This window comes from Actinoplanes sp. GCM10030250 (assembly GCF_042666575.1).
In the GTDB taxonomy this organism is placed as follows: Bacteria; Actinomycetota; Actinomycetes; order Mycobacteriales; family Micromonosporaceae; genus Actinoplanes.
Window position 1 is genome coordinate 213,504 of the sequence record NZ_JBHTDO010000003.1, and the last position, 114,574, is coordinate 328,077.

General features: G+C 70.4%; 102 protein-coding genes, 6 tRNA genes and 1 pseudogene (1 of these 109 running past the window's edge). 49 read left to right on the plus strand and 60 right to left on the minus strand.

Annotation, left to right across the window (positions count from 1 at the left end):
* Window positions 1-1,156: acyl-CoA dehydrogenase family protein (locus tag ACFQV6_RS06630; protein ID WP_378026442.1), on the minus strand; the 1,156-nt coding region annotated here is incomplete at its 3' end.
* A 170-nt stretch (window positions 1,157-1,326) separates the two neighbouring features.
* Between ACFQV6_RS06630 and ACFQV6_RS06635 the strand changes: the two genes are divergently transcribed.
* A complete protein-coding gene (locus ACFQV6_RS06635; protein ID WP_378026443.1) occupies window positions 1,327-1,689 on the plus strand; it encodes a DUF2203 domain-containing protein in 363 nt (120 codons plus the stop codon).
* A gap of 52 nt (window positions 1,690-1,741) precedes the next feature.
* On the plus strand, window positions 1,742-3,031 hold the full coding sequence (locus ACFQV6_RS06640; RefSeq protein WP_378026444.1) for an MFS transporter: 1,290 nt from the start codon (window positions 1,742-1,744) through the stop codon (window positions 3,029-3,031).
* Here the strand turns inward: ACFQV6_RS06640 and ACFQV6_RS06645 are convergent.
* A complete protein-coding gene (locus ACFQV6_RS06645) occupies window positions 3,019-3,306 on the minus strand; it encodes a hypothetical protein (RefSeq protein WP_378026445.1) in 288 nt (95 codons plus the stop codon). The genes ACFQV6_RS06640 and ACFQV6_RS06645 overlap by 13 nt on opposite strands.
* Before the next feature lie 346 nt (window positions 3,307-3,652).
* Here ACFQV6_RS06645 and ACFQV6_RS06650 point away from each other — a divergent pair, with 346 nt between their 5' ends.
* Both ACFQV6_RS06650 and ACFQV6_RS06655 read left to right on the plus strand, forming a co-directional pair.
* A complete protein-coding gene (locus ACFQV6_RS06650) occupies window positions 3,653-5,365 on the plus strand; it encodes a glycosyltransferase family 2 protein (protein WP_378026446.1) in 1,713 nt (570 codons plus the stop codon).
* 35 nt (window positions 5,366-5,400) lie between these two features.
* Entirely contained in the window at window positions 5,401-7,350 is a 1,950-nt protein-coding gene (locus tag ACFQV6_RS06655; RefSeq protein ID WP_378026447.1) for a galactose oxidase-like domain-containing protein, read from the plus strand.
* Window positions 7,351-7,399: 49 nt separating this feature from the next.
* Here the strand turns inward: ACFQV6_RS06655 and ACFQV6_RS06660 are convergent, their stop codons facing one another.
* The 3 genes from ACFQV6_RS06660 to ACFQV6_RS06670 form a co-directional block, all read right to left on the minus strand.
* Entirely contained in the window at window positions 7,400-8,338 is a 939-nt protein-coding gene (locus ACFQV6_RS06660; protein WP_378026448.1) for a glycoside hydrolase family 6 protein, read from the minus strand.
* 146 nt (window positions 8,339-8,484) lie between these two features.
* Window positions 8,485-9,114: a hypothetical protein gene (locus ACFQV6_RS06665; RefSeq protein ID WP_378026449.1), complete on the minus strand. Its 630-nt coding sequence runs from the start codon at window positions 9,112-9,114 to the stop codon at window positions 8,485-8,487.
* A 151-nt stretch (window positions 9,115-9,265) separates the two neighbouring features.
* A complete protein-coding gene (locus ACFQV6_RS06670) occupies window positions 9,266-9,823 on the minus strand; it encodes an RNA polymerase sigma factor (RefSeq protein WP_378026687.1) in 558 nt (185 codons plus the stop codon).
* 103 nt (window positions 9,824-9,926) lie between these two features.
* Here ACFQV6_RS06670 and ACFQV6_RS06675 point away from each other — a divergent pair, with 103 nt between their 5' ends.
* A complete protein-coding gene (locus ACFQV6_RS06675; RefSeq protein ID WP_378026450.1) occupies window positions 9,927-11,204 on the plus strand; it encodes a YncE family protein in 1,278 nt (425 codons plus the stop codon).
* Here ACFQV6_RS06675 and ACFQV6_RS06680 read toward each other — a convergent pair.
* A complete protein-coding gene (locus tag ACFQV6_RS06680; protein ID WP_378026451.1) occupies window positions 11,201-11,806 on the minus strand; it encodes an SAM-dependent methyltransferase in 606 nt (201 codons plus the stop codon). The genes ACFQV6_RS06675 and ACFQV6_RS06680 overlap by 4 nt on opposite strands.
* 87 nt (window positions 11,807-11,893) lie before the next feature.
* Window positions 11,894-13,042 (minus strand): hypothetical protein, encoded by a 1,149-nt coding sequence (locus ACFQV6_RS06685; RefSeq protein ID WP_378026452.1) that lies wholly within the window; start codon window positions 13,040-13,042, stop codon window positions 11,894-11,896.
* Between the two features lie 296 nt (window positions 13,043-13,338).
* On the opposite strand from ACFQV6_RS06685, the gene ACFQV6_RS06690 reads away from it, so the two are divergent.
* Window positions 13,339-14,256: an AbfB domain-containing protein gene (locus ACFQV6_RS06690; protein WP_378026453.1), complete on the plus strand. Its 918-nt coding sequence runs from the start codon at window positions 13,339-13,341 to the stop codon at window positions 14,254-14,256.
* 46 nt (window positions 14,257-14,302) lie between these two features.
* Here the strand turns inward: ACFQV6_RS06690 and ACFQV6_RS06695 are convergent, their stop codons facing one another.
* Genes ACFQV6_RS06695 through ACFQV6_RS06710 form a run of 4 tightly spaced genes read right to left on the minus strand, consistent with a single transcriptional unit; the run spans window position 14,303 to window position 19,515 of the window.
* Window positions 14,303-16,300, minus strand: a complete 1,998-nt coding sequence (locus ACFQV6_RS06695; RefSeq protein WP_378026454.1) for a beta-galactosidase — start codon at window positions 16,298-16,300, stop codon at window positions 14,303-14,305.
* Window positions 16,301-16,344: 44 nt separating this feature from the next.
* A complete protein-coding gene (locus tag ACFQV6_RS06700) occupies window positions 16,345-17,688 on the minus strand; it encodes an extracellular solute-binding protein (protein ID WP_378026455.1) in 1,344 nt (447 codons plus the stop codon).
* Window positions 17,689-17,734: 46 nt separating this feature from the next.
* Entirely contained in the window at window positions 17,735-18,649 is a 915-nt protein-coding gene (locus tag ACFQV6_RS06705; RefSeq protein WP_378026456.1) for a carbohydrate ABC transporter permease, read from the minus strand.
* The gene (locus ACFQV6_RS06710) at window positions 18,646-19,515 is read right to left on the minus strand and encodes a carbohydrate ABC transporter permease (RefSeq protein WP_378026457.1); all 870 of its coding nucleotides are present in this window, start codon (window positions 19,513-19,515) and stop codon (window positions 18,646-18,648) included. Before ACFQV6_RS06710 ends, ACFQV6_RS06705 begins: the two co-directional genes overlap by 4 nt.
* 192 nt (window positions 19,516-19,707) lie before the next feature.
* On the opposite strand from ACFQV6_RS06710, the gene ACFQV6_RS06715 reads away from it, so the two are divergent.
* From ACFQV6_RS06715 to ACFQV6_RS06735, 5 genes are all read left to right on the plus strand, one after another.
* A complete protein-coding gene (locus ACFQV6_RS06715) occupies window positions 19,708-20,694 on the plus strand; it encodes a LacI family DNA-binding transcriptional regulator (protein ID WP_378026458.1) in 987 nt (328 codons plus the stop codon).
* A 78-nt stretch (window positions 20,695-20,772) separates the two neighbouring features.
* Complete coding sequence (locus tag ACFQV6_RS06720; RefSeq protein ID WP_378026459.1) at window positions 20,773-21,255, plus strand: sporulation protein; 483 nt, start codon at window positions 20,773-20,775, stop codon at window positions 21,253-21,255.
* Window positions 21,256-21,535: 280 nt separating this feature from the next.
* Window positions 21,536-22,054, plus strand: coding sequence for a SigE family RNA polymerase sigma factor (locus ACFQV6_RS06725; RefSeq protein WP_378026460.1), 519 nt, complete (start codon window positions 21,536-21,538; stop codon window positions 22,052-22,054).
* Complete coding sequence (locus tag ACFQV6_RS06730; protein WP_378026461.1) at window positions 22,051-22,881, plus strand: hypothetical protein; 831 nt, start codon at window positions 22,051-22,053, stop codon at window positions 22,879-22,881. Before ACFQV6_RS06725 ends, ACFQV6_RS06730 begins: the two co-directional genes overlap by 4 nt.
* Window positions 22,878-23,942: an amidoligase family protein gene (locus ACFQV6_RS06735; RefSeq protein WP_378026462.1), complete on the plus strand. Its 1,065-nt coding sequence runs from the start codon at window positions 22,878-22,880 to the stop codon at window positions 23,940-23,942. The genes ACFQV6_RS06730 and ACFQV6_RS06735 overlap by 4 nt, the downstream gene beginning before the upstream one ends.
* A 166-nt stretch (window positions 23,943-24,108) precedes the next feature.
* On the opposite strand, the gene ACFQV6_RS06740 is transcribed toward ACFQV6_RS06735, so the two are convergent.
* Window positions 24,109-24,879, minus strand: coding sequence for an alpha/beta fold hydrolase (locus ACFQV6_RS06740; RefSeq protein WP_378026463.1), 771 nt, complete (start codon window positions 24,877-24,879; stop codon window positions 24,109-24,111).
* A 248-nt stretch (window positions 24,880-25,127) separates the two neighbouring features.
* Here ACFQV6_RS06740 and ACFQV6_RS06745 point away from each other — a divergent pair, with 248 nt between their 5' ends.
* Window positions 25,128-26,084 carry a LysR family transcriptional regulator gene (locus ACFQV6_RS06745; protein WP_378026464.1) on the plus strand — a complete coding sequence of 319 codons (957 nt, stop codon included), beginning with the start codon at window positions 25,128-25,130 and terminating at the stop codon, window positions 26,082-26,084.
* Here ACFQV6_RS06745 and ACFQV6_RS06750 read toward each other — a convergent pair.
* From ACFQV6_RS06750 to ACFQV6_RS06785, 8 genes are read right to left on the minus strand one after another with little or no spacing between them, the layout of a single operon-like run.
* A complete protein-coding gene (locus tag ACFQV6_RS06750; RefSeq protein WP_378026465.1) occupies window positions 26,050-27,324 on the minus strand; it encodes a VWA domain-containing protein in 1,275 nt (424 codons plus the stop codon). The two genes, ACFQV6_RS06745 and ACFQV6_RS06750, sit on opposite strands and share 35 nt — an antisense overlap.
* Before the next feature lie 49 nt (window positions 27,325-27,373).
* A complete protein-coding gene (locus ACFQV6_RS06755) occupies window positions 27,374-28,330 on the minus strand; it encodes an SRPBCC family protein (protein ID WP_378026466.1) in 957 nt (318 codons plus the stop codon).
* Window positions 28,327-29,244, minus strand: coding sequence for an AAA family ATPase (locus ACFQV6_RS06760; RefSeq protein WP_378026467.1), 918 nt, complete (start codon window positions 29,242-29,244; stop codon window positions 28,327-28,329). The genes ACFQV6_RS06755 and ACFQV6_RS06760 overlap by 4 nt, the downstream gene beginning before the upstream one ends.
* Window positions 29,241-29,447 (minus strand): hypothetical protein, encoded by a 207-nt coding sequence (locus ACFQV6_RS06765; RefSeq protein ID WP_378026468.1) that lies wholly within the window; start codon window positions 29,445-29,447, stop codon window positions 29,241-29,243. The genes ACFQV6_RS06760 and ACFQV6_RS06765 overlap by 4 nt, the downstream gene beginning before the upstream one ends.
* Window positions 29,448-29,451: 4 nt before the next feature.
* A complete protein-coding gene (locus ACFQV6_RS06770) occupies window positions 29,452-30,516 on the minus strand; it encodes an XdhC family protein (RefSeq protein WP_378026469.1) in 1,065 nt (354 codons plus the stop codon).
* Between the two features lie 54 nt (window positions 30,517-30,570).
* Window positions 30,571-32,973, minus strand: coding sequence for an aerobic carbon-monoxide dehydrogenase large subunit (locus ACFQV6_RS06775; protein ID WP_378026470.1), 2,403 nt, complete (start codon window positions 32,971-32,973; stop codon window positions 30,571-30,573).
* Window positions 32,970-33,494, minus strand: a complete 525-nt coding sequence (locus tag ACFQV6_RS06780) for a (2Fe-2S)-binding protein (RefSeq protein ID WP_378026471.1) — start codon at window positions 33,492-33,494, stop codon at window positions 32,970-32,972. The genes ACFQV6_RS06775 and ACFQV6_RS06780 overlap by 4 nt, the downstream gene beginning before the upstream one ends.
* A 3-nt stretch (window positions 33,495-33,497) precedes the next feature.
* Window positions 33,498-34,364: an FAD binding domain-containing protein gene (locus ACFQV6_RS06785; protein ID WP_378026472.1), complete on the minus strand. Its 867-nt coding sequence runs from the start codon at window positions 34,362-34,364 to the stop codon at window positions 33,498-33,500.
* Window positions 34,365-34,489: 125 nt separating this feature from the next.
* Here ACFQV6_RS06785 and ACFQV6_RS06790 point away from each other — a divergent pair, with 125 nt between their 5' ends.
* Window positions 34,490-35,539 (plus strand): XdhC family protein, encoded by a 1,050-nt coding sequence (locus tag ACFQV6_RS06790; RefSeq protein ID WP_378026473.1) that lies wholly within the window; start codon window positions 34,490-34,492, stop codon window positions 35,537-35,539.
* 123 nt (window positions 35,540-35,662) lie between these two features.
* Here ACFQV6_RS06790 and ACFQV6_RS06795 read toward each other — a convergent pair whose 3' ends face one another.
* On the minus strand, window positions 35,663-35,959 hold the full coding sequence (locus ACFQV6_RS06795) for a metal-sensitive transcriptional regulator (protein WP_378026474.1): 297 nt from the start codon (window positions 35,957-35,959) through the stop codon (window positions 35,663-35,665).
* Between the two features lie 89 nt (window positions 35,960-36,048).
* Between ACFQV6_RS06795 and ACFQV6_RS06800 the strand changes: the two genes are divergently transcribed.
* The gene (locus ACFQV6_RS06800) at window positions 36,049-36,993 is read left to right on the plus strand and encodes a hypothetical protein (RefSeq protein ID WP_378026475.1); all 945 of its coding nucleotides are present in this window, start codon (window positions 36,049-36,051) and stop codon (window positions 36,991-36,993) included.
* A gap of 10 nt (window positions 36,994-37,003) precedes the next feature.
* Entirely contained in the window at window positions 37,004-39,229 is a 2,226-nt protein-coding gene (locus tag ACFQV6_RS06805; protein ID WP_378026476.1) for a heavy metal translocating P-type ATPase, read from the plus strand.
* 77 nt (window positions 39,230-39,306) lie between these two features.
* On the opposite strand, the gene tuf is transcribed toward ACFQV6_RS06805, so the two are convergent.
* Both tuf and ACFQV6_RS06815 read right to left on the minus strand, forming a co-directional pair.
* Window positions 39,307-40,497, minus strand: coding sequence for an elongation factor Tu (gene tuf / locus ACFQV6_RS06810; RefSeq protein WP_378026477.1), 1,191 nt, complete (start codon window positions 40,495-40,497; stop codon window positions 39,307-39,309).
* 540 nt (window positions 40,498-41,037) lie between these two features.
* A complete protein-coding gene (locus ACFQV6_RS06815) occupies window positions 41,038-41,973 on the minus strand; it encodes a DUF2382 domain-containing protein (RefSeq protein WP_378026478.1) in 936 nt (311 codons plus the stop codon).
* Window positions 41,974-42,419: 446 nt separating this feature from the next.
* Here ACFQV6_RS06815 and ACFQV6_RS06820 point away from each other — a divergent pair.
* Window positions 42,420-42,494: pseudogene (locus ACFQV6_RS06820) on the plus strand (hypothetical protein); the annotation flags it as partial.
* A gap of 84 nt (window positions 42,495-42,578) precedes the next feature.
* On the opposite strand, the gene ACFQV6_RS06825 reads toward ACFQV6_RS06820, so the two are convergent.
* Window positions 42,579-42,929: a nuclear transport factor 2 family protein gene (locus tag ACFQV6_RS06825; protein ID WP_378026688.1), complete on the minus strand. Its 351-nt coding sequence runs from the start codon at window positions 42,927-42,929 to the stop codon at window positions 42,579-42,581.
* 284 nt (window positions 42,930-43,213) lie between these two features.
* Between ACFQV6_RS06825 and ACFQV6_RS06830 the strand changes: the two genes are divergently transcribed.
* Entirely contained in the window at window positions 43,214-43,843 is a 630-nt protein-coding gene (locus ACFQV6_RS06830; protein ID WP_378026479.1) for a DUF4360 domain-containing protein, read from the plus strand.
* Window positions 43,844-44,003: 160 nt separating this feature from the next.
* Here ACFQV6_RS06830 and ACFQV6_RS06835 read toward each other — a convergent pair whose 3' ends face one another.
* Together ACFQV6_RS06835 and ACFQV6_RS06840 are read right to left on the minus strand one after the other, a co-directional pair.
* Complete coding sequence (locus tag ACFQV6_RS06835; protein ID WP_378026480.1) at window positions 44,004-44,681, minus strand: response regulator; 678 nt, start codon at window positions 44,679-44,681, stop codon at window positions 44,004-44,006.
* 43 nt (window positions 44,682-44,724) lie between these two features.
* On the minus strand, window positions 44,725-45,576 hold the full coding sequence (locus ACFQV6_RS06840; RefSeq protein ID WP_378026481.1) for a sensor histidine kinase: 852 nt from the start codon (window positions 45,574-45,576) through the stop codon (window positions 44,725-44,727).
* A gap of 131 nt (window positions 45,577-45,707) precedes the next feature.
* On the opposite strand from ACFQV6_RS06840, the gene ACFQV6_RS06845 reads away from it, so the two are divergent.
* The 4 genes from ACFQV6_RS06845 to ACFQV6_RS06860 all read left to right on the plus strand — a co-directional run bounded on the left by ACFQV6_RS06845 (window position 45,708) and on the right by ACFQV6_RS06860 (window position 48,926).
* Window positions 45,708-46,415, plus strand: a complete 708-nt coding sequence (locus tag ACFQV6_RS06845; RefSeq protein ID WP_378026482.1) for an ABC transporter ATP-binding protein — start codon at window positions 45,708-45,710, stop codon at window positions 46,413-46,415.
* Entirely contained in the window at window positions 46,412-47,161 is a 750-nt protein-coding gene (locus tag ACFQV6_RS06850; RefSeq protein WP_378026483.1) for an ABC transporter permease, read from the plus strand. Before ACFQV6_RS06845 ends, ACFQV6_RS06850 begins: the two co-directional genes overlap by 4 nt.
* 25 nt (window positions 47,162-47,186) lie before the next feature.
* Complete coding sequence (locus tag ACFQV6_RS06855) at window positions 47,187-47,762, plus strand: hypothetical protein (RefSeq protein ID WP_378026484.1); 576 nt, start codon at window positions 47,187-47,189, stop codon at window positions 47,760-47,762.
* A gap of 255 nt (window positions 47,763-48,017) precedes the next feature.
* On the plus strand, window positions 48,018-48,926 hold the full coding sequence (locus ACFQV6_RS06860; protein WP_378026485.1) for a CDP-alcohol phosphatidyltransferase family protein: 909 nt from the start codon (window positions 48,018-48,020) through the stop codon (window positions 48,924-48,926).
* Window positions 48,927-48,981: 55 nt separating this feature from the next.
* Here the strand turns inward: ACFQV6_RS06860 and ACFQV6_RS06865 are convergent, their stop codons facing one another.
* From ACFQV6_RS06865 to ACFQV6_RS06875, 3 genes are read right to left on the minus strand one after another with little or no spacing between them, the layout of a single operon-like run.
* Window positions 48,982-50,688 carry a glycerol-3-phosphate dehydrogenase/oxidase gene (locus tag ACFQV6_RS06865; RefSeq protein WP_378026486.1) on the minus strand — a complete coding sequence of 569 codons (1,707 nt, stop codon included), beginning with the start codon at window positions 50,686-50,688 and terminating at the stop codon, window positions 48,982-48,984.
* 2 nt (window positions 50,689-50,690) lie between these two features.
* On the minus strand, window positions 50,691-52,208 hold the full coding sequence (gene glpK, locus ACFQV6_RS06870; RefSeq protein ID WP_378026487.1) for a glycerol kinase GlpK: 1,518 nt from the start codon (window positions 52,206-52,208) through the stop codon (window positions 50,691-50,693).
* On the minus strand, window positions 52,201-53,043 hold the full coding sequence (locus tag ACFQV6_RS06875; RefSeq protein WP_378026488.1) for an MIP/aquaporin family protein: 843 nt from the start codon (window positions 53,041-53,043) through the stop codon (window positions 52,201-52,203). Before ACFQV6_RS06875 ends, glpK (ACFQV6_RS06870) begins: the two co-directional genes overlap by 8 nt.
* Before the next feature lie 126 nt (window positions 53,044-53,169).
* On the opposite strand from ACFQV6_RS06875, the gene ACFQV6_RS06880 reads away from it, so the two are divergent.
* Together ACFQV6_RS06880 and glpK (ACFQV6_RS06885) are read left to right on the plus strand one after the other, a co-directional pair.
* Window positions 53,170-53,919: an IclR family transcriptional regulator gene (locus ACFQV6_RS06880; RefSeq protein WP_378026489.1), complete on the plus strand. Its 750-nt coding sequence runs from the start codon at window positions 53,170-53,172 to the stop codon at window positions 53,917-53,919.
* Window positions 53,916-55,409, plus strand: a complete 1,494-nt coding sequence (gene glpK / locus ACFQV6_RS06885; protein WP_378026490.1) for a glycerol kinase GlpK — start codon at window positions 53,916-53,918, stop codon at window positions 55,407-55,409. The genes ACFQV6_RS06880 and glpK (ACFQV6_RS06885) overlap by 4 nt, the downstream gene beginning before the upstream one ends.
* A gap of 14 nt (window positions 55,410-55,423) precedes the next feature.
* Here the strand turns inward: glpK (ACFQV6_RS06885) and ACFQV6_RS06890 are convergent, their stop codons facing one another.
* Both ACFQV6_RS06890 and ACFQV6_RS06895 read right to left on the minus strand, forming a co-directional pair.
* Window positions 55,424-55,990 (minus strand): hemerythrin domain-containing protein, encoded by a 567-nt coding sequence (locus ACFQV6_RS06890; protein ID WP_378026491.1) that lies wholly within the window; start codon window positions 55,988-55,990, stop codon window positions 55,424-55,426.
* A gap of 65 nt (window positions 55,991-56,055) precedes the next feature.
* Window positions 56,056-56,289: a zinc-ribbon domain-containing protein gene (locus ACFQV6_RS06895; RefSeq protein WP_378026492.1), complete on the minus strand. Its 234-nt coding sequence runs from the start codon at window positions 56,287-56,289 to the stop codon at window positions 56,056-56,058.
* 84 nt (window positions 56,290-56,373) lie between these two features.
* Between ACFQV6_RS06895 and ACFQV6_RS06900 the strand changes: the two genes are divergently transcribed.
* The 4 genes from ACFQV6_RS06900 to ACFQV6_RS06915 all read left to right on the plus strand — a co-directional run bounded on the left by ACFQV6_RS06900 (window position 56,374) and on the right by ACFQV6_RS06915 (window position 60,569).
* Complete coding sequence (locus ACFQV6_RS06900) at window positions 56,374-57,594, plus strand: MFS transporter (protein ID WP_378026493.1); 1,221 nt, start codon at window positions 56,374-56,376, stop codon at window positions 57,592-57,594.
* Window positions 57,595-57,659: 65 nt separating this feature from the next.
* Entirely contained in the window at window positions 57,660-58,169 is a 510-nt protein-coding gene (locus ACFQV6_RS06905) for a pyruvoyl-dependent arginine decarboxylase (RefSeq protein WP_378026494.1), read from the plus strand.
* Window positions 58,170-58,267: 98 nt separating this feature from the next.
* Window positions 58,268-59,335 carry a hypothetical protein gene (locus ACFQV6_RS06910; protein ID WP_378026495.1) on the plus strand — a complete coding sequence of 356 codons (1,068 nt, stop codon included), beginning with the start codon at window positions 58,268-58,270 and terminating at the stop codon, window positions 59,333-59,335.
* Between the two features lie 556 nt (window positions 59,336-59,891).
* Window positions 59,892-60,569 (plus strand): NADPH-dependent F420 reductase, encoded by a 678-nt coding sequence (locus ACFQV6_RS06915; protein WP_378026496.1) that lies wholly within the window; start codon window positions 59,892-59,894, stop codon window positions 60,567-60,569.
* Window positions 60,570-60,690: 121 nt separating this feature from the next.
* Here ACFQV6_RS06915 and ACFQV6_RS06920 read toward each other — a convergent pair whose 3' ends face one another.
* Entirely contained in the window at window positions 60,691-61,713 is a 1,023-nt protein-coding gene (locus ACFQV6_RS06920) for a lipid II:glycine glycyltransferase FemX (RefSeq protein ID WP_378026497.1), read from the minus strand.
* A 171-nt stretch (window positions 61,714-61,884) separates the two neighbouring features.
* Between ACFQV6_RS06920 and ACFQV6_RS06925 the strand changes: the two genes are divergently transcribed.
* The 10 genes from ACFQV6_RS06925 to ACFQV6_RS06970 are packed head-to-tail and all read left to right on the plus strand — an operon-like array spanning window position 61,885 to window position 73,581.
* Window positions 61,885-62,700, plus strand: coding sequence for a polysaccharide deacetylase family protein (locus tag ACFQV6_RS06925; RefSeq protein WP_378026498.1), 816 nt, complete (start codon window positions 61,885-61,887; stop codon window positions 62,698-62,700).
* Window positions 62,693-63,808: an aminotransferase class I/II-fold pyridoxal phosphate-dependent enzyme gene (locus ACFQV6_RS06930; RefSeq protein WP_378026499.1), complete on the plus strand. Its 1,116-nt coding sequence runs from the start codon at window positions 62,693-62,695 to the stop codon at window positions 63,806-63,808. The genes ACFQV6_RS06925 and ACFQV6_RS06930 overlap by 8 nt, the downstream gene beginning before the upstream one ends.
* 8 nt (window positions 63,809-63,816) lie before the next feature.
* Window positions 63,817-65,043, plus strand: coding sequence for a glycosyltransferase family 4 protein (locus ACFQV6_RS06935; RefSeq protein WP_378026500.1), 1,227 nt, complete (start codon window positions 63,817-63,819; stop codon window positions 65,041-65,043).
* A gap of 5 nt (window positions 65,044-65,048) precedes the next feature.
* Window positions 65,049-66,686, plus strand: a complete 1,638-nt coding sequence (locus ACFQV6_RS06940; RefSeq protein WP_378026501.1) for a polysaccharide biosynthesis tyrosine autokinase — start codon at window positions 65,049-65,051, stop codon at window positions 66,684-66,686.
* Window positions 66,679-67,938 (plus strand): lipopolysaccharide biosynthesis protein, encoded by a 1,260-nt coding sequence (locus tag ACFQV6_RS06945; RefSeq protein ID WP_378026502.1) that lies wholly within the window; start codon window positions 66,679-66,681, stop codon window positions 67,936-67,938. The genes ACFQV6_RS06940 and ACFQV6_RS06945 overlap by 8 nt, the downstream gene beginning before the upstream one ends.
* A complete protein-coding gene (locus tag ACFQV6_RS06950; RefSeq protein WP_378026503.1) occupies window positions 67,935-69,143 on the plus strand; it encodes an O-antigen ligase family protein in 1,209 nt (402 codons plus the stop codon). Before ACFQV6_RS06945 ends, ACFQV6_RS06950 begins: the two co-directional genes overlap by 4 nt.
* Window positions 69,140-70,279, plus strand: a complete 1,140-nt coding sequence (locus ACFQV6_RS06955; protein ID WP_378026504.1) for a hypothetical protein — start codon at window positions 69,140-69,142, stop codon at window positions 70,277-70,279. The genes ACFQV6_RS06950 and ACFQV6_RS06955 overlap by 4 nt, the downstream gene beginning before the upstream one ends.
* A gap of 18 nt (window positions 70,280-70,297) precedes the next feature.
* On the plus strand, window positions 70,298-71,320 hold the full coding sequence (locus ACFQV6_RS06960; protein WP_378026505.1) for a GNAT family N-acetyltransferase: 1,023 nt from the start codon (window positions 70,298-70,300) through the stop codon (window positions 71,318-71,320).
* Between the two features lie 9 nt (window positions 71,321-71,329).
* The gene (locus ACFQV6_RS06965) at window positions 71,330-72,544 is read left to right on the plus strand and encodes an FAD-dependent monooxygenase (RefSeq protein WP_378026506.1); all 1,215 of its coding nucleotides are present in this window, start codon (window positions 71,330-71,332) and stop codon (window positions 72,542-72,544) included.
* A gap of 11 nt (window positions 72,545-72,555) precedes the next feature.
* Window positions 72,556-73,581: a GNAT family N-acetyltransferase gene (locus ACFQV6_RS06970; protein WP_378026507.1), complete on the plus strand. Its 1,026-nt coding sequence runs from the start codon at window positions 72,556-72,558 to the stop codon at window positions 73,579-73,581.
* Window positions 73,582-73,651: 70 nt separating this feature from the next.
* Here ACFQV6_RS06970 and ACFQV6_RS06975 read toward each other — a convergent pair whose 3' ends face one another.
* Window positions 73,652-74,008, minus strand: a complete 357-nt coding sequence (locus ACFQV6_RS06975) for a MerR family transcriptional regulator (RefSeq protein WP_378026508.1) — start codon at window positions 74,006-74,008, stop codon at window positions 73,652-73,654.
* 62 nt (window positions 74,009-74,070) lie between these two features.
* Between ACFQV6_RS06975 and ACFQV6_RS06980 the strand changes: the two genes are divergently transcribed.
* Both ACFQV6_RS06980 and ACFQV6_RS06985 read left to right on the plus strand, forming a co-directional pair.
* Window positions 74,071-75,096 carry a 12-oxophytodienoate reductase gene (locus tag ACFQV6_RS06980; protein WP_378026509.1) on the plus strand — a complete coding sequence of 342 codons (1,026 nt, stop codon included), beginning with the start codon at window positions 74,071-74,073 and terminating at the stop codon, window positions 75,094-75,096.
* 99 nt (window positions 75,097-75,195) lie between these two features.
* The gene (locus ACFQV6_RS06985; RefSeq protein ID WP_378026510.1) at window positions 75,196-75,987 is read left to right on the plus strand and encodes an intradiol ring-cleavage dioxygenase; all 792 of its coding nucleotides are present in this window, start codon (window positions 75,196-75,198) and stop codon (window positions 75,985-75,987) included.
* Window positions 75,988-76,044: 57 nt separating this feature from the next.
* On the opposite strand, the gene fdhA is transcribed toward ACFQV6_RS06985, so the two are convergent.
* Window positions 76,045-77,283, minus strand: coding sequence for a formaldehyde dehydrogenase, glutathione-independent (gene fdhA / locus ACFQV6_RS06990; protein ID WP_378026511.1), 1,239 nt, complete (start codon window positions 77,281-77,283; stop codon window positions 76,045-76,047).
* Window positions 77,284-77,427: 144 nt separating this feature from the next.
* Between fdhA and ACFQV6_RS06995 the strand changes: the two genes are divergently transcribed.
* On the plus strand, window positions 77,428-78,561 hold the full coding sequence (locus tag ACFQV6_RS06995; protein ID WP_378026512.1) for a sensor histidine kinase: 1,134 nt from the start codon (window positions 77,428-77,430) through the stop codon (window positions 78,559-78,561).
* On the plus strand, window positions 78,558-79,211 hold the full coding sequence (locus ACFQV6_RS07000; RefSeq protein WP_378026513.1) for a response regulator: 654 nt from the start codon (window positions 78,558-78,560) through the stop codon (window positions 79,209-79,211). The genes ACFQV6_RS06995 and ACFQV6_RS07000 overlap by 4 nt, the downstream gene beginning before the upstream one ends.
* 957 nt (window positions 79,212-80,168) lie before the next feature.
* On the opposite strand, the gene ACFQV6_RS07005 is transcribed toward ACFQV6_RS07000, so the two are convergent.
* The 5 genes from ACFQV6_RS07005 to ACFQV6_RS07025 form a co-directional block, all read right to left on the minus strand.
* Complete coding sequence (locus ACFQV6_RS07005; protein WP_378026514.1) at window positions 80,169-81,467, minus strand: hypothetical protein; 1,299 nt, start codon at window positions 81,465-81,467, stop codon at window positions 80,169-80,171.
* A 79-nt stretch (window positions 81,468-81,546) separates the two neighbouring features.
* Window positions 81,547-82,599 (minus strand): hypothetical protein, encoded by a 1,053-nt coding sequence (locus ACFQV6_RS07010; protein ID WP_378026515.1) that lies wholly within the window; start codon window positions 82,597-82,599, stop codon window positions 81,547-81,549.
* Window positions 82,589-83,260 (minus strand): sugar transferase, encoded by a 672-nt coding sequence (locus tag ACFQV6_RS07015; RefSeq protein WP_378026516.1) that lies wholly within the window; start codon window positions 83,258-83,260, stop codon window positions 82,589-82,591. Before ACFQV6_RS07015 ends, ACFQV6_RS07010 begins: the two co-directional genes overlap by 11 nt.
* A gap of 57 nt (window positions 83,261-83,317) precedes the next feature.
* Window positions 83,318-84,574, minus strand: coding sequence for a nucleotide sugar dehydrogenase (locus tag ACFQV6_RS07020; RefSeq protein WP_378026517.1), 1,257 nt, complete (start codon window positions 84,572-84,574; stop codon window positions 83,318-83,320).
* A 65-nt stretch (window positions 84,575-84,639) separates the two neighbouring features.
* Window positions 84,640-86,604 (minus strand): polysaccharide biosynthesis protein, encoded by a 1,965-nt coding sequence (locus ACFQV6_RS07025; RefSeq protein WP_378026518.1) that lies wholly within the window; start codon window positions 86,602-86,604, stop codon window positions 84,640-84,642.
* A gap of 385 nt (window positions 86,605-86,989) precedes the next feature.
* Between ACFQV6_RS07025 and ACFQV6_RS07030 the strand changes: the two genes are divergently transcribed.
* Window positions 86,990-88,189 (plus strand): glycosyltransferase, encoded by a 1,200-nt coding sequence (locus tag ACFQV6_RS07030; protein ID WP_378026519.1) that lies wholly within the window; start codon window positions 86,990-86,992, stop codon window positions 88,187-88,189.
* Here the strand turns inward: ACFQV6_RS07030 and ACFQV6_RS07035 are convergent.
* The 3 genes from ACFQV6_RS07035 to ACFQV6_RS07045 form a co-directional block, all read right to left on the minus strand.
* Window positions 88,104-88,685, minus strand: a complete 582-nt coding sequence (locus ACFQV6_RS07035) for a VanZ family protein (protein ID WP_378026520.1) — start codon at window positions 88,683-88,685, stop codon at window positions 88,104-88,106. The genes ACFQV6_RS07030 and ACFQV6_RS07035 overlap by 86 nt on opposite strands.
* Window positions 88,686-88,729: 44 nt before the next feature.
* The gene (locus tag ACFQV6_RS07040; RefSeq protein ID WP_378026521.1) at window positions 88,730-89,335 is read right to left on the minus strand and encodes a response regulator transcription factor; all 606 of its coding nucleotides are present in this window, start codon (window positions 89,333-89,335) and stop codon (window positions 88,730-88,732) included.
* 564 nt (window positions 89,336-89,899) lie between these two features.
* Window positions 89,900-91,978 (minus strand): M14 family zinc carboxypeptidase, encoded by a 2,079-nt coding sequence (locus ACFQV6_RS07045; RefSeq protein ID WP_378026522.1) that lies wholly within the window; start codon window positions 91,976-91,978, stop codon window positions 89,900-89,902.
* A 161-nt stretch (window positions 91,979-92,139) separates the two neighbouring features.
* Between ACFQV6_RS07045 and ACFQV6_RS07050 the strand changes: the two genes are divergently transcribed.
* The 3 genes from ACFQV6_RS07050 (at window position 92,140) to ACFQV6_RS07060 (ending at window position 96,124) form a co-directional block, all read left to right on the plus strand.
* Window positions 92,140-93,570 (plus strand): hypothetical protein, encoded by a 1,431-nt coding sequence (locus ACFQV6_RS07050; RefSeq protein ID WP_378026523.1) that lies wholly within the window; start codon window positions 92,140-92,142, stop codon window positions 93,568-93,570.
* Window positions 93,571-93,722: 152 nt separating this feature from the next.
* Window positions 93,723-94,919, plus strand: coding sequence for an AAA family ATPase (locus ACFQV6_RS07055; protein WP_378026524.1), 1,197 nt, complete (start codon window positions 93,723-93,725; stop codon window positions 94,917-94,919).
* Window positions 94,916-96,124 (plus strand): VWA-like domain-containing protein, encoded by a 1,209-nt coding sequence (locus ACFQV6_RS07060; protein ID WP_378026525.1) that lies wholly within the window; start codon window positions 94,916-94,918, stop codon window positions 96,122-96,124. The genes ACFQV6_RS07055 and ACFQV6_RS07060 overlap by 4 nt, the downstream gene beginning before the upstream one ends.
* 167 nt (window positions 96,125-96,291) lie before the next feature.
* On the opposite strand, the gene ACFQV6_RS07065 is transcribed toward ACFQV6_RS07060, so the two are convergent.
* Together ACFQV6_RS07065 and ACFQV6_RS07070 are read right to left on the minus strand one after the other, a co-directional pair.
* Window positions 96,292-97,866, minus strand: coding sequence for a DHA2 family efflux MFS transporter permease subunit (locus tag ACFQV6_RS07065; protein WP_378026526.1), 1,575 nt, complete (start codon window positions 97,864-97,866; stop codon window positions 96,292-96,294).
* A gap of 216 nt (window positions 97,867-98,082) precedes the next feature.
* A complete protein-coding gene (locus ACFQV6_RS07070) occupies window positions 98,083-98,700 on the minus strand; it encodes a CPBP family intramembrane glutamic endopeptidase (protein ID WP_378026527.1) in 618 nt (205 codons plus the stop codon).
* A gap of 261 nt (window positions 98,701-98,961) precedes the next feature.
* On the opposite strand from ACFQV6_RS07070, the gene ACFQV6_RS07075 reads away from it, so the two are divergent.
* Window positions 98,962-100,821: an elongation factor G gene (locus ACFQV6_RS07075; RefSeq protein ID WP_378026528.1), complete on the plus strand. Its 1,860-nt coding sequence runs from the start codon at window positions 98,962-98,964 to the stop codon at window positions 100,819-100,821.
* Between the two features lie 38 nt (window positions 100,822-100,859).
* Here the strand turns inward: ACFQV6_RS07075 and ACFQV6_RS07080 are convergent, their stop codons facing one another.
* The 13 genes from ACFQV6_RS07080 to ACFQV6_RS07140 all read right to left on the minus strand — a co-directional run bounded on the left by ACFQV6_RS07080 (window position 100,860) and on the right by ACFQV6_RS07140 (window position 107,359).
* Window positions 100,860-102,416 (minus strand): nucleotidyl transferase AbiEii/AbiGii toxin family protein, encoded by a 1,557-nt coding sequence (locus tag ACFQV6_RS07080; protein ID WP_378026529.1) that lies wholly within the window; start codon window positions 102,414-102,416, stop codon window positions 100,860-100,862.
* Between the two features lie 5 nt (window positions 102,417-102,421).
* Window positions 102,422-103,174, minus strand: a complete 753-nt coding sequence (locus tag ACFQV6_RS07085) for a class I SAM-dependent methyltransferase (protein WP_378026530.1) — start codon at window positions 103,172-103,174, stop codon at window positions 102,422-102,424.
* Between the two features lie 150 nt (window positions 103,175-103,324).
* A complete protein-coding gene (locus tag ACFQV6_RS07090) occupies window positions 103,325-103,912 on the minus strand; it encodes a dihydrofolate reductase family protein (protein ID WP_378026531.1) in 588 nt (195 codons plus the stop codon).
* A gap of 150 nt (window positions 103,913-104,062) precedes the next feature.
* Window positions 104,063-104,135: transfer RNA gene (locus ACFQV6_RS07095), tRNA-Lys, on the minus strand.
* Between the two features lies 1 nt (window position 104,136).
* Window positions 104,137-104,213: transfer RNA gene (locus ACFQV6_RS07100), tRNA-Met, on the minus strand.
* 6 nt (window positions 104,214-104,219) lie between these two features.
* A tRNA-Ser gene (locus tag ACFQV6_RS07105) sits at window positions 104,220-104,310 on the minus strand.
* 8 nt (window positions 104,311-104,318) lie between these two features.
* Window positions 104,319-104,483 carry a hypothetical protein gene (locus tag ACFQV6_RS07110; RefSeq protein ID WP_378026532.1) on the minus strand — a complete coding sequence of 55 codons (165 nt, stop codon included), beginning with the start codon at window positions 104,481-104,483 and terminating at the stop codon, window positions 104,319-104,321.
* A 268-nt stretch (window positions 104,484-104,751) separates the two neighbouring features.
* Window positions 104,752-104,824, minus strand: a tRNA-Ala gene (locus ACFQV6_RS07115).
* Window positions 104,825-104,837: 13 nt separating this feature from the next.
* Window positions 104,838-104,911 (minus strand) — tRNA-Leu (locus ACFQV6_RS07120).
* A gap of 10 nt (window positions 104,912-104,921) precedes the next feature.
* Window positions 104,922-104,994 (minus strand) — tRNA-Arg (locus ACFQV6_RS07125).
* Between the two features lie 664 nt (window positions 104,995-105,658).
* Entirely contained in the window at window positions 105,659-106,360 is a 702-nt protein-coding gene (locus tag ACFQV6_RS07130) for an SDR family NAD(P)-dependent oxidoreductase (RefSeq protein ID WP_378026533.1), read from the minus strand.
* Window positions 106,361-106,376: 16 nt separating this feature from the next.
* Window positions 106,377-106,661 (minus strand): VOC family protein, encoded by a 285-nt coding sequence (locus ACFQV6_RS07135; RefSeq protein ID WP_378026534.1) that lies wholly within the window; start codon window positions 106,659-106,661, stop codon window positions 106,377-106,379.
* Between the two features lie 89 nt (window positions 106,662-106,750).
* The gene (locus ACFQV6_RS07140; RefSeq protein ID WP_378026535.1) at window positions 106,751-107,359 is read right to left on the minus strand and encodes a TetR/AcrR family transcriptional regulator; all 609 of its coding nucleotides are present in this window, start codon (window positions 107,357-107,359) and stop codon (window positions 106,751-106,753) included.
* Between the two features lie 44 nt (window positions 107,360-107,403).
* Here ACFQV6_RS07140 and ACFQV6_RS07145 point away from each other — a divergent pair, with 44 nt between their 5' ends.
* Window positions 107,404-108,198: a class I SAM-dependent methyltransferase gene (locus ACFQV6_RS07145; protein WP_378026536.1), complete on the plus strand. Its 795-nt coding sequence runs from the start codon at window positions 107,404-107,406 to the stop codon at window positions 108,196-108,198.
* On the opposite strand, the gene ACFQV6_RS07150 is transcribed toward ACFQV6_RS07145, so the two are convergent.
* From ACFQV6_RS07150 to ACFQV6_RS07160, 3 genes are read right to left on the minus strand one after another with little or no spacing between them, the layout of a single operon-like run.
* A complete protein-coding gene (locus ACFQV6_RS07150) occupies window positions 108,191-109,543 on the minus strand; it encodes a glucose-6-phosphate dehydrogenase (RefSeq protein ID WP_378026537.1) in 1,353 nt (450 codons plus the stop codon). The genes ACFQV6_RS07145 and ACFQV6_RS07150 overlap by 8 nt on opposite strands.
* On the minus strand, window positions 109,540-110,253 hold the full coding sequence (locus ACFQV6_RS07155) for a response regulator (protein ID WP_378026538.1): 714 nt from the start codon (window positions 110,251-110,253) through the stop codon (window positions 109,540-109,542). The genes ACFQV6_RS07150 and ACFQV6_RS07155 overlap by 4 nt, the downstream gene beginning before the upstream one ends.
* Window positions 110,250-111,812, minus strand: a complete 1,563-nt coding sequence (locus ACFQV6_RS07160; protein ID WP_378026539.1) for an ATP-binding protein — start codon at window positions 111,810-111,812, stop codon at window positions 110,250-110,252. Before ACFQV6_RS07160 ends, ACFQV6_RS07155 begins: the two co-directional genes overlap by 4 nt.
* Window positions 111,813-111,881: 69 nt before the next feature.
* Between ACFQV6_RS07160 and ACFQV6_RS07165 the strand changes: the two genes are divergently transcribed.
* Together ACFQV6_RS07165 and ACFQV6_RS07170 are read left to right on the plus strand one after the other, a co-directional pair.
* Window positions 111,882-113,366, plus strand: coding sequence for a cation:dicarboxylate symporter family transporter (locus tag ACFQV6_RS07165; protein WP_378026540.1), 1,485 nt, complete (start codon window positions 111,882-111,884; stop codon window positions 113,364-113,366).
* A 145-nt stretch (window positions 113,367-113,511) separates the two neighbouring features.
* Window positions 113,512-114,574 carry the 5' portion of a hypothetical protein gene (locus ACFQV6_RS07170; RefSeq protein WP_378026541.1) on the plus strand. It continues 311 nt past the right edge of the window, so 1,063 of the gene's 1,374 nt are visible here — the first part of the coding sequence; the start codon lies at window positions 113,512-113,514; its stop codon lies off the right edge, out of view.

A 114,574-nucleotide genomic window follows, 5' to 3' on the forward strand; every position in this document is an offset into this window, starting at 1 on the left:
CAGTGCCGGCCTGAACAGTGCCGGCCTGAACAGTGCCGGCCTGAACAGTGCCGGCCTGAACAGTGCCGGCCTGAACAGTGCCGGCCTGAACAGAACCGGCCTGCACGTCGGCCAGGGTCGCGACCAGCTCCTCCTGCGCGAAGGCGTACGCGTAGGTCGTCGCCAGCGCCGGCAGCAGTTTGCGCTGGTGGGCGAGGTAGTCGTTGAGCACGACCTCCCGCTCGGCGCCGGGGCTGGTGAACTGGCGGCGCGTGTCGCCGTAGCGGACGGCGATGGTCAGGGCGCTGCGGGTCGCCGCGGAGGCCGCCCCGCCGACGGTGACCCGGCCGCGGACCAGGGTGCCGAGCATGGTGAAGAAGCGGCGAGTGTCGTTCTCGATCGGGCTGGAGTAGGCGCCGTCCGGCGCCACCTGGCCGTACCGGTCGAGCAGCATCTCGCGGGGAACCGTCACGTGGTCGAAGGAGATCCGTCCGTTGTCGACACCGAGCAGGCCGGCCTTCGCACCGGCGTCACCGAGGGTCACGCCGGGCATCGGATCGCCGTTCTCGTCGCGGATCGGAACGAGCCAGGCGTGCACCCCGTAACCGCGCCCGCCGGTGATGAGCTGAGCGAACACGACCGCCATCCGGCCATCCTTCGCCGCGTTGCCGATGTAGTCCTTGCGGGCCGCCTGATGCGGCGTGTGCAGGTCGAACGTCTGCGCCTCCGGGTCGTAGACGCAGGTCGTCCGCAGCTGCTGCACGTCCGAGCCGTGACCGGTCTCGGTCATCGCGAAGCAGCCCATCAGGTCGGCCGAGATGATGTCGCGAAGGTAGGCGTCGTGGTGCTTCTCCGTACCGAGGGCGACCACCGCACCGCCGAACAGGCCCCACTGCACGCCGGCCTTCACCATCAGCGACAGGTCCACCTGCGCCAGCATCTCGGCGGCCACCGTGGAGCCGCCCGGGTCGCCGGAGCCGCCGTACTCGGCCGGGAAGGCCGACGCGACCCCGACGTCGGTGGGTAGCGCCCGGATCAGCCTGCTGATCCGGTCCCGCGCCTCGGGCCCGCTCTCGCCGGGCACGGTCACGAACTCCGAGCCCAGCCCGTCGCGCACCGCCTGGCGGATGTGCGCCCACCGACCGTCGAGAACCTGCTGGATCTGCTGGCTGATCATGCCCCAATATTACCCGCCAGTAACCTGAGCCGAACTCGCCTGTGCGAATGTCACATCCCGGTGATTGCCAACAAGCGAGAGCGATCCGCGCCACTACACCGTCCTCGAGACCCTCCTCGCGGCCCCGGTGAGTGGCGCGCACCGCGGGCCGAGCTGACAGACTGATCGTCATGGGGTTGTTCACGGTGCCCGAGGCACGGGCCGAGCTGGCCCGGCTGCTACCGATCCTCGACGAGATCGTCACCGTCCGGGCCGACATGGTCGAGGTGTCCGCCGCGCTCGTCCCCGGCGGTACGCCGACCGACCTGGGCGGGCTGCCGGAGCGCAAGGCCGCCGAGGCGCGGCTCAACGAGTTGATGACCGAGGTGCAGGAGACCGGAGCCGAGCTCAAGGGCGTCGCGCCGCTGCTCGTCGACTTCCCCGCCGAGCTGGACGGTGTGCCGGTGCTGCTCTGCTGGCTGGAGGGCGACACCGAGCTGATCTGGTACCACCGCGCCGACCTGGGCTTCGCCGGCCGCCGCCGACTCCCTTGAGAGGGCCGATCCCCTGAGATGACTGATCCTCTGAGATGACTGATCCTCTGAAATGACTGCCGCCGCGGGAGGCCTGACGCTGCGCCAGCTCGGGCCGGGTGTCTATCTGCCGTCGGCGGTGTACTCGACCGGCTTCGGCGCCGTGATACCGGTGATCGTGCCCTCCGCGACCGGGCTGGGTGCCTCGCTGGCCACGGCGGCGGTGGTGGCCGGGATGATCGGGATCGGGCAGATCGCCGGGTCCCTGCCGGCCGGCGTGCTGATCTCCCGGATCGGGGAGCGGCGGACCATGCTGGCGGCGACCGGGCTCGCCGTACCCATGCTGGCGGCCTGTCTCCTGGCTCGCACCGTGGTGCAGCTCGGTGCGGCCGTGATGCTGCTCGGGATCGCCGGAGCCGCGTGGGGTGTGGCGCGGCACGCGTACCTGACCGAGGCGGTTCGCCCGGATCTGCGCGCCCGCGCCATGTCGACGCTCGGCGGGGTGGGCCGGATCGGCACGTTCGCCGGCCCGTTCCTCGGTGCGGGTGCCATGCACTTCGCCGGCCTGCCGGGCGCCTACCTGGTAGCGATCGCCGGGGTCGGAGCAGGCGCCGCGCTGCTTACCTTCCTGCCGCCGATGCCGCACGACACGGCGGGGCGCGAGAGGGCAGGGCACGACACGACGGAGCGCGAGAGTTCAGGGCACAGGGCAGGGCACGACACGGCGGGACACAGCAGGGCAGGGCACGTAACCAGCTCGCAGCCGCGGCTGTGGTCGGTGATCCGCGACAACGCCCGCACGCTGCGCACTCTCGGCATCGGGATCCTGCTGGTCGGCGCGTTGCGGGCCTCCCGGCAGACGATCCTGCCACTGTGGGGTACGGCTCTCGGGCTGGAGCCGGCGACCATCGGCCTGATCTACGGGCTGTCCGGCGCCGTGGACATGCTGCTCTTCTATCCGGCCGGCCGCCTGATGGACCGCCACGGCCGGCGGTCGGCAGCGGTGCCCGCGATGACCCTGCTCGGCGTCGCGCACGCCCTGCTCCCGCTGGTCAGCGGTGCGACCGGGCTGACCGTCGTCGCGATGCTGATGGGCCTCGGCAACGGTCTCAGCGCCGGCCTGGTGCTGACCATCGGCGCCGACGTCTCCCCCGCCACGGGCCGGGCCCAGTTTCTCGGCGCCTGGCGGCTCTGCGCCGACGTGGGCAACGGTGGCGGACCTCTGCTGATCGGCGCCGTGACAGCCGCCGCCACACTGAGCGCCGCGGCCCTCACCGTCGCCGGCGCCGGCCTGCTCGCCGCAGCACTGCTCTACCGCTGGGTGACGCCACAAAGCACCGACCCAGGGATTCAGTCCTCGTAGCCCGGCACCACGAGCGGATGCCGCTCCTCGTCGCGGGCCGCGATCCCGGCCATCGACCGCAGATACTGACGACGGGTGATCTCGCCGTCCATCAGTTGTACGCAGAGCACACCCTCGAGGCTCTCCGGACCGAAGATCGCCTCAGGGACGTTCAGCGACTCGGCTTCGGCCCGCGCGTCCGCCCGCACCCCGCGTACCGCGAGCACGCAGGCGGCAGCCAGGACCAGGATGAGCAGGGACAGGATCAGCATCGCCACCGCCTTGTCGGTCTCCACGGGGCTCAGTGCCCCGCTTACCTGAACAACGGATCACAGCGCGTATCAGTTCGACGCTCTGCGTCACTGTCCGCTACGAAAATGGCCGCGCCGCCACGCCCCCCTGTGTGGCACCGGTCACAGATGCATGAACCTCGATGGCAGGCCCGAGCATCCCGAGGTCAGACACGATCGGGTGCGAGGTATGTCCTTAGTTTACCTAATTTGGATATTGTTCCACTGTGACCGGTAAACATGCTAAATACCCTCCGCCGCATTTGGTGCGTTATTCCCGAGGCATCTGAACTTGGAGAGCCACGCCTTTTGAAGCAACGCACTTTGAAAGCATCGCGATGCAGGGAGCCCGATGACAAGCCAGCACCTCGTGGAGCCCGCCGGACCGGCCGCGAGATACGACTACCAGGGCTTCAGCCTCCTGGCCGGGGAACCCGAGCCCGTACCGCAGGACGACACCTACCGGGTGCAGCTCAAACCCCTGTCCCGCCGCCGGCCGGTGCGAACCCTGCTGATCGCCGCGTTCGCGTTCTGCTTCGAGGCGACGTTCTTCGGCTGGCTTGTCGCCTCGGTCGCCCTGCCGGACCGCCGGATCAACACCTGGCTCTTCGGGACCACCGTTTTCATGATCGCCGCGACCGCCCTGATCGAACTGTTCCGCCTGGTCAACGTCGTGACGCTGTGCCTCGCCACGCTGCGGGCCCGTGATCCGGTGCCGGTGCCGCCGCAGCCGGGCCTGCGGGTCGCCTTCCTGACCACGATCGTCCCCGGCAAGGAGCCGATCGAGATGGTCGAGCGCACCCTGGAGGCCGCCTGCCGGATCCGCCACCCCGGCCTCTACGACGTCTGGCTGCTCGACGAGGGCGACGACCCCGAGGTGAAGCGGATGTGCGCCCGGGTCGGCGTGCACCACTTCAGCCGTAAGGGTGTCATCGACTGGAACACCCCGGCCGGCGCCTTCAAGGCGAAGACCAAGCACGGCAACTACAACTCGTGGGTGGACCGGCACGGCGACACCTACGACGCGTTCGTCTCGGTCGACCCGGATCACGTCCCGCTGCCGAACTTCTGCGAGCGCCTGCTCGGCTACTTCCGCGACCCGGACGTGGCGTTCGTCATCGGGCCGCAGATCTACGGCAACTACGACAACGTGATCACCCGCTGGGCCGAGTCGCAGCAGTACCTGTTCCACTCGCTGCTCCAGCGGGCCGGCAACAAGCTGGGCATCCCGATGCTGGTCGGCACCAACAACGCGGTACGCATCGCCGCCCTCAAGGAGATCGGCGGGCTCCAGGACTCGATCACCGAGGACATGGCGACGAGCCTGAAGCTGCACGCCACCCGCAACCCGGTGACCGGCGAGCGGTGGCGCTCCGTCTACACCCCGGACGTGCTGGCGGTCGGTGAGGGCCCGTCGTCGTGGACCGACTACTTCAGCCAGCAGCATCGCTGGTCACGGGGCACCGACGAGGTCTGCGTCGCCGGTTTCGCCCGGATGGCCGGGCGGCTCGGCATCCGGCGGGCGCTGCACTACGCGCTGCTGATGGCGTACTACCCGCTGACCGCGGTCGCCTGGCTGCTCGGCGCGGCGACGGCGGCCTGCCACATCGTGCTCGGCGTCCAGGGCGTACAGGTGCCGCAGGAGGTGTGGCTGATGCTCTATGTGGACGCCGCGCTCTTCCAGGTCGGGCTCTACGTCTGGAACCGGCGGCACAACGTGTCCCCGCACGAGGAGGCCGGCTCCTCCGGGCTCGTCGGCATGCTGCTCTCCACGCTCTGCGCGCCGATCTACGTCACGTCGTTCCTGCAGGCGGTGCTGCGGCGCCGGGCCGGTTTCGTGGTGACCCCGAAGGGCGACTCGGCCAGTCCGGACCGGTTGCTCACCTTTCGTACCCATCTGCGCTGGGCCGGCTTCTTCGCCGCGCTGCTGCTGATCGCCACGGTGACCGGGCACGCGCACGGCTTCATGTGGCTCTGGCCCACGCTGAATCTGGGGCTCTGCCTGACCCCACCGGCCATCTGGGCGGCGCAGGCCGCCGCCCGGCGAGAAAAGCATCTGAACTGAACCGAACTGAACCGAACTGAACCGGAGAGCCGCGCATGACCCCCCGATCCCGACCCACCACCGCGCGGAGGCTGCTCAGCCTTCTCGCCCTGATACCGACCCTGGCCACCCTGGCCGTGGTCAACCGCCCGATCGTGGTCTTCGCCCAGGAGCGTTACCACCACTTCAGCATCAACCGGCAGTCCTACAAGGAGCAGTACGGCCACTGGTCGACGCTGCCCGTCCCGGCCGGCTTCCGGGTGAACGCGATCCACGCCGCGCTGCTGCGCACCGGCAAGGTGCTGATCGTCGCGGGCTCCGGCAACAACCGCGAGAGCTTCGAGGCGGGCACCTTCCGGACCGTCCTCTGGGACCCCGCCACCGACAGGTTCTCGCAGGTGCCGACGCCGACCGACCTGTTCTGCGCCGGGCACACGTTCCTGCCCAGCGGCCGGCTGCTGGTGGCCGGCGGCACCAAGTCGTACGAGGTGCTCGAGGCGAACATCAAGAACGCCGCCGGGGTAATGAAGATCAAGAACGAGTCACCGGACTTCGGGCCGCGCCGGTTCACGAAGGGCACCCGGTTCCGCTCGGAGGCCGGGCGGGTCTATCAGAGCCGGGCCGACGTGACGGTGCCCGCCGCCACGAAGATGTGGCACGGCACGCACACCATGGTGCACGCCGGCGAGGCGGAGGTCTGGGTCGACGCCGTGCAGGCGGGCGACGGCCCGACCGTCACCAAGCCCGCCCAGTACTCGATCGAGGGCCTGACCGGCGCCGACACCCGCAACCTCTACGGGATCGCCGAGAAGATCACGAGAGAGAAGCAGGAGTACGGCGGAGACAAGACGTCGTACGAGTTCGACCCCGTCACCGAGCAGTACGTGCGGACCGGCGACCTGGTGAAGCACCGCTGGTACCCGACGCTGGCGCCGCTGCCCAACGGTGACGTGCTGGCCGTCTCCGGGCTCGACGAGTTCGGCCGGATGCTGCCCGGCATCAACGAGCGCTACCAGGTCACCAAGCGCCGCTGGGTGCCGGCGCCCGGTTTGCGCCGGGTCTTCCCCACCTATCCGGCGCTCTTCCTCGCCAAGGACGAGCGGCTGTTCTTCTCCGGCTCGAACGCCGGGTACGGCTCGGACACCGAGGGCCGTACGCCCGGGCTGTGGGACATGCGCACGAACCGGTTCCAGCCGGTGCCCGGCCTGCTCGACCCGAAGATGACCGAGACCAGCGCGTCGGTGCTGCTGCCACCGGCACAGGACCAGAAGGTGATGATCCTCGGCGGCGGGGCGGTCGGCGACTCACCGAACTCCACCGCGCGCACCTCGATCGTGGACCTCGACGAGCCGCGCCCGGCCTGGACCCGGGGGCCGGACCTGCCGCATCCGACGCGGTACCTGAGCACCGTCGTGCTGCCCGACGACACCGTCTTCACCAGCGGCGGCAGTTCCGGCTATCGCGGCGGGCCGTACCGGGGGAAGACTCGCAGTGATCTTCTCACCGCGCAGATCTACCACCCGGACGAGCAGGAGTTCCGCACCGCCGCGGCACCGACGGTGGGCCGCAACTACCACTCCGAGGCGCTGCTGCTGCCGGACGGGCGGGTGGTGACGATGGGCAGCGACCCGATCTACGACCGCTCCGGGCGCAACCCTGGCACCTTCGAGCAGCGGGTGGAGATCTACAGCCCGCCGTACCTGTTCCGCGGCGACCGCCCGGGGATCGTCAACGGGTTCACCTCGCTCCAGCGGGGTGGCCGGGCGCCGTTCGCGACCCGCGACGCCGGCCGGATCCGGTCGGCCCGGCTGGTCCGGCCCAGCGCGGTCACCCACGGCACCGACGTGGATCAGCGGTCGGTGGCGCTGGGTGTGCAGCGGATCCCCGGCGGGGTGAGCGTGTCCGTCCCGAGGGAACGCGGTGTGGTGCCACCGGGCTGGTACATGCTGTTCCTGATCGACGGCGGCGGCGTGCCCTCACCGGCGCACTGGGTGAAGGTCTACTGACTGGGCTTTATTGGCTGGGCTTTATTGATTGGGCTTTATTGATTGGGCTTTATTGATTCGGCGCGCTGGTAGCGAGTCCGAGGGCGTATTCCGGCCACCACTGGCCGGCCGGCGGGGCACCGGCCCCGCACGCGCCGTCGGACTCGCCCGGCCGTTTCACCCACAGGTACGCGTCGACGAGCGGATGACCGGTCTCGGTCGTCGGCGCCGGGCCGAGCGCCCGCCCGGACGGATTGCACCAGTGCCCCTCGGCGTCTCGGGCGTCCACCTCGGCCGGCCCGTTGCCGTTGCGGCTGGTGTCGACGACGAAGTGCGCTCCGCCGAGCCGCCGGGAGATCTGCTCGCCGTACGAGATGTTCGCCTCGACGGTCTCGAAGTTGGCCACGTTGAGGCTGAAACCGTCGGCGCGCTCCACCCCGGCACGGCGCAGCGACGAGGCGACCCGGTCGACGTCCTTCACCCAGCCCGGGTTGCCGCCGTCCAGGTAGACGCGGATCCCCGGCTCCTGCTTGAGCGCCCGGATCGCCCCGTCGAGCAGCGCGAACCGCTCCTCGGCGACCGCACCGCTCACGCAACCCTGCAGCACGTGGGTGACCGCGTCCGGTTCCAGCACGACGACCGCGGGCGTGCCGCGGATCGCACCCGCCAGCCCGGCGATCCAGGCTCGGTACGCCTCCCCGTCCGCCGCTCCCCCACCGGAGTGCCCGCCGCAGTCCCGCTGCGGCACGTGGTACGCCACCAGCACCGGGGTGCGCCCGGCCCCGGCCGCCGCGGTGACCAGCGCGTGAGCCCGCTCGGCGTAACCCGGCGCCCCGTCGGCGAACCACACCGCGGTCGGCGCCTGAGCGATCCGCCGCAGGGCCGCGGCGTCGGCGGCCCGCCCCGCCGCCTCCCACTGCGCGACCTGCGCGACAGCCGGCGCGTCGGGCTCGACATAGAACGGGCCGGCGCCGGCAGGCACATAGGGATCAGGGACAGAGGACGGCACGGATGGGGACGGCACGGATGGGGACGGCACGGCTGTGGCCTCCGGCTCCGGTTCAGCGGAGCAGCCGCCGAGGGCAACAACCGCCGCAACGAGCACAGCGCTGCCGCAGAGAGCAGGACGTTTAATCATCCGGACAAACTGTACTTTCAGCGCACCGAGCGGGCCACCTCCGTCGCCTCTTCGAGTGTCGCGATTCCCTCCAACCGGTAGGTGACCGAGTCCGCCGACGCCCAGATCAGCGTCGGCCCGGCCAGGCGCGCGGTCTCGGTGCGCGTCACACCGTCGCGCCCGACATAGGTCACCGGATGCGGACCGGGCAGCCAGACGGCACCGCTCCACACACCACTACCGGGATCAGCACCACTTCCCAGCTCAACCCACGCGGCATTCGGCGCGGTCTTGAAGAACGCCGGCTCGAGCGAACCGTCGAACTGCTCGAACCGCCCGGTCCCGCCACGGAAGATCATGGTCACCACACGCGGCGCCCCGCTCTGATCCGGATCGGACAGCTGCACCTCCTCCGGCTCACCGAGCGACTCCGGCATCCGCACCGGGAAAGCCGCGCGCCGATCGGCCTCGGCGAGCGCGACGGACCGCGACGACGGCAGCGGGCTCGGGCTGGGCGGCAGTGGATCAGCACTGTGCTCACGCCGTACCTCAACACCCGCCACACGCAGAAGGCCACCGATCACCTCGCCCACCGCGGCCCGAGCCGGCGCGATCAGCGTGACCGACGCGATCAGCGCCGCCACCGCGGCGGCCAGGAGGAGACGCACGCGAGGCCGTCGCCGCGCAGGCCGGGCGAGGCGCGCACGCACCGCGTCTCTTTGATCAGAAGCCGGGGGTACGCACAGAGCGCGCCCGAGGTCCCGAAGGTCCCTCGCCAGATCATCATTTTCGGACAGCTGATTCTCCGGCGCATCCTTTTCAAGCACGGCGCACCTCCCCCACCGGCAAGCGGTTCCTGAGTTTGGTCAGCGCCCGCGCGGTCCGTGACTTCACCGTCCCCTTCGCCACACCGAGCGTCACCGCGGTCTCCGCCTCCGACAGATCGAGCAGATAGCGGCAGACCAGGACCTCCCGGTCACGAGCATCCAGCGCCCGCAGTTGCTCGACCAGGAACCGGCGCCGCTCGGTCGCCTCCGCCGTGTCAGCCGGATCGGGCTCCAGCGGCAGCGGGTCCTCACGCACCGCCGCCCGCATCAGCAGCCCGGTCCGGCGGGTACGCGACCTGATCAGGTTGCGCGTCTCGTTCGCCACGATCGCCAGCAGCCACGCCTTGAACCCGGAGTCGCCCCGGTACCGCCCCAGCCCGCGGTACGCCTTCACGAACGCCTCCTGCACCACGTCGTCGGCGTCGGCACCCGCGCCGAGCAGCACCGCGGCCCGGTGCGCGGGCGCCGTGAAGCGCACGACCAGGTCCTCGTACGCGTCCAGGTCGCCACCGCGGGCCCTCGCGACCGCGGTCGCCTCATCGGTCTCGATCGCTGTCCCCCTTCAGCACACCCCTCATGACACACCCTCATGCCGCACCCTTGATGACACCGCGGGATGGGAACCGGTTCCCGCCGGGTGGTGTCACCAGAGCATGACGACCCGGCGCACCTTCCTCCTCCTAGCGGGATCCGGCCTCGCCGCGACAGCCTCCGGTTGCCGCGAACCCGCCGATCCGACTGCCGCCGCGCCACCCTCTGCCGCGCCACCCTCTGCCGCGACCTCGCCCTCCGCCGACCCGCCCGACGTGCTGATCGCCGAGACCGAGCGTGGCCTGGTCCGGCTCGCACCCACCGGCGAGCAGGCACTCGGCCCGGCGGCGGCGGCCTTCGACGGTGCGCACCTCTACACCGCCGGCGCCGGTGACCTGGTGCAGATCGACCCGGCCACCGGGGCGGCCGTCCGGAAGACCACGGTCGGGGGCGGATGGCTGCCCCGGGCGATCTCCACCGACGGCCGGGCGTGCGCACTGGGCCGAACGCCGGCCACCGTACAGCCGGCGGCGCGCGCCCGGTCCACCCTCCTGATCGCCGGACCGGCCGGCAACCGCGAGTACGACCTGCCCGGCGTCGTCGAACCGGACGCCTTCACCTCGGACGGCCAGGGCCTGTTCGTCCTGGAGTGGTTCCCCGCCGCCGCGCCCGACCGCTACCGGGTCCGCAAGCTGGACCTCGGCAGCAGCCGCCTCGACCCGCTCTTCACCCGCAACAAGACCCCGGTCCCGGCGGGCGCCGAGGAGGAGATGCGCGGCGAGGGCCGGCAGGCGGTCCTCTCCGCCGACGGTCAGATGCTATTCACCCTCTACACCCACCAGCCCGGCCACGCGCACACCCGGGACCTGGTCTCCGGCCGCCCCGGCAACGCGCACGCCTTCGTGCACGTCCTGCACCTCACCGAGGGCTGGGCCTACTGCCTGGACCTGCCGCACCCGTTCGGCGAGGGGAAGGCCGCGTCCTGCGCGCTCGCCGCGAACGCGAGGCACCTCGCGGTGGTCGATCTCTCCGCGGGCAAGATGGCGTACGCCAGTCCGAGCGCTCTGACCATCGAGCGTGTGGTGGACGTGCCGCCCGCCGCGGACGGGATCGCCGCCCTGGTGCTGACGCCGGACGGCAGGACTCTGGTCGGCAGCGGCGACCTGGTAACCGTTCTGGACACCAGCGCAGTGGACACCGGCGCAGTGGACACCAGCACGGACGCGCAGGCGGCCCGGTGGAGCGTTCCCGGACCGATCCGGGGTATGGGCCTGAGCCGTGACGGCAAGCGGCTTTACGCCGGTGGTGAAGGCCGAGTGACGTGGCTCGACGCCGCCGCCGGCACTCAGCTCGGTCACGTGGCGGTGCCCGGACTCACCGCGCTGCGGCACGTGCCCTAGGCGACCCGCCGCAGAACGTCGAGGAGGAACCACTCGTCCTCGTGCCGGACGACGCGTTCCAGGCCGGCGTGTGCGGCCAGGATCTCGTGCACGTTGTGGCCGTCGTAGTTGCCGCCGTTCTCCCGGTCCCGGAAGTGCAGCGACACCAGGTCACCGCCCGGTTCGAGCCGCTCCACCAGCCCGTCCAGCAGGGCCGCCAGGTCGGCGGCGGAGAGGTAGTAGAGCAGGTCACCGATGACGACCAGGTCGAACGTGGCGTCCGGCAGGTCGGCCGGGACCATGCCCCGCTCGACTGTCACGTTCGGCAGGTCCGCGGTGTTCTCCCGGGCCTGCTGGACGGCCTCCTCGACGCTGTCGACGGCGAGGATCGCGTCGCAGCGGGGCGCCAGCATCCGGGTGAACAGGCCGATCGAGGCGCCCGGCTCGTAACAGCTGCGGTAGTGCTCGCGGGGCAGGCTGGCCAGGGTGACCGCGTACTTGCGCTGGTTGTGCCACTTGGTCGCGACGTCCCAGGGGTCGTCCTTCGCCAGGTAGAGCCCGGTGAAGTAGTCCAGGGAGACCGTGGTCTCCGGCGCTGCGGCGTCGCCCTCTGCTCGTGTCACGCCGGAATTGTGCCGAACGCGGAAGCGGCGCCGCCAGCCGGGTGGCCCGATACTCAGCCCTTTTGACCGCTCAGCCCTTTGGACCGCTCAGCGCTTTGACACGGTCAGGGTTCCGATGCCGGCCTCCGCGTTGAGTTCGATGCCGCCGGGGCCGGATCCGCTGGTCAGCTCGCTCTCCCGGCGTACGCCCCGATTGCGGTCGTCGTAGAGGGTGACGGTGCCGGCGCCCCGCTCGAACGACGCGCGCACCGGGACCCGCTCCTGCGTGGTGATGCGCCAGTTCTTGACGCCACCGGACATCAGGATCGGAATCGCGTCGTCCTGGCGGGGCAGCGCGAGGGTCAGCCGGTTGGTGCCGCCGAGCAGGTCGATCCGGCTGACGCTGCCGCGGGACAGGTCGAGGGTCGCGGTACGGAAGCCGCCGCGCATGCGTACCGCCCAGTCGACGTCCTCGCTGAGCACGACGTCGACACGGGCCGAGCCCTTCGTGCCGTCCGGGACGATCAGGACGCGCAGGGTGCCCTCGGCCACCTCGGCCCGCGGTGTCACGCCGCTGCCCTCGGGAGTGGTGACCCGGAACCAGCCGTCGCTGACCGCACCGATCGTCACGTTGACCTCGGTACTGCCGTCGGCGAGCTCGAACGTGGCAGCGCCCGGCACGGATGGAGGCGGCGCGCTGGTGGCCGGCGGCGAGGTGTTGATGGAGACCGGCGGGTTCGCCGGGTTCGCCGGGAGCGCCCCGGACGGCTCCGGCGACGCGACCCGGTCGGCGAAGGTGGGCTGCGGTGGCGGGTTCACCCCGGGTTTGACGATCACCCAGGCCGCGGCGCCGGCGACGCCCAGCAGGGCGGCCGTCATCGCGGCGGACTTCCAGCGCGGCCGGCGGGGCCGGACGCCGGCCGGGATCTCGACGGTCAGCCGGTTGGTGCCGGCACCCGCGTCCCCGGCACCCGCATCGCGGGCGCCTGCGGGTGGTTCGCCTGTCGTGGTCTGCCAGGCGGGGCCGGTCCTGGTGGCGTCGACACCCGGCAGCTCGTAGTGGTCGGCCTGAGGCCCGAGGCGCTGGGGCAGGTCGGGCCAGTAGTCGGCGATGTTCGGCAGCGGCGGAACGCCGGGCGCCGCCTCGGCGGGTGCGCTCGGCTCAACTACGGCATCCGCACTAGTTGGATCGGCGGCAGTTGGATCGGCGGCAGTTGGGGCGTCGGTCTGGGCATCGGCAGCTGCAGGACTGTCCACGGCGCGCTCTCCTCGTCGCGACCACCGCCACCGGAGGCAAGGGCGAGTGGTTCCGACACCAGATACGGACCAGGCGTCCGATCGGTTCGACTGGGATCGCTCCCAGATCAAGAGCTTCCGCGTACCCCCTTGCCCTTTGCCACTGATACCGGTAGATCATTATCGGAACATTAAGTGCAATGCACCAAGCGGCGATACACCAAGCGGCGATACACCAAGCAGCGATACACCGAGCAGCAGTGCATCAGGGGCAATACACCAAGTGGCAATGCGCCGCATCTGCAGAGAGCGATTACATGCCGGAAGACGAAACCCAGGACAGACTCCGCGTCGGTGGCTGGGTTCCGCCGTATTCACGAGACGGTTCCGGCTACGGACCACCACTGCGACCCGGTTCCCGGCCCGCCCTTCCGCGTGGTGTCCAGCGCCGTGCGCTCGGGCCAGGCCCCGGGACGTCGTCATCACTGCGCCCCCGGCTGGTGCTGGCGGCCGCACTGGCGCTGGCCTGCGCCACCACCGCGGTCGTCGCCGGGATCGTCAACGGCAACCAGGAGCCCGCACCGGTCGCCGCGCAGACCGAGGAATACCCCCGGCCCGGCGAGCCTTTCGAACCGCTTCGACCGACCGGGACGATCTCCCTGCTGCCACCGCCGAGTGCCACCACCACCTCGGCGTACACCCTGCCCACGTCCCGTGCCGCCGCCACCGTGCCACCCACTCACACGCGGTGGCCGTCCAAGGCGACGCCGGCGCCGGGCCGGACGGCGAGGCCCGCACCACCGGCCCTGGTCACTGGCGCCACGGTCGGGCTGGAGTCGGCCGACCGGCCCGGCAACCGGGTCCGGCACCGCGACTTCCGCGGCCGGCTCGACCCGGTCGGCGCCGGCAGCAGCGACCTGGACCGGGCCGACGCGCGGTTCACCGTCCGGCGTGGACGGGCGAATGCGAACTGCTTCTCACTCGAATCAGTAAACTTTCCCGGATATTATCTTCGCCACCGGAACTTCGAAATCCGGCTGGATCGTTCCGACCGCACAGAATTGTTCGATCAGGACGCCACCTTTTGTACGGTGACGATTCGCCAGGGCGCCGCACTAGCGTTGCGGTCCCTCAATTATCCGGTGCGCTATGTGGTGGCCGACCGCACCCGTCTCGTCCTGCGCGAGACCACGGCTGAAGGGGCAACCGCGCTCCTGCCGCGATCGCCCCTGTGACGTGGTGCCCGGCCGGGGCCCCTCCGGCCGGGCACCACCCCTGCTTTCAGACCCGGTGCAGCACGATCACTGCCCGCGGCTCCAGAACGTCCGGCGCGCCGGGCAGGCCGGCGAGGTCGACCCGGGAGTCGGTCCGGTTGATCAAGAACCAGTGGTCACCACGGATCGCCAGCTCCACCTGTCCCCGCAGTCCGGGCGGCAGCTCGCTGACCACCCCGGACGGCCCGAGCAGAGCGGGAAGCAGCTCGGTGAGGCCGTCCGGGCCGAGGCGGGTCGAGACGTACGACGCCGAGCCCTCCCCCACCGGACGCCGGGTGATCGCCGCCCGGTCCGCCTGCTCACCGGTCTTGTACCGCGCGACAACCTCCACCTCGCCGGCGGTCACGTCGATCCGGTCGGTCCAGAGCGTGCCGGTGGTGCCGTTGTCGAGCTCGACGCTCTCGGCGTCCAGCAGCGGCGCGAACTCCTCGATCCGGATGCCGAGCAGGTCCCGCAGCGCACCCGGGTACCCGCCGAGCCACACGTGGTCGTTCTCGTCCACGATCCCGGAGAAGTACGTGGTGATCAGGTGCCCGCCACCCGCCACGAAGGCGCGCAGCCGCTCCGCCAGCGCGGCGGGCACGACGTGCAGGATCGGCGCGATCAGCACACGATGACGCTCCAGCGGTCCGCCGGTCGGCACCACGTCGGCGCGTACGCCGTTGTTGAGCAGAGCGGTGTACCAGTCCAGCGCCTCCCGGTGGTACCGCAGCCGGTCGGTGGGGTGCGAGTCGTGCTCGGACACCCACCAGGACTCCCAGTCGAAGACGATGCCCACCTCGGCCGGGCGGCGCTCGGCACCGGCGACCGGGGCGAGGTCACGCAGCCGCTGCCCCAGGCCGGCGACCGCCCGGAAGAGCGCGCTGTCCGTACCCGAGTGCGGCAGCATCGCCGAGTGGTACTTCTCGGCGCCCGCCCGGGACTGCCGCCACTGGAAGAAACAGACCGCGTCGGCACCGTGCGCCACGTGGGTCAGCGAGTCCCGGGCCAGCTCACCGGGCTTCTTCGCCAGGTTGATCGGCTGCCAGTTGACCGCGCTCGTCGAGTGCTCCATCAGGAACCACGGCCGGCCGCCGGCGAGGTTGCCGGTCAGGTTGGCCGCGAAGGAGAGCTCGTCACGGGCCTGCGGGCCGGGGATCACGTAGTGGTCGTTGGAGACGAAGTCGACCTCGGCCGCCCAGTCGGCGTAGTTCATCGGGTTCATGCCGCCCATCACCATGAAGTTGGTGGTGACCGGCACGTCCGGGGTCAGCTCGCGCAGCACGGCCCGCTCGGCGCGCAGGTGCTCCTTGAGCGCGTCGGAGGAGAACCGCTTGAAGTCGAGCTGCTGGGTGGGGTTCGGGTGCGAGGCGGCGAGCCGCGGCGGCAGGATCTCGGACCAGTCGTCGTAGCGCTGCGACCAGAACGCGGTGCCCCAGGCGTCGTTGAGCGCCCCGATGGTGCCGTACCGCGCGCGCAGCCACTCCCGGAACGCGGCCGCGGCGTCGTCGGAGAAGTCGTAGACGTTGTGGCAGCCCAGCTCATTGTTGACGTGCCAGGCGACCAGGGCCGGGTGCCCGGCGTACCGGGTGGCGAGCGCGCGGACCAGGGCCAGGGCGTGCTCGCGGAAGACCGGTGAGGTGGGACGCCAGTGCTGCCGGGCGCCCGGCCACACCGTGGCGCCCTCGCGGTTCACCGGCAGGATCTCCGGGTGCTTCGTGGTCAGCCACGGCGGCGGTGACGCGGTCGCCGTCGCGAGGTCGACCGAGATGCCGCCGGCGTGCAGCAGGTCCATCACCTCGTCCAGCCACGCGAAGTCGTACTCACCGTCGCGGGGCTGGAGCCGGGCCCAGGAGAAGATGGCCAGGGAGACTATCGTGACGCCGGCTTCGCGCATGGCGCGTACGTCATCGTCCCAGACCTCGCGGGGCCACTGGTCGGGGTTGTAGTCGGCGCCGAACTCCAGACGCGCCGCCCCGGGCCGGCGAAGCCAGCTCCGGGGCGTCTGCTCGTTACTCAGTGTCATATACCGCTCACTGTCGTTGAACACTCACTGTCTTTGACGCTGTGTTACTTGACCGTGAAGCCCTGTTCCTGGCCGTACTTGACCGACGCCTCCTGCCACGCCTTCAGCCCGTCCTGAAGGGTTCCCTGCCCGGTGTACGCCTTACCCACGGTGTCGCCGTAGATGCTGTTGGCGTAGACCTGGAAGGGGAGGTACGACCAGCCGGTAACGACCTGCCCGGCGGACGCGGCGAGAACCTCGTTGACCTTCTGACCGCCGAAGTACGGGAACTCCTTGCCGACGAACTCCGGCGAGCCGAGCTCCTTGGTGGTGGCCGGGAAGGCACCGTTCGCCGACCGGGACGCCGCTCCCTCGTCGACGGTCGCGTACTTCATGAAGGCGTACGCGAGGGTCTTGTTCGCGGCCTTCTCCGGGATGGCGATCGAACTGCCACCGTTCTCGGAGGTGGCCTTGCCGCCGGACTCCCACTGCGGCATCGGGGCGACCCGCCACTTGCCGTTGCCCGCCTTCACACCGGACTCCAGGTTCGCCGGCATCCAGGCGCCGATCACCAGGGAGGCGATGGTGCCGTCGGCGAGGCCCTGGTACCAGCCGTCGCTCCAGCCCGCCACCGGGCTGAGCAGCTTCTTGTCGACCAGCGGCTGCCAGAGGGAGGTCCACTTCTGGGTGCCCGGGTCGGCGAAGTTCACGCCGACGTTGGTGCCGTCCACCGTGTAGGGCTTGCCGCCCGCCTGCCAGATCATGCTGGTGGTGAAGCCGGCGTCACCGCTGTCGCTGGTGATGTACGCCTTCGGGTCGGCGGCGTGCAGCTTCTCCGCCGCCGCCGCGTACTCCTCCCAGGTGGCCGGTACGCCCAGCTTGTGCTTGTCGAAGACCTCTTTGTTGTAGAACAGCGCCATCGGCCCGGAGTCCATCGGCAGGCCGTAGACCGCCTGGCCACCGTGCACCGCGTTCCAGGTGCCCGGGGTGAACGTGCCGTCCAGCGACGCCGCCCCGTAGGTGTTCAGGTCGATCACCGACTTGGCGAGAGAGAACTGCGGCAGCGCGAAGTACTCGATCTGCGCCACGTCCGGCACACCGGTCCCGGCCGCGATCGCGTTCTGCAGCGCGGTGTACGCGTCGTTGCCGCTGCCGGAGTTGACCAGCTCGACCTTGACCTTGGGGTACTTGGTCTGGAAGTCCTTGACGACCTTCGTGAGGGTCGGTTCCCAGGCCCAGACCTTGATGTTGCCGCCGGCCTCGAGGGCGGCGGCGACATCCGCCTCGGAGACCGTGGTGGCGGCAGCGGTGCCGCCGTCGTCGGCGTCGTCGGAGCCGCCGCATCCGGCAGCCAGCAGGGTTATGGAGAGAGCGGCGCCCAAGAGCGCGCGCCGTCGATTGATCAACATGGCGCTTCCCTTCTTCGGGAGGGGGACTTCGGGAGGGAGAGGGGTGTCACTGCTTGACGCTTCCGGCCGCCAGACCCGACTGCCAGAAGCGCTGGAGCGCGAGGAACGCCGCGATGAGCGGCACGATGGTGAGCAGGGATCCGGTGATCACCAGGTTGTAGATGACGTCGCCGCCGACGGTGGTCGCCTGCTCGCTCCACGCGTACAGGCCGAGCGTGAGCGGGAACAGGTCGGGATCCTTCAGCATGATCAGCGGGAGGAAGAAGTTGTTCCAGGTCACCACGGTGTTGAACAGCAGCACGGTGACGAAGCCGGGTGCCAGCAGCGGCATGGCCAGCGAGAAGAAGATCCGGAACTCGCCGGCGCCGTCCACCCGGGCCGACTCCAGGATCTCGTCCGGCACCGCGTCGGTGGCGTACGTCCACATCAGGAAGAGGCCGAACGGGCACACCAGGGCGGGGATGAGGACCGCCCAGACGGTGTCGGTGAGGCCCATCCTGGCGAACATCAGGAACGTCGGCACGGCCAGCGCGGTGGGCGGCACCGCGACCCCGCCGAGAACGATGGCGAAGACCGCGCGGCGGCCCCGGAAGTTGAACTTCGACAGCCCGTACCCGGCCAGCGCGTTCAGCAGGGTCGCGCCACCGGCGCCGACCACCACGTAGAGCAGCGTGTTGAGCAGCCAGCGGCCGAAGATGCCGTCCTGGTAGGCGAAGGTGTCGGCGATGTTGCGGAACAGCGCGAAGTCGCCGGAGAACCAGAGCCCGAAGGAGCCGAACAGCCCCTCCTGCGTCTTCGTCGAGCTGATCAGCAGCCAGACCAGCGGGAGCAGGCTGTAGAACACGGCCAGGCCGGTGATCAGGGTCAGCAGGACGCTGCGCTTGCGCGCCGGGCGGCTCTTCGCGCCTTCGGCCCCGTGCGCACTGCGTGCAGCGGGGCGGATGGTCGGTGCGGCGGTCATTGGCCGGCTCCGCGGATGCCGCGCCGCAGGAAGCCGTACGCGATGAGCATGGTCACCACGCCCATCACCAGAGCGATGGTCGCCGAGTAGTTGACCTGCTGGCCGGCGAAGGAGAGCTGGTAGGCGTACACGTTGGGGGTGAAGTAGGTGGTGATCGAGTTCGGCGCCACGGTGTCCAGGATCTGCGGCTCGTTGAAGAGCTGGAAGCTGCCGATGATCGAGAAGATGGTGGCGACGACGAGCGGGCCGCGCAGGGCCGGCAGCTTGATCGCCCGGATGATCCGGAACTGGCCGGCGCCGTCGATGGCGGCCGCCTCGTAGAGCGCGGTGTCGACCACCCGCAGCCCGGAATACAGAATGATCATGTTGTACCCGACGAATTCCCAGGTCACGATGTTGCCGATGGCGGTGAGGATGAGGTCGGGCGAGAGCGGGTCCGGGATCGCCCAGCCGAGGGACTCGTTGAGGTTGCCGACCAGGCCGATCCGGGAGCCGTACATGAAGCCCCACATCAGCGTGGCGACGACGGCGGGCACCGCGTACGGCAGGAAGACCGAGATCCGGAAGAACGCCGCGCCGTAGAGGCGCCCACTGTCGATCGCCAGGGCGATCAGCAGGGCCAGGAAGAGCATGATCGGGACCTGTACGAGGAGGAAGACCCCGACTCTGGTCAGCGCTTCCCAGAACTGCGGGTCACCGAGCGCCTTGGTGTAGTTGTCGAGCCCGACGAACGTGGTGCCGCCGACGAGCTGGGTGCGGAAGACGCTCAGGTATGCCGAGTAGCCGATCGGCGCCAGGAACACCAGGGCGAAGATCGCCAGGAACGGGCCGGTGAACTGCCAGCCGATCCAGGAACGCCGGGTCAAAGCGCGCCCCCTCCCGATGGATGTTTACGTTAACAATTTCGGACACGTGACGAGATGTTTACGTAAACGTGTGTGCCGTATAGTGGCACGGGTCACCAGGGCGGTCAAGGTTCGCAGGAGTCCACCATCGATACCCAGCGGCTCCGCGCCGGTTCCGACGTCCCCGGCGGGCGGCGAAAGCAGCGCGTCTCCATGGCTGACGTCGCCAAACTGGCGGGCGTCTCGTCACAGACCGTCTCCCGCGTGGCCAACGGCCAGCCCGGCGTGGTCGAGGCCACGCGCGAGCAGGTCCTCGCCGCGATGCGCGAGCTCGGATACCGTCCGAACAGCGCCGCCCGCTCCCTGCGGTACGGGCGCTTCAACACCATCGGCGTGATCCTTTTCGGTCTCTCCTCGACCGGCAACAGCCGCACCGTGGAGGCCATCGCCACCCACGCCGCCGCCGAGGGCTACGCGATAACCCTCATCCCGGTCGGCATGCCCACCCAGGACAACGTGCTCGGCGCGTTCACCAGGATGGGCGAGCTCGCCGTCGACGGCGTCATCGTGATCATCGAGGTGCACCTGCTCGACGCGACAGCGGTGGCCCTGCCACCCGGCGTGCACGCCGTGGTCGTCGACTCCGACGCCGGCGATCGCTACCCGGTCGTCGACACCGACCAGGCCGACGGCGCCCGGCAGGCCGTCCGGCACCTGCTCGGCCTCGGCCACCGCACCGTGTGGCACCTGGCCGGCCCCGCCGAATCCTTCTCCGCCGAACGCCGCGCCGGAGCCTGGCGCGCCGTCCTGGAGGAGGCCGGCCGCCCGATCCCCCCGGTCGAACGCGGCGACTGGTCCGCGGACTCCGGCTACCGCGCCGGCCTCCGGCTGGCCGCCCTCCCCGAGTGCACAGCGATCTTCGCCGCCAACGATCAGATGGCCCTCGGCGTCCTGCGCGCCCTCCACGAGCGCGGCCGCCGCGTACCGGACGAGGTCAGCGTGGTCGGCTTCGACGACATAGCCGACGCCTCGTCCTATCTGCCCCCGCTCACCACGGTGCACCAGGATTTCGCCGAGGTCGGGCGGCGCTGCGTCCGCTCCCTGCTGGACCAGATCCACGACGGTCCCGCCGACCCCGGCACCGACCTGGTCGCCACCACGCTGGTCGTCCGCGGCAGCACGGCGCCCGCCCCCGCCTGACCAACCCGGCCTCGATCGACCCGGCTTGACCGGCGGGTGGATTCTGGGAGGGATAACCGCGACACGGAGGGCGAGCTCATGACCAGCAAGATCTCCAGCAGCGACATCCTCGAAAAGGCCCGCGCGGGCGCCGACAACGCCACGGCAGCCAAGGTCTTCGGCGAACCGGTGGAGCGAGACGGCGTCATAGTCATCCCGGTGGCCATGGTGAGCGGCGGCGGCGGAGGCGGTTCAGGCAGCGGCAGCGGTCCGGCCGGCAAGAAGTCCGCCCGCCGCGGCTCTTCCGCTGACAGCTCCGCCACTGACAGCTCCGCCACTGACGGCTCTTCCGCTGGCGGCTCTTCTAGTGACGGCTCGGGCAGCGAGCCGGAAGGTGAGGGCTCCGGCGGCGGGTTCGGCTTCTCCGCGCGCCCCGCCGGTGTCTACGTCCTCAAGAACGGCAAAGTGACCTGGCAGCCCGCGGTAGACGTCAACCGCATCATCCTAGGTGCCCAGTTTGTCCTGATCACCGCCCTCCTGGTGGCCCGCTCGGTGCTCCGCAACCGCCGGCAGCACCAATAGGCGCGCACGTTGGGGTTGGGTGCGCGTCTACCCACGTCATAGGCGTTGTCCGCGCGCACGCAACCCCAGCGTGTGCAGCTACCCACGCGGAACTCGGCGGAACCCGGCGCTACCGGCGGGCGAAGCATCAACATCGCGGCTCGGCGGGCGATGAGATGAGCAGCGCGGCAGCGGCAGCGGCAGCGGCAGCGGCAGCGGCAGCGGCAGCGGCAGCGGCAGCGGCAGAAAATAAATCGGAGATCGAGTGCACATCTGGGGGGTGGGCCGCATCGAAGTGGGTGTGACCTTCGAGCAATTCGCGGTGGCCCGCCTTCCTAGTCTCCTGCGGTACGCGGTCGTCCTCACCGGCGACCGGGAACTCGCGCAGGACGTCGTTCAGGAGGTGCTGGCCCGGGCCCAGGTCAAATGGCGCCGGATCAGCGACGCCGACTCACCAGAGGCTTACGTGCGCAGGATGGTGCTCAACGAGTATCTGTCCTGGCGGCGAAGTTGGGCGGCGCGCCATGTGCACTCCGCCGGTGAGCGGCTCGTGGAGATCGACGACGCCCGTGGCGGGGTCCGTGACCACGCCGACGGTGTGGTCGAGGCCGATGCGCTGTGGAACCGCCTGGCCCTGCTCGGCCGCAAGCAACGCGCCGTCCTGGTGCTGCGCTACTACGAGCAACTCGAGGACGACGCGATCGCCGACCTGCTCAACTGCAGTCCGGCGACAGTGCGCAGCCACGCATCGAGGGCACTGAAGACACTCCGGCTCAATTCCGAGCGGGAGCTGAAAGAATATGCCGAGGAGAGGCTGTGACCGAGCACCACGGAGACCGGCTGCGCGAAGCCTTCGAGTCCCACGAGAACATGGCACCGGATCCGGCACTGGTCTACGCCCGGATCGAGGAGATCGCCCGTAAGCAGAAGTGGCGCCGCCGGGGCGTCCAGGCCGCCGGTGGGGTGGCCCTGAGCGCCGGCCTCATCGCCGGTGTGACGAACCTTCCGGCGCTGCTGCCGTCCGGGCCGGCCGTCACCGTGCCCGTCGCGGTGCTCCCGGCCGCCGCCGCACCGTCGGCGGCCCCGCCGACCAAGGCGGAGCTGGAGGAGCGCTGGGCGGCCTACTTCGGCGCCGGCTACAACTACACCAGTGCCGTCGAGCTGGCGAAACTCTGGCAGATGGATGCGGACCAGATCGGTCTGGTGAAGGCCGAGGGCGGCCGGCGCCTGCTGGCCGGGGAGACCCTGCCGATCCAGCCGCTCCCCGAGGCCGAGGTCACCGACCCGACCGAGTCGCCGGAGGACAAGGAGAAGACCAAGCAGTTCGACGCCTTCTTCTACGCCGGTTACGGCTGGGACGACGCCGAGAAGCTGGCGAAGCTCTGGAAGGTCGACGACCCGTCGGACGCCAAGTGGATGGCCGGCAAGAAGATCCTCGCCGGCGAAGAGCTGCCGATCAAGCCGGACCCGAAGGCGGTCAAGGAGGCCAAGCGCGCTCAGCAGGCGTCGGCCTTCTGGGAGGCCGGGTACGACAGCGAGGACGCCGCGAAGCTGGCGAAGCTCTGGAAGCTCGACGACACGTTCGACGCGAAGGTCCTCGCCGGTAAGAAGCTGCTCGCCGGCGAAGAACTCCCGATCAAGCCGTGACCGCCCGCTTGCGCCGGCGCATCGGCTTCGAGATCGAGCTGATGGCGCCTCCGGGCGTCAACCGGCGCACGCTGGCGTTCGACCTGGCCGGGCGGTGTGGGGGCACCGTCCGGCCGGTCTGGCATCACGACAGCGAACCGTCCCTGGTTCCGGGCCTGGGACGGTTCCTTCACCTGACTCAAGCCTTTGAGGTACGCCGTCCCGACGGCGCTCTTCTCTGCACCCTCGCCGACGACGTCACGCTGCTCGCCGGCCTCGACACGGCGGCGCCCGCGGTGCCCGGCTGGTTCCGGATCCTCACCGACGACCGGCGGCTGCTCGCGCTCCTGGCGGCGCAGTGCGACCCGGGCGGCAGTCTCGCGGCCGCCCTGAACCCGGCGGCCGAGTTGTGGGGCACCACGGCGCAGCGGCACGGTCTGATCCACCGGCTGGACGCACCGGGCGGCGCGACGATCGCCCTGGCGTCGCCGCTGACCGGTGAGCGCGAACGGCCCTGTGAAGTGATCACCCCGCCGCTGGCGAACGACCACCACAAGGCCCTCGCCGAGCTGCTCGAGCCGGCCCGCGAGCTGGGCTTCACGGTGCCGGAAGAGGCCGCGGTGCACCTGCACGTGGACGGCGGCCCGTTCCGCCGTCCGGAGGCGCTGGCGAACCTGGTGCGGCTCTTCGCCTACTGGCGCGAGCCGCTGCGGGCGATGCTGGCCACGAACCCCGCGTGCCGCCGCCTGGCGCCGCTACCCGCGCCGCTCGTCGCGGCGGTGTCCGGCACTCCGAACACCCAGGAGTTGCGGCAGGCTGCCAAGGATGGTGAGTTGACAAAGTTCTTCGACGTCAACCTCACCCAGGTGCTGACCGACAACCCGCCGCTCCGGGACACCGTCGAGATCCGGATCCTCCCCGGCGGTATCGACGCCGGCGAGATCGTCGACCGGGCCGCGCTCGTCGAGCTGCTGCTGGAACGCTGCCTCGACCCGGAGCCGATCCCCTTCGCTCCCGCCGAGCCGGCCGACGCCGCCGGCGCCCTCATGGAACTGGCCGCGGAGGCCCTCGCACAGCGTTGAGAGAACCAGCGTTGAGAGAACCAAGCGTTGAGAGAACCAAGCGTTGACAGAACCCTGAAGCTGGGCCTGTCCTTCCGATTCCGCTCCCCCGGCGGTCGGCAGGACAGGCCCTACTCGTGCGGGACGAACTGAACTCCGCCGACGCGTGGACAGCGGACCGCGCTGGCTACTCGGGGGCGTTGAGGAAGGTGAGTAGTTCGGTGGTGAAGGCGGGTACCCGTACGGCGCCCAGGTGATCACCGTCGATCACGGACAGCCGTGCACCGGGAATGGCCTTGGCCAGGATCTCGGGGCGCGCCGCGAGGACGTCGTCGCGCCCGGCCAGGACCAGCGCCGGTGCCGTGATCGCGTCGAGGGGGATCGGCTCGGCGTGCATCCGGGCGGCCTGGGCGGCGAGGGCGGCCCGGTCACCGCCGACCGCGTCGATGAACGCGCGGAAGCCCGCCGCGGCCGGGTTCGTGATCGTCGCCGGGTCGTCGGCGTGCAGCGCCTCCCGTAGCGGCTCGGCACCGATCACCCGGGTGTCGACGCCGCCCAGCTCGACCACGGCGGCACCGATGCCACCGACGGCCAGCCGGCGGACCCGGCTCTCCCTGGTCGCGGTGATCAGCGCGACGATCCCGCCCATCGAATATCCGACCAGGTCGACGGCGGGCATCCCGAGCAGGTCGATCAGGGTGACGACGTCCTCGGACATCCGCGCCTCGCCGTAGAAGGCGGGGTCGTGCGGCTTGCCGGACTGCCCGTGGCCCCGGGCGTCGATGGTGGCCACCCGCCGGCCGGAGTCTCGCAGCGCGTCGACCACCCCTGGCAGAACCCAGTTGGTGATGCCGTTCGCGATGAAACCGTGGTGCAGCAGGACCAGCGGCAGATCGGGGTCACCGTCCCAGCTCTGGTAGTGGATCTCGACACCATCGGTGGCCCGGAACGTCGGCATGGATAGGTACCCCTCGATCTCGTCACTCGTGATCCGTGCGGGCGAGCGTAGCCCGGCGGCCCGGCCTGCGGATCGGTGAGATCGCCGGTGTCCCCAACGGGCCGGCGATCACGATAGATTGCGAGTGAGCTTCCCATTACTGAACTTTTTTCAACTCGGCACCGGACCGTCTCACCGGCGCCGGGCGGTCCCGGTGACACAGCGGTGGCGGCCACGTTGAAAGGGTTCACCCATCGGATGGACTGGCTGTGACCCCCACTCAGTTACGTGCCTACTCCGCTGTCGTACGGCTGGGTTCGGTCAAGCAGGCCGCAGCTCAGCTCGAAGTGTCCGAGTCGGCGGTCTCGCTGCACATCGGACAGCTGCGCAAAGAGCTGGGTGACCAGCTGTTCTCGCGTACGGCGGGCGGGCTCGCCTTCACCCCGGGTGGTCTCCGGCTGGCCAGCAGGGCGACGGAGCTCCTCGGCCTGCAGGACATCACGGTTCTCGAGGTGAGCGCGGCCGGGCAGGGCCGCCGGCTGCTGCGGGTCGGCGCGTCCAGCCTGTTCGCCGAGCACGCCGCCCCCGGGCTGATCGAGTTGTTCGCCAGCCGGGCCGCCGACCTCGATCTGGAGCTCAGCGTCCGCAACCCGAGCTCCTTCGTGGAGTCGCTGCTGGAGCGCTCCATCGACATCGCGATCGGCCCCCCACCGGCGGCACCGGACCCAGCCGTGTCCTTCCGGCCCGTCATGTACTACCGGATCGTCACCGTGGCCTCCCCCGACCATCCGCTCGCCGGAACCCAGCCCACGCCCCGCCAGCTGCGGGAACAGACCTGGCTGCTGGGCCCGTCCGCGGTCGCGGGCAGCGGTGCGATCCGGACACTGGTGCGCCGGCTGGGCGTACCCGATGATCGTCAGCAGATTTTTCAGAGCCATGCGGCAGCCCTGGAGGAGGCGAAACGGGGCCGGGGTGTGGCGGCGGCGCTGTCCTTCACCGTGGCGCCGGAGGTGCGTAAGGGTCATCTTGTGCAGTTCTGCGGCCCGCACGCGGGCATCGAGGACGTCTGGCACTCGATCACCCTCGCCGAGCCGGGCACGCCGTCAGCCGCTGGTGAGCTGGCCCGTTTCGCGTCCACACCGCGCGCGATCCAGGCGATGATGCGCGGCACCGGCGTCGCCGTCGCCCGCTTCAAGCCCTCCGTGCACGTGACCCTCTGGAGCTGAACCGGCCACCCGGCGTTGATCGTCCTCCGGAGCTGAACTCCAGCAGATCCCCGGCGACCCTGCCGAGATCACCGAAGGTCGCGGCGGGCAGCAGCCGATCGCAGAAGGGCAGGGCGGCGGCCATCGCCGCCACGCGCGGGGTGAAGCCAGGGGTGCCGGCGCGGGGATTCAACCAGATGATCCGGTACGCACGACGCCGCAACCTGGCCATCACAGCCGCCATCAGCTCCGGTGGGTCGCTGTCCCAGCCGTCCGAGGCGACGATGACGATGCCACCGCGGACCGCGTTGCCGTGATGCGACTCCAGAAGTGCGCCGAGGTTCGAGGCGATCCGGGTTCCGCCGTACCGGTCGGACACCGCGGCGCTCGCCTGCTCGATCGCCTCCCGCGCGGAGGTGCGCCGTAGCGCCGGGGTGAGCCGGGTCAGCGTCGTCGCGAAAGCGAACACCTCAGCGTCCGCCACCACCGTGAACGCCCGCATGAGCTGGAGGTACGCCGCCGCCTGCGCCCGCATCGACTCGCTCACGTCGCAGAGCAGGACAACCCGCCGGGGCCGGGGCTGCGGTCGTTCCCGGACCACGGTGACCACCTCCCACCCGGTACGCCGCGCCCGCGCGATGGTCGGCCGCAACGCGACCCGCCGCCCGGTCGGATCAGCGGCGTGCCGGCGACCGCGCCGCTGCGGCCAGCGGGTGAGAACGGCGCGCAGCGCATCACCGAGTGCCCGCGTCTGTGCCGCGTCGAGCTCCTCGAAGGGCCGATCGGCGAGGGCGGCGAGCGCGCTGGGCCGCAGTTCGGGCAGGCGGAGTTCGGACTCCTCACCGGACTCGTCAGCGCTCACGGCCGGCGGCAGCATCGCCCACGGCAGCCCTCCCCCGGCTGCGGCAGGCTCGTCCGCACCACCCGGTACCGCGACGTGGACACCGTCGTCACGCCTGCTCACCGGACCGGAGGCGCGGTTCAGCGGCAGCGGGGCGGCATCGTCGAAGATCGCGGCGAAGACCCTGTCGAACGCGGCGAGGTCGGCCCGCCTGCGCACCAGCACGACCCGCGCCGTCCAGTAGAGCGTGCTCCGCGACGTGGGCGGGCACACCTGCAGGGCCCGGGCCAGATCGTCGGTCTCGGTGATGCCGGCCGGCACCCCGGCACGCCGCAACCGGGCCACGAACGCGACAGCGAACGCGGCCCGATCGATGCCCCGCAGCAGCACCGGCGTGCTGTCGGCGGTGGATGACGGCACGGCCGGATCGGGGCTGGGTGACGGGGCGGCTGACAACGGTACGGTCGGGTCAGGGCCGGGTGACGGCCCAGATGACGACGGCAGCCACCGCCGCGGCGCCGACGACAACCGGGATCACGCGCTTGTAGACGGAGCTGCCGGCGATGCCGAGCAGGTCGAGGGCTTCGGGCTCCGCGCTGTCGATCGTGCGGGAGGGCGTCGAGGCGGTCCTGGCTTCGACTGCGGCCGGGGTCGCGGCGGCCTTGGTCAGATCGGCGCCGGGGACGTTGAGCGGGGCGATCGGCTCGGGTGTGCCCTCGGCCGTTTCGAGGCGACCGGCAGCCGGTTCGACGACTCCCGCGGACGGGTCCGGGACGACCGGCGGGGCAGCGGAGGTGTCGACGTCCGGTACGCCGGGGGCGACCGCGCCCAGCGCCACGCCGGAGTCGGGCGCGGTGGCGACGGCTGCCGCGGAGACGCCCGACGGCTCGCTGACGACAGCGGCCGGCGTCACGGCGGCAGGTGCGGAGGCGGCAGGTGCGGAGGCGGCAGGTGCGGAGGCGGCAGGTGCGGGAGATTTGTCCGCTGCCAGCATGGTCTCCAGGTTGGTGACGAACTGGGCGAGCAGCTTCCCCGACACCTCCTTGATCATGCCGCTGCCGAACTGCGCCAGCTTCCCGCTGATCTTGAGGTCGGTGTCCACGCTGACCTTGGTGCTGTCGTCGCCGGCGGGCGACAGTACCGCTGTCACCACCGCGGACGCGTTCCCCGCTGACCGGGCGTCGCGGCCCTTGGCGTCGATGACCGCGCGGTAGGCGGAGTCGTCCTTCTCGGTGAACTGGGCGGTACCCGTGAAATCGGAGATCACCGGGCCGACCTTGACCTTCACCTTGCCCTTGTAGACCTCGCCCTCCACCCCGGTGAGCTGGGCCCCGGGCATACACGGGGCGATGCCCTCAAGATCGGTCAGCACCTGCCAGGCCCGCTCGATCGGGGTGTGCACGGTGAACTCGTTGGTGATCTTCATGGGCGGCTCTCCTGAGAAACGGGCTCGGCTGCGGGAACAGGCGCGGCTGCGGGAACAGGCTCGGCTGCGGGAACGGCGTCGGCGACGAGGACCAGGTCGTCGGGGGTCTTGGCGATGGTTCCGATGGTGCGCAGTACGTCGGCGCCGGTCAGCTCGCTGACACCGAGGGCGGCGAGGGCGGACACCCAGTCGATGGTCTCGGCGAGTCCGGGCACCTTGTCCAGGTCGAGGCCGCGCACCCGGCCGATGAACTCGGTGGCGTCGCGGATCAGCGGTGCCGTGGCGGCCGGTACCGAGCGACGGACGATCTCGGCGGCGCGGGCCGGGGCGGGGAACTCGATCCAGTGGTAGAGGCAGCGGCGGCGCAGCGCGTCGTGCAGGTCGCGGCTGCGGTTGGAGGTGAGTACCACTACCGGCGGGCGGGTGGCGGCGAAGGTGCCGAGTTCGGGGACGGTGACGGCGGCCTCGCCGAGGAACTCGAAGAGCAGCGCCTCGAACTCGTCGTCGGCCCGGTCGATCTCGTCGATGAGCAGCACCGGCGGGGTGGGGCCGGCGTGGCGTACGGCCCGCAGGATCGGCCGCTCCTGGAGGAACTCGGTGGTGAACAGGTCCGCGTCGTCGACCGAGGTCCCGCGGGCCTCGGCCAGCCGGATGTGCAGGAGCTGGCGCTGGTAGTTCCACTCGTAGAGTGCCTCGCCGGCGGTCAGCCCCTCGTAGCACTGGAGCCGGATGAACGGGGTGTCGAGCGCCTGAGCGAGGGCCTTGGCCGCGGCGGTCTTGCCGACTCCGGGCTCGCCCTCGAGTAGCAGCGGCTTGCCGAGCCGCAGGGCCAGGAAGATCGCCATGGCGAGGCCGTCGTCGACCAGGTAGTCGACGGCGTCGAGCCGCTCGGCGACAGATTCCGGAGTGTTCACTGTCCCCCATCCGAGCCGGCGAGCAGCCGTTCGTAGTCGTCGCGGGTGTCGACGTCGATCGGCACCGTGCCGTCGGCCGCTACTTCGGTCACCGGGTGGCGGCCGGAGTGCAGCAGCTTCCACACCGCCTTGTCGGCGGGGTGGACGCCGGGCTGGTCGCCGAGGAGCAGGACGAGCCGGTCCGACTCCGGGGGGACACCCATGGCGCTAGGCCGCCGTGAACTTCTTCAGGCAGCCGGGGCAGCAGAACCAGTAGTCCTGGCCGTCCACCACGCCGTGCGGTGTGTCCGGCCCGATCACCACGGTCATCCCGCAGACCGGGTCGATCGCGGTGCGCGGCAAAACGGCGGAGACGGGTGAGGGCGCGGCGGGCGCCTCCGGATCGGGGAACGGGGCCGGCCCGACGGGCAGTGTCGGGCCGGCCACGAACTCCGGTCCGGCCTGGGCGAACGCCGCGGCCTCACCGTGCATGGCGGCCTTGTGCGGTGCGGACTGACGGGGAATGTCCTGGTGCGGGGCCGCGCGCAGGGGGGTCGTCTCAAGCGGGGGCTCGGCGGATCCGGCGGCGAGGCCGCCGACCCGGATCTCCCGGATTATCTCGGCCAGGATCGCGAGGGCGATCTCCTTGGGGGTACGGGCGCCGATGTCGATTCCCGCGTGCGAGTGGATCCTCCCGCGCTCCTCCTCGGTCAGCTCCATCCCGTCGAGCACGACGGCGGACCGCCGGTGGCTGGCGACGAGCGCGATCAGGCCGACGCCCGCGTCCAGGGCGGCCCGGATGGCCAGTTCCTCGTCGCGGCCCAGCCCGGCGACGACGGCCGCGACGGCGCCCTCGCAGCGCCCGGCGGGGGCGAGGTCGAAGTCGAGAAACTCCGCCAGCTCGGCCACGGCGGCGCCGATCGGGGTGTGACCGGTCACCGCGAGCAGCGGTTTCGGCAGTACCGGGCGCAGGAAGATCTCGATGGCTCCTCCGGAGTGGCAGGGGTTGACGACAACGAGCGCACCCGGGGTCTCCGGGAACTCGGCGGAGTCCTCGGGCAGCACCCGCAGCAGGATCGTGTTGCCGTCCCGCAGCGTGTCCAGGGCCGCGGCCCGCACCGACGTCTCCGCGCAGACCCCGCCGACGAAGCCCTCGATGGACCCGTCCGGCAGGATCACCGCGTCGTCGCCGGCCCGGGCGGAGGTGGGTTCCTGCGCCCGGACCACGGTGGCGTGCACGAACGGCCGGCGCGCGTCGGTCAGCTCACGCGCCCGCTCGGTGATGCTCGTCATCCCCACTCCTCAAGCCTGTACGGAAAGCCTGTACGGAAAGCCTGTACGGGCTCCCTAGATCGGCGGGGTTGCCTGGCCGCGCATCGCGTCCCAGACCCGGGACGGGGTGAGCGGCATGTCGGCGTGGCGGACACCGAACGGCTTGAGCGCGTCGACGACGGCGTTGACGATCGCCGGAGGCGAGCCCACGGTGGCCGACTCCCCCACACCCTTCGCGCCGATCGGGTGGTGCGGTGATGGGGTGACCGTGAAGCCGGTCTCCCAGTCGGGCACCTCCAGGGCGGTCGGGATCAGGTAGTCCATCAGCGAGGCGCCGAGGCAGTTGCCGTCCTCGTCGAAGGCGATCATCTCCATCAGGGCCATGCCGACGCCGTCGGTGAGCCCGCCGTGCACCTGCCCCTCGATGATCATCGGGTTGATCCGGGTGCCGCAGTCGTCGACGGCGATGAAGCGGCGGACCTTCACCTCGGCGGTGCCCGGGTCGATGTCGACAACGCAGATGTACGCCCCGTGCGGGTAGGTCAGGTTCGACGGGTTGTAGCAGATCTGCGCCTCGAGCCCGCCCTCCACACCGTCCGGCAGGTCACCGGCGCCGTGCGCCCGGAAGGCGATGTCCTGGATGGTGACCGACTTGTCCGGGTCGCCCTTCACCTGGAAGACGCCCTTCACCCAGTCCAGGTCGGCCACCGACACCTCGAGCATCGCCGAGGCGATCAGCTGCGCCTTGTCGCGGACCTTGCGGGCCACCAGGGCGGCCGCCGCACCGGAGACCGGCGTGGACCGGCTGCCGTAGGTGCCCAGCCCGAACGGGGTGTTGTCGGTGTCGCCGTGCACCACGTCGATGTCGGCCGGCGGGATGCCCAGTTCCTCGGCGATGATCTGGGCGAACGTGGTCTCGTGCCCCTGGCCCTGCGTCTTCACCGAGAGCCGGACGACGGCCTTGCCGGTCGGGTGCACCCGCAGCTCGCAGCCGTCGGCCATGCCGAGGCCTAGGATGTCCATGTTCTTGCGGGGGCCGGCACCGACCGCCTCGGTGAAGAACGCGATGCCGATGCCCATCAGCTCGCCCCTGGCCCGCTTGAGCGCCTGCTCCTTGCGCAGCTCCTCGTAGCCGGCCATCTCCATCGCGAGGCGCATGGTCGGCTCGTAGTCGCCGGAGTCGTACACCCAGCCGGTCTTGGTGGTGTAGGGGAACTGGTCGGGCTGGATGAAGTTCTTCAGGCGCAGCTCGGCCGGGTCCATCTCGAGCTCGTGGGCGAGAACGTCGACGATCCGCTCGACCAGGTAGACGGCCTCGGTGATGCGGAACGAGCAGGCGTACGCGACACCGCCCGGTGCCTTGTTCGTGTAGACCGCTGTCATCTTGCAGTGCGCGGCCTTGAGGTCGTAGCTGCCGGTGAAGACGCCGAAGAAGCCGGCCGGGTACTTCACCGGTGCCGCCGTGCCGTTGAACGCGCCGTGGTCGGCCAGCACGTTCGTACGGATGGCCAGGATCTTGCCCTCGGCCGTCGCCGCGATCTCCGCCCGCATGATGTAGTCCCGGGCGAAACCGGTGCTGATCAGGTTCTCCGAGCGGTCCTCCATCCACTTCACCGGCTTGCCGGTGACGATGGAGCCGACGATCGAGTGCACGTAACCCGGATAGATCGGCACCTTGTTGCCGAAGCCGCCGCCGATGTCCGGCGCGATCACCTGGATCTTGTGCTCCGGAATGCCGGCGACGATCGCGTAGAGGGTGCGGTGCGCGTGCGGCGCCTGGGTGGTCGACCAGAGCCGCAGCTTGCCCTCGACCGGGTCGAAGTCGGCGACCGAACCGCACGTCTCCATCGGCGCGGGGTGCACCCGCGGGTAGACGATGTCCTCCTTGACGATCACGTCGGCGGAGGCGAAGACCCGGTCGGTCTCCTCGGCGTCACCGGTCTCCCAGTCGAAGACGTGGTTGTTCGCCTTGCCCTCGAGGTCGTCGCGGATGATCGGCGCGTCCGGCTCGAGGGACTTGCGGACGTCGATCACCGGGTCGAGCACGTCGTACTCGACGTCGATCAGCTCGAGGGCGTCACGCGCCTGGTAGCGGTCCTCGGCGACGACGAACGCCACCTCCTGGCCCTGGAAGCGCACCTTGTCGGTGGCGAGCACGGCCTGCACGTCGTTGGAGAGCGTCGGCATCCAGGCCAGGCCGAGCCCCTTGAGGGTCTCGCCGGTGACGACGGCCTTGACACCCGGCGAGGCCTCGGCGGCGCTGGTGTCGATGCTGACGATCCTGGCGTGGGCGAACGGCGATCGCAGGATCGCCAGGTGCAGCATGCCGGGCAGCTGCACGTCGTCGACGAACCGGCCGCGGCCGCGCAGCAGCCGGGCGTCCTCCTTGCGCAGCATCCGGCCGAAACCGACCGGCTTCTGGTCGTTGTCCTCGAACTCGGTGAGCTTGACCTGCGATGGTTCCTGCGTCGTGGTCACTGGGCCGCCACCTCTTCCTTGGCCGCCGCCTCTTCCTTGGACGCAGCCTCTTCGTTGGACGCAGCCTCGTGGACAGCCGCCCAGCGGACCGAGCGGATGATCGACGAGTAACCCGTGCAGCGGCAGATCTGGCCGGAGATGGCCTCGCGGATCTCGCCCTCGGTCGGGTCCGGGTTCTTGTCGAGCAGCGCCCGGCAGGTCATCAGCATGCCCGGCGTGCAGAAACCGCACTGCAGGCCGTGGCACTGCCGGAAGCCCTCCTGGATCGGGTCCAGCTCGGCGCCGTTGGCCAGGCCCTCGACCGTACGGACCTGGTGGCCACCGGCCATCGCCGCCAGCACGGTGCACGACTTGACCGGCTCGTTGTCCAGCCAGACCACGCAGGTGCCGCAGTTGCTGGTGTCGCACCCCCAGTGGGTGCCGGTGAGGCCGAGCACGTCGCGCAGGAAGTGCACGAGCAGCAGCCGGCCCTCGATCTCCTTGGTGTACTCGACACCGTTGACGGTGATGGTGACCTGCATCTGCTAGCTCCTCGCCCGTTCCACAGCCTTACGGAGGGTGCGCCGGGTCAGCTCGTCGGCCAGGTGGCGCTTGTAGTCGGCGCTGCCCCGGGTGTCGGTGGCCGGGTCGCAGCTGCGGGCCGCGATCGCGCCGGCCAGCTCGTACAGGCTGTCGCCGGGAACGTTGCCGCGCAGGGCGGCGGAGATCTCCGGGATGCCGGTGGTGTTGGGGCCGACCGCGGCCAGGCCCACCCGGGCGTCGACGATCCGGCCGCCGTCGAGCCACACCGCGGCACCGGCGGAGACCACGGCCCAGTCGCCGGCGCGGCGTTCGACCTTCGCGTACGCGCTCGCCCCGCCCGGTCTTACCGGAATGCGGATCTCGGTGAGGATCTCGTTGTCCGCGACTGCCGTCTCGTACGGCCCGACGTGGAACTCCTCCATCGAGACGACCCGCTCGGCGCCGCCCGGGCCCCGGATGACGCAGCTGGCGTCGAGGGTCGTGCAGACGGCGGAAAGGTCCTCGGACGGGTCCGCCTGGCACAGCGAGCCGCCGAGCGTGCCCCGGTTGCGCACGATCGGGTCGGCGATCACCCGCTCCGCGTCCCGGAAGATCGGGAACACGGCGGCCAGCTCGTCGGACTCCAGCAGCTCACGGTGCCGCGTCATGGCCCCGATCCGCACCTCGTCGCCGCCGAGACGGATGTAGCCGAGCTCGCCGTGAAGATCGTTGATGTCGATGAGATATTCGAAATTGGCCAGCCGGAGCTTCATCATCGGGAGCAGGCTGTGACCGCCCGCCACCAGCCGGGCTGAGCTGCCCAGCCGCTCCAGCAGTCCAATCGCCTGGTCCACGCTCGTGGCGCGCTCGTACTCGAACGGAGCCGGCACCTGCACCCTGCACCTCCAGAATTCGCCGCCGACACTCGCGCGCCCGGTGTCCAATGTCAACAGCGACCTAAGCGTTCTCTTAAGTCGTCGTTGACGGGCCCGCGAAGATCACGGAGGGTGCGGGAATGCGCGACATCGTTGACGGCCTGCTGGCCTGGCGCACCGCGGGGATCCCGTTCGCGGTGGCGACCGTGGTGAGCACCTGGCGGTCGGCGCCCCGGCAGCCGGGAGCGGCGATGGCGGTCAACGCGCACGGTGAGGTGCTGGGCAGTGTCTCCGGTGGTTGCGTCGAGGGTGCCGTCTACGCCGCTGCGACCGAGGTGATCGAGACCGGAAAGGCGCAGAAGCAGACGTACGGCGTGAGCGACGGCGATGCTTTCGAAGTGGGTCTGACCTGCGGCGGGACGATCGAAGTCATGATCCAGCCGGATTCCGCGCTGACCGGCCTGGACTCCGTTCTGTCGGCGCTGGGAGAGGGGCGGCCGGTCGCCGCGGTGAGCGTCCCCGGCGCACAGATGGTCGTCTGGCCGGAGCGGACCGAAGGCACTCTCGGGGACGCCGAGTTGGATCGTAGTGCCGGGCAGCAGGCGGCCGGGATGCTCGCGCACGGGCGCAGTGGGGCCGTGACGGCGTGCGAGCGGGAGGTGTTCGTCCAGTCCTGGGCGGCGCCGGCCCGCATGATCGTGTTCGGGGCCATCGACTTCGCCTCGGCGGTGGCGCGGATCGGCAAGTTCCTCGGCTATCGGGTGACCGTCTGCGACGCCCGGGGCGTGTTCGCCACGCCCGCCCGGTTCCCCGACGTGGACGAGATCGTGGTGGAGTGGCCGCACCGCTACCTGGAGGGCACCGAGGTCGACGAGCGCACCGTGCTGTGCGTGCTCACCCACGACCCGAAGTTCGACGTCCCGCTGCTCGAGGTCGCCCTCCATACCCCCGCCCGGTACATCGGCGCCATGGGCAGCCGCCGCACCTGCGAGGACCGGCTCCGGCGCCTGCGCGAGTCGGGGGTGCCGGAGGAGGCGCTGTCCCGGTTGCGCGCCCCGATCGGGCTGGACCTGGGCGCCCGGACCCCGGAGGAGACAGCAGTCGCCATCGCCGCCGAGATCGTCGCCCTGTCGTGGGGCGGCTCGGGGGCCCCACTGACCGATCTGACCGCCCCGATCCACGGGTCGTGAGCGCGCGGGCAGCTCATTGGCCGGGCGGCGGGGTTTGGCCGGGACGGATCGCCTGGCCGGTCCACTCGTAGTTCGGGGACTTTGCGTGTCTCGTACAAAATACGGTTTTTTGGTCTATTGAAGTTATCCGCGTTTCATCAGGCGTCCTACGGCTGCCATTAGTTCGGAGGCCATTTCGTCGGCGCGGCCTTCTTGGGCGCCCTCGTGCATGCAGTGGCGGGCGTGGCCGTCGAGGAGGCCGAGGGCGACTTTGTCGAGGGCGGCCTGGATCGCGGAGATCTGGGTGAGGATGTCGATGCAGTAGCGATCCTCATCGACCATCCGGTCGATGCCGCGGACCTGGCCCTCGATCCGGCGCAGCCGCGACTGCAGGTTGTCCTTGGTGGCGGTGTAGCCGCGGGTCGGAGCAGGGTTGGTCATGCTCGCCATGATACAACCCCCCGGGGGTATAGCGCGCGTCACAGGCCGAATCGAGTGGTACCCCTGGGGGGTATGTGTATGGTGGGGGCATGAGAACTCCCGTGAAGCTGACCGCCTACGCCCTCGGCCTGGTGCTGGTGTTCGGCGCCGCGGCCGGGGCGGGGCGCGTGCTCGGACCCGACAACGAACCGGCACCGCCGCCCGCACACACCGATGCCCACTCCGATGCCCAGTCCGATGGCCACACCGATGGCCACGCTGGGGAGACGGCGCCGGCGGCGGGCCACCTCCCGGGCGGGCTGCAGGTCACCCAGGACGGCTACCGGCTGACTCCCGTCACCACCCGCCTCAGCACCGGCGCCGCGCAGCCGTTCCAGTTCCGGGTGATCGGGCCGGACGGCAAACCGGTCATCGCCTACACGCCCAACCACGAGAAGGACCTGCACCTGATCGTGGTCCGCCGTGACCTCTCCGGTTTCCAGCACGTGCACCCCACACTCGGCGCCGACGGCACCTGGAGCATCCCGCTCGCTGTGGACGACCCCGGGCAGTACCGGGTGTTCGCCGACTTCCAGCCGACCGGCCACGATCCGCTCACGCTCGGTGTCGACGTACCGGCTGCCGGCGACTATCAGCCGCTGCCGCTCCCGGCGCCGGCGATCGTCGCGGAGGCGGGCGACTACCTCGTCACGATCGGCGGTGACCTGGCCGCGGGCACGTCCTCGCAGCTGACGTTCACGGTGGCCAAGGACGGGCAGACGGTCACCGACCTCGAGCCGTACCTGGGAGCCTTCGGGCACCTGGTCGCGCTGCGTGACGGCGACCTGGCCTATCTCCACGTGCATCCGATCGACGCGAAGAGCCTGGCTTTCGCGGCCGAGGTTCCGTCGTCCGGGGTCTACCGTCTCTACCTGGATTTCAAGCACGACGGGAAGGTGCACACCGCCGAGTTCACCGTCGCCACGCTGGGCGTCGAAGCGCCGAAGCCCACCGAGCAGCCGGGGCACGACGCCGACGGCCACACCCACAACTGAGGAACCTCCGATGACCTTGCAGATCGCACCTCAGCGGATCGAACTGGCAATCGGCGGCATGACCTGCGCCTCGTGCGCGTCCCGGATCGAGAAGAAGCTCAACCGGATGGACGGCGTGACCGCCACCGTCAACTACGCCACCGAGAAGGCCACTGCCGTCGTCGACGGCGATGTCACCGCGGCCGACCTGATCGCCACGGTGGAGAAGACCGGTTACACGGCCGTTCTGCCCACCGTCGACGAGCCCGAGCCGGCGAAATGGGACCCGCTGCGGACCCGGCTCTGGGTGTCGGTCGCGCTGAGTGTGCCGGTCATCGTGCTGGCCATGGTCCCGGCGTGGCAGTTCACCTACTGGCAGTGGCTGTCGCTGACGCTGGCGGCGCCGGTCGTCGTCTACGGCGGGTGGCCGTTCCACCGGGCCGCCGCCGTCAACCTGCGGCACGGCGCGGCCACCATGGACACGCTTATCTCGATCGGCACGCTCGCCGCTTTCGGCTGGTCGCTGTGGGCGCTGTTCCTCGGTACCGCCGGGGAGCCGGGCATGACACACCCGTTCCGCATCGCGATCGAGCGCAGCGACGGTGCCGGCAACATCTATCTGGAGGCGGCTGCCGGGGTCACCACGTTCCTGCTGGCCGGGCGCTATTTCGAGAGCCGGTCCAAGCGGCGGGCGGGTGCGGCGCTGAAGGCCCTGCTCGAACTCGGCGCCAAGGACGTGGCGGTCCTGCGTGACAGCGCCGGGTCCGGGGCCGAAGCCGAGGTGCGGATTCCTATCGGTCAGCTTGCCGTGGGTGACCGGTTCGTGGTCCGGCCCGGCGAGAAGGTCGCCACCGACGGGGTTGTCGAGGACGGCTCCTCGGCGGTGGACCGCAGCATGATCACCGGCGAGAGCGTGCCTGTCGAAATCGGTCCGGGTGATCAGGTGGCCGGTGCGACGGTGAACGCCGGAGGACGGCTGGTCGTGCGGGCCACCCGGGTCGGCGCCGACACCCAGCTGGCGCAGATGGCCCGGCTCGTTGAGCAGGCGCAGGCCGGCAAGGCGGACGTGCAGCGGCTCGCCGATCGGATCTCCGGGGTCTTCGTACCGATCGTCATCGGTCTCGCGATGGCCACGCTCGGCTGGTGGTTCGGCACCGGGGGCGGCTGGACCGCCGCGTTCACCGCCGCCATCGCCGTGCTGATCATCGCGTGCCCGTGTGCGCTCGGCCTGGCCACGCCCACCGCGCTGCTGGTCGGAACCGGTCGCGGCGCTCAGCTCGGCATCCTGATCAAGGGCCCCGAGGTGCTCGAGTCGACCCGGCGCGTGGACACGGTCGTGCTGGACAAGACGGGCACGGTCACCACCGGCACGATGACGCTCGCCGGCGTCGTTCCCGCGCCCGGACAGGACCGGGACGAGCTGGTCCGCCTCGCCGCGGCCGCCGAGACCGGTTCTGAACACCCGATCGCCAGGGCGATCGCCGCCGAGCTGAGCGAGCCGGTCACGGTGAGTGATTTCACCAGCTTCGAGGGCTTGGGGGTACGGGCTACGCACGGCGACCGTACCGTCCTCGTCGGCCGGATGGCTCTGCTCCGTCGCGAGGGCTACGAGGTTCCGGCCTTCATCGAGGAGGCCGTGACGGCCGAGGAGGAAGCCGGGCGCACCGCGATCGTGGCCGGCTGGGACGGCGCCGCCCGTGGTGTCCTGTCGGTCGCCGACGCGATCAAGCCGACGAGTGCGGCGGCGGTCGCCGGGCTGCGCCGCCTCGGACTGCACCCGGTGCTGCTGACCGGCGACAACGAGACGGTGGCCCGGGCGGTGGCCGCCGAGGCGGGCATCGGTGAGGTGATCGCCGGGGTGCTGCCGGCTGACAAGGTGGACGTCGTGAAGCGGCTCCAGGCCTCCGGCAAGGTGGTCGCGATGGTGGGTGACGGGGTGAACGACGCGGCGGCGCTCGCTCAGGCTGATCTGGGATTGGCCATGGGCACGGGTACTGACGTGGCGATCGAGGCGTCCGATCTGACGCTGGTTCGCGGTGATCTGACGGCGGCGGTGGACGCCATCCGTCTCTCCCGGCGCACGCTGGGCATCATCAAGGGGAACCTGTTCTGGGCGTTCGCGTACAACGTGGCCGCGCTGCCGCTCGCCGCCGCCGGCCTGCTCAACCCGATGATCGCCGGCGCCGCGATGGCCTTCAGCTCCGTCTTCGTCGTCGCCAACAGCCTCCGCCTGCGCCGCTTCCACCCGGTTACCTGAGGCCCCAGCGATCTTGGACATCTGAGCCGGTCATGGGCGGCTCAGATGTCCAAGATCTATAGCGTGCGGTCGAGGGGTCAGTCGAGGACGGCCGTTACCGTGCCTGCCGCGACGGTGCGGTTGCCCTCGCGGACGGCGAAGCCGAGGCCCGCCTCCAGGGCGATCTCCTTGCCCAGCGTCACGGTCACCTCCTCACACGTGTCGCCGGGCATGACCAGGTCACGGTCACCAAGGTCCATCCCGCCGGACACGTCGGTGGTGTGGAAGTAGAACTGCGGCCGGTAGTCCGCGGCGAACGGCGTGTGCCGGCCGCCTTCCTCCTTCGTCAACGCGTACATCCGGGCCTGGAAGACCCGGTGCGGCCGCACGCTGCCGGGCGCGGCAACCACCTGGCCGCGCTGCACCTGCTCGCGCTTGATGCCGCGCAGCAGGACAGCGGCGTTGTCGCCGGCCTGCGCCGACTCCAGCACCTTGCCGAACATCTCCAGGCCGGTGGCGACGCTGGCGACGGTCGGGCCGAGGCCCACCACCTCCACCGGCTCGCCGGCGCGCAGCTCGCCGCGCTCCACCTTGCCGGTGACCACGGTGCCGCGGCCGCTGATCGACAGCACGTTCTCGATCGGCATCAGGAACGGCTCACCGAGCTCGCGGGGTGGCACCGGCACGTACTCGTCGACCGCGTCGAGCAGGTCCACGATCGAGCCCACCCAGTGCGGGTCACCCTCGAGGGCCTTGAGCGCGCTGACGCGCACCACCGGGACGTCGTCGCCGGGGAAACCGTACGCGCTGAGCAGCTCACGAACCTCCAGCTCGACCAGGTCGAGCAGCTCCGGGTCGTCCACCGCGTCGCTCTTGTTGAGGGCGACCACCAGGTACGGCACACCGACCCGCTGGGCGAGCAGCACGTGCTCACGGGTCTGCGGCATCGAACCGTCCTGCGCCGAGACGACCAGGATCGCACCGTCGACCTGCGCCGCCCCCGTGATCATGTTCTTCACGTAGTCGGCGTGACCGGGCATGTCGACGTGGGCGTAGTGGCGGTTCGGCGTCTCGTACTCGACGTGGGCGATGGTGATCGTGATCCCGCGCGCGGCCTCCTCCGGGGCCTTGTCGATCCCCTCGAACGCGACGTACCGGTTGGAGGCCGGGTCGCGGTCGGCGAGAACCTTGGTGATCGCGGCGGTCAGGGTCGTCTTGCCGTGGTCGACGTGACCCATCGTGCCGATGTTGACGTGCGGCTTGCTGCGGACGAACTGGCTCTTGGCCATCGTTGATCAATCCTCACTGGATGCGAGGCACAGGGGTGTCGCACGTCCCGATGCCATCCGGGGCGTGCCAGAACCGCGCACGGAGCAGCCACCCTTCCCCTGGGTTCTGCTGCTGGTGGGGAAGGGTCAGAGTCGCGTATCGACGCCGGTGCGGGTGGGTCCCGAGGCGGCCACGGATCCTGAAGCGGCCACGGATCCCGAGGCGGCCACGGATCCCGAGGCGGCCACGGATCCCGAGGCGGCCACGGATCCCGAGGCGGCCACGGATCCCGAGGCGGCCAGGGTGGAGGTGGGCCGCGAAGTGATCTCGGTGGGGAGAAGCGCGCACGCGGGAGCGGCCCCGAAGGGCTGCTGCAGACCGGGCGCGGTGAACATGCGGCAAGAGTAGCGACGGCCGTGATCGACCGCCAATGATTTCCACTCGCGCGCTCTGCACGCTTTCTGTGGCGCGCGAGCCTCTGAGGCACGCGCGTTCTCACGGACAACGAGGGCACAGCATGCGACCCCGCCCTGGCATCGGGCGGGGTCGCACGTGACGGGTCAGTCGACGGTTCGGCGGCCGCGGCCGTCGTTGGGGAGGTCGGCCTCGATGTGCTCCTTGCGCACCTCGCCGCCGACGGTCTGCTGGTCGGTGACGGTTTCCTTGCCGAGGCGTACGCGCTCGACCGGAACCGCCTCGGTCTCGACCACGGGCCGCTCGGCGTGCAGCGTGACCTCGTGCTCGCTCTCGGAGATGGCCGGGCCGGAGAAGGCCGCGTCCCGGTTGACGTCGGTGATCGGCTCTCGTTCGAGGCGGACCTCTTCGCGCTGGACCGGTACCTCGACCTGCTCGGTTTCGGTGGTCACGTACTTGCGGAGCCGGGCCCGGCCGGCTTCCTCGCGCTCGGTGCCGACGGTGAGCCGCTCCTCGGAACGCGTCATCGCGTCGTTGCCGGCCCGCACGCCGGTCGAGGAGGTGCCGGTCGTCGACGTGTCTGTGTGCCGGCCCTCGGTCCTGCTGCGGCCGGTCTTGTTGTAGCTGGAGTCGGTGTAATCGGTGTCGTTGTAGCTCGACTCGCTGTAGCTCGACTCGTTGTAGCCCGACTCGCCGGAGCCGGAGCCGGAGTCGCGGTAGCCGCTGCCGGCGGAGGAACCGGCCTGGTAAGCGCGGTAGCTCTCGTTCCAGTCGATGCCGTAGTGCTCGTAGAGGCGATCCACCTCGCCCCGGGTCAGCGGCTCGTCGTGGGAGGCGTCGACGTTCGGCGCGTCCTTGACGGTCGCCTTGTCGAAGGGAACGACCAGCCGATCGCCCTGGACGTCGGCGTCCTGCAGCGGTACGAGCGACTCGTGCAGGCCGAAGAGTCCGGTCTGGACGCTTGCCCAGGATGGCTGCCCGACGGCGTCGCTCCACACGGCACCGACTTTGCCGATCTTGTCGCCGTCACGGTCGTACACCTCACGGCCGTAAAGGGTGTTGACCTGCTCCTGCGTCACCACGGGGGGCTCCTTTCGTTCGGTTGACCCCTCGGTACCCGCCGCCTCGCCGCCCATGCGAAACGAAATTCGCCATTTCGAGACACACGATTCGTGTTTGACACCGATTCCGCGGAAATACGCGCGCGGCCACTAATTGATCGCACGGCATTGATGATCTGCCTGCCGGGATGGGACCGGATCGCCACGACTGCCACCACGAGGGGTGACAGTCGAGCGCCCGGTGAGGAGCGCCCGGTGAGGAGCGCCCGGTGAGGAGCGCCCGGTGAGGAGCGCCCGGTGAGGAGCGCCCGGTCTCGAGCGGCGCAGCCGGGCCGCTGATGTTGAGGGCTTTCCCACCTCGGGGACGTGTTTCCCGGCCACGAACGGGTGGCGGCAAGGGGTGACTTCAGAGCGGGTGGTGGTTGGTCGGGCAGCTGGCCCGGGATCTGGGGCTTCTGGTCGACGAGATGCCGGCGGCCGGTAGCTCCGCCGCCGCCCGGCTGCGGCGCGAGATGCTCGGCGGCAAGGGCGCGAACCAGGCGGTGGCGCTGGCGCAGCTGGGTGCCGCGCCGGTGCTGGTGGCGGTCTGCGGCGATGACGCGGACCGTGGCGCGCTGCTCCGGTGCTCAGCTCAGGGGGCGGCTGACGTCCCAGTGCTCGACGATGAGGAAGTCCTCGAAGCGCCAGATGTCCACCACCGCCTCGCCGGGACCGCCCTCGGCCGGGGTCAGGTGGTAGTGGGCGACCACGAACTCCGGGTCGGCGATCACGTGCTGCAACTCGAGGGTGCTCGTCGCGATCGGTGAGCTCTTGATGTATTCGATCCAGGCGTCCCGGCCGGACGGGGCGCCGGGGCCGTGCGTCACGAAATCCTCTCGGATGATCTCGTAGAGCACGTCGGCGTCGCCTTGCGCGAACCGGCCGAAAGCATCCAGGAACCGCCTCTTGTTCTCCGCCGCGACATCGATGTCAGTCATGTCCCCACGGTCGCACCAGCACGGCCGGATGTCGATCGCCGATCGGACATAGCAACGACGAGCGCGTTTGTCCGGCGTTTCCGCGATGTCTGCCCGGATGTCCGGCCGGGGTGCGCCCGGACGGTCAATAAACCGCCTGCGCCACACACCGGCAGGCGTTTCCATCACGCTATTACCTGCGCCGCACAACTGGCTGAAAGTACGTTTCTCAGCGGCGCCAGGTTCGCATCCGCGGCCATTCGTGAGGCGCATTCCCAAGCCGTTTCCGTATCGTGGAGGAATTCATGCTGAACGCGATCACCGCTGGAGTCATGCTCGTCTCGTCGCTGAGCGCTCCGGCCACGGGCCTGCAGCTCACGCCGCCACCACCCGAAGACATGATCATCAAGGTGGTCACCGCCAACGGCAGCGGCTGCCCGAAAGGGACAGCCGAGGTGACGGTCTCCCCGGACAACAAGGCGTTCACCGTCGCATACAGCCAGTTCGTCGCCCAGGTCGGGCCGGAGGCCAAACCGACCGACTTCCGCAAGAACTGTCAGCTTGCCCTGGACGTGCACGTCCCGGAGGGATTCACGTACGCGATCGCCGGCGCCGACTACCGCGGATACGCCGGTCTCGAAGAGGGCGCGACCGGTTCCGAGACGGCGAGCTACTACTTCCAGGGCCAGCGGGGCACCACCCGGGTCCGGCACGACTTCCAGGGTTACATGGCGGAGAACTGGCAGCGCAGCGACGCGGTCGAGCTCACGTCGACGTCGTTCCTGCCGTGCGGCGAGAAGCGGCATCTCAACGTGAACACCGAACTGCGGGTCAACGCCGGCACCGCGAAGAGCGCCACCACCAACTTCCTGACGATGGACTCCTCCGACGGCAACCTCGAGACCGTCTACCACCTCTCCTGGATGGAGTGCTGATCCATCCCGCTGCCCGGCCGGCGCTCAGGCACGTCATGCGGCCCTGATCATGTGCCCCAGCGTCCGGCCGGGCAAGATCAGCCCTCGCGCACGCGCCGGGTCACGCCCGGGGCCAGGGAGTCCGGCGAGGCGTGACCGACGGGATCAGCTAGGCCGCGGATCAGCGGGCGGTGGGATCAGCGGGGCGGACGAGGCCGGCGTTGAAGGCGGCGATGACCAGCTGGGCGCGGTCGCGGGCGGCGAGCTTGGCCAGCAGGTGGGTGATGTGCGTCTTCACCGTCTTGATCGAGATGACGAGGGCCGCGGCGATCTCGTCGTTGGAGAGACCGTTTCCAATCAGCGCCAGGACCTCCACCTCGCGGGGGGTGAGTCCGCGTGGCGGTGCGGCGGGACGCTCCCGGCGGGGCTCGGCGACGTAGTGGGCGACCAGCCGGGTCAGGATGGACGGGGCGAAGAGGGACTCGCCGCGGTGGGTACGGCGTACCGCGTCGAGCAGCTCCTCCGGGCGGGCGTCCTTGAGCAGGAACCCGGAGGCGCCGGCGTGCAGGGCGGCGTAGACGTATTCGTCGAGCTCGAACATGCTCAGCACGAGCACCCGGGCGCCGGACAGCACGGGGTCGGCGCAGATCCGGCGGGTCGCCTCCAGGCCGTCGAGTCCGGGCATGCGTACGTCCATCAGGATCACGTCGGGCCTGGTCGCGCGGGCCCGCACCACGGCGTCCGCACCGTCACCGGCCTGTCCCACCACGGTCAGGTCCGGCTCGTTCTCGATGATCATGGCAAGGCTCTGCCGGAGCAGCGGCTGATCATCCACCAGCAGAACCCGCACGCCGGTCACGGGCAGCCCTCGCCGGGCATGCGAGCGGCAGGAGGGGCGCCGGTCACGAGCCGGCCTCGTCCGGGATGCGGGCGGTCAGCCGGAAGCCGCCGTCCACCCGCTCGGCGGAGAGGGTGCCGCCGAGGCTGCCGATCCGTTCGCGCAGGCCGGCGAGACCGTGCCCCGCGCCCGGCACCGCCCGCCAGCCGCTTCCTCCAGGGCCCCGGTCGGCGACGCTGACGATCACGAAACTTCCGTCGCGGTGCACGCGCACGGTCACGTCGCACGGACCGGCGTGACGGGCCGCGTTGCTGAGGCCCTCACGTACCGTTCGGCACACCGCGACCTGCACACCGAGCGTGACCTCACCGAGCGGCTCGGCGTCGAGGCTCGGCCGCAGACCGGCGGTCCCGGCGGCCCGGACGATCTCCGGCAGGGCGTCCAGGTTCTCCAGCGGGGTACGCGGACCCGCCGCCCCCGGCTCCCGCAGCACCGTGAGCATCCGGCGCAGCTCCGAGGTGGCATGGCGACTCGCCTCCTCGATGTCGGCGAGTGCCGCACCCACCTCAGGCGGTTTCGGCAGGTGCCGGGTGCTCGCCGCCCGTACGGTGATCAGCCCCAGCCCGTGCGACACCAGGTCGTGCAGATCCCGGGCGATCCGCAGGCGCTCCGCCAGGATCGCCTCGGTGGCCGCCCACTCGGTGAGCCTGCGCTCGTAGTCCGCGCGGTCCGCCCGCCACCGCCGCACCGCCCAGTAGACCGCCGTCGCCGCACCGCCCGCGATCAGCGCCGGGAGCAGCTTGGCCATCGGCCCGGAGACACCGACCGTGCACATCGCCAGCAGCAGCACGATCGCAACGACGCCGATCACCGGGATCGCGCGGTTGCGCCAGGCCGGGCGCGGATGAGCCAACACCCGCCCGACTGTAGACGTCAGACCAGGGTCCTAGACGGGCCGAATGCCGCGAGGACCAGGGTCGGAGACCGTCCGGAAAGCTGCGAACCTGGTCCGATGTGCCCCGCACCGCACACCGGTTGACTGGCGCAATGATCACGATTGACCGAGTGTGCAAGAGCCGGGGCCGCACCCGGATCCTGCACGACATCAGCTTCGAGGCCCACCCCGGAAGGGTGACCGGCTTCCTCGGCCCCAACGGCGCCGGCAAGACGTCGACGCTGCGCATCCTGCTCGGGCTGGACCGGCCGCAGAGTGGATCCGCGCTTGTCGACGGGCGGCCGTACGCGGCCTGGGACCGCCCCCTGACCACCGTCGGCGCCCTGCTCGACGGCAGCGGCGCGCACCGGGCCAGGTCCGCCCGCGCCCACCTGAAGTGGGTGGCCACCAGCAACGGCATTCCGCGTTCCCGCGTCGGCGAGGTGCTCGACATCGTCGGCCTGGCCGGTGACGCGGGCAAGCGCGCCGGCCGCTACTCGCTGGGCATGAGCCGCCGGCTCGGCCTGGCCGCGGCGCTGCTCGGCGATCCGCGCGTGCTGATCCTGGACGAGCCGGTCAACGGCCTCGACCCGGCCGGAATCCGCTGGATGCGCACGTTCCTGCGGGACAGCGCCGACGAGGGCCGCACCGTGCTGCTCTCCAGCCACCTGATGGGCGAGCTGGCCGAGATCGCCGACGACCTGGTGATCATCGACCACGGCCGGGTGGTGGCCCGCGGCACCCTCACCGAGATCACCGGCACGCACCCGACGCTGGAGGACGCCTTCCTGGCCCTCACCGCCGCGGGGCAGCCGTGGTGAACCTGATCCGCGCCGAACTCCGCAAACTCCTCGGCCTGCCGACCGCCTGGGTGGGCCTGGTGGCCGGGCTGGTGGCCGCGCCCGCGCTGGTGCTGATCAACGCGCCCGCGACCAATCGCGCGCTCGCCGACGGCGCCTACGGCGATCCGTCCGACATGGGTTTTCAGAACCTCGGCATCGGCCTGCTCGGCGCGATGATCCTCGGCGTGGTCGCGGTGAGCAGCGAGTACACCAGCACCGGCGACGACGCACCCCGGGCCCGCCAGCTCACCGCGACGCTCACGGCGGTGCCGCGGCGCACGCGCCTGCTGGCCGCCAAGGCGGCGGCGCTCAGCCTGGTGGTCACGGTCCAGGGCACGCTGACGGCCGTCGCGACGCTTGCGCTCACCGACATGCTTCACGGTACGGTCGTCCCGGCACCCGAACCCCACCGTGTGGTCGCGGCCGTCCTCTACTGGCTGTTGATCGGCCTTCTCGCGTACGCGATAACGCTGATCGCCCGCAACGGCATCATCACGCTGACCGTGCTCATCGTGAACAGCTCCGTCGTGTCGGTCTCCTACCTGCTCACCAAGGTGACACCCGCGGCCGCCTATCTCCCGGACATCGTCGGCGCCCACATGTTCCTGCGCGGCATCGACACCCCCGTCGAGATCCCCCCACTCACCGCCGGACTCGTGATGACCGCCTGGGTGGCCGCCTTCCTGGCCCTCGCCACCTACCTCTTCAACCGGCGCGACGCATGAACGCCGCCGAGCCGAGGTGGGACGCGTGAACGCCGTCCGGGCGGAGCTGCTCAAGATGGTCACGTTGCCGTCGCTCTGGATCACCGCGTCGCTGACCTGGGCGGTGACGCTGCTGCTGCGGGCGGTCGGCGCACCCGGTCCGGTTCCGGCGTACACCGCACCCGGCCTGCTGGTGTTCGGGGTGCTCGCGGCGGCGCACGAGTATCAGGGCGGCGGCCAGATCCGGACCACCCTGCTCGCGATGCCCCGCCGGACGCCCCTGGCAGCCGCCAAGGTGACAGGCCTGATCATCGTCGCGCTCCCGGTCTGCGCCGTGGTGGCGCTGATCGGGGGCGAGGCCCGCTCGGTACTGCCGCTGACCCTGTCCACGCTCGTGGCAGCCGGTGCGGGCGGTGCGCTCCGGAACCCTGTCGCCGGGGTGGGGACCGTACTCACCGCGTACGTGATCGTTGGCCCTGTCCTTCGAGCCCGCTTCCCCGCGAGCGCGCCCTGGCTCCCCGACACCGCCCTGTTCGAGCCCGGCCACGCCCTGTCCGCCGCCCTGCTCTGGGCCGCCGCCACCCTCCTCCTCTCCTCCCTCCTCCTCCACCGTGACCCCTGACGGCCTCTCCCCACGATCTTGGACATCTGAGCCGGTCCTGGCCGGTCCAGATGTCCAAGATCGACGGGACCCACCGCACGGCCCGGGAAGCGTCCTAGGAACCCATCCCAGAACCTCCTGGCGAATGGCTATGGACCGTTGCGGGGGTTTCCTAGATTATTGCGCGCAGCGCTTGCGGCCATGACATGTACATGCATCGTTCAAGTCCGCGACGCCGCTTGCTCACATCCCTTGGCAGCCGGTGGAGATACAGCGATGACGGAACGAGCGACGCTTGCGGAGATCCGCGAGCGCACATACAAGCGGCGCGATGCGTGGTGGACGGTCTGGCTGGTCGATCCGCTCGCGGCGCGGCTGGTCTGGCTGGTGGCGCCGTGGCGCTGGGTCACGCCGAACAGGCTGACCCTCGGTGCGTTCCTGGTCGGCCTCGGTTCGGCCGCCGCCTTCTGGCAGGGCGGGTACGGGTGGCTGCTGACCGGCGCGCTGCTGTTCCATCTGAGCTTCGTGCTGGACTGCATGGACGGCAAGATCGCCCGGCTGAACGGGACCGGTTCGATCTTCGGCACGTGGCTGGACTACGTCTTCGACAGGTTGCGGGTGGTGACGTGCGCGTTCGGCCTGTTCGGCGGGCAGTACGTGCGCACGGGCGAAACCGTCTACCTGTGGCTGGCGGCGGCCGTGATCTTCCTGGACATGTTCCGCTACCTGAACGCGCTCCAGATGCAGAAGGTCAAGCTGGGCATGAAGGAGCGGCTGCTCGCGGCCTCCGACGCGGCGGGACGGCCCCGGCCGCAGTTCGTGGAGGAGGGTGACGAGGACGCCGTCGCCACGGCCGCGGAGAAGGCACGCGAGGCGGCGCGTGAGACGGTCGACGTGCACGGCGACTTCCGTACGCGATTCGGCCTCTTCGTCAGCGTCCGCGACTTCCTGCTGCGCCAGCGGATCCGGGCGCACGTGTTCAGCGGCATCGAGTTCATGATGTTCGTGTTCATCGTCGGGCCGGTGATCAGCCAGATCGTGGTGACCACGGTGATCTCCGGTGTGCTGCTGGGCGGGTTCGAGGCCCTGCTGGTCTACAAGCTGTGGACCACGACGAAGACCTTCGGCAAGCGGATCGCCAAGCTCCAGAAGGCGGCGGCCCAGGCACAGCCCGCCATGGTGTGAGCGCGCCGCGGCCGGCCCGCCGTGGATGGGGGCCGGCCGCAACGCACCGGGTGACTCAGGACAACCGCACCGGCACCACCTCCGGCGCTCCCAGCCGGGTGGCGTCCGCCGTCTCGTCGTCCTGCTGCTCCTGGGAGGCGCGCTCGGCCGCCACCCGCAGGCGGTAGTTCTCCACCTCACGCTCGCGCTGCTCGGCGGTCCAGCCCAGGACCCGGCCCATCAGCTCGGCCACGTCCGGCGCCGCCACGACGCCGCGGTCGAAGGTCTCGATCGAGATCCGGGTACGCCGGGTCAGCACGTCCACCAGGTGCCGGGCGCCCTCGGCGGCGGCCGCGTAGACGAACTCGGCCCGCAGGTAGTCGTCGGCGCCCTCCATCGGCCGGCCCAGATCCGGGTCCTCGCGGATCAGGTCGAGCAGCTCACCGGTGAGCGAGCCGTACCGGCCGAGCAGGTGCTCGACCCGTGCCACGTGCAGCCCCGACTCCGCGGCGAGCAGCGCCCGCCGGTTCCACAGCGCCGGATAGCCCTCCGCGCCGACGAGCGGCACCCGGTCCGTGACGCAGCGCGGCACCGACCGGCCCAGGCTGTGCACGCACGCGTCGACAGCGTCGCGGGCCATCACCCGGTACGTCGTGTACTTGCCGCCGGCGACCACGACCAGCCCCGGAACCGGGCTGCCCACCATGTGCTCGCGGGACAGCTTCGAGGTGGACTCCGACTCGCCGGAGAGCAGCGGGCGCAACCCGGCGTAGACGCCCTGCACGTCGGCCCGTTCCAGCGGCCGGGACAGGACCTTGTTCACCTCGGTCAGCAGGTAGTCGATGTCCTTGCTGGACGCCGCGGGGTGCGCCTTGTCCAGCGACCAGTCCGTGTCGGTGGTGCCGACGATCCAGTGCCGGCCCCACGGGATCACGAACAGCACGCTCGTCGTGGTCCGCAGGATCAGGCCGGTCGAGGACTGGATCCGGTCCCGGGGCACCACCAGGTGGATGCCCTTCGAGGCGCGGACGTGGAACTGGCCCCGCTCCCCGATCAGCGACTGGGTCTCGTCGGTCCACACCCCACTGGCGTTGATCACCTGCTGGGCGCGGATCTCGAAGGTCCGGTCGTGTTCGAGGTCGTGCACCCGTACCCCGGTGACCCGCTCACCCTCGCGGAGGAAGCCGATCACCTCGGTGCGCGAGACGACGTGGGCTCCGTACGCGGCGGCCGTCCGGGCCAGGAACATGGTGTGCCGGGCGTCGTCGAGCTGCGCGTCGTAGTACTGCAGCGCACCGACCAGCGAGTCACTGCGCAGCGCGGGGCAGGCGCGCAGGGCACCACGCCGGGTCAGGTGCCGGTGGTGCGGCACCCCGGAACCCGCGCCGGACATGGCCATCGTGTCGTAGAGGGTGACGCCGGCTCCCGCGTACAGGCGTTCCCAGCCGCGGTGCTTGAGCGGGTAGAGGAAGCGGACCGGGCGGGCCAGGTGCGGTGCGAGGCGCTGGAGGATCAGGCCGCGTTCCCGCAGCGCCTCGCGTACCAGCCCGAAGTCCAGCATCTCCAGGTAGCGCAGCCCGCCGTGGATCAGCTTGCTGGACCGGCTGGACGTGCCGGAGGCGAAGTCGCGCGCCTCGACGAGGCCCACGGTCAGTCCCCGTGTGACCGCGTCGAGCGCGCAACCCGCACCCACCACTCCCCCACCGATCACCAGCACGTCGACCTCGGCCCCGGCGAGGGAGCTCAGGGCGGCGTCCCGGTAGGACGGAGACAGAGCAGTCATGATCAGTCCACATCCACCCAGTCGAGGGTCCGCTGCACCGCCTTCTTCCACTTGCCGAAGCCCTCGTCACGCTGTTCCGCGGACCAGTCCGGCTGCCAGCGCTGCGACTCGTTCCAGTTGTCGCGGAGCTCGTCGGTCGACTTCCAGAAACCAACAGCAAGACCTGCGGCGTACGCGGCACCCAGCGCTGTCGTCTCGGCCACCACCGGACGGCTGACCGGGACACCGAGCACGTCCGCCTGGATCTGCATGCACAGGTTGTTGACGGTGATCCCGCCGTCGACCTTGAGCACGTCCAGCGTCACACCGGAGTCCTGCGCCATCGCCTCGACCACGTCGCGGGTCTGGTAGCAGATCGACTCCAGGGTGGCGCGGGCGATGTGCGCGCCGGTGTTGAACCGGGACAGCCCGACGATCGCGCCGCGCGCGTCCGAGCGCCAGTAGGGTGCGAACAGGCCGGAGAACGCCGGCACGAAGAACACCCCGCCGTTGTCCGGCACCGACGCGGCGAGCGACTCGCTCTCGGCCGCGCTGTTGATGATGTGCAGCTGGTCGCGCAGCCATTGGACGGCCGAGCCGGTCACCGCGATGGAGCCCTCGAGAGCGTAGACCGGGGCGGCGTCGCCGAACTTGTAGCAGACGGTGGTGAGCAGCCCGTTCTCCGACCGGACCAGGTTCGTTCCGGTGTTGAGGAGCATGAAATTGCCCGTACCGTAGGTGTTCTTGGCCTCGCCCGGCGCGAAACACACCTGGCCGACCGTCGCGGCCTGCTGGTCGCCGAGATCGCCGGTGAGCGGGACGTCACCACCCAGCGGGCCCGGCACGTGGGCCCTGCCGTAGGTGTTCGGATCCGACGACGGCCGGATCTCCGGCAGCATCTGCCGGGGGATGTCGAAGAACGAGAGCAGCTCGTCGTCCCAGTCGAGGGTCTCGAGGTTCATCAGCATGGTGCGGCTGGCGTTGGTGACGTCGGTGAGGTGGTTGCCGCCGTCGACGCCGCCGGTGATGTTCCAGATCAGCCAGCTGTCGGTGTTGCCGAAGATCGCGTCGCCGCGCTCGGCCGCCTCGCGGACACCGTCGACGTTCTCCAGAATCCATTGGATCTTGCCGCCGGAGAAGTAGGTGGCCGGCGGCAGGCCGGCCTTGCGGCGGATGATGTCACCGCGCCCGTCCCGGTCGAGGGCGGAGGCGATTCTGTCGGTACGGGTGTCCTGCCACACGATCGCGTTGTAGTACGGCCGTCCGGTGCGCCGGTCCCACACCACAGTGGTCTCGCGCTGGTTCGTGATGCCCACCGCGGCCAGATCGCTCGCCCCGAGGTTCGATTTCTGCATGGCGGTACGCACGACGGCGACCGTCCGCTCCCAGATCTCGATCGGGTTGTGCTCGACCCAGCCGGCCTGCGGCAGGATCTGCTCGTGCTCGAGCTGGTGGCGGCCCACCTCGTTACCGCCATGGTCGAAGATCATGAACCTGGTGCTGGTGGTTCCCTGATCCACTGCGCCGACGAAGTCAGCCACGGTTGGCCTCCACGTTCTCTTCTGCTCGCGGGGTCGGCACCCGACCCGGTTCCGGGGGCTCGTCGATCGGCAGGAACCGACCGACCAGTTGCTGGTAGAGCCCGGCGCCGAGAATGCCACCGATGATCGGCGCGACGATCGGGATCCAGAAGTAGAGATACCCGGTCTGGTCGCGGAACGCGCCCCCGTAGCCCGTCAGGAAGCTGGCGAGTCGCGGGCCGAAGTCACGGGCCGGGTTGATCGCGTACCCGGCGTTGGTGCCCCACGCCATGCCGATCGCCACCACGATCAGGCCGATGACGAACGGCGCCAGGTTCGCCGCGGGCGGTGTGTTCGCCACGTCGGTCAGCGCGAGGATCAGGAACAGCAGGATCGCGGTGCCGATGATCTGGTCGCGGAACGCGCCCCACTCGCCGACCGGCAGCACGCCGTTGCCGGGCAGGGTGGAGAACACGCCCTGCGTCTTGATCGTCAGGCCGGGGTCCGCGGCGTGCAGCACCTCGGTGTAGTTCCAGCGCACCAGCAGCGCGGCGACGAACGCGCCGAGGAACTGGGCCAGTGAGTAGGGCAGTACCTTGCGCCACGAGAAGCCCTTGAAAACGGCGAGCGCGATGGTGACCGCCGGATTGAGATGGGCGCCGCTCACGCGGGCGGCGACATAGACGCCGAGTGTCACGCCGAGGCCCCAGGCCCAGGCGATGCTGTCGTGATCCCCGATGCCGGCCGCGGCGACCTGTGCCACCACTCCCACGCCGAACAGAATGAGAATCATCGTGCCGGCGAACTCAGCAACGAGTTCCCCGACCAGTCCGGGTGTTCTGGGTCGTGTAGCCATGCTCCCTCCCCCTGATCCGTTGCCTCGGACGCTAGGGAGGGGCCCGAAGTGGGGCAATGAACAGCGGTCGGCATTGTCGAACATCAATTACGGCGGGTCGTCACGCGGTGGCATAGAGTCCGAAACATGCCCGGAACGGTGCAGTCGATCGAGCGAGCGGCCGCGATCCTGCGGATCCTCGCCGGTGGGCCGGGCCGCCTGGGGCTGAGCGAGATCGCCCGCGCGCTGGACCTGGCCAAGGGCACCACCCACGGCATCCTGCGAACCCTGCAGATGGTCGGTTTCGTCGAGCAGGACCGGGTCTCCGGGCACTACCAGCTCGGCGGCGCCCTGCTGCACCTGGGCACCAGCTATCTCGACATCAACGAACTGCGATCCCGGTCGATCAACTGGGCCGATCCGCTGGCCGCCCGCAGCGGGGAGGCCGTGCGCATCGGTACGGTCCTCGAGGGCCGGGTCCTGGTGATACACCACGTCTTCCGCCCCGACGACACGTTCCAGACCCTCGACGTCGGTACGCTGCTGCCCCTGCACGCCACGGCGCTGGGCAAGGTGCTGCTGGCGTACCGGCCGTTCTCGGTGGGTGAGCTGGAGGCGTACACCCGCCTCACCGTCGTCGAACCGCGCGCCCTCGCCACCGCCCTGGAGCACGTGCGCGAGGTCGGCTGGGCCGCGGAGATCGAGGAGTTCCTGCTCGGCCAGGCGGCCATCGCCGCGCCGATCCGCGCCTACGGCGGCCTGGTCGTCGGCGCGATCGGCATCTCCGGACCGGTCGAGCGGCTCTGCGACAGCCGTTACCGGCCCCGCCCGAACCTCGTCACCTCCGTCCGCGACGCCGCTCGCGCCGTCTCGCGGGACCTGGGAGCAGCCCGATGACCGAGCGATACGTGGTCGCGATCGACCAGGGCACGACGTCCACCCGCTGCATCGTCTTCGACCGGCGCGGGCAGCTGGTGTCGCTCGCCCAGCAGGAACACAAACAACACTTCCCCAGGCCCGGGTGGGTCGAGCACGACGCCGCGGAGATCTGGCGCAACGTGGAGAAGCTCGCGCCGCGGGCGCTACGGATGGCCGGGATCTCACTCGAGCAGGTGGCCGCGCTGGGCATCGCGAACCAGCGGGAGACCACCGTCGTCTGGGATCGCAGCACCGGTACGCCTATCGGGCGCGCGATCATCTGGCAGGACACCCGTACCGACGCGCTGGTCCACGAACTGGCCGCCCGCCCGGACGCCAAGGAGGTCGAGGAACGCTCCGGCCTGCCGCTGGCCACCTACTTCTCCGGGCCGCGCCTGCGGTGGACCCTGGACCACACGCCCGGCCTGCGGGAACGGGCCGAACGCGGCGAGGTGCTCTGCGGAACCATGGAGACCTGGCTGATCTGGAACCTGACCGGCGGCCTGCACGTCACCGACGTGACGAACGCGAGCCGCACGATGCTGCTCGACGTCCACGCGCTGGACTGGTCGCCGAAATCCCTCGCGTTCTTCGGCATACCCCGGGCCATGCTGCCCGAGGTGCGGTCGTCGATCGGTGTCTTCGGCACGGCGACCGCGGCCTTCCCCGGCGTGCGGATCGGTGCGGCGCTCGGCGACCAGCAGGCGGCCCTGTTCGGGCAGACCTGTTTCACACCGGGCGAGGCGAAGTGCACGTACGGGACCGGCAGCTTCCTGCTGCTCAACACCGGCACCGAACCGGTACGGCCGGAACACGGGCTGCTCAGCACGGTGGCGTACCAGATCGCCGGCGAACCGGCCACGTACGCCCTCGAAGGCTCCATCGCGATCACCGGCTCGCTGGTGCAATGGTTCCGCGACCAGCTCGGGCTGATCTCCAGCGCGCCGGAGATCGAGACGCTCGCGCGCACCGTCGTGGACAACGGCGGCTGCTACATCGTCCCGGCCTTCTCCGGGCTCTACGCACCGTACTGGCGCAGTGAGGCGCGCGGCGTGATCGTGGGCCTGACGTCGTACATCACCAAGGGTCACCTGGCCCGGGCGGTGCTCGAGGCGACCGCGTGGCAGACGCGCGAGGTGGTCGACGCGATGAACGCGAACTCCGGGCTGACCCTGAGCACGCTCAAGGTCGACGGCGGGATGACCGCGGACAACCTGCTGATGCAGATGATCGCCGATGTGCTGGACGTGCCGCTGGTGCGGCCGCTCGCGGTGGAGACGGTGTCGCTGGGTGCGGCGTACGCGGCCGGGCTCGCGGTCGGTTACTGGCCGGATCTGGACGGGCTGCGCAGCAACTGGCACATCGCCGGGCAGTGGATGCCCGCCATGGACCCGGTGGTGCGCTCCACCGAGTTCGCCAACTGGCGGCGTGCGGTGGAGCGCACCTTCGACTGGATCCAGCCCACCTAGGCTCCGCGCCGGCCCTATTTTGTGGCGCGGCCGGTCAGCTTGTCGCGGAGCCGGTCCACCAGGCCGACGCCCGGGCCGACCAGCTTGTGGAAGAGCTCGGCGTTCGGTGCGGCCGGGTGCGGGCGGGTCGGTGCCAGCTTCTTGGCCGTCTCGACCTTGCCGGCCAGCTCCACCAGCTCCTCGTGGGGCACCACCCGCCGCAGCTCGGGGAACTGCTCGGACTCCTCGTCCTGCACGTGGTCGGCGAGCACGGTCTCCAGGGCGCGCAGCGCCTCGTCGAACTCGGGCGTCGACACGTCCAGGTCCTCGAGCCGCTTCATCGTCTGCTCGAGTTCCTTGTGCTCCTCGACGTCGTGCTCCACGGCCTTGTCGCCGCCGTCCAGGTACTTGCGCATGACCGGGTAGACGTACATCTCCTCGGCCACCGCGTGCCGCACCAGCTCGCTGATGGCGGTGTCGGTCAGGTCCCGGCGGATCATCGGATCCGCCACCGACCAGATGTTGCCGATCAGTGCGGTGACGTCACGGTGGTCGCTGACGAGGACGTCGATCACGTCCCCGCCGTTCTGGGGGCTCGTCACGGTTCCTCCTACAGGCATGGGCATGTGTACGACGTCCGCCTACCCGCGATCGGCCCGATCATGCCTCAGTAGGCGGCCGCACCCAGCTGGCGTGAGTCCGCCTCGCGGAAGCCTCGGCAGTGGCCGCAGACCAGGTAGGTGCGGCTCGGCTTGACCGGGAACAGCGGGATGAAGAACAGGGTGAACTTCGTGGAGCGCCGCAGCACCGACTGGGGCGCCTGGAAGCCGCAGATCTCGCAGGTCATGGTGCGGGTGGCGACCATGTGGTCCTTGGTCCGAAGACCGAACAGCAGGAACAACGGGTTCTCCCTCGACTCGGCGCGTCTCAATCATGGTGTTACCCATCCGCAAACTCCTCACCCGTCCCGGTAGGGTCCGGGCGCATGGTGAGAGGGTTCGGCGGGCTCTGGGCGGCGTACGCGATCAGCACGCTCGGCACCTGGCTCGCCTTCGACGCGTTCCCGCTGATCGCCATCCTGGCCCTGGACGCCGGCCCCGTACAGGTGTCGCTGCTGGCCGCGGCGGGTCTCGCGGTCGGTGCCGTGGTGGCGGTGCCGCTCGGTCCGTGGGTCGAGTTCCGCCGCAAGCGCCCGGTGATGATCGCGATGGACGTGATCCGGTTCACCGTGCTGCTCACCGTCCCGGTCGCGTACGCCCTCGGCCTGCTCACCCTCGCCCAGCTGATCGTGGTCTCGGTGGTGACCGCGGCGGCCGACATCACGTTCACCGCGGCGGCCGGCGCCTTCCTGAAGTGGCTGGTGCCACGTGATCAGCTGCTGACCGCCAACGCCCGGTTCGAGTCGACCATGTGGGTCGCGACCGTCGTCGGGCCACCGGCGGGCGGGGCTGCGGTCGGGTTGTTCGGGCCGGTGCTCACCGTCACCGCCAACGCGGTCAGTTTCCTGCTCTCCGCGGTCGCCCTGCGCGGCATCGGACGCGGCGAGCCGGTACCCGCTCCACCGGCACCGGCGACCGGGAAGATCCGTGAAGGGTGGCGTTTCCTGCTCACCCATCCGCGGCTGCGCCCGCTCTTCCTGAACACCATCCTGGTGAACGCCCTGATCATGGCACCCGCACCGCTGGTGGCCGTGCTGATGCTCAAGACCCTCGCATTTCCGCCCTGGCAATACGGGCTCGCGTTCGCCGTACCGTGCCTGGGTGGTCTTCTCGGGTCACGCCTGGCCCGGCGCCTGGTCGCCCGGCACGGCCACCACCGGGTCCTGGTCGTCGCCGGGACCCTGCGCGCGTGCTGGGGCATCGGCCTGGCGTTCCTGGTGCCCGGCCCGGCCGGGCTGGCTCTCGTGATGGTGATCGAATTCGGTCTGATCACCTCCGCGGGTGTCTACAACCCGGTGCTCGCCACCGAGCGCCTGACGCTGACCCCGCCGGACCGGGTGGCGCGGGTACTCACCGCCTGGTCGGTGACGAGCAAGGCCACGACCGCCGCCTGCACCGCCCTGTGGGGGCTGGTCGCCGCGGTCGCCGGCGTCCGGGGCGCGATCGCGATCGCCGGTGTGCTCCTGCTCGCGACCCCGCTGCTGCTGCCCCGCCGCCGCCCCCGCGATCCGGCAGCCGAGGTGTACCGGGCCGAAATCCTTCAGTAGGTGGCGCGCCGACCGACTTTGCCTGGTCGACGGTAGAAGCTCGAGAGGCAAAGGCAGGCTTGGCTGTGCAGAGTTCCGCGGTTTACGACCAGATCCCCGTTGTGCGTGCGACCGGCCGGGGCACCACCACCCTCTCCGCGTTCCACGACGCGCTGGTGGCCGCCGACATCGCCGTCTACAACCTGGTCCGGCTGTCGAGCGTGATCCCGCCCGGCACCAGCGTCGACCCCAGCGGCAAGGCACCGGTGCCGCAGGGCGCGTGGGGCGACAAGCTGTACTGTGTCTACGCCGAGCAGTACGCCACCGACCCCGGCGAGCAGGCGTGGGCCGGCATCGGCTGGGTCCAGCGCCTCGACGGCAAGGGCGGCCTGTTCGTCGAGCACGAGGGCACCAGCGAGGGCTACGTGACGAACGCGATCAAGAACAGCCTGCGTGACCTGGTCCGCGGCCACGAGGAGGGCTTCACCGACCCCGACTTCGTGGTGCACGGCGTGGTCTGCGAGAGCGACCCGGTCTGCGCGCTCGTCGTCGCCCCGTACGAGACCGCCACCTGGGCCGGCGCCGCCCGCCCGTGACCCGGCTGAACACGGCGCTGGCCGGCCGACAGGTCCGGCCCGCTCCGCCGGCAAAACGCCGTACAGTGATTTGACGCTCACCGTGTGAAACTCGAACGGTGTCCACACTCGGCAAACGCTGGCGGATCATCCTCACGGTCGGCGGCGCTCTGATCGCCGCCATCCTGGGCGCGGCGGCTCAGGAGGTTCTCGATACCAACATGCGCATGGCCGCGGCCGCCGTCGTTCTCGTCGGCCTGACGGCCATCGCCTCGTTCGCCGCCCTCGTGGCGCTCGTCGAGTCGAGGAAGAACGCCGATGTTGACCTCCTCGCGACGCTGCGGGGCGTGGCGGTTGTCCAGGAACGGTCCATGCAGCGCCTGGCCGGCGAGGTTGCAACACTGTCGAGGCACATCGGGCTGCGCGTCGACACGATGATGCTGTCCGAGCTGAACACCGGCAAGTCCCTCGACCACGACCGGACCGTCCAGTTGATGCTCACCGCCACCCGGGAACTGAAAATCCTGGATATCCTCATGGAGGACGGGCGGTGGCCGGACGAGGTCATGGACCGGGCGTACCAGGACAACGCGTTCGATGCGTTCTTCGCCGTGTTGCGCCGGCCCGGTGGCGTGTCGTACAAGCGGATCATCCAGGTGGCCGACCCGGCGCAGTCGCTGTGCCACGCCCAAACCCCGAACCTGATTCGGCACTGCCACACCATCCTGGAACTGCAGTCCCGGCAGGGCGCCAAGGCTTCGCTGCGAGTCACCCGGCAGCGGTTCCCGTTCAAATTCATCCTCATCGACGACAGCGCCGTGGTGCTGCAGTTGCAGGAGTACGGCGACAGCTCCGCGGATCTCCGGATCTGGGGCGAGGTCCTGATCACCGACCCGGGCAACCAGCTGATCGAGGTGTTCCGCAACATCTGGGACGAGATCATGGACGACCCCTCGACCAGGACGGTCAAGGTCGGGGACCTACCACCGAAACATCTTGTCGCCGAGGAACCGTCAGGCAGCCTTAACGGAAGCCGTCCGCCGGCGCCCGGCCACGATCACGATCGTCATGCTCGTGCCGAGAACGGCGAGGTACGCCACGAACGCCACGTGAGCGAACGACCAGACAGGGAACGTGGCCAGGGTGATCAGGGCACTGACCGTGAGGCACCCGTACGTCAGCCATGACTCGCTCCGCGGATGCCGCGCGGCCTTGCGGTAGGTCGGGATCGACGCCAGAGCATCGGCCAGGACGGCGAAACCGATCGCGAACTCACCCCGCCGGAGGAGGATCCAGAGCACGAGACCCGCGATCGACAGGACGCCGCAGGCCAGGTCTAGCCGGGTGACGGTCCATCGCGCCGACCGGCGAACCAGCAGGACGACGACGACCGCGGCCGGACCCAGACCGGTGAAAAGGGTGACCAGAGCTGGAAGCCCGGCGCCGTCGTGCACCTGCGCCGCGAACGCCACGGCCGGAGCTAGAGCCCAAATCGTCCACGTGACGGCATGGGGCTGAATTTGACCCTTGATCTGGCGGTACAGGTATGACGCCGCACCGGCTGAGTTGCAGAGCAGCGCGAGGAACACGAAGTTGGCGTTGATCAACAGTGGCTCCCGGCCTCTTTCCCGGCGAGCGTAGCGTCCGGCGCCGTCCCGATCCCCCGATATTCCGGCGTGGCGCGTGCTCTCCGTCACGGTCGAGGTGCGGAATCGTGTGCGGGGCGGGGAGGTTCGCGCTGACATGACGACAATCGGACTCATCGGCAGCGGCAACATCGGAAGCGCCGTGGCGCACCTCGCGGTGGCGGCCGGTCATGACGTGGTGCTGAGCAACTCCCGCGGACCCGAGACCCTCCAGGAACTGGTCTCCGAACTGGGACCCAGGGCCCGGGCGGCGACACCCGCCGAGGCGGCCTCGGGTGCGGACTTCGTGGTGGTGACCGTGCCGCTGAAGGCGTACCGGGAGGTTCCGGCGGACGCGCTGGCCGGCAAGATCGTCATCGACACGAACAACTACTACCCCGAGCGGGACGGTGTGTTCCCGGAGCTGGAGGACGGCTCCAGCACCACCGGTGAGCTGCTGCAGGGGCACCTTCCCCAGTCGCAGGTGGTGAAGGGCTTCAACAACATCTGGTACGGGCACCTGCGCTCGCTGGCCCGGCCGTCGGGTGCGGCGGACCGGTCGGCGCTGCCGATCGCCGGTGATGACGAGGGTGCCAAGAAGGTGGTCACCGAGTTCCTCGACAGCATCGGGTACGACAGCGTCGACGTGGGGCCGCTCGCGGAGAACTGGCGTACTCAGCGGGACACGCCGGTCTATGTCGGCACGTACGGGGAATACGGAGTACTGCCGGGTACTCCGGCGGGTGCGGATGTCGTACGCGAGAGGGTGTCCGCGGCGAAGCCCACCGCGGCCTGAACCTTCCTCCAGGTGAGGCCCGCCGCCAACGGGGCGTCGGCGGCGGGCCTCGCCGCCCTGAGAACCGCGAGGCGCGGGCCTCGCCGCCCCGGGACGGCGAGATGCCGGCCGGCCCGCTCGATCAGCCAGCGCGGGTGAGACGGGCGGCGGCCCGCTGCTTGAGAGCGAAGCCCTGCCGGGCTGCCTCGCGCAGTCTGGCCACCAGCGGTGAGCGTGAGCGCCGCACCCACGGGACCGCGACCTCGGTGGTCCCGTACTTCGACTTGTAGGAGTTGCCGCCGACGAAGTCGAACTCGGTGACGCCGCGGGCGCGGGCCCACCGCAGCGCGTGCCAGATCAGGGTCTCGTTCGGGCGCAGGTGCTGGTGTTCGCGGTAGCTCGCGCCGCCCCAGAAGTACATCGTGGTGTGGTGCCAGGGCAGGACCGCGGTGGCGATGGAGCGGCCCTCGGGGTCGCGGGCGCGCAGGAGCAGGATCCGGCCGGCGGGTGACAGGTGACGGATCAACGACCGAACTCTTTCCACCGAATAGGTGGGTACCAGATTCTGCTTGGCGAAAACGTCGCGTAATTGATCGTAGAATTCGTCGGCGAATGCGGGATCGCCGGTCACCTCTTCGATGGTGACGCCAGACTTCGCGGCCTTGCGGATGTTGCGGCGGCAGGCGCCGGACATCGCGGCGAAAAGATCGTCCTCCGGTGGTTCCAGGTTGATCACGGCGGTGGGTGCGGAGTCCCAGTGCAGGCCCAGGCCGGCCAGGTCGGGGGCGGCGAGGTCGGTGCCGGTCAGGAAACGGTCGCGCAGTTCGGCATGGGCGCAGCCCAGCTCGGAGAAGGCGAACGGCAGCAGGGCCCGCAGGGCGGACCGGCGCGGCACCGCCGGGTCGAGGTTGAAGCCCAGGTAGGACGTGGTCCAGCCGGCCATCGGGCTGCCCAGGATGCGCAGGCCGTACTTCTTGGTGATCAGGCCGGTGAAGTGGCCGACCGGGGTGGCACCGTCGGTGACGGTGGCGAGAACGGGCTCCGCCTTCTGGCATTGCGCCACGAAAGAGATCCACTCCGGAGTGTGGAAGATCAGGCGATCGGGGTACGCCGCCCGGTCGGCCCAGAGCGCAGCCGAGGGCTCCACCCGTTGCAGTCGCAGCATGAAGTCCCCGCTCGAAATAGGATCGCCGCGACAGGATCCTCCACCGCGTGTCCATTCCGCAAGGAACCGATCGGGCTATTCCCATTTGACATGAGCGTTATTCGCGTTCGTTATGACAATTGCTACTGCCGCAGTCCCCACGCATTTGCCAAGGTTGGTGGAAGAGCGTCCGTGGACAAACGGCCGCACAGCGAGTGGCCGTGGAACGAGCGGGAGGAAGCCGTGCCGACGGCGATCAGAAAACGCCTGAACGAGCTGGGCCTGCGCAGCCGCCTCCGGGCCCGGCCCCGGACTCAGGGCCGCATCCTGGCGCCCGCCGGGCTCCTGCGCCGCCTGCCCAGCGCCCCCGGCCTCTACTTCCCCTTCTACCACGACGTCCCCGCGGAGTATGGCGACGATCTCCGCCACCACCTGCGCACGCTCAGCCGCATCGGCCCGATGGTCTCGTGGGAGGAGGCGCTCGCCGTCCTCGCCGGGAAGCGGGAGCTGACCGGGCCGGTGTTCTGCCTCTCCTTCGACGACGCCCACCTCACCTGGCGCGACGTGGCCGCACCGCTGCTGCTGGAACTGCGGGTGCCCGCGATGTTCTTCCTGACCTCCGGCATGGTCGGCGAGCCAGGCAACCTGACCTGGCAGGACTGTCGTGACCTGGTGGCGGCCGGTTTCGACTTCGGCTCGCACACGATCAGCCACACCCGGCTGGCCGACCAGGGCGACAGCGAGGCGGCCCGGGAGATCCGCGGCTCGAAACACCTGATCGAACACGAGCTCGGTGTCGAAATCAGGGACTTCGCCGCACCGTACGGTCACCCGGCAGTTGATTTTCGGGAGCGCGACGTGCGCACGGCCCGTGACGCGGGTTATCGCAGCTTCGCCACGACGCTGCGGCCCGCCATGCACCCGGGCGATTCCCCCATGTGGATCCGCCGGCAGGGTCTGCACCCGGCCTGGCCGATCATGGCAGTGAGGACCCGTGTCCATGACTGACGCCCGCATCTACCTCTCCCCTCCGGACGTCAGCGATCTGGAACGCAAGCTGTTGCTGCAGGCGTTCGACTCGAACTGGGTGGCGCCTGTCGGCCCCGACCTGGACGCGTTCGAGGAGCGGGTGGCCGAGCTGGTGGGTGTGCGGCACGCGGTGGCGCTGAGCAGCGGCACCGCGGCTCTGCATCTGGCGCTGATCGCCGCCGGGGTGCGCCGGGGCGACACCGTGCTGGTGCCGTCGTTCACCTTCGCCGCCACCGCGAACGCGGTCGCCTACCTGGGTGCCCGGCCGGTCTTCGTGGACAGTACGCCGGAGAGCTGGAACGTCGACCCCGCCCTGGTCGCCGAGGAGCTGCGGGTCCGGGCCGAGCGCGGCGAGTTGCCCCGCGCGGTGATCGCCGTGGACATGTACGGGCAGTGCGCCGACTACGACCCGCTGCTGACCGCCTGCGACCGCTACGGCGTCCCGCTGATCGAGGACGCCGCGGAGGCGCTCGGCGCGACCTACCAGGGCCGGGCCGCCGGGTCGTTCGGCCTGGCCGGAGTCCTGTCGTTCAACGGCAACAAGATCATCACGACCGGTGGTGGCGGCATGCTCGTCACCGACGACAGCCGGATGGCCCAGCAGGCCCGGCACCTGGCCACCCAGGCCCGCGAGCCGGTGCCGCACTACGAGCACCGCAGCGTCGGCTACAACTACCGGCTGAGCAATCTGCTCGCCGCTGTCGGCCGGGGCCAGCTGATCCGTCTCGAGCAGATGATCGCCGCCCGCCGGGAGACCTTCGAGTTCTACCGGGCACAGCTGAGCGACCTGGAGTTCATGCCGATCGCCGGGTACGGGGTGCCCAACTACTGGCTGACCTGCGCGCTGGCGGCCGACGGCGCTCAACGGGACCGCATCCTCGCCGAGCTGAACGGCCGCGACATCGAGGCGCGCCCGGCCTGGAAACCGATGCACCTGCAGCCGGTCTTCGCCGACTGCGTGGCGCGCGGCGGAGAGGTCAGCGCCGACCTCTTCGGCCGTGGCGTCTGCCTGCCGAGCGGCTCCGCCCTCACCGCCCACGACAGAGAGCGGGTCGTGGAAGCGGTCCGTTCCGTGCAGAAGGGATGACGGGGCGGATGCGCATCGTCTACATCCATCAGTACTACTGCAATCCGCAGATGGCCGGCGGGATCCGCTCCTACGAGCAGGCCCGCCGGCTTGTCGCCCGCGGCCACTCCGTCGACGTCATCACCACCGACATCACCCCGGGCGCCCGGGATCTCGGCTGGCGGGTGACCGAGGAGGACGGGGTTACCGTCCACTGGTTCCGCGTTCCGTACGACAACCACATGTCGTTCGCCCGCCGGCTGCGCGCGTTCGCCGAGTTCATGGTTTTGGCCGGGGCGAAGGCGGCCCGGTTGAGAGCGGACCTGGTCTTCGCCACCAGCACACCGCTCACCGTCGCGGTGCCCGGCGTGATGGCCGCGAAGCTGCGCCGGGTGCCGTTCGTCTTCGAGGTCCGTGACCTGTGGCCGGAGGTGCCGATCGAGATGGGCGCCCTGCGCAACCCGGTGGCCCGCCGGTTGGCCGGTGCGCTGGCGAACTTCGCCTATCGCAACGCCGCCGAGGTGGTCGCCCTCTCCCCCGGCATGGCCGCCGGTGTCGTCGCCCGCCGGCCGGGCACACCGACCACTGTCATCCCGAACGCCGCCGACCTGGACCTGTTCGCCGTCGACCCGGAGGCGGTCCGCCGGTTCCGGGCCGAGCACCGCTGGCTCGGTGACCGGCCGCTGCTCGTCTACACCGGTGCGCTCGGCGCGGTCAACGGCGTGGAGTACCTGGTGCGGGCCTTCGACCGGATCCGCGAGCTGGACCCGGAGATCCAGCTGCTGATCGTGGGCCACGGCAGGGAGTGGGAGTCCACCCGGGAACTGGCCGCGGGCAACCCCAACGTGCACATGTGGGAGAAGGTCCCGAAGTCCGAGCTGCCGGTGATCCTCGGCGCCGCCACCATGTCGTCGAGCACGGTGCGCCCGATCCGCGGCCTCTGGGACAACTCGGCGAACAAGTTCTTCGACGCGCTCGCCGCGTCCCGGCCGATCGCCATCAACTACGGCGGCTGGCAGGCCGACCTGCTCCGGGAGACCGGCGCCGGGCTGGTGCTGGACCCGGAGAACACCGGTGAGGCGGGCGAGGTCCTGGCCCGGCACCTGCGCGACGAGCTGTGGCTGCGCCGGGCCCGGGAGGCCGCGCACCGGCTGGCCGTCGAGCGGTTCTCCCGGGACATGCTCTTCGACCGTTTCGAGCAAGTCCTGAACCGGGCCGCTGATGAGCGCCGGGCACTCCTGACGAGCGGGGGATAGTCAGCGTGGAACTGCGTGCTTATGTACGGGCGTGCCGGCGCCGATGGCTCTGGCTGGTGGTGCCGGTGCTGGTGGCGACCGCCGTCGCGGCCGGGCTGACGCTGACCGCGGCGCCCGCTCACCGGTCCTCGATGGTGCTCTTCGTGACCGGCGGCAACGGCGACCCGGACGCCGGCGCGCGCCGGCTGAACTCGTACATCGCCCTGCTCACCGGGCCCCGGGTGGCGCAGGGTGTGGTGGACCGGATCGGGCCGGAGGTGACCTCGGCGCAGGTGCAGAAGAGCCTCTCCGCCCAGGTCCGGGAGGGCACCGATCTGCTGGTCATCTCCGCCACCGCCGAGTCGCCCGCACAGAGCCGGCAGATCGTCACTACCGCCGCCGCGGTGCTCGTCGGCCTGGCCCGGCAGATCGGCACGACCGGCGAGCAGGACGGGCCCGCGCCGGCCGTCTCGATCGTCCAGGACGCCGAGACCACCCAGGAACCCGGCAACCTGCTGCGCAACCTCGGCTTCTCCGCCGTGCTCGGCCTGCTGATCGGGGCGATCGCGGTCGCGGTCCGGGAGGCCACGGCCAAGACCGTCGCCGAGGAGGACGACCTGCGCGGTCTCGGGCTGGACACGATCGGGGTGATCGCGCTCGGCCGCCCGGCCCGCTCCGAGCACCCGGACCAGGCGCTCGCCGAGGCGTTCCGGCGGTTGCGCAGCCTGATGCCGAACCTCGTCGATCCGCATCGCGGCACCGCCCGGGGCCGGTCGCTGCTGCTCACCGGCTCGCACCGCAAGGAGGGCACCACCGCCGTCACCTGCGGGCTGGCGATAGCGATGGCCGAGACCGGCGCCCGGGTGGTGCTCGTCGACGCGAACATGCGCCACCCCGGCGTGGGGCGCTACCTGGCCCTCGACGCGGCACCCGGCCTGGCCGAGGTGCTCGCCGGCACGGCCCGGGTGCCGGACGTGCTCCAGAGCTCGCTGAACGGCCGGGTCACCGTGCTGCCGGCCGGTGAGCACGCCCCCGACCCGGGCGAGATCCTGGCCTCGCCGCGGCTCGGCGCCACCGTCCGGACGCTCACCGAGCGGTTCGACATCGTGCTGGTGGACGGGCCGGCCCTGCACGGCGTGGCGGACGCGGCCGTGCTGAGCCAGGTGACCGACAAGGCGCTGCTGGTGGTGCGGGCCAACCACACCCGTACGGCCGACGTGCGCAAGTCGATGGACCTGCTGGAACGCGTCGGCGCCGAGATGGCGGGCGCGGTGCTCAACGCGCTGCCGCGCAAGCTGCCGACCGGCAAGGACTGGCACGAGGTGGTGGCCGAGGTGCAGCCCGCCGAGGCCGGTCTGGGCCTGTTCGGTGACGCGGCGACCGCCCGGCCGCCCCGCTGGGACGACACGTTCGTCTCGCTGCCGACGATCGGCACCGCCCGGGGCCGGGCCCCGGTGGTCAAGGGCGTGATCAGCGGGGAGAAGCCCGCCGCCGAGGAGCCGAGGCAGGAGAAGGTCCGCGGCTGGGCCCGGGTCTTCACCACACCTGCTCCGGAAGAGCCTCACCTACCCGTCCAGCGCAATTCCGACGAGTCGGACCCGCCGGAGGAGACGCCGAAGGACGGGGCGACACCGAAGGACGAGGAGAAACGAGCCGGTGAGTGACGTCAAGGAGGTAGAGCCACTCAGCAGGCGGATGCTCCGTGAGCCGTACGTCCAACTGCTGGCCTCCCAGGTGCTCACCGGCGGCGTCGCCCTGGCCGCCAACATCCTGATGGTCCGCTCGCTGACACCCACCCACCGCGGTGAGGTCGCCCTGATGCTGCAGGTCGTCTACCTGGTGACCCAGTTCCTGCTGCTGGGCACCGAGCGCAGCTTCGTGGCGAGCTATCACCAGGTCTCACCGGCGCCCGCCGTCCGCGCGTACGCCCGCCTGCTGCTCCTCCCGTTCGGACTGTTCCTGACCGCCGCCGTGGTGTACGCGCTCGTCGCTCCGCACCGGCTCACCCCCGGCCCGGTGATCATCGCGATGCTCGCCTGGTACGCGCTGATCGAGGCCGCCGCTCTCGCCACCCGGTCGATCGCGATCGCCGTCGGCCGGGTCCGCGACTTCCTGCTGTGCCGGGTGATCGAGGCCCTGCTGCTGCTGGCCACGCTGATCGGCCTCTACCTGAACGGTGCGGCGAACCCGGCCGTGTGGTTCCTGGCCTACCTGTTCGCCGGCGCGCTGCCCACCATCGTCTACGTGATCCTGTGGCTGCGGCTGCCGGTGCTGCCCGGTTCCGCACCGTCCGGGCCCGAGCAGAACCGCCTGGTCCGGCGCGAGGGCCTGGCGCTGTTCCCGGCGGCGATCTCCAACATGGCGATGCTGCGAGTGGACCGCCTGGTCATCCCGGCGCTGGCGTCGACCGCCGCGCTCGGGCTCTACACGTCCGTCGCCACCATGACCGAGCTGCTCGCCTGGCCGCTCCGGGCGTACGCCGACTCCCGTCTGGGCCGCTGGCGGGCCTCGCACAACGACGGCGGCCTGCACGCCAAGCCGATCGTGGTGGCCGCCGCCGTCTACAGCCTGGTCGTCGTCCCGATCGTGGCCGGCGGCCTGTACCTGCTGATCGAACCCGTCTTCGGCCACGAGTACGCCCCGGCCAAGGCCGTCGTCCTCCCGCTGGTCGTCGCCGCCGGCCTGTACGGGGTCTCCCGTGTCGCTCTCGGCCTGCTGATCGCCAAGGGGCACAGCGGCATGGTGTCGACCGCCGAGATCACCGGTTTCGTGGTCAGCTTCGCCGCCTACGTGCTCCTCATCCCCAAGCTCGGCATCCTCGGCGCGGCCTACGGCTCCCTGCTCGGTTACGGCACCTGCCTGATCTTCGCGCTGATCACCACGATCGCGGTACGGGACCGGAGACGCGAGCCGTGACCTCGCGTGCCTTCCTCGCACCGGGACTGATGCTGGTCCTGGTGACCATCGGCGGCCGGTACACCCTGGACCGGGCCGGCCTGGTCGACCTGGCCTGGGTCGACCTGCGGGTGATCGGCCTGATCGTCGCCGTGGTCCTGCTGGCGATCGAGGCGGCCCGCCGTCCGCCGAGCACGACCTCGCGGAAAGAGGGCTGGCTGCTCGCGGCCCTGCTGTTCTTCCTGTTCCAGATCGCGTCGGCGCTGTGGGCACCGCCCGCCTCGCGGATCGGGCCGCAGACCCTCGACCTGGTCCTGCTGGGCGTGCTGGTGCTGGCTTTCTACGTGTACGCCACCGGTGACCCGGACCGGGCCATCAGGCTGGTCTTCCAGCTGCTGTTCGCCGTCGCGATCGTCTTCGCCCTGGCGGCGATCTTCATCAGCGGCCCGGGTGAGCAGGGCCGGTACTCGGCGTTCGGCGGCGGCCCGAACGTCTTCGTCCGGATCGAGCTGCTCGGCGTGATCAGCGCGGTCGCGATGTTCCTGCTCACCGGGCGCTGGTGGCCGCTGCTGGTGACACCGCTCTTCCTGCTGGCGGCGGTGCTGTCCGGGTCGCGGGCCGGCCTGCTCGCGGGCGGGGTGGTGGGTTTCGCCGCGCTGCTCAAGCTCCGGCACCGGCTGCGTACCGGCCCGGTGGTGGCCGCCGGTGTGCTGCTGCTGGGCGTGGGCGCCGCGCTGTGGGCCTTCGCCCCGCCGGCCTTCACCGACCTCTTCCAGGAGCGGTTCGTTGAACAGACCGTGCAGGAACAATATCTCTCCGACCGGACCTCGATCTGGGCGGCCGCGTGGAACCTCTTCCTCGATCATCCGGTCGCCGGTACGGGACTCGACGGCTTCTACGGCGTGATCGGCGTCAACCAAGCTGTCGAGTACCCCCACAACTATCTGCTCGCCGTGGCCGCCGAGGGCGGGCTCGCCGGGCTCGGCCTGCTCACCGCGTCGCTGGTGCTCTGGACCCGGGTCGTGCACGGTGGCGGGCAGCGCCCGATGCTGACCGGGCTCGCCGTGGCGTCGGCCGTGTTCGTGGCACTGAGCAGCCTCTTCTCGGGTGACTACTACGACTCCCGGCTGGCCTGGATCTTCGCCGCGCTGGCCGCCGCGGCCGCCCTGACACCGGTCCGCACGCAGCCGGCCGGTGCCCGGGAGTTAGCGAGGGCGGGGCGATGAAGCGCCGCACCGTGCTGGTCGCCATGGGCCTCGGCGTGGCGGGTGCCGCCACCGCTGCCGCACACGCCGTGCGCAGCCACGAGAACGTCCCGGAGATCCACGATCCGATGCCCGGGGCGGCACCGGCGACCCAGGACGCCCTCAAGGTGAAGCCGGTCGCGTTCTGGACCGGCGTCTTCATGAAGAGCTGGGACTACTCCTACAGCAACGGGGTGCCGCTGAGCCGCTCGGCGGACAGCCGCGACCACTACGACCTGGCGTACGACGTCGACGGCTGCGTGGCCATGTTCCGGGCCACCGACCAGCGCCGCTTCCTGGACCGGGCGCTGATGTTCGTGGAGAACGTGGTGGCCGCCGCGAAGCCCTCGACGAGCCTGCCGGACAGCCGGTTCAGGGACGAGTATCAGGGCTGGGCGTCGCGGAAGTCCGGGGAGGGCGGCGACGAGGTCCCGCTCTACGAGAGCTACTTCTGGCGGTACGCGACGTCGCTGCTGGTCGCGATCCACGACAACCCGGGCGTCTTCGGCGACACCGGATACCGCACGCGGTACGACCGACTGCTCGCCTTCGCCGAGATCCAGATCTTCCAGAAGTGGTACGACCGGGGCGCCGACGACACGATCTACCGGGAGCGCACGCACATGGCGTCGCACTGGGGCCTGATCGCGCTCAACCTGTCGCTGCTCACCGGCGACGCGGCCCGCCGGGTGCGGTACCAGAAGGTCGCCGACACGATCAGCACCCGGCTGCGCGGGCAGCTGCGCCGCAACCCGGCCGAGCCGACGGCCTACTTCTGGAGCGACGTCTGGGAGTCGGCGAAACGGCCAGGGCAGGACGTGGGTCACGGCAACGGCGTCATCACGTACGTCGTGGAGGCCCGCGACCGCGGCAGATCCTGGACCGGCGCCGACATGGCCGCCTTCTGTGCCCTGCTCACCAAGGTGGTCTGGCCGTCCGGCACGACCTACCGGATGTACGTCGACGGCACCGGCTCGGACAACGGCTGGTTCGCCGACGGCTTCGTGAAGCTGGGCCGCTACGACCCGGCCGTGCAGATACGGCTCGAGAAACACCAGGTGGTGAACGATCAGTTCGCCGCGAACATGGCGCTCAACGCCCGCTTGCTGCGGTCGTGACGCCGGAAGGGAAAGACGATGACGGCTGCCCTGTTGGACCCGGCGGCACGCGAGTGGAAGGAGACGCTCCAGCACGTCGGCCACGACATGTACCACGTGCCGGACTACGTCGTGCTCGACGCCCGGCTCTACGGTGGCTCACCCGCGGCGTTCTGGTACGAGCACGACGGCCGCCGGCTGCTGGTGCCGCTGATCGTCCGGGACATACCCGGCTCGGAGTCGCGTGACGCGCTCTCCCCGTACGGCTACCCGGGCCCGGTCAGCGACGCCGCGCCGGACGACGCCGGTTTCTGGGAGCCGGCCTGCGCCGCGTTCGTCGAGACGCTGCGCGCGGAGGGCATCGTGACCGCGTTCATCCGGATGCACCCGCTGCTGAACGCGCCGAACCCGGCGATGAACCGGCACGGTGCCCTGGTCCTGCACGGCGAGACCGTGTCGATGGATCTGACCGTCTCGCCCGAGGAGATGTGGAAGCAGACCCGCAGCGACCACCGCAACCACATCAACCGGGCGAAACGCGCCGGAACCCGGGTAGTCTTCGACGACTGGGACCGGCTGCCCGAGTGGGTCGAGGTCTACCACGACAACATGCGCCGGGTCGGCGCCGCCGACTACTACTTCTTCACCCTGGAGCACCTGACCGCGCTGCACGACGCGGTCGGTGACCGGATGCACCTCGCGGTGGCGTGCGAGGGCGACGAGGTGGTCGGCGGCAACACCTTCTTCGAGTACGACGGGATCGCCACCGGGTACGTCTCGTCGACCCGCCGCGCGCCGAAGCGGTACGCCGACGAGCTGCTCTACGACGAGGTCCGGCGCTGGTGCAAGGAGCGCGGTGCGGAGATCTTCCACCTCGGCGGCGGCAAGGGCGGCAGCAACGACTCGCTGTTCACGTACAAGGCCGGGTTCTCGCCGAGCCGGCACCCGTTCCACACCTGGCGGGTGGTCGCCGACCGCCAGGCGTACGAGCGGCTGGTGCGCGAGCGCCGGCCGGACGCCGACCCGGCCGACCTGACCGCCACCTTCCCGTCCTACCGTTAGGAGCACGCCATGCGGATCACCTGCGTCGGCGGAGGTCCCGCCGGTCTGTATTTCGGGGTTCTGGCGAAGCTCGCCGATCCGGACAACGAGATCACCGTGCTGGAGCGCAACCCGGCCGGTGTCACCTGGGGCTGGGGCGTGGTCTTCTGGGACGACCTGCTCGACGACCTGTTCAGATACGACCCGGTCAGCGCGGAGCGGATCTGGCAGTCGGCGTACAAGTGGGACGAGTACCAGGTGCGCGCCACCGGCAAACCGGTCACCCACCTCGCCGGATACGGCTTCAGCCTGGGCCGGCACCGGCTGCTGGAGATCCTCGCCGAGCGGGCCACCGAGCTCGGCGTGCGGATCGAATATGAGCGAGAGATCTCGGAGGTGCCGGAAGCCGACCTCGTCGTCGCCTGCGACGGCGCCCGCAGCCGGATCCGCGAGCAGCACGCCGAGCACTTCGGGGCCGAGGTCGAGGTGGCCGCCAACAAGTACATCTGGCTGGGCACCCGGCACGTGTTCGAGACCTTCACCTTCGGGTTCGAGAAGACCGAGGCCGGGTGGATCTGGTTCCACGCGTACCCGTTCGACGACACGACGAGCACCTTCATCGTGGAGTGCCGGCCGTCGACGTGGACGGCGCTGGGCTTCGACCGGCTGGACGCGAGGTCCGGCTGCGAGAAGCTGCGGGAGATCTTCGCGGAGCACCTGGACGGCAAGGAGCTGATCGACCACCGTGCCGAGGTGGGCGGGACCGGCTGGCTGAACTTCCGCCGGGTCACCGCCCACCGCTGGGACCACGGCAACGTCGTGCTGATGGGCGACTCCGCCCACACCACCCACTTCGCGATCGGTTCGGGGACCAAGCTGGCGATGCAGGACGCGATGGCGCTGGCGGACGCCGTCGCCTCCGGTGACGACCTGGCGGTGGCCCTGGAGCGCTACGAGCACCGCCGCAAGGCGGCACTGGCCCCGCTCCAGCGCGCCGCCCGGGCCAGCAGCGCCTGGTTCGAACGGGTCCCGGACTACGCGGACCTGCCGGCCAAGCGTTTCTCGTACGCTCTGTCCAACCGGCGCGGGGAGTATCCGATGTGGCGTTACCTGCTGCACATGGCAACACAGAGCCCGGTGCCGCGCACAGTGCTGCGCTGGACGCTGAGCGCCCGCCGCGCGAGCCGTGCCCGGAGGCGGCCGGACACGACCCCCTCCAGCGTGGCGGTGCCCCATACCGCGTGACAAATACACAGATGGGACGACCGATGGCCGAAGGCGCCCTACTGCAACCCAGGGACACGTCGTGGACGGACGCGCTGCATCGCGTCCGTCACGACGTCTACCACCTCCCCGACTACGTCAGCCTGGACGCCCGGCTCTCCGGGGGCACACCCGCCGCGTTCCGGTACGACGAGGACGATCGGGTGTTCCTGCTGCCCCTCGTCCTGCGCGCGATCCCGGAGACCGGGCTGCGCGATGCCGTCTCCCCGTACGGCTATCCAGGACCGGTCAGCGACGTCTCCCCCGCGGACACCGGTTTCTGGTCCCGTGCCGCCCTCGCCATGTCCGAGCTGCTCCGGACACACGACGTGATCAGCATGTTCGCGCGGCTGCACCCGCTGCTGCCGGCGCCGATCGAGGCACTGGGAACCACCGGCACCGTCGTCCACCATGGTGAGACGGTTTCGATCGACCTCACCCGTACCCCCGAGGTGTTGTGGTCGCAGACCCACCGCACCCACCGCAACCAGATCAACAAGGCCAAGCGGGCCGGTGTTCGGATCGTCCTCGACGACTGGGATCTGCTCGACGACTGGATCGCGACCTATCACGCGACGATGCGGCGCGTGGATGCCGCGGACTTCTACTTCTTCGGGCCGGAGCATTTCCACCGGCTGCGCCGCGCGCTCGGCGACCACGTTCATCTGGCCGTGGCTGTCTGCGGTGACGAGGTCCTGGGCGGAAACCTCTTCTTCGAGCTGGGCGGCATCATGCACACCCATCTGCAGTCCACCCGGGACGGGCAGATCTGGTGGGCTGACAAACTGCTCTATCACGAGGTGCGCCTCTGGGGCCGGGACCGCGGGAACGAGGTCTATCACCTGGGTGGCGGCGTGGGCGGATCGGACGACTCGCTGTTCCGTTACAAGTCGTCCTTCGGCGCGGGCCGTCAGCCGTTTCACACCTGGCGGGCGATCACCGACCCGATCGCGTTCGAGAAACTGGCGGGCGCGATCTCACCGGAATCGCTCACCGGCCGTTTCCCGCCTTATCGATAGAAACGCGCGCTTCGACCGTACGCGCGCTTCGACCGTACGCGCGCTTCGACCGTACAAAATAGGTCTGCTCTTATCGAGAAACGGCCTGGACGTCGTAACGCCGCACCAGCCCGGCAAGAACGTCGCGGGTGCGATGCAGGTCGGCGATCTGGCTCTCGACCCGTTCGAGTTCCTCGCTGAGCCGCCCGGCCAGCCACGGCGTCCTGATGGTCTCGTCGGCGACACACGGCAGCACGTCGCGGATGGTCGCTGTGGTCAGGCCGGCGGCCAGCAGCGAGCGGATCAGCCGGACCCGCTCGATCGCGACCTCGGGATAGCGGCGCTGGCCGCCGGTGCCGCGCTCGCTCACCAGCAGGCCCTGCTCCTCGTAGTAGCGCAGCGACCGCGCGCTCGCCCCGGTCGCCGCCGCGAGGTCACCGATCCGCATGTCGGTCTCCTGGCTCACTAAGGCTTGAACCTGACATCTATGTCAAGTTCTACCGTCGATCCATGGAAACGACAACCCGCCTGAGCAGTCCCCTCGAGCTGGCCGGACTGAGGCTGCCGAACCGGTTCGTGATGGCGCCGATGACCCGATTCCGCTCGCCCGGTGGCGTGCCGACGCCCGAGGTGGCGGCCTACTACCGGCGCCGCGCGGAGAACGGTGCCGGCCTGATCGTCACCGAGGGGACGCTGGTCGGGCACCCGAGCGCGAGCCACGAGACGACCGTGCCGCGCATGACCGCCGGTGCGAGCGAGGAGGGCTGGCGGCGGGTCACCGGCGAGGTGCACGCCGCGGGCGGGCGGATCGCCGCGCAGCTCTGGCATCTGGGCAGCGAGCGCGAGCCGGTCGACGGATACGCCTCGTGGACGCCGGGCACCATGTCCCCCGCCGACATCGACGTGATCATCGGCGCGTTCGCGGAGGCCGCGCGGGTGGCGGTGCGGGCCGGTTTCGACGCGGTGGAGATCCACGCGGCGCACGGTTATCTGCTGGACGAGTTCCTGTGGGGCGAGACCAACCGGCGCACCGATCGCTTCGGCGGCACGCCGGCACGCCGGGCGGCCTTCCCGGCCGAGATCGTGGGCGCGGTCCGTGCGGAGCTTCCGGCTTCGACCCCTTTGATCGTACGGTTCTCCCAGTTCAAAGAGCGTGACTACAGCGCACGGATCGCCGCTGACCCGGCCGAGCTGGCCGAGATTCTGTCCGCTCTCGCGGGTGCGGGCGCGGACGTGCTGCACGCCTCGCAGCGGCGGTTCTGGGAGCCGGCCTTCGAGGGTTCGCCGCTGAATCTGGCCGGTTGGGCGAAGCGCATCACCGGGCTTCCCACGATCACTGTCGGCTCGGTGGGGCTGAGCCGGGACCTCTGGATCGAGCACCTGTCCCGCCTGGAGGAGGGTTTGACCTCGGAGTACGACCTGGTGGCCATCGGCCGGATCCTGCTGGGCAATCCGGGGTGGGTGCGGCACGCTCTCGCGGACCGGCTGGGTGAGGTTCGTGACTACCGCAAGGCCGACGAGGACATCTACTTCTGAGATGACCCGGCTGGTATGGGCGTCCTGAGATCAACCACAGGTCATTCATAGACTTCGATGTTCTGCTGCGTTCTCCCCTCACCGCATCAGGAGGAACGCATGCAGGACAACGACGCCTTTGTGCGCGAGGTGCATGACAAAGGGCTCGCTTACGACTTGCCCACGATGACCCGGCGGCGGATGCTGACCGCGGCCGGCGGGGCCCTTGCCCTCGCCGGCGGCTCGATGATCACCGGAACCGCCGGACCGGCCGCGGCGGCCTGCGCGGCCGAGGTCGACTCGGAGACCGCCGGGCCCTATCCGGCGGACGGGTCCAACGGCCCGAACGTACGGGTGCTCTCCGGCATCGTCCGCAGCGACATCCGGCCGTCGTTCGGCACGTCGACGACCGTGGCGCCGGGCGTGCCACTGCAATTCTCACTGACCGTGCTGAACGCGGCGTGCGCACCGACAGCCGGCGCGGCGATCTACGCGTGGCACTGTGACCGGGCGGGACGGTACTCGCTCTACACCTCCGGCGTGACCAACCAGAACTACCTGCGCGGCATCCAGGTGACCAACTCGTCCGGCACGGTGACGTTCACCAGCATCTTCCCCGGCTGCTACGCCGGGCGGTGGCCGCACATCCACTTCGAGGTGTACGCCTCGCTCGCGGCCGCCACCAGCGGTTCCGGGCCGATCCGCAAGACGTCGCAGATCGCGCTGCCGGAGGCGGTGTCGCGGACGGTCTACAGCAGCGCCACCGGATATGCGCAGAGCGTCACGAACCTGAGCCGGATCACCCTCGCCCGGGACATGGTGTTCGGTGACGATTTGGCCGCCACCCAGATGGCTGCTGTCAGTGGATCGGTGTCCTCGGGCTATGTGGCTTCGCTGACCATCACGGTTTAATTTGAGGAGCCGCCGCACCTGTTGGGGGTGCGGCGGCGCCATCTCAGCCTGTTGTCGTCACCGCCTCAACATCCCGTGCGGGTCCAGCACGTACTTGCGGGCCGCGCCCTGGTCGAAGTCCTGGTAACCGCGCGGCGCGTCCTCCAGCGGGATCGCCGTGGCGTTGACGTTCTTCGCGATCTGCACCCGGTCGTGCAGGATCGCCATCATCAGCCCGTGGTTGTACTTCATCACCGGGCACTGGCCGGTCACGAACGAGTGCGACTTCGCCCAGCCCATGCCGAGCCGCAGGGAGAGGGAGCCGACCTTCGCGGCCTCGTCCACACCACCCGGGTCACCGGTGACGTAGAGACCAGGAACACCGATCGCGCCGCCCGCCCGGGTGAGGTCCATCAGCGAGTTCAGCACGGTCGCCGGCATCTCGGTCTGCGAGTCCCGCCCGTGGCCACGCGCCTCGAACCCGACCGCGTCGACCGCCGAGTCGACCAGCGGCTGCCCGATCGCCGGAGCGGCCCGGCCGAGGATCTGCTGCACCTGCTCCACCGGGTCACCGTTCGCGACGTTGATGGTCTCGCAGCCGAAACTGCGCGCCTGCGCGAGCCGTTCGTCGTTCAGGTCGCCGACGATGACCACCGCCGCACCCAGCAGGAACGCCGAGGTGGCCGCGGCCAGGCCGACCGGGCCGGCACCGGCGACGTAGACGGTGGAACCGGTGGTCACGCCCGCGCTCACACAACCGTGGTATCCGGTCGGGAAGATGTCCGAGAGCATCGCCAGGTCGAGGGCCTTCTCCAGCGCCTGGTCCCGGTCCGGGAAGCGCAGCAGGTTCCAGTCGGCGTACGGCACGAGCACGTACTCGGCCTGGCCGCCGACCCAGCCGCCCATGTCGACGTAGCCGTACGCCGAGCCGGGCCGGTCCGGGTTCACGTTGAGGCAGACACCGGTCTTGCGCTCCTTGCAGTTCCGGCACCGCCCGCAGGAGATGTTGAACGGCACCGAGCAGATGTCGCCGACCTTGATGTACTCCACGTCCGACCCGACGTCGATCACCTCACCGGTGATCTCGTGGCCGAGAACCAGGCCCTCCGGCGCCGTGGTGCGCCCGCGGACCATGTGCTGGTCGCTGCCGCAGATGTTGCTGGCGACCGTCTTGAGGATCGCTCCGTGCGGCGTACGCCTCCCGACGTTCATCTTGTTGACGCCGGGTCCGTCCTTCATCTCGTAGGTCGGGTAGTCGAGATCGCGAACCTCGACCCGGCCGGGCCCCTGATAGACAACCGCTCTGTTGCCTGACATGGTGCGCCTCCATCCTTCGTGGCTCCTTTCGCCATATTTCTCGGGACGTAGCCGGAACAGAACCGTCGGTAGTGGCAGTTGGTGCAAGCGTTCTACGCCCCCGGACGTATGACGTGGCGCTCCTTCCCCGGCAGAGTGTGTTCCGTGACCAGGGTCCGGCGGCGCGAGTTGATCACCGCGCTCGTGGTGTGCGTCTTCCTGGTGTCCTGGAACCACCTGCTGGCCGACCGCCTGCCCGGCGCCCGGCCCGTGGATCGCTACGCGGACGTGCTGGTGGCCTGCAGCGCGCTCGCCCTGGTCTGGCGCCGCCTCTTCCCTCGGCGGGTGCTCGCCGCCACCACCCTGCTCACGACCGTCTACCTGCTGCTGGGCTTCCCCTACGGCCCCGTGTTCATCCCGTTCGCGGTCTCCGTCTACTCGGTAGCCCGCCACCTGCCCTGGCGCGGCGCGGCACTGGCCGGCGGGATCGCGATACCGGTCCTCGCCCTGCACAACGCCGGCAACGGGCTCTCGATGGCCGACCTGACTGGACTCTTCCCGGCGGCCGGCTGGGTCGCCGTACCGTTCACGATCGGCACCCTGCGCGCCCAGCTCGAGGAGACCGGCCGGCGTGACCACCGCGAAGCCGTCGAACGCGGCATCCAGGAGGAACGGCTGCGGATGGCCCAGGAGGTGCACGACATCGTCGGCCACGGCCTCGCCGCGATCAAGATGCAGGCCGACATCGCCCTGCACGTGCTGGCACGACAGCCCGGCATCGCCCGGCCCACCCTGGAAGCGGTCAGCAGCACCAGCGCCCAGGCCCTCGACGAACTGCGCACCACGCTGCGCATCCTCCGCTCGGCCGACGCCGTCCACGCCTCCACCCCCGGCATCGCCGACCTCGACGCCCTCTACGGCCGGATGCGCGCGGCCGGCCTCCAGGTGCGCGTCCACACTGTCGGATCACCGAACACCCTGCCGGCCGAGGCTGACCTGGCCGCGTACCGGACGATTCAGGAGTCGCTGACGAACGTGCTGAAACACGCGTACCCGAAGGAGGCTGACATCGTGCTGGAGAACCAGCCAGGCGCGCTCCGGATCAGGGTGACGAGCGCTTATCCCCCTGCCGAGCCACCGTCCCGCGGCGGCATAGGCGCTATTGGCATGGGTATCGACGGCCTGGGCATCGACGGCATGCGCGAGCGCATCGCCGCGCAGGGTGGGCGTCTCTCGGCCGGCCCGGACGCAGGATCAAGATTCGTCGTGGAGGCCTGGCTGCCGGCGGTCACCCCATGATCTCGGTCCTGGTGGCCGACGACCAGGATCTGGTACGCCTGGGCCTGCGCACACTTCTGACCAGCGAGGACGGCTTCGCTTTCATTGGTGAGGCAGCCGACGGCCTGGACGCCGTACGCCAAGCCGAAAACCTGCGCCCCGACGTCATCCTGATGGACATCCGCATGCCCGGCATCGACGGCCTCGAAGCAACCCGCCGCATCGTCGCCCAGCCCGCCCTCTCCGCGACCCGGGTCATCGTGCTGACCACCTTCGAACGCGACGAATACGTTTTCGAGGCCCTCCGCCTCGGCGCCAGCGGCTTCCTCCTCAAGGACACCCCACCGGTAACCCTGCTCGACGCCATCCGCACAGTGGCCGACGGCGGCGCCCTCCTGTCCCCCTCCGTCACCCGAACCCTGATCCGCGAATTCGTGACAAACGGCCCGCGGCGCCTCACCCCGCACCCGCGCCTGCCACAGCTCACCGACCGCGAACGCGAAGTCGTCACCCTGGCCGCCGAAGGCCTCACCAACCACGAGATAGCCGCCCGCCTGGTGGTCAGCCCGGCAACCGCCCGCACCCACGTCAGCCGGGCGATGGTCAAGCTGGGCGCCCGCGACCGTGCCCAACTCGTGGTCTTCGCCTACCAGTCCGGCCTGGCCCTCTAGTCCCAGTCTCCCCGCGCCGTGGCCTTCCCGCGTCGTGGCCTTCCCGCGTCGTGGCCTTCCCGCGTCGTGGCCTTCCCGCGTCGTGGCCTTCCCGCGTCCCGGCTCTTGGCGCTCAGGCAGCCCCCACAGTTCCCCTCGTGGGCTCAGGATGCGGCTCGGCCAACGGCAACCGAACCACCGAAGCCTCAACCGGAATCGGCGCAGCCCCCGCCCCCGCAACAGGCCGAGGCCGCCGCGGCTCCACCCGCCCCGAACTCCCACCCCGCCCCGGATAAATCAACAACCCGTTCACCGGATCAGGCACCGCATCCAGCGCAGCGCTCACAATCGGCAGCTCCCGGAACGACGACCACCGCTCCTCATGCCGAAACCCGATCTCAAAAACGACACCCCAGGTGAACCGGCGCCACTCCCACTCATAGGCCCCGTGCGCGACAGCCGCCTCAACCAGCACATTGCCGTAAGACTCCCGCCAGCCGGCCGCAGACCCCCGCGCGCCGTCCAGCACCTCTATCGACCACCATCGCAGCTCCATGGTCCCCCGATGCTACTGCTCCCCCTCCCCCACCTCCCCCAACTCCCCATGCCACTCCCAACTTGGCACCCTCCCTACTCGACGGCCGAATCGACCGGCTGGCGCTGAGACAGGCGATCAAGGCCGGACAACCTGCGTCCGCGCCGGCTCAGCCCATCCAGTGATCAACTTCGCCCGGCCGGAGATCAACTGCCCCGCCGGCGCTCGACCCGCCGAGGGCTGGCCAGGCGGCGGACGGCGCAGGCCGACGGCGCAGGCCGACGGCGCAGGCCGACGGCGGGGAACGCCGGCGGGCGGCAGGCTGCAGGCGGCGGGCAGCGAGCGGCGGGCAGGAACGCGGGCGGCGGGCGCGAGCGGAAGGCGGCAGGCCGCGGGCGGCGGGCAGCGAGCAGCGGGAGGAGGCGCGGGCGGCGGTGGGGTGGTTAGGCGGCGGTGGAGCGGCGGCGGGCTGGGGGTAGGGCGTGGGCGGGTTTGCGCGGGGCGAGGTGGCGCGGGGCCTTTTTGAGGCCGGGGCGGGTGCCGGGCTGGCGGGATTCGGGGAGTTGCGGGCCGGCCCAGGCCGGGATGGCGCCGGGTGGGGAGATGGTGCGGTCGGGCGGGATCCACAGGGGTTGCGGTGCGGTGGCGGAGCCCCACCAGAGGAAGGTGCCGTAGCCGCGGACGAGGGGTGGTTGCAGGGCCGGCCAGTGGGCTTCGGCGGGGATCGCGAGGCGCCAGGCTTCGGCGGGGAGCAGGGCGAGGCCGCCCTGGGGTGGAACGGCGACCGGGAGGCGGCCCCCGGAGCCGGCCGAGTGAGGGGAGCCGGCCGAGGTGACGGAAAGACCTGAGTAGGGCGAGACGCCGGAAGGGGAACCGAGGGCGGGCGAACCGGCGGGGAGAGAGGAGCCGGCGGGGGCCGTGGCGGCTGGGGCGGAGGCCAGGACTACGGCGGCGAGGACGGTTACGGCGCCGGCGAGGAGGGCGGCTGGTTCCCAGCCGGGGCGGACGGTGTCGCCGAGGAGGGTGAGGGCGATGAGGGACGGGGCGACGACCTCGCCGGTCCAGTGGACGGCGGTGACCGGGCCCACTTCGCCCTGCTGGAGGGCGTTGGCGTAGAGGATCATGCCGTTGATCGGGAAGATCAGCAGGGCCCAGACCAGGGGTTCGGTGGCGATCGTGACGATGGCGGAGGTGGTGGTGGTCATCGTCTCGGGCGGTAGGTGCAGGGCGCGGCCGGTGAGGGCGGCGCCGCCGAGGGAGAAGCCGCCGACGGCCGCGATGAGGCCGGGGATGCCGATGCGGGTGGTGGCCCAGCCGAGGATCACCAGGGCGACCGCGGCGGCGCAGAAGCCGAGGCGCATCGTGGGTGAGGGCAGGACCTCGTGCTGCTGGCCGGCGGACATCGCCAGGACGGTCAGGGCGGTGCTGGTGCAGACGATGGCGGCGACGTCGCGGCGGCGCAGTTTGGATCTGAGGAACGCCCAGGCCAGTACGGCGGTGACGGCGAGCGAGCCGGCCAGCACCGACTCGACGACGTAGACGGCGAGCTGCTGCAACGCGAACATCGCGGCGACCCAGGCGGAGATGTCGAGCGCGATGCCGATCATGTAGAGCGGATGCCCCAGCGTGCTGACCGTGCTGGTGCTGCGCCGGGCGCCGACGGCCTGCAGGATCGAGCCCACCGCGTAGCTCAGGGCGCCGTAAACCGCCAGCCCCAGTGCGATCCATCCCGCGGTGGCCACGGCCGGCTACCGAAGATCACGCAGTGTAGATCTCTCCATCACGCCCTGATGATATGACGAGACAGGGATCGGCGCGACCCTATGCGACCCCGGCCGGAACGAACGCACACACAACCTCAGCGATCCGCCGCACATCTCCCGGACCGCACCGATGATCCACCGGCAGGGTCAGCATCCGCGCCGCAAGATCAGCCGCCTCCTCGTCACCACTCCACCACCTGCTGCGATCCTGCCGCCAGTGCACCGGCGCATAGATCCCATGGCGGGCGAGATGGCCGATCAGCGCGTCGCGCACCTGCGGCGACGCGCATTGCAACTGCACACGGAACGGTCCGAAAAGGACGTCAAACGCAGACGTACGCGAGGACAGCACCGCCGCCAGCTCACGTGCGTTGCGCGCGTCCGCCGTACGCAAACCCGCCACATCAAGGAGTGGCAGTGCCGCAACCGTGACCGCGCAGGCCGGGCCGGCGCAGCCCAGAAGTTCGTGTTCGCCCTGTTGTTGCAGGTCCCGGAAGCGTTCCCGGGGAATCGGCCGGCCACGCAGCCACGCCGCCTTGAGCAGCATCGCGGCGAGCTTGGTCTGCGCGCCGGTGCTCTCCGGGCCGCGTGGTTCGGGCAGGTCCAGGCCGCGCGGCGACCACAGCAGACCACCGTCCGGAAGGGGGAGGGTCTTGCGCAGGGAGGCGACCGCGTACGCCGCCGTGCTCGCACAAGCCCACTCGCTGAACGGATCGTGGGAGTGATCCTCGATCACCGTGATGCCGGGGTGCTCCCGCATCCACGCGTCCCACGGCGCACCGTCCTCGCGCCCGAACAGGTTCTGCGCGAGGACCACGTCGCCGGTGGCCGGCCGCAACGTCTCCCAGCGCGGGCCGCGACCGTCCGGCAGATGCCGGTACCAGGCGATCGGCATCTGCCCGGAGAGCGCCTCGGCGACGCCGGTGCAGAAGTACGACGGCACGTGCAGCCGGCCGGACGGTGCGAGCAGGCGGAGCAGCTCACTGATCGCACCGCACCCGGTGGCGAACAGGGAGCGCCGGGCCGGAAGCCATCCGGGCAGGCCGCCCCGCTCCTCGTCGATCAGGACGGCCGGGTCCCAGTGGAACTCCGAGCCGATCTCAAGCGACACGGCTGACCCCGGAGGAGGGCTCCTCAACAGAGAGCGTCTGCTGGCGGGCGATGTTCAGGGTGTCGACGTGCACCGGCGGCTCGTCCCGATTGACCGTCAGGGCCGTGCGCAGCAGGATCCGCAGGTCGAGCATCGGTGACCAGTTGTCCACGTACCAGCGATCGAGCTTGAACCGCTGCGGCCAGTCGATGTCGTCGCGGCCGTTCACCTGCGCCCACCCGGTGATGCCCGGCTTGACCTCCAGCCGCCGGGCGTCCTCGGCGGAGTAGACCGCCACCTGCGGCAGCACGTCGGGGCGGGGCCCGACCAGGTTCATCTGGCCGCGCAGCACGTTGATCAGCTGGGGCAGCTCGTCGAGGCTGGTGCGCCGCAGGAACCGGCCGCACCGGGTGATCCGGGGATCGTTCTCGATCAGGCCGAACGGATCGTCGATGCCGAGCTGGGCGCTGAGCGCGACCGAGTCGTGCACCATCGAGCGGAACTTGAGCATCCGGAACGGGACGCCGTCCTTACCGGCCCGGTCCTGGACGAACAGGACGCCCCTGCCGTCGGCGATCCGGATCCAGGCCGCCAGCGCGAGAAGCACCGGCGACAGCAGCACGAGCATGACGGCGGCGGCCAGGCAATTCACAAGATTCCAGAGCAGGCGTACGACGTCCACGATTCCTCCGTGTGACTACATCGACGTGAAGCAGCGACGTGAACAGCAGCGACTGATCTACAGCGACTCGACGGTCGGGCCGGAGAGGCGGCGGCGGGTGTCGAGCACGTAGGCCGCGTGCTCGACGACGAGGTCCAGGTCGAAGTCGTCGTGGTCGGCGAGCAGGATCACCGCGTCGGCGGCGGCGATCTGTTCGGCGGTGAGGGCCACGCGCGCCACGCGGCTGTCGACGTGGGCGTCCTCGACGACGTGGGGGTCGGCTGCCCGTACCTCTGCTCCCATGTCCAGAAGCAGTGAGGCGACGCGCCGGGCGGGCGACTCGCGGGCGTCGCCGGTGTTCTTCTTGTAGGCCAGGCCGAGCAGCAGGATCGTGGAGCCGTTGACCGCCTTGCGGCGCTGGTTGAGCGCGGCGACCAGGCGGCGGGCGACGTAGTCGGGCATGTGGTTGTTGATGTCGTTGGCGAGCTCGACGAACCGGAAGCTCTGGCCGAGGGTGCGCTGGACCCGCCAGGACAGATAGGACGGGTCGATCGGCAGGCAGTGGCCGCCGACGCCCGGACCGGGGACGAAACGCATGTAGCCGAACGGCTTGGAGGAGGCCGCGTTGATCGCCTCCCAGACGTCGATGCCGAGGTCGTGTGCGTACACGGCGAGTTCGTTGACCAGGGCGATGTTGACGTGCCGGAAGGTGTTCTCGAGGAGCTTGGCCAGCTCGGCGACCTTGGTGTCGGAGACCGGCACGGTACGGTCGACCACCGAGGCGTAGAAGGCGTCGACCCGTTGCAGGGACGCTTCGTTGATGCCGGAGACGACCTTGGGCGTGGTGATGAGGTTCCACTCGCGGTTGCCCGGGTCGATCCGCTCGGGGCTGTAGCCGAGGTGGAAGTCGACGCCGGCGATCAGCCCGGAGCCCTCCTCCAGCAGCGGCGCGACCAGCTCCGTCGTGGTGCCCGGATAGGTGGTCGACTCCAGCGCCACGGTCGCGCCGGGCCGCAGGTAGCGGGCGAGGGTGCGGGCCGAGTCCTCGATGTAGCGCAGGTCCGGGGTGCCGTCGCGCAGCGGTGTCGGCACGGCGATCACCGCGACGTCGAAGCCGGCGCAGGACCGCGGGTCCGACGACGGCTGGAAGGTGCCGCTCGCCAGGATCTGCTGGAGGTCGGCCGAGGAGACGTCGTCCACGTAGGACTCGCCGGCGGCGAGCCGCTTGATCCGCTCGTCGTCGACGTCGAAGCCGACGACCGAGTGGCCGACCTGGGCGGCCCGGACCGCGAGCGGCAGCCCGACATATCCCTGGCCGGCGATGACGACCCGCATGGGTGTGCTCACTTTCTCTGTACGGAGCTGGGGTGTACCGGCCCGGGCCCGGGGACGGCGCCGGTTCACGGCCGGCCGCCCGGGTGGACGGTCGCGGTCTCGGGGTGGCGCTTGCTGCTGACGTCGGCGCGGTGCCAGGCCGGGAGGGGACCGCCCGCCATCGGCTTCTCGCGAACGGTCGGCAGGGCCGGGCTCTCGGCCAGCCACCGCAGGACCGCGATCAGGTCCTCGCCGGGCGCGGACGGGTCGAGCAGGGAGAGGACGGCACCGTCGAGCGGTGGCACCGGCGCCTGCGAGATGAGCGGGTGGTTCGGCCGGTGGTCGGGCTCGTCCGGGCCGAGCAGGATCTCGGCGAGCTTCTCGCCCGGGCGCAGGCCGGTGTAGACGATCTGGATGTGCTGCTCGGCGGCGTCGGCGATGCGGCGGGCCACGTCGGCGATCCGGACCGGCTCGCCCATGTCGAGGACCAGCACCTCACCCTTGCTGTCCAGCGCACCGGCCTGGATGACCAGCCGGACCGCCTCCTGCACGGTCATGAAGTAGCGGGTGACGTCCGGGTGGGTGACGGTGATCGGGCCACCGGACTCGACCTGGGCGGCGAACGCGGTGAGCACCGAGCCGCGGCTGCCCAGCACGTTGCCGAACCGGACACTGCTGTAGGTGCCGCTCGCGCCGGTGCCGGCCGCCGCGGTGAGCCGCTCGGTGATCCGCTTGGAGTAGCCGAGGACGCTGCACGGGTCCGCTGCCTTGTCGGTGGAGATGTTGACCAGGCGGTCGACGTTGTGGCGCAGCGCGGTCTGCAGGATCTGGTAGGTGCCGATGATGTTGGTCTTGAGCGCCTCGGACGGGTGCATCTCCAGCAGCGGCAGGTGTTTGAGGGCGGCGGCGTGGAAGACGACCTGCGGCTTGTGCTCGGTGAAGACCTCGTCAAGACGCTGCTGGTCGCGGATGTCGGCGACGACCAGGTTGCGGTCGTCGAGCATGCCGCGGCCGTCGATCGAGAGCTGTACGGCGTGCAGCCCTGACTCGTCCCGGTCGAGCATCACCAGCCGCGCCGGGTTGAAGCGGGCCAGCTGCCGGCACAGCTCCGAGCCGATCGACCCGCCCGCACCGGTGACCAGGACCCGGCGGCCGGAGAGGTAACCGGCGACCGCCTCCAGGTCGATGCCGATCTCGCGGCGGCCGAGCAGGTCCTCGTGGCTGACCGGGCGGATGTCCTCGACCCGCACGGTACGGCCGAACAGCTCGACCACCGGCGGGACGACCTTGAGGTCGACGTTGAGCGGCTGGGCCAGGTCGGTGAGCCCGCGGATCAGGTCGGCGCTCGCGCTCGGGATGGCGATGACCACCGCCTCGGCCCGGTGCCGCTGGACCACCTCGGCCATCGCGAACCGGTTGCCGGCCACCGGGACGCCCATCACGTGCAGGGTGCGCTTGGCCGGATCGTCGTCGAGGAGGGCGACCGGGACGTACGGGCTGGACGGGCTGCGCAGCATCGCCCGGATCACCTGGGTCGCGCCCTCACCGGCGCCCATCACGACCACCCGGATGCCGTCCTCGGGCGAGGGCCGCAGCCGGCTGTCCTTGAGCAGCCGCACCGTGTAGCGCACGCCGGCCGCGAGGACCAGCGTGACCAGGCCGGCCGCGATGATCGCCGAGCGGGGCACCAGCCGGCCGAGCAGCGTGTCCAGGAGGAAGACCACGGGCGTGGTGATCGCGACGGCCTTGACCAGCGCGGCGATCTCCTCGAAGCATCCGTACGACCAGCGGCCGGTGTAGAGGCCGAACCGGATGCCGGCCACGGTCTGCACCACACCGGCGACGGCGGCGAGGATCACCAGCCCGGTCAGGCCGACCGCGCCGATGTCGCCGTCGTGCCGCAGCAGCGTGGCGATCAGCAGGGCGGCGGCCAGGGCCACGGCATCGGTTCCGGCGCGGGCGGCGCGACCGGGTAGCACCGTACGGAACCAGGGCGCCGGAACCGGGGCCCGGTCGCGCCACTGCTGGGGCGCTGCTCGCCGTACCTGCATGGAATCCCCCTCGTACGAAGCCGGCGCGGATCGTTCGTCCGACGCGGAAAGCGAGCCGGTTTAATGCATTTCCGTCCGTCCGGAAATGCCCACCACCGTTCGCTTTCGGCTTTTCGTGAAATCAGGGTTCCAGTTCGGGCAGGGCTTATTACAGTAGCAATTGTCATGGGCTACGTGAGAGTTGCTCATGTTCCTTGATCGTCAAATGCGGCGCATACTTTCAGGTCGCCGGAACTGCCCATTCGGCGGAGGATGTCATATCCACAGTGAGAACGTCTCATCTTAGGCATGACATCTGCGACTTCCGTTACGGCCACTATTCCGGCAGCGTCTTGGGCGCGGGTGTGCAAGCGTTCTGTCGAGAATGCGACCGGGGGATACGAGAATGCGGGTGCTGCACGTCATCAGCACGCTGGAACCGGGTGGGGCCGGGCACCAGGTGCGGTTGCTGGTGCGCCGTCTGCCGTGCGAGAGCGAGATCGTCACGCTCTCGCCGGGCGCGGGGGTGGGCACCCTGCGCTCCGAGGGCTCCCGGGTGCACCAGCTGACCACCGGCGGCGACCACGACCTGGCCGGCGTCGCGCGCCTGCGCCGGCTGATGCGGCGCGGCCGGTACGACGTGGTGCACACCCACCTCTACCGCGCCTGTACGCAGGGACGCATCGCCGCCCGTCTGGCCGGCGTGCCGCACGTGGTGGCCACCGAGTACCACCTCGGCACCGAGGTCATCGAGGGCCGGCGGGTGTCACCCGGTGTCCGCGCGCTCTACCTGACCGGCGAGCGGCTCGGCCAGGTCACCGTCGCGGCCTCCCCCGCCATCGCGGGACGGCTGCGCTCCTGGGGCGTACCGGACGCGCGGATCACCGTGATCCCCAAGGCGATCGACGCCGGCGAGTTCCGGTTCGACGCCGCCGTGCGGGACCGGACCCGCGCCCGGCTGGGTATCGAACCGGGCGTACCGGTGATCGGCGGCGTCGGCCGGCTGGAACCGGAACGCCGCTTCGACCTGCTGATCCGTGCCCTCGGCGAGGTGCCCGGCGCGACCCTGCTGCTGGTCGGCGACGGGTCCGCGCGGGCCGCCCTGGAACGGCTCGCCGACATCGAGGGCGTGGCCGGGCGGGTGCGGTTCGCCGGGCGGGTCGGCCACGCCCGCGAGATGCTCTGCGCCATGGACGTCTTCGCGTCGGCGGACCAGGAGACGTTCGGGCTGTCCACGCTCGAGGCGATCGCCTCCGGGCTGCCCGCGGTCTACGCCGCCTGCGTCCCGCTGGAGGAACGGGCCGCGGCCCGGGCCCCGGTCCGGGGCACGCACCGGCTCTCCCCGCGCGACCGGGAGTCGCTACCCCGGTCGCTGCGCACCGAGCTGCTCTGCCTGGCCGAGCGCGGGGGTGCCCGGCTGCCGGCCCGCTCGCTGGGTGCCGGGTACGACGCCGACCACCTGGCGGCCTCGGTCGGCCGCCTTTACGAACGGCTCGCGGACCGGCCCCGGCGCCGCGGTGTCATCGCACCGCTACTGGCTCACCGCGGTCGCTTCGGGCGAAAGAACAGCTTTCCACTGCCCGGCGGAAATGTTCGAAACGCATGAGCCGCTCGAAGACCAGATAGCCGACGACGGCGCCGAGCGTGTTCGACATCAGGTCGTTCACGTCGGCCCAGCGGTTGCCGTGCAGGGCGAGCACCAGAAAGGCCTGGGTCACCTCGATCGCGAGGCTCAGCAGAAAGCCGGCCAGCACCACCCGGCGCCGCTCCCGGATGCCGAACATGATGTACATCAGGGCCGCCATCGGCAGGGTCATCACGGTGTTCAGCACGACGTCGGCCGGGCGGGCGCTGAGCACCGGCTCGAAGATGATCCGGTACGGCTCGGGGTCGCCGGCGCCCGGACCCCAGGACAGCGGCATCGGGAGCATCGTGGCGCCGAGGACCGCGACCGCCCACCACCCGGCGAACCAGGCCACGCACAGGCGGCGCGCGGTCAGCATGCCCCGGCGGTGCAGCAGAAGGCCGGAAACGACCATCAGGACGACGCCCAGGGGCAACAGGATCGGCAACGCCGGCACGGTGAGGTGGTGGGTCGTCATCTCCTATGACGCTACGCCGCCCGGCTGAACGAGCCCTGACATTCTCAGCGGAGCCATCCCTGTTTGCGGGCGATCCGGATGGCGTCGAGCCGGTTTCGGGCGCCGGTCTTGGAGATGATCGCGGACAGGTAGTTGCGGACCGTCCCGCCGGAGAGGTAGAGCCGACCGGCGATCTCCTTCACCGACTCGCCCTCGGCGGCGAGGCCGAGCACCTCGAGCTCCCGGGTGCTCAGCCCGCGGTCGGTGTTGAGCGAGGCGGCCTGCAGCATCGGCGAGACGACCCGCTCGCCGCGGGCGAGCCGGCGGACGGCGTCCGCCAGTATCGTCGGCGAGGAGTCCTTGAGCAGGAAGTTCAGCCCGCCGTTCCAGCGGCGTGGCGGGAGCATGCCGCGCTTGGACGGGTCGCAGAGCAGCAGCATGGAACAGGACGGGATCGCGGTGTGCAGGTCCTCGGCTATCGGGAGGACCTGACTGACCATGTACTCCGTGTCGATGACGACGACGGCGGGCCAGAGCTGGGCGGCCCGCTGGGCGAGCTCGTACCCGATCGGAAGGGTGTCGACGTAGTGCATGTCCGGCTCGGTCTCGAGGAATGCGCGCACGGGGACACCGAAGTACCCCTCATCTCTCACCACGACGACCCGGATCATCACACCACCCTCGTCGATGGACGCCGGCTGATGCCGGAGCGTCTGCCTGTCAGGAAGCTGGACGCACTACCTTTCTATCGCCCCGTGTCCATTCCGCGGGCGGCAGGGCGACAGATCTTTCCATTGATCCGGGACGGCTCGGGTACTCGCAGGTCAGCGGCATTCCGTGTGCACGGGGATCACCGCTCGACCCGTACTCAACGTAACGGTCGGAGGCACCGTTCGCACATAGCGATAGCCGAACGACTGACTGAGGTTCACCGGATCTACGAATCGGGGTGCCACAAAGGCAGAAATGCCGATCAGATACCCTGAGGTAACCTCGTGCAACTCCGTATTTAATGGGACAATACGGACAGCAAAGTGATCCTTATTCGTCATTCCGATCACCCGAAAGTGATATTGGCGGGTGCATCGCAACGACACCGTTATCCGGTTCATTCATGATCCGGCTCGAAAGTGTCAGACAAATGGAAATACTCGCCTCTCCCGGGTGACACCACCGGGAAAGGCCGGCGGCCGGACCACGGGCTGCCGCCCCGGCCCGGCCACCGGATCACGGCACTACCGGAGGTCGCCCGAGGACGCGGCGATCCGGACCAGCTCCAGCAGGCCGGAGGCGTACTCCTGGGACTCGGCGTGCGCCTCGTCGAACGGCGGCTGGAAGCCGACGCCCTCCCACTGCTGCGTGGCCTCGTTCCAGCGGTCGTTGCCGACTTCGAAGTTCCACGCGGTGATACCCAGCTCGTAGTACAGGTGGTCGGCCGAGTTGCCGGCCGCCGAGTACAGCACGTCAGCGACCGGACCGGTGTAGGCCGGCCAGGTCACCGTGCCGCGCTCGGTCGAGATCGCGCCGACGATGCGCTTCGCGCTGTCCAGGAAGAACTTCTGCTCGTCGATCGACGGGCGGGGCAGCGTGACACGGCCGGGCACCTTGTAGGCGCCGGGCGCCCACATGAAGTACCCGCCGTAGCTGTGCACGTTCAGCGAGAACTTGATGTTGGAGTGCTTCTCCGCCAGGGCGACCACGTTGCGGCTCTCCGGCTCGGACAGCTCACCGGTTCCCGCGTACGTGCCGGAGAGGCAGTTCGCGCTGGCACCCACGTAACCGTCGAAGTAGGAGCCGACCGCGTAGTTGCGGTTCACGTCGACACCCCACGAGTTGCGGTTGCGCGGGTCGCGAGCCGCACCCGTGCAGTGGTTCGACAGGTTCTTCCGCTGGAAGTTGAAGTCGTTGAACGAGAAGTTCGCCCCGTCCGGGTTGACCAGCGGAATCACGAACACGTCCGTCGAGTCGACAAGCTGCCGGGTCGCCGGGTCGCTCGCGTAGTTGGCCAGCAGCCGCTCCGCGAACTCCAGCGTGACCAGCGGGGTCGCCCACTCCCGGGCGTGCTCCTGCGAATAGGCGAGCACACCGGGCTTCGAACCGTCCCGGAACTTGCCGATCCGCAGCGCCTGCACGGTCCACGGCTTCTTCGGCACCTCGGCACCGGCCAGGCCGTCGTCCAGGCGCGCCGGTCCGGCGACCGGCATGATCAGGCCGGCCGAGCCGTCCTCGACGAACGACTGGAACCGCTGCGGATAGCGAGCCGCGATGAAGGCGGCCACCTGGTCGGTCGTGCTGATCACCCGGCCGGCGGCATCGGTGGCGAGACGCACGGTCAAGACCCGGTCACGGTACGCGGAATCAAGCGGCCGGTTCGGAGCGCCCGGATCGACGGTACGCACCTGGACGCCGTTCATGCCCTGGTCACCGAACTTGACCGACTCCACCACGATCGCGGCGGTGGCCGGATCACCGAGGTACGCGGCGGCCGTACGCCGGTAGCCCTGTGTCTTGTTCGGCAGGTTGATCACATCGAGCAGCTTCGGGTACTGCCGGGCCAGCCGCTTGATTCGGGCGCTGATGTCGGTCGGCGTCATGTAGGCGTCGACGAAGTCCTTCTGGTACCCGCTGGGCAGCGCCGGCGGGGTGGTGCCGGGCCACGACTGCGGTGTGATCGGCCGGGACACGCCACCGAGGCTGGACGTCGCCTTGACACTCACCGGACGGCCGGGCAGCGGCTGCGGGAGCGCGTAGTGGTACTGGTACTCGCCCGCGTCCTCGAAACGCACCAGCTGGTACGACCCGGTGGTGCCGTCGGCGGCCGTCCAGGTCACCGTGATCTCCACGTCCGGGTCGTCGGAGGCGGTGGTGAACACCTGCGTCTGCAGGAACGTGCGCCCGTTGCTGGTCCACCAGTAGGCCTGGAGGAACTGGAGTGTGTCCGCCGCGGCGACCCGCAGACTGTTGCGCTGGGCCATCCGGCCCGCGGACTCGGACTCCCGCTGGATCACCTGGACGGGCACGGCGCCCTCCGCGGTGAGCGCGGCGAGTTCCCCGGCGTCGACCACCACATCGGCGAGGACGCCGCCCGGGAGGGTGCGTGGGCGTGCTGCCACGTCGGCACCGCGCGCCACCAGGCGGTCGAAGGCCGCCTCGTCGGGTAACTGGAATCGGATCAGGCCCCGCTCACCGGAGCTCAGGCTGATCGGTGCGGCGCCGGGCGCCTGGGCCTGTGCGGCGGTCACCGGGATCGTGAGCAGAGCGGCGGTCAGGACTGCGGCGGTCAGGGTGGCCGGCCAACGGTGTCCGGACGACATCGAACCTCCTGCGGCGTTGAAGGATGTTGCCACCCACAGCAATCCATTGATCCGAATCTGTCAATGGCAGTGGCCCATTTGACCGCGGAAGTTGTACGCTGCCCCGCAATGATTACCTCCCTGAACGGATTGGGGGTCACGTTCGCCGAAGGTGAGTGCTGATGCGCTCCCGAACCGCGAACGGGGACGCCCGTCTCCTCGCCTGGCTGCGCGTGCGCGAGTTCGCCGTGCCGCCCACCATGATCAGGACCGCGACCGCCCGGCGCCTCACCGGCGACTGGGCCGGGGCGTGCGCCGCGGCACGCGTCGACACCGACGTGAATCCGCGCGCGGTAGCCCGTACCCATGGCTTCGAAGTGGCGTCGCACCTGCGCGCCGACCTCCGGCGGCTCGCGCCCGACCTGCTCCGATGGCACCTGCCGCGAGTGGCCCCCGACGGTCTCCTGCGCCCGGGCCTGACCGTGTCGCTCGCCCGCTACGACCCACCCGGCGCCGGGCCGCTGCACCTGGTGGCCCGCACTCCCCCGGCCTGGGCCGACGCCGGCCAGCGGATCAGCCTGGCGCTGTGGCAGCGATCCGCGCCGCCTCGTCGCCCTCCGCCGCCATTCGCCGGCTCGGGCAACAGCCGGCATCCTGACCGGCCATTCGCCGGCCCGGACAGCGGCGGGCACCGTGACCGGCCATTCACCGGCCTGGACGGCAGCGGGCGTCCTGATCGGCGCTTTCGCCTCGACCTGCACCGCCACCTGTGGGATGCCGGCCGCGCGGGTGAGCTGTGGCAGCGGTCCCGCCCCGACCTGTGGCCCGCCCGGAGCGATGCCGCAGCCGGTGATCCAGCACTCTCCCGGACCGGATATGCCGTGCATCGGTGGGCCGACGAGGCGCGGCTGCTGCGGGAGGCCGACGGGCTCGGTGACGGGCCGGTGGTGGTCCGTCTCGGTGACGGTCGCCGTCTGCTGCTCGACGCGAACGGGTGCCGCGACTTCCGGGCGAGGTCCGGCCTGCCGGTACTGCCGGACGCGGCCACGTGCGTGCCGCCCGACCTGGAGCTGCTCCGGGCCGGGCTGATCAGCGCCGACGCACTGCATCCGCTGGTCGCTGCCGCGCTCGTGCCCGGCCATCGCCCTGCGGAACCGACCGGCACGGCTGCGTCCCCGCCCGCCGAGCGCGTCGTCGAGTGCCGGGGACGGCGGCATCGGATCGGGCTGGTGGACGGTGTGCTGGCTCCGCTCGACCACGATCCGGCCGAGTTGCGGCGCGAGGAGATGCTGGCGGCGCTGGGCGGTACGCCGATGCCCTGCCTGCGGGCCGTCGACCTCACCGTGCGGCAGCCGGAGGCCCTCGACGACGTCCGGGCCCGGCTCGACCACGGCGACTACGAAGGGGCACTCGGCGTGCTGGAGCGGCTGATCGGGCCGTCCGCGATGCTGCGCGCCGGCGCTCTGCGCGACGAGCTGGAGGCGGCCGCGGAACGGCGGCTGACCCACAGCATGTTCCGCGCCGGTCTGACCGGTTCCGGCCCGCCCCGCCTCGAACAGCACGAACTCCGCCGGGTGGTCCGCTCCCGCCCGCGCCACGCCCTCACCCGCTGACCGCCACCCTCCCGGCGCTGCGGCCCTCCCCGGCCCACGACGCCCGGCGCTGCGGCGCCACCACTCCGCTCACGAAGCCGGCGCTGCGGCGCCACCACTCCGCTCACGAAGCCCGGCGCTGCGGCGCCACGACGAAACCACGGTGATCCCACTTGACGCTCACTGCTTCCTCCGCCGGCAACCTCGACGTCGCCGCCGACCTGCTCGCCCTGCTCGGTGACACCGCCACCGAGCCGCGCCCCGACACCCAGCTGGAAGCTCTCACGCTCGCCGTCAGCGCCGACCTTCCGGTGCTGCTCTGGGGTGAGCCGGGCATCGGCAAGACCTCCGCCCTCAACCAGCTCGCTGACGCCCTCGGCCTGCCGCTGACCACGGTGATCGCCAGCGTGCACGAACCGTCGGACTTCGCCGGCCTGCCCGTCGTCGGCGACGACCCCGCCGTGCAGGGTGTGCCGATGGCGCCTCCGGACTGGGCGGTGCGCTTGGCCCGTACCGGAAAGGGGTTGCTCTTTCTTGATGAACTGTCGACGGCGCCGCCGGCGGTGCAAGCAGCCCTGTTGCGCGTCGTCCTGGAACGCCGGGTGGGTGCACTGCGGCTGCCGCCCGGAATCCGGATCGTGGCCGCGGCCAACCCGCGGGCGTCCGCCGCCGACGGCTGGGAGCTGAGCGCGCCCCTCGCCAACCGGTTCGTCCACCTGCGGTGGGCCTACGACCATGACGTGGTGGTACGCGGGCTCGGTGGCACCTGGCCCCGGGCGACGCTGCCCCGGCTCGACGAGACGCGGCTCCCGGACGCGGTGTCGGTCGCCCGGCGAGCCGTGTGCGGACTGCTGACGACCCGGCCCGCGCTGGTGCACCAGCTGCCGAACAGCGAGACCCGCCGGGGTGGCCCGTGGCCGTCGCCGCGCAGCTGGGAGATGACGCTGCGGCTGCTGGCGTTCGCGACCGCCGCCGGCGCCTCCCGCGACGCGCTCTCCCTGCTCGTACGCGGCACCGTCGGCGACGGCCCCGGCCTCGAACTGCTCGCCGCGCTGGACCGGCTCGACCTGCCCGATCCCGAGGACCTGCTGGCCGATCCGCCGTCGGCCGTCCTGCCGGACCGCGGCGACCTGCGCCAGGCGGTCCTCGACGCGGTGGTCCGGGCGGTCCGCAACCGCCCGGACCGATCGCGGTGGGACGCGGCGTGGGCGGTGCTGGCCCGGGCTCTGGACACCGGGGCGCCGGACCTGGTCGTGGTACCGGCCACCGCCCTCGCCGAGCTGCGCGAAGACGGCTGGGACATCCCACCGGTGATCGACCGGCTGAGCGGCGCGGTGACGCTCTCGCAGCGCGCGGGTACGGGCCGATGACCGAACTCGATCAGGAGAAGCTCTTCGCCGCCCGCCTGTACGCCACACGGACCCGGCCCTACCTGGCGACAGCGTTGTTCGCGCTCCAGCCGGTGGAGTCCGCCCTGGTGCCGACGATGGCCGTCGACGTGCACTGGCGCTGTTACGTCTCACCACGGTTCGTGGAGCGCACACCCCTCGCCGAGCTGGCCGGGATCTGGGTGCACGAGGTCTCGCACCTGCTGCGTGACCATCATGGGCGCGGGGACCGCTACGCGGCCCGGGAGGGGCGCAAGGACCACCCCGGCGAACGGTTGCGGATGAACATCGCGGCCGACTGCGAGATCAACGACGATGTGTACGGCGACGGGCTCCCCTGGCCCTCGGGCGCCGTACAGCCGCAGCGGCTCGGGATGGAACCCGGCGAGCTCATGGAGGACTACCTGCGGGGGTTCACGCTCGGGGCACTCACCCAGGACTGGGCCTGGCTGGAGTGTGGCAGCGGCGCCGACGGCATGCTGCGGCCCTGGGACCTCGGGCCCGGCGGGGCGAACGCGCTCAGCCGCGAGGAACGTGACGCCATCCGCTACCGGGTCGCGCGCGGCATGGACGGGCCGCCCGGGTCCGTGCCGGCGGGCTGGAAGCGGTGGGCCGAGGAGGCGTTCCATCCGCCCCAGCCGTGGCGCCAACTGCTGGGAGCGGCGGTGCGAACGGCGGTGTCCGGTGGAGGGGCGGGCGACGATTACACGTACGCCAGACCCGCTCGCCGCTCAGCGAGCCTGCCCGGAGTGGTACTGCCGAGCCTGCGCCGGCGCCCGCCCCGCGTGGCGGTGGTCATCGACACGTCCTGCTCGGTCAGCGACGCGGAGCTGGGCAGTGCGCTGCTGGAGGTCGCGGAGATCGGCCGTACGGTGGGCGGCCGGAACGCGGTGAAGGTGCTGTCCTGCGACACGGCGGCTCGGGTTGCGGCTCCGCTGTGCGCGGCGGAGGGGATCGAGCTTGTCGGGGGTGGTGGGACGGATCTGCGTACCGGCTTCGCCGCGGCGCTGGGTTCCGGGGCTCGGCCGGATGTGGTGGTGGCGCTGACCGACGGGTACACGCCGTGGCCGGCCAACCCGCCACCGTGCCGGACCGTGGTGGGGCTCTTCCGGCGCCCGGTCGTCCCGGACGAGGAATACCACCGCCCTCAGCCTCCGCCCTGGGCCCGTGTCGTCCACATCGGATGACCGGCGCGTGAGTACTGTCTCGCGCGCCGGGAGGCAGCACTGGGGGCCAGCTGGTCAACGGGTGGGCGGCGCGGTGCAGCGGGCGGCACGGCGAGGCGGGACGGCCACGCGCGGCGGGCAAGCGAAACGGGGGCGGGCCGCAGCCCGCCCCCGCACAAACCAACAGCTCAGTGCAGCGGAACCGCCGCCGGACGGCTGCCCTCGTCGTCGAGCAGGTGCGACTGCTCCCGCTTGCGAGGAAGGAAGAACGCCGGGATCAGCGTCAGCAGCACCAGCACGAAGCCCACCATGAACGTCGCCGCGAACGAGTCCGCGACGAACTGCAGGCCCCGCTCCAGGATGCTCGGGTCCGGGACCTGGGCGGCGATCGCCGGGTCGCGCTGGGCGGCGATGGCCAGGCCGGCCTCGGTGATCGGGGCGCCGTCCGGTGAGGTCATGCCGGGGACGACGGCCGAGTCGTTGAGGTTGCTGGTGAGGATGACCGACATGATCGCGGAGCCGACGGAGCCGGCGATCTGCTGGAGGATGTTCAGCAGGGTGGAGCCGCGGGCCACCTCGTGGTTGGTGAGGGTTCGCAGCGCCGACGTCATGATCGGCATCATGGTGCCGCCCATGCCGAGGCCCATCACGAACAGCGAGCCGCAGAGCAGCACGTAGGACGTGTCGGTGCCGACCTGGGTGAAGGTGAAGAAGCCGGCGGCGATGAGGAGCAGCGCGAACGGCACGGTCCGGCCGACCGGGATCTTGTCGGCGAGGATGCCGGCGATCGGCATGGTGACCATGGCGCCGATGCCCTGCGGTGCCATCAGCAGGCCGGCGTCGAGCGTCGTCTCACCGCGCACCTGCAGGAAGTAGCTCGGGAAGAGCAGGCCGGCGCCCATGAACGCGACGGTGAACACGGCGAGCGTGACCGACGCGACGGTCAGGTTCCGGTTGCGCAGCAGGCGCAGGTCGAGCAGCGGGTGTTTCGGCTTGAACGAGTAGAAGACGAAGCCGATCACGAGGAGACCGCCGACGAGCATCGGCAGCCACACCTTGTTGTCGGACATGGTGCCGGTCTCGGGCAGTGACGAGACGCCGTACAGGAAGAGGGCGAGGCCGGGCGAGAGCATCAGCATGCCGATGAAGTCGAACGACTCGGACGGTTCCGGGCTGTCCTTCGGCAGGACGAACTGGGCGTAGACCAGCGCGATGATGCCGATCGGCAGGTTGATCAGGAAGATCCAGTGCCAGCTGGCCGCGTCGATCAGCCAGCCGCCGAGGATCGGGCCGCCGATCGGGCCGAGCAGCATCGGGATGCCGAGCACGGCCATGAGCCGGCCGATCCGGTCCGGGCCGGCGGCCCGGGTCATGATCGTCATGCCGAGCGGCATGAGCATGCCGCCGCCGAGGCCCTGGAGCACCCGGTAGGCGACGAGCTGGCCGATGTTGTCGGCGGTGGCGCAGAGCACCGAGCCGAGCGTGAAGAGCAGGAGCGCCGTCATGTAGAGGCGTTTGGTGCCGAACCGGTCGGCCGCCCACCCGGTGAGCGGGATGACCGTGGCGAGGGCCAGCGTGTATGCCGTCATCGTCCAGGCGACCTCGGCGTACGAGGCGTTGAACTCGACCTGGAAGGTGGGAAGGGCGACGCTGACGACGGTGATGTCGAGGATCGACATGATCGCGCCGAGGACCACGACCCCGGCGACCTTGAGGACGGCGGCGTCCAGCTTGGCGGGTGCCGCCGCGGATTGACTGCTCACAGCGAAATCTCCTGAAAGAGCTGGCGGAAAACGCCAAGCGGCCGCGTATGGGACACACGCGGCAGAACTACGGGTCGTGACGCATCCGGACGGTGCGCCGACTCCCCCTTCGTGACCTCGGCGAACGTTGTGGCCCCGACAATTGTCGTGGCCTCGGCGAACGCCGGGGTGCATCGCCGTGAGCCTAGTCAGCTCACTCCACGCCCACCGCCCCTTTTACCGAGGGTCGGCAGGCTCCCCGGGCTCGTCGCGACCGGATCGGGACACCGCCGCCGAAACGAGAATGCCCAGGCCATTGGCGGTCCAATGGACCAGGAACGGCGCGATGAGGCCGCCGGAGAGCTGCCTCAGGACACCCAGGACGCCACCCGCGAGCGTGGTGAACGCCACTACTGGGAGCGAACCCGGATCGGGTGCCAGGTGCCAGAGACCGAAGATGACTGCGGTGACGGCGGTGGCCCAGACCGGGCCGTGGTCGCTAGCGATCAGTGCCCAGAGCACACCGCGGAACGCCACCTCTTCGAAGGTCACCGTGGCCAGGGGCACCCCGACCAGGGCGCTGCAGACGGGCCGCGGGTACGAGCCGGCGGACAGGGCGCGCCGCGCCGCCGGGATCAGCAGAGCGACCGTGTACCCGAATCCGATCAGAAGGGCACAGCTCACGCCGTACCCCCAGCCGGTGAGAACGAGCCCCACCTCAGCGGGAGTGAGCCCGGAAAGGGCGACCAGGATGGCCGCTGCAAGCGGTCCGACGATGGGCTGCGTGCGGCGCGGCCCGGTCAGGGTCCAGGCGCGGAACGCGGCCATCACCAGGAGCGTGACCACGATCGCCATGCCACCACGATAAATCGATCGACAGGTTCGGGCCGGGTTCGTAACCTCGAGAAGATCATCGCGACCAGGAGGGAGGGACCGCCGTGCGCTACCGCACCGCCGTCGTCATCCCGGTGTCGCGTTTCGAGCTGATCCTCGTGTCCCGTGCGCCCAGCTCCGGCTGCGCCACCGGGGCTGGACGTTCCTGACCACGCTGTCTTCAGTGACAAGCGTGGCGGGTGGGCGCCGTCCGCCGTCCGATCAGCACGAAAGAAAACGACAATGCGTGTCCGTAATCTCGGCATCCTCGCCCACGTCGACGCCGGCAAGACCACACTGACCGAGCGGATCCTGTTCACCACCGGTGCCACCTACAAGACCGGGCGGGTGGACGACGGCAACACCGTGACCGATTTCGACCCGCAGGAGCGCGACCGTGGCATCACCATCTTCTCGGCGGCGGTCAGCTGCGACTGGAACGACCATCGGCTGAACCTGATCGACACACCGGGTCACGTCGACTTCTCCGACGAGGTGGAGCGCTCGCTGCGTGTCCTCGACGGCGCGGTCGCGGTGTTCGACGGTGTCGCCGGTGTCGAGCCGCAGTCCGAGGCGGTGTGGCGCAAGGCCGACCGCTACGGGGTTCCGCGGATCGCCTTCGTCAACAAGCTCGACCGGGCCGGCGCCGACCTGGACGCCGCGGTGGCCTCGATCCGGGACCGCCTGGAGGTCGTTCCGCTCGTGGTGCAGGTGCCGATCGGCCGGGAGGGCGACTTCTCCGGCGTGGCCGACCTGGTCACGCAGCCACCACCGGAGTTCGCCGAAGCGCGGCGCCGGCTGGAGGAGGCCGTCGCCGAACTGCATCCGGGCGCCCTGGAGGAACTGGGCGGCATCTCCGACACGACGCTGAAAGGCGCGCTGCGCGACCTGACCCTGACCAGCCAGGCCGTCGTCGTCCTGTGCGGCTCCGCCTTCCGGGACATCGGAGTTCGGCAGCTGCTCGACGCGGTGGTCGACTACCTGCCCGGACCGACCGGCGATCCGGGCAGGGATCTGGCGGCACTCGTGTTCAAACGCCGGGAACGGCTCACCTACCTGCGCGTCTACGACGGCACGATCACGAAGGGGGACACCGTGTGGGACGCCGGCTCCGGCCGTACCGAAAGAATCTCGCGCATCCTCCGCGTGCAGGCCGACCGGCACACGGACATCGACCGCGCGGTGGCCGGCGACATCGTCGCCGTCGCCGGGGTGAAAGCGGCCCGGACCGGCACCACGTTCTCCGTCAAGGAACGGCCGGTGCTGCTCGAAGCCCCGCGGGTGGCCGAGCCGCTGGTCTCGGTCGCGGTCGAGGCACGCACGCGCCTCGAGGCGCTGCGACTGCCGGGCGCGCTGGCCGCGCTTGTCGAGGAGGATCCCTCGCTGACCGTACGCACGGACGCGGAAACCGGTCAGACCCTGCTCTCCGGTCTCGGTGAGCTGCACCTGGAGGTCTCGGTGGAGAAGCTGCGCCAGGCGACCGGCCTGCAGCTGAGCACCGGGCGGCCGCAGGTGGCCTACCGGGAGACGGTCGTGCGCGGCGTCACCGGCGTGGTGTTCCGGCACGTCAAGCAGGACGGCGGCGCGGGCCAGTTCGCGCACGTCGTGCTGGATGTCGAGCCGCTCGCGGGCACCGGCTTCGAGTTCGCCTCCACGGTGACCGGCGGGCGGGTTCCGGCGGAGTTCGCCCGGGCGGTCGAGGCGGGCTGCCGGGAGGCGCTGTCGGCCGGTCCGCTCGGCGGTCATCCGGTGGTCGGGCTGCGCGTCACGCTCACCGACGGGCAGACGCACGTCAAGGACTCGTCCGAGATGGCGTTCCGCGCGGCGGGCCGCTTCGGCCTGCGGGCCGCGCTGGGCGCGGCCACACTCCAGGTGCTCGAGCCGGTCGCGGAGGTCACGGTGACCGCGCCGTCCGACGCCCTCGGCGCGGTGCTGGGCGATCTTGCCGCGCGGCGCGGTCAGGTCACCGACTCGGGGGTACGGGCTGTGACGGCCATAGTTCCGCTGGCTGAACTGTTCGGGTACGCGACGAGGCTGCGCAGCCGGACGAGCGGCCGGGGCACGTTCACCAGCCGCCCGGCCGGTTACCGCCCGGCCGCCTGATGCTTTCGCGGGCCCGGTGTTCTCGCACCGGGCCCGCGTCAGCGGCGGTCGAGGCCCACTGCCAGCCGTCGCAGCCACTGTTCCGCGGTGCCCTCGATCCCCGGGCAGACGTCGGCGAAGTTCGGCCAGTCGATGCCGTCCCAGGAGAACACCGTCTCGGCGGTGAACCGGTCGGCCGCCGCGCCCAGCTCCTCCCGCATCAGCTCACGGACCAGCCCGAAGTCGACAGTCGTGTGCTCGGCGAGGAGCACCGCGTCGTACAGGTCCTTGCCCTGCGGGTAGGAGTCGGTGGCCAGCCACTGGAGTTTCCAGGCCAGCGACAGCTCGGCGGTCGCGGCCCACACGACGGTGCCCAGCACCTCGATCGGCTCCGGCGGGATCGGCAGTTCCTCGCCGAACACGAAGTCGATCTGCACGGTGCCATCGGGGGTGTCCGCTGCCGAGAACGGGATGACCAGGCGGCGGCCCTCCGCACGCTCGTACGTCCAGATCTCGGAGTGCGCGGTCTGCTCGGGCCGCAGGCCGGCACCCGGCGCGTCCAGCACCGCCGCCACGATGTCCGCGAGCAGTTCCCGGCCCTGCGCGCTGTCAGCCGGCATCGTTGCCGGAGTGACGACGAAGTCCAGGTCGCCCGGCTCCCGCGCGGCGTCACCGACCCAGGCGGCCATCGTGACGCTGCCCCGCAGCACCAGATGCTCCGCCCATCGGGTGCCGGCGATCACCGCCAGCAGATGCGCCATCGCCGCACGCCGCGCCTGCTGCCAGCGCCCGCCCGCCGCCGCGTCGCGGAACACCGGCTCCCCCGCCGTGTACGCGTTCTCGTACTGCTTGAGCGCCGGATCGAAAGCCCCGCGCTGCGTCACGCCCCGCCCCTTGGCCAGCGGCTGATAGGTCGCGGGATAACCCGCCGCACCCGGCCGCTCGGTCCGCGCACGGGTCTCCCGCCGGTCCTCCCAGCTGTCCCGCCGCACCGGCTGCTGGTCGAGCCATCCATGGTCCAGGTCGAGGTGGCTGTCGTACGCCACATACTCCTGCTCCACCGAGACGATGTCCTGCCCCGCGCTCCGCAGGTCGTCCAGCAGTTGGTGCAGCCGATGGCTCGCGCTGAGCCGCCCGACCCGGTGGCAGCGCTGGTTGACGAACCGCACCTCGGTCCCGCCGGTGTCCTTGCGGCGGGCGTTGCGGGACAGCCGCGCACCGTGCGGCGCCACCAGGTCGGTCACCGTGAGCAGCGCGGCCACGCTCGCCGACGGCAGCCGCAGCTTGATGTGGTGCTCGAAATAGCGGCTCTCCGGCTCCCGCAGGGCGTCGCTGTCCCGCTCCGGCACCCCTTCGGACCACGGCGTCGCCTCGATCTTGGTGCGCACCGGGCTCATTCCCGCCGCGCGCAGCCATTCACACCACTTGTCCACCATGGATCGCTGTTCCCGCAGGGTGCCGGCGCCGTGCAGGGTGAGCATCGGCTGGAAACGGGTCGCTCCCCGGTCCAGCTCGATGTAGAGGAACGTGACGCCGTATTTCTCAGCGAAGATCGCGAGCCCCTCGGCGTCATGATCCATCACGGTGATGTGGGTTTCGAACGTACCGCTGATCATGGCACTCATCGTTTCCTGAGTTCGATCAAAGTGCGAGTGGATTGTGCGACGAAGCTCCCGTGTTCCCGGATGTGCGCGTCCATCCGCCGCAGCTGCTCCTGATATCCGTCCACACTGAAATCGGGCACCCACCAGACGCATTTGCGCAGCAGGTAAACGACCGCGCCGACGTCGAACAACTCCATCCGGCAGCGCGCGGTCCGCACCTCCACCAGCTCCAGCCCGGCGGCCTTCGCCGCCATCACCTCACGCTCCGGGTCACGGTCCAGCTCCTGCCGGGGCAGGGGTCCGAGAAAGAACTCAATCAATGTGTACGCCGACGCGGGCCCCACATGCTGCCCCAGATAGATCCCGCCGTCCCGCAGCACCCGGGCGATCTCCCCCCACGCCGGATCGACCGGATGCCTGCTCGTCACCAGGTCGAACGTCCCCGCGGCGAACGGCAGCGCCCGCCCCTGCGGCACGTACACCACCTCGACCCCGCGCGGCTCCAGCAGCTCGCGGGCGCGTTCCGCGTTCGGCCGCCACCCCTCGGTGACCACCATCCGCGCCGGCAGAGCCGGCATCTCCGCCACGATCTCCCCGCCGCCGGTGTCCAGGTCGAGCGCGGACCCGGCGCCGGGCAGGCGTGCGGCGAGCATCTTCGCGTACGCCCACGGGGGCCGTTCCTCGGTCGCCCGCCCCTCCAGCCAGCCGAAATCCCAGCCGGACACGTCCGCGGCCGCCGCCTCGTCGATCAGTTCCTGATATCCACGCACATAGTCATGCTGCCGTTACCGTCAAAGCTTTTCCTCTCCCATCCCACTCCTCGCACGCCTCGCCCCGGTTCCCCGCGATCTTGGATGATTGACCACGCCCCGGGGTGGCCCATTACCCAAGATCGACGCGGGTTCTTGACCAGGTCTCGCCTACCGGATGACCTGGTAGGTGAGGTGCGTGACGCCACGGCCCTCGATCACCTCGGGGTCGGCGAGACGGACCGGCGCGACAGTCAGGCCGTCGAAGAAGCTGATGCCCTCACCGAGCAGCACCGGAACCAGCGACACGGTGATCTCGTCGATCAGGCCGGCATCCAGGTATTGCCGGGCCAGCGTCGGCGTGGAGACGGCCACATCGCGGTCCCCCGCCACCGCCTGCGCAGCCTCGATCGCGGCCATCGGATCCGGGTAGAACGTGGTCGCCGACTCCTCCCGCGGCCACCCCGGCGGCACGGTGTGGCTCACCACGAACACCGGACAGCCGGCCGGATGCCGCCCACCCCACCCATCGGTGTGGTCGAACAGCCGCCGCCCGCAGACCAGCGCCCCGCACTGAGTCAGAGCCGGGCGCAGGAACCGCGCGCTCGCCTCGGTCACATGGAACGTCCACCGCGGATCAGCACTCGGAACCTCGACATCCCCGTTCTCATACCACCCGAACAGCTCCGCCACCCCGTCGTTCTCATCGGCGACGAACCCGTCCAGCGACATGGACAGGGCGGCCACAACCTTGCCCATGATGTACCTCCTGAAGCGATTCTCCCCCGCAGGTTGGTACGTCACAGGCACATCAGGCAAGTGTTTGACGCAAAGGGTGACCGGCCGGCTTAAAACCGAGCGACCTGAAGGATCCACAGTGCGGCGCTCTGAACTCCTCCACCCTGCAAGTGCGCCGCCGGGGAGTCGAACCCCGAACCTACTGATTAAGAGTCAGCAGCTCTACCAATTGAGCTAGCGGCACGTGGTGTCGCCGAGTGGGTTCGAACCACCGGCCTCCGCCTTATGAGGGCGGCGCTCTCGCCTCCTGAGCTACGGCGACACGTTGCGGAGAGCGGGAGATTCGAACTCCCGGCAGTGGCATGAGCCGCTGCTGCGGATTAGCAATCCGCCGCCTTCGGCCACTCGGCCAGCCCTCCAAGAATTATTACGAACCGAGACCGCCGGCCATCGCGGCAAGCGTCCGCAGATGACGGATCACGTCCGCCTTCTGCTCGCCCTCGGGAAGTTCCCGCTCGCCGGCTTCGACGAGATGGTCCCGCAACTGGGCGACGGCTTGGCTGCGGGCTTCGGCGCAAGCTCGGCGAGCCACAGCGATCCCAGGTTGTTGTCGACGATCTCTTGCAGGTGGGCGACAGCCTCGGGCGCCGACAGCCGTTCGATGAGGAATTCCAGGGTCCAGTCGAACAGCGCACCGCTGGCTGTCCAGGCCGTGCCCGGCTTCAGATCTGGCGTGCCATCTCCACCGACGCTGACCGCATCGCCGTCAGAACTCGTCCTCGTCGAACACGGGTCCCCCACTTTGAGCCACCAGCATGGCACTCTTGGTGATCATCTGAAAGGATCGAAGTGAGGCGATGTGGACCCGGCCGGGGTCGAACCGGCCGCCTCCCGCTTGCAAGGCGGGCGCTCTACCAGATGAGCTACGAGCCCGTGTGGCACTGCGTGCCCTCGGCGCGAGTCGAACGCGCACCGTCCAGGTCCTCGGCCTGGTGCCTCTGCCTGTTGGGCCACGAGGGCGAATCTGACGCGTCTCCGGAAAGATTCGAACTTTCGACACCCGGATCCGTAATCCGGTGCTCTATCCGCTGAGCTACGGGGACATGGTGGACCCGGTGGGCCCACGTCTTGTGCGATCCGCTGTGGAGTTCTCAAAGAACGGGTACAGAAAACGCCGCCCGTTCCGGATCGGAAGGACGGCGCGACGATCACCGGACGGGTCCGGTCAATCGCGCCACCTGTGCGGCTTTCGGCTGCGGAGCATCGCGGCCGCGCTCATCTTGCCGAGGGCGAGGCTCCGGCGAATGCTGATCATGGATTGACGCGACACGGCCTGCTCCTTTCCCTTCGGCCGAATTCCTCGGCGCGGTCGGTGTTGTTGACCAAGTTAGGCGGCGCCACCGAAAGCGGCAATCGATTAAGTCGGCACGGGGCGAAACACCTATGGGAGCCAGCTGATTCGTCAAGCCGGTGGATGAGCCGCCGTCATAGGCGCACACGCTGGGGTTGCGTGCGATCTGGCTGGGCCTATGGCCTGTGGCCTATGACCTGTGTAGGCGCACACGGACGGCTTACGTGTGCGCCCACACGCTGCCTCGAACGCACGCGGTATTTGAGGGCAGGGACAGAAGTCGAACCTGCTGTTGTGCCCGTCAGGCTGCCCGCCCTGCATGGCCATCCCTGCCCCCCGATCCATCCCCGCTCGCGTGGGTGACCGTAGGTGGAAGCCGATGACGCGCGGGCCGAACTACCCAGGTGGGGCGCGGGTCAGGACGGGCGGGTGGCGTCGGCTATGGATTTGTGGGAGACGTGGGCGGTGAGCCCGCCGTCGACCACGATCTCGGCTCCGTTGACGTAGGTGGACTCGTCGGAGACCAGGTAGACGATCAGGGGTGCCACGTCGGCGGGGGTGCCGATACGGCCGAGGGGGATTTCGGGCAGGGCGGCGTCGAAGAAGGCCTGGGGAGCCGACTCCATCAACGGCGTGTCGATGAGGCCCGGCATCACCGCGTTGACCCGGATCCCCCGCACACCGAGTTCGAGCGACGCGCTGCGGCTGAGCCCGCGCAGTGCCCACTTGCTGGCCGTGTAGGGAGCCGCCGCGTGACCCGAAACCGCCGCCACCGAGCAGATGTTCACGATCGACGACCCGGGCGACATGAGTGGAACCAACGTTTTCATCCCGTACATCGGGCCGGTGACGTTGATGGCGAATGTCCGCTCCCAAGCCTCGACGTCGATGGCCGGCAGGCGATCCCGCCCCGCCACCCCCGCGTTGTTCACCAGCGCGTCGACCCGCCCGAACTCGGCCCGAAGCTCGGAAGCGAGCCGCTCCCAGTCAGCCAGCGACGCGACGTCCAGATGACGCACCCCGTCCGCGGGAAGAACGTCGGTGGCGATCACGACAGCACCCTCGGCACGCAACAGGGCCACCTCAGCGGCACCCTGCCCCCGAGCCGCCCCGGTCACCACCACAACCTTGCCCTCACACCTCACGACGCCTCCCGCGAATCGACATTGAGCGGCGCCTCCCACGGATCGACATTGAGCGACGCCTCCCACGGATTGACGTTGAGCGGCGGCAACCCGTCCACCGTCCATACCCGGCGAAGATCCGCGACGGCCCGGCCCGATCAACAGGCTCCACGAGGTTGCCCTCCACCCGCAGCCGCAGTTCGGTACGCAGGCCGAAGGCGGCGCAGTACCAGGTCTCGGCGGCGGCCAGGTCGGCCACGTTGAGCCCGATGTGGTCGAGGCGCGCGGTGCTCATGGGCGGCTCCCGGTCTCCTTGAGGGCGGAGGAAGACGTGGAAGCAGCCAATCAGGGGCCGCGACACCGCGGAAATCGTTCGTGAATATGTCAGCGATCGTCAGCGACGATGGTCGTGACCCCGCCGATGACCGTGGACACCATGTGCCGGACCGCCGCCGGTTCGGGCCGGGCGCCGGTACGGTCGGCGTACAGCAGATGCCCGCTTCCGATCAGCACAGCCGCGAGCGTCTCCACGTCGGCCCCCGCCGCGACACGGCCGAGCCGCTGCTCCTCCGCGAGGTATCGCCCGATCATCTCGGCGGCCTCGGTGAGCACCGGTACACCCGCCGGCCACGTCTGCCGCAGTCGTGCCCGCAACTCGTCCCGGAACGTGATCAGCGGGACGATCGCCACCGCTACCGACTCGAAGACCGCGGTCAGCGAGGCCGCGACGTTGCCGGCCACCTCGCCCGTCCCGGCGGCCTCCCGCAGTGCCGCCGCCTCGGCGTCCATCCGGTGCACGCGGGCCATCACGTAGTCGGCCAGGAACGCGTCGAAGTCGGCGAAGTGCCGGTGCAGCACGCCCTTCGCGACGCCCGCCTCGGTGGTGACCGCACGGCTGGTCAGGCCGGTCGGCCCGTCCCGGAGCAGGATTCGGTCGGCCGCGTCGAAGAGCTGTTCGCGCACGTCACGCAGGGCGACACCGGTCGGCGTCAAAGCTTCCCCTCCCCAAATGGGCACTTGCCCACTATGGTGGGCACATGCCCACTCTACCGAGCGAACCACACCAGCAGCGGCGGATGGCGGAGTCCTTCGGCGTCGACCCCGGGCGCTACGACCGCACCCGCCCGCCCTACCCGCAGGCCCTCGTCGACCGGATCGTCGCCGCCGCACCCGGCCGGGACGTCGCCGACGCCGGATGCGGCACCGGCACCGCGGCCCGCCAGTTCCGGGCGGCCGGCTGCCGCGTCCTCGGCATCGAGCCGGACGCCCGGATGGCCGGATGGGCGCGCGACGACGGTCTCGAGGTCGACGTGTCGGCGTTCGAGGACTGGGATCCGGCCGGGCGCCGGTTCGACGCGGTCGTCGCCGGGACCTCCTGGCACTGGATCGACCCGGTCGCCGGCGCGGCCAAGGCGGCCGGCGTCCTGCGCCCGGGCGGCCTCCTCGCCGCGTTCTGGCACGTACCGCAGCCGCCCGCCGAGGTGACGGCCGGGCTCGGGGAGTCGCTGCGGCGGGTCATGCCGGACCTGCCTTTCGACCTCTCCCGCACCCCCGGCCCGGACGGTCACCAGCCCCTGCTCGCGAGGGCCGAGGACGGCATCAGGGAGGCCGGGTTCGGTGAACCGGAGCGCTGGCGGTTCGACTGGGAGCGGCGGTACTCCCGGGACGAATGGCTGGACCAGCTGCCGACCTCCGGCGTGCTGACCCGGCTCGCACCCGAGCCGCTGGCCGAGGTGCTGCACGCCGTCGGCGCCGCCGCCGACTCGCTCGGCGGCACCTTCGTCGTCCGTTACTCCACGATGGCCGTCGTGGCCGTCGTGGCCGTCAGGTGAGCAGGGAGTCCTCCGGCCCGGAACTGCCGGCGGGATATTCGAGCAGCGGCACCTGACCGGCCCGCCAGGCCATCACGACCGGCTCGACGATGCGCCAGCAGTGCTCGGCCGTGTCTCCCCGCACCGACAGGGTCGGGTCGTTGTCGAAGACGCCGCGCAGCACCTCGCCGTACGGGGGCAGGTCGCCCGGCCCGAAGTCGGCGGCCAGGCTCACCGGGTCCAGCTCGAACGGGTCACCCGGCCCGTTGATGTTGAAGTCCAGGCTCAGCCGGTCCGGGCCGAAGCCGATCCGCAACCGGTCCTGCTGGTCGCAGCCGTGCAGGCCGTCCGGGATCCGGGGCGGCCGCTTGAAGGTGATCACCGCTTCCTTGCGGCTGCTGCCGATCGCCTTGCCGGAGCGCAGCCGGAACGGCACACCGGCCCAGCGCCACGTGTCGACCGAGAGGACCAGTTCGGCGAGGGTCTCGGTGCCACGATCCGGTTCGACGCCGGGCTCGTCGGCGTACGCCGGAAGTTTGCGTTTTTCGATCTGACCGGACGTGTATCGCGCCCGGCGGCTGCTGACCGCCGGGTCGGGGTCCCAGAGGCGGGTGGCCCGCAGCACGTCGGCCTTGCGGTCGCGGAACTCCCCGGCGGTCAGCGTGACCGGCGCCTCCATGGCGAGCATCGCCAGGATCTGCAGCAGGTGACTCTGGATCATGTCGGCGAGGGCACCGGCGTGGTCGTAGTAACCGGCCCGGCCCTCCAGCGCCAGGGCCTCGTCGAAGACGATGTCGACCGACGCCACGTGCTCGGAGGTCAGCAGCGGCTCGAAGATCCGGTTGGCGAACCGCAGGCCCAGGAGGTTGAGGACTGTGGACTTGCCGAGGAAGTGGTCCACCCGGTGGATCCGCTCCTCCGGTGCCAGCTCGGCGAGGACCACGTTCAGCGCCGCCGCCGCGTCGCCGTCGATGCCGAACGGCTTCTCCAGCACCAGGCGGGTGCCCTCCGGCAGATCCACCTCGCGCAGGGCGTCGCAGGTGCGGGCGGTCACGGCCGGCGGCAGCGCGAAGAAGATCGCCACCTGGCCGCTCGCCTCACCGAGGATCCGCCGCAGATCGCCGGCCTGGGTCACGTCCGCGCCCAGGTAGCGGGTCCGCGCGACGACATCGGTGGCGACACCGGCACCGAACGAGTCGGCCACCCGCTTGCGCCACTGCTCGTCGTCCCAGTCCTCGCGCGCGGCGCCGATCAGCGTCAGGCCGGGGACGTGGCCGGCGGCGAGCAGCGCGCCGAGGCCGGGCAGCAGCAGGCGGGCGGTCAGGTCGCCGCTCGCCCCCAGGATGATCAGAGTCTGGTCCGTCATGGACCGTGGATACCCGGCGGGGCCGGGCGGTACTCGACCTCGGGGCGGCCGGGTCCGCCGTATCGGGGGCTGCGCCACACCCGGCCGGCGTCGGCCAGGTGCTCCAGATAGCGCCGGGCGGTCACCCGCGACGTTCCGGTACGCCCGGCCACCTCGGTCGCCGAGAGCCCGGCCGGGGCGGCGTCCCGCAACGCGCCCAGGATCAGGTCGAAGGTGCTGCGGTCCAGACCTTTCGGCAGGGTGTCCGGCGGGGCGCCGCGGAGCGTGGCGAAGACGCGGTCCACCTCGTGCTGCGCGGCGACCTCGCCGGCTTCGAGCAGCTGGCTGCGGTATGACGCGTACCTGTCGAGCTTGTCGCGGAACACCGCGAAGGTGAACGGTTTCAGCAGGTAGTGGGTCACGCCGAGGGCCACCGCCTGGCGGATCATGTCGATGTCCCGGTTGGACGTGACGGCCAGGACGTCGGTGCCGCTGCCGGCCGCCCGCAGCGCCCGGACGATCTCCAGGCCGTGCTTGTCCGGCAGGTTCAGGTCGAGCAGGACCAGGTCGACGGGTTCGGCGCGGAGCCTGGTCATCGCCTCCTGGGCGGTGTGCGACACCCCGACGACCCGGAACCCGCCGATCCTCTCGGTGAACACCCGGTGCGCGTCGGCGATCAGCGGCTCGTCGTCCACCACCAGGACCCGGATGCCGGGCGGGGGCGCTGTCACGCCGGCACCGGCAGCCGGACGGTGAGAACCGCTCCACCGCTGGGTGCCGGGGTGATCGCGTAGCTTCCCCCGTACCTCTCGGCCACCTGCCGCACCAGCGACAACCCGACGCCGCGACCCGCGCCTTTGCTCGACCAGCCGCGCCGGAAGGCGTCGGCGGCCTGCTCCGGGCTCAGGCCCGGACCGTTGTCGGTGACCCTGACCAGCACCTCGCCGTCCGCGTGCCGTACCAGGACCCGGACCCGGCGCGGCGGCTCGCGGCCGGCCACCGCCTCGAGCGCGTTGTCGACCAGGTTGCCGACCACTGTCAGCAGGTCGCGGCCCGGCAGCGGCTCACCGTCGATCCGCGAGTCCTCCTCGATCGTCAGCTCCACACCGCGCTCGCTCGCCTGCGCCGACTTGCCGAGCAGCAGCGCCGCGAGCGCCGGCTCGTGCAGGGCACCCACCACCTGGTCGGTGAGCTCCTGGGCCAGGGCCAGCTCGGCGGTGCCGAGCCGCAGAGCCTCTTCGGTACGCCCGAGCTCCACCATGGTCAGCACAGTGTGCAGCCGGTTCGCCGCCTCGTGCGCCTGCGCTCGCAGCGCCTCGGTCAGGCCTCGCACCGAGTCCAGCTCGCCGGTGAGCGCCCGCAGCTCGGTGTGATCGCGCAGGGTGAGCACCGAACCCAGCGTCCGGCCCTCGAACCGGGTCTCCCGGCGGCTCGCGACAAGCACCCGATCACCGACCAGCACCGGCTCGTCCACGGTCGGCCGCTGCTCGGTGATCAGACCGGCCACCTCGGGCGGCAGGTGGGCCGGACCGTCAGCGGGCACACCGAGCAGCCGCCTGCCCTCATCGTTGATCAACTCGACCCGGCCGTCGCGGTCCACCACCACCAGCCCTTCCCGGACGGCGTGCAGTACCGCGTCGTAATACTCGAACATCCTGGTCATCTCCGCCGGTCCGAGGCCGTGGGTCTGCCGGCGCAGGCGGCGGCTGAGCAGCCAGGCGCCGGCCGCGGCCAGCAGGAGGGCGGCGCCGGTGGCGCCGGCGACGGCCGGGACCTGGGCGAGCAGGTTGCGGTTGATCTTCGCGGTGGTGATGCCGACGGAGACCAGGCCGATGACGGTCACGGTCCCAGGTTCGACAACCGCCACGACGGTACGAACGGAGTCGCCCAAACTTCCCCGATACTCCTCGACGACGACGCCACCGGCGAGCGCCTCGTCCACGTTTCCGGCGAACGGCTTACCGATCAGCTCGATGGTGGGATGCGTGTACCGGGTCCGGTCGGGCGCCATCACCACGACGAAGTCGGTGCCGGTGGCGTGCCGGGTGGCCTCGGCGTAGGGCTGTAGCAGCGGACTCGGATCGTCGGCGTGCAGCGCCTCGACGACCGCCGGCGAGAGCGCGATGGCCTCGGCGACAGCGGTCACCTCCTCGACCGCGGCGCGGTGGGCGTCATCGCGGGCCAGCAGGACCGCGCCGGTGGTGCAGGCCGCGACCAGCAGCGTCACGACCAGAACCTGGAGCGCGAAGAGCTGCCGCGCGATGCTCCAGTTGCCGGACATAGCGGACATTGACATCCTTCGGGTGAACAGAATGAACGCAATGGTGATCCGGCGTGAGACCCAGGCCACATTCACGTCATGGAAACCGCTCCCGCCCCGCCGGTCAAGAAGGACCGCATCCGCTACCTGTACCCGGCGGTCGTCGTGGCCGTCCTGCTCGGCATCGCCGTCGGCCTGCTCGCCCCCGAGTTCGCCGTCGAGCTGCGCCCGATCGGCACCGGTTTCGTCGACCTGATCTCGATGATGATCAGTCCGGTCATCTTCTGCACCATCGTCCTCGGTGTCGGATCGATCCGGCAGGCCGCCAAGGTCGGCAAGGTCGGCGGCCTGGCCCTCGGCTACTTCCTCGTGATGTCCACAGCGGCCCTCGCCATCGGACTGGTCGTCGGCAACCTGATCCACCCGGGTTCCGGCATCCATCTGGACGCCGCGGCGGCCGAGGCCGGCCAGAAGGCGGTCGGCGACACCGCCTCCGAGAGCACCGCCGAGTTCCTGCTCGGCATCATCCCGACCACCCTGGTCTCACCGCTGGCCGGCGACAGCGTGCTGCAGACCCTGCTCGTCGCGCTGCTGGTCGGCTTCGCCCTGCAGACCATGGGCACCCGCTCCGAGCCGGTCCTGCGAGCGATCGGCACCTTCCAGCACCTGGTCTTCCGCGTCCTCGCCATGATCATGTGGCTGGCACCGATCGGCGCGTTCGGCGCCATCGCCGCGGTGGTCGGCGCCACCGGCACCGACGCGCTCGTCAGCCTCGCGCAGATCATGCTCGGCTTCTACCTGACCTGCGCGATCTTCGTCTTCGCCGTGCTCGGCACGATCCTCTGGCTGGTGGCCCGGATCAACATCTTCACCCTGCTGCGCTACCTCGGCCGGGAGTTCCTGCTGATCGTCTCCACGTCGTCGTCGGAGTCGGCGTTCCCCCGCCTGATCGCGAAGATGGTGCACGTCGGCGTCTCCCGCCCGGTCGTCGGCATCACGGTGCCGACCGGCTACTCGTTCAACCTGGACGGAACGGCCATCTACCTCACCATGGCGTCCCTGTTCGTGGCGCAGGCGATGGGCGACCCGCTGTCGGTCAGCGAACAGATCTCCCTCCTGCTCTTCATGATCATCGCGTCGAAGGGTGCGGCCGGCGTGACCGGGGCAGGCCTGGCCACCCTCGCCGGCGGCCTCCAGAGCCACCGCCCCGACCTGGTCGACGGCGTAGGCCTGATCGTGGGCATCGACCGCTTCATGTCCGAGGCCCGCGCCCTGACCAACTTCGCCGGCAACGCGGTAGCCACAGTCCTCGTCGGCGTCTGGACCCGCGAATTCGACCGGGAACGCGCCAACCGGGTCCTCAGCGGCGCCGACCCCTTCGACGAGGCCACCATGGTCGACGACCACGGCCCCGCCGAACTCCGCGAACCCGCCCCACAACCGATCGGCGCCTCCACCACGCCGTCCGCCACCGCTCCGTCCGCCACCGCTCCGTCCGCCACCGCTCCGTCCGCCACCGCTCCGTCCGCCACCGCTCCGTCCGCCACCGCGCCAGCCGCCGGGACGACCACGCCGTCATCTTGATCGCTCCGGAGCCCCGCCCCGCCACGCTTCCCCAGTCGCGCGGCGGGGCGGCTTCATGTCCGCTGCCGCCTCAGCGCCACTCCCGCGCGGCTTCATGTTGGCCGTTCTTCCTCAGCGGCGGCCGGGACATACCTACGGTGAACGGATGCCCAGGTTCCGTCTTCGCCCGGTCGTTGCCGTCTCGCTCACCGCCCCGGTCCTGCTCGCCGCCCTGGCCGTGGCCGGAACGGCAGCCGCGACCGTCGACGGGTCCGCCCGGGTCGACGGGCCCGCCCGGGTCGACGGGCCCGCCCGGGTCGACGGGTCAACCGGCGCCATCGGGACCGCCCGCGTCGACGGGCCCGCCGGGCGCCTCGTCCCGGTGCCGGCCGCGTCGCCGCCGCTCGGCGACGAATACTTCACCTCGGCTCAGCTGGCCCGAGGGCTGCTGACCAGATCCGACCTGCCGGAGGGCTACACGTTCGCCGGTGAGACCGCGACATCGCAGACCGGTTCGGAGATCTTCGGATCCTCCCTGTGCACCGGAGGACCGCCGACCACGATCTGGGGGTCCATCACCACCGCCTCGCGCATTTTTCGCCACACGGACGGCAGCATGATCACCGTCGACATCAAGGCCACCGGTGCTGACCAGGCCCGCCAGACGATCGGCGACGTGGCCGCCGCGCCCGCCAAGTGCCCGGTCGTCACCCAGGGCGGCTTCACCACCAGGTACACCCGTTTGCCGCTGCCCGCGCTCGGCCAGACCTCGGCGGGACTGATCACGGTCACCCGGTCCGGCAACCAGGCTCCGGCGCGCGAACACGCGGTGGCCGTCGCGTACGGCAACGCCTCAGCGGTCTTCCGGGAGGAGGGTGCCGCCGCGAAGAACCAGGCCCGCTTCATCAAGATCATCAAGGCGGGAGTGAAGGCGCTCAAGAAGATCAACGACCCGACGCCCGTCGCGGAGCTGAAGCGCGGCCTGATCGGTGTGACCGACCTGCCCAAGGGCTATCGCATGGTCACCGACGGCACAGTGGCCAGCGGCACAGCGGGCAGCGGCACAGTCAGCAACGGCACAGTCGGCAACGGCACAGCGGGCAACAGCACAGCGGGCAGCGGCACGGACTGGTTCGCTGAATACGACTGCACCGGCAAGCTGCAACGCTTCGACCCCCGGGGAACGGCGGTCCAGCGGTCGTTCGCCGTGGGCAACAGTGAGGCCACGA

Coding starts and splice junctions, on each gene's coding strand:
- ACFQV6_RS07145 (WP_378026536.1), top strand. CDS start 107,404: ATGCCCACTCTACCGAGCGAACCACACCAGCAGCGGCGGATGGCGGAG.
- ACFQV6_RS06915 (WP_378026496.1), top strand. CDS start 59,892: ATGACGACAATCGGACTCATCGGCAGCGGCAACATCGGAAGCGCCGTG.
- glpK (WP_378026490.1), top strand. CDS start 53,916: ATGACCGAGCGATACGTGGTCGCGATCGACCAGGGCACGACGTCCACC.
- ACFQV6_RS06705 (WP_378026456.1), bottom strand. CDS start 18,649: ATGACCGCCGCACCGACCATCCGCCCCGCTGCACGCAGTGCGCACGGG.
- ACFQV6_RS07135 (WP_378026534.1), bottom strand. CDS start 106,661: ATGAGCACCGCGCGCCTCGACCACATCGGGCTCAACGTGGCCGACCTG.
- ACFQV6_RS06865 (WP_378026486.1), bottom strand. CDS start 50,688: ATGACTGCTCTGTCTCCGTCCTACCGGGACGCCGCCCTGAGCTCCCTC.
- tuf (WP_378026477.1), bottom strand. CDS start 40,497: ATGGCCAAGAGCCAGTTCGTCCGCAGCAAGCCGCACGTCAACATCGGC.
- ACFQV6_RS06975 (WP_378026508.1), bottom strand. CDS start 74,008: ATGCGGATCGGTGACCTCGCGGCGGCGACCGGGGCGAGCGCGCGGTCG.
- ACFQV6_RS06880 (WP_378026489.1), top strand. CDS start 53,170: ATGCCCGGAACGGTGCAGTCGATCGAGCGAGCGGCCGCGATCCTGCGG.
- ACFQV6_RS07030 (WP_378026519.1), top strand. CDS start 86,990: ATGCGGGTGCTGCACGTCATCAGCACGCTGGAACCGGGTGGGGCCGGG.
- ACFQV6_RS06755 (WP_378026466.1), bottom strand. CDS start 28,330: ATGAAGATCACCAACGAGTTCACCGTGCACACCCCGATCGAGCGGGCC.
- ACFQV6_RS06985 (WP_378026510.1), top strand. CDS start 75,196: ATGCAGGACAACGACGCCTTTGTGCGCGAGGTGCATGACAAAGGGCTC.
- ACFQV6_RS06930 (WP_378026499.1), top strand. CDS start 62,693: ATGACTGACGCCCGCATCTACCTCTCCCCTCCGGACGTCAGCGATCTG.
- ACFQV6_RS07035 (WP_378026520.1), bottom strand. CDS start 88,685: ATGACGACCCACCACCTCACCGTGCCGGCGTTGCCGATCCTGTTGCCC.
- ACFQV6_RS07075 (WP_378026528.1), top strand. CDS start 98,962: ATGCGTGTCCGTAATCTCGGCATCCTCGCCCACGTCGACGCCGGCAAG.
- ACFQV6_RS06655 (WP_378026447.1), top strand. CDS start 5,401: ATGACCCCCCGATCCCGACCCACCACCGCGCGGAGGCTGCTCAGCCTT.
- ACFQV6_RS06935 (WP_378026500.1), top strand. CDS start 63,817: ATGCGCATCGTCTACATCCATCAGTACTACTGCAATCCGCAGATGGCC.
- ACFQV6_RS07025 (WP_378026518.1), bottom strand. CDS start 86,604: ATGCAGGTACGGCGAGCAGCGCCCCAGCAGTGGCGCGACCGGGCCCCG.
- ACFQV6_RS06875 (WP_378026488.1), bottom strand. CDS start 53,043: ATGGCTACACGACCCAGAACACCCGGACTGGTCGGGGAACTCGTTGCT.
- ACFQV6_RS07080 (WP_378026529.1), bottom strand. CDS start 102,416: ATGATCAGCGGTACGTTCGAAACCCACATCACCGTGATGGATCATGAC.
- ACFQV6_RS06700 (WP_378026455.1), bottom strand. CDS start 17,688: ATGTTGATCAATCGACGGCGCGCGCTCTTGGGCGCCGCTCTCTCCATA.
- ACFQV6_RS06715 (WP_378026458.1), top strand. CDS start 19,708: ATGGCTGACGTCGCCAAACTGGCGGGCGTCTCGTCACAGACCGTCTCC.
- ACFQV6_RS06790 (WP_378026473.1), top strand. CDS start 34,490: ATGCGCGACATCGTTGACGGCCTGCTGGCCTGGCGCACCGCGGGGATC.
- ACFQV6_RS06720 (WP_378026459.1), top strand. CDS start 20,773: ATGACCAGCAAGATCTCCAGCAGCGACATCCTCGAAAAGGCCCGCGCG.
- ACFQV6_RS06695 (WP_378026454.1), bottom strand. CDS start 16,300: ATGACACTGAGTAACGAGCAGACGCCCCGGAGCTGGCTTCGCCGGCCC.
- ACFQV6_RS06740 (WP_378026463.1), bottom strand. CDS start 24,879: ATGCCGACGTTCCGGGCCACCGATGGTGTCGAGATCCACTACCAGAGC.
- ACFQV6_RS07000 (WP_378026513.1), top strand. CDS start 78,558: ATGATCTCGGTCCTGGTGGCCGACGACCAGGATCTGGTACGCCTGGGC.
- ACFQV6_RS06770 (WP_378026469.1), bottom strand. CDS start 30,516: ATGACGAGCATCACCGAGCGGGCGCGTGAGCTGACCGACGCGCGCCGG.
- ACFQV6_RS07160 (WP_378026539.1), bottom strand. CDS start 111,812: ATGTCCGCTATGTCCGGCAACTGGAGCATCGCGCGGCAGCTCTTCGCG.
- ACFQV6_RS06675 (WP_378026450.1), top strand. CDS start 9,927: ATGACGACCCGGCGCACCTTCCTCCTCCTAGCGGGATCCGGCCTCGCC.
- ACFQV6_RS06795 (WP_378026474.1), bottom strand. CDS start 35,959: ATGACCAACCCTGCTCCGACCCGCGGCTACACCGCCACCAAGGACAAC.
- ACFQV6_RS06650 (WP_378026446.1), top strand. CDS start 3,653: ATGACAAGCCAGCACCTCGTGGAGCCCGCCGGACCGGCCGCGAGATAC.
- ACFQV6_RS07045 (WP_378026522.1), bottom strand. CDS start 91,978: ATGTCGTCCGGACACCGTTGGCCGGCCACCCTGACCGCCGCAGTCCTG.
- ACFQV6_RS07070 (WP_378026527.1), bottom strand. CDS start 98,700: ATGGCGATCGTGGTCACGCTCCTGGTGATGGCCGCGTTCCGCGCCTGG.
- ACFQV6_RS06825 (WP_378026688.1), bottom strand. CDS start 42,929: ATGACTGACATCGATGTCGCGGCGGAGAACAAGAGGCGGTTCCTGGAT.
- ACFQV6_RS06965 (WP_378026506.1), top strand. CDS start 71,330: ATGCGGATCACCTGCGTCGGCGGAGGTCCCGCCGGTCTGTATTTCGGG.
- ACFQV6_RS06805 (WP_378026476.1), top strand. CDS start 37,004: ATGACCTTGCAGATCGCACCTCAGCGGATCGAACTGGCAATCGGCGGC.
- ACFQV6_RS06970 (WP_378026507.1), top strand. CDS start 72,556: ATGGGACGACCGATGGCCGAAGGCGCCCTACTGCAACCCAGGGACACG.
- ACFQV6_RS06845 (WP_378026482.1), top strand. CDS start 45,708: ATGATCACGATTGACCGAGTGTGCAAGAGCCGGGGCCGCACCCGGATC.
- ACFQV6_RS07040 (WP_378026521.1), bottom strand. CDS start 89,335: ATGATCCGGGTCGTCGTGGTGAGAGATGAGGGGTACTTCGGTGTCCCC.
- ACFQV6_RS06635 (WP_378026443.1), top strand. CDS start 1,327: ATGGGGTTGTTCACGGTGCCCGAGGCACGGGCCGAGCTGGCCCGGCTG.
- fdhA (WP_378026511.1), bottom strand. CDS start 77,283: ATGTCAGGCAACAGAGCGGTTGTCTATCAGGGGCCCGGCCGGGTCGAG.
- ACFQV6_RS06690 (WP_378026453.1), top strand. CDS start 13,339: ATGCCGGAAGACGAAACCCAGGACAGACTCCGCGTCGGTGGCTGGGTT.
- ACFQV6_RS07090 (WP_378026531.1), bottom strand. CDS start 103,912: ATGGGCAAGGTTGTGGCCGCCCTGTCCATGTCGCTGGACGGGTTCGTC.
- ACFQV6_RS07150 (WP_378026537.1), bottom strand. CDS start 109,543: ATGACGGACCAGACTCTGATCATCCTGGGGGCGAGCGGCGACCTGACC.
- ACFQV6_RS06830 (WP_378026479.1), top strand. CDS start 43,214: ATGCTGAACGCGATCACCGCTGGAGTCATGCTCGTCTCGTCGCTGAGC.
- ACFQV6_RS06920 (WP_378026497.1), bottom strand. CDS start 61,713: ATGCTGCGACTGCAACGGGTGGAGCCCTCGGCTGCGCTCTGGGCCGAC.
- ACFQV6_RS06980 (WP_378026509.1), top strand. CDS start 74,071: ATGGAAACGACAACCCGCCTGAGCAGTCCCCTCGAGCTGGCCGGACTG.
- ACFQV6_RS06800 (WP_378026475.1), top strand. CDS start 36,049: ATGAGAACTCCCGTGAAGCTGACCGCCTACGCCCTCGGCCTGGTGCTG.
- ACFQV6_RS06900 (WP_378026493.1), top strand. CDS start 56,374: ATGGTGAGAGGGTTCGGCGGGCTCTGGGCGGCGTACGCGATCAGCACG.
- ACFQV6_RS06955 (WP_378026504.1), top strand. CDS start 69,140: ATGAAGCGCCGCACCGTGCTGGTCGCCATGGGCCTCGGCGTGGCGGGT.
- ACFQV6_RS07050 (WP_378026523.1), top strand. CDS start 92,140: ATGCGCTCCCGAACCGCGAACGGGGACGCCCGTCTCCTCGCCTGGCTG.
- ACFQV6_RS06640 (WP_378026444.1), top strand. CDS start 1,742: ATGACTGCCGCCGCGGGAGGCCTGACGCTGCGCCAGCTCGGGCCGGGT.
- ACFQV6_RS07165 (WP_378026540.1), top strand. CDS start 111,882: ATGGAAACCGCTCCCGCCCCGCCGGTCAAGAAGGACCGCATCCGCTAC.
- ACFQV6_RS06860 (WP_378026485.1), top strand. CDS start 48,018: ATGACGGAACGAGCGACGCTTGCGGAGATCCGCGAGCGCACATACAAG.
- ACFQV6_RS06765 (WP_378026468.1), bottom strand. CDS start 29,447: ATGGGTGTCCCCCCGGAGTCGGACCGGCTCGTCCTGCTCCTCGGCGAC.
- ACFQV6_RS07060 (WP_378026525.1), top strand. CDS start 94,916: ATGACCGAACTCGATCAGGAGAAGCTCTTCGCCGCCCGCCTGTACGCC.
- ACFQV6_RS06780 (WP_378026471.1), bottom strand. CDS start 33,494: ATGCAGGTCACCATCACCGTCAACGGTGTCGAGTACACCAAGGAGATC.
- ACFQV6_RS06960 (WP_378026505.1), top strand. CDS start 70,298: ATGACGGCTGCCCTGTTGGACCCGGCGGCACGCGAGTGGAAGGAGACG.
- ACFQV6_RS07020 (WP_378026517.1), bottom strand. CDS start 84,574: ATGCGGGTCGTCATCGCCGGCCAGGGATATGTCGGGCTGCCGCTCGCG.